The sequence below is a fragment of the Microvirga terrae genome (assembly GCF_013307435.2).
GTDB classification, from domain to species: Bacteria; Pseudomonadota; Alphaproteobacteria; order Rhizobiales; family Beijerinckiaceae; genus Microvirga; species Microvirga terrae.
The window spans coordinates 2164436-2277136 of the sequence record NZ_CP102845.1 but is presented as its reverse complement, the minus strand read 5'-3'; the positions used below and the strand labels follow the sequence as shown (position 1 = coordinate 2277136).

Sequence of the window (112701 nt, the reverse complement as noted above, 5' to 3'; positions counted from 1 at the left end):
CTCGCCCCCAACGGTCGCCAGGTTGCCGTCAAGGAGGTTGATCCTGGGATCGCCGATGAACTCGGCGACGAAGAGGTTGGCGGGGTTGTGGTAGATCTCGTAAGGCGAGCCCTGCTGCTGGATGACGCCGTCCTTCATCACGACAATGATATCGGACATGGTCAGCGCTTCGACCTGATCGTGCGTGACGTAGACCGTGGTCGCCTGCAGTTCACGGTGGAGGCGCTTCAGCTCCGTGCGCATCTCCGTCCGGAGTTTCGCGTCGAGGTTCGACAGCGGCTCGTCCATGAGCAAGACCGAGTTGCGGGCCGCAATCAGACGGGCCACGGCCACCCGCTGCTGCTGACCGCCCGACAGCTCGGACGGATAGCGGTCCGCAAGCCCGGTCAGCTGGACCTTCGCGAGCGCCTCTGCAAGGCGCTCCTTGATCACGTGCGCCGATTGCTTCGCCTCCGCGAGCGCGAGGGTGATGTTGCGGTCGACCTTCATGTTGGGCCACAGGGCGTAGCTCTGGAAGATGAAGCCGAGGCCGCGCCGCTCGGGCGGCACGAAGACGCCGGTCCGGCTGGAGTAGACCGTTTTCCCGCCGAGCACGACCTCGCCCGTGGTCGCCTGCTCCAGGCCGGCGATGACGCGCAGGGTCGTGGTCTTGCCGCAGCCCGACGGCCCGAGCAGGGTCACGAAGCTGCCCTTCGGGATGTCGAGGTCGAGGCTCGGAAGGGCCAGATGACTTCCGTACGACTTCGTGAGATTTCTGAGGGTGATTTCAGACATGGGCACTCTCTCGTGCGGAAGTCATTCAGGTCGGGTTACCGGCTCGTCTCGGCCATCCAGAAGTCGCTGATCTTCGCGATGTTGTCCTTCACGAATTCAGGCGACGCCGTGAGCTTACGCGCCTTGGGCCACATCTCGCTGTGGGGCGGCGGCGGAACGTCGGTACGCGGCGAGAAGGTGCCGACCTGGTAGAAGGCGGCCATGCCCTGCAGGAGCTCGAGCGACTTCCCGGACCGGTACGGCGCCTTCAGCTCCGAAGTCGCATTCAGATCCTTGCTGCCCATCAGGAACGCCACAAAGAGTTTTGCCGCGTTGGGATGGGGCGCCTGCCCAGCCACGGCCACATAGGTCGGATAGGAGAACAACGCCGCGGGCTGCAGGTCGTAGGGGATCGCGTTGGCGTAGTTATCGCTTTGGTTCTTGGTCAGGTAATGGATGACCGAGAACGCCATCGGCGGCTTGGCTTGGCCGCGCAGGCCGACGGCCGTGGCGATCTTCGAGCTGTTGTCGGAAATGACGATATCGTTGCCGATCAGCCGGTGCAGGAACTCGTAGCCCGCGTTCTCGACGCCGGGTGAGAGTTCAAGCTTCTTGCCGTAGTGCTGCTCGTAGGCCTTCTGCATCTCGTCGGAGTGCTCGACGATGGCGGCCAGCATCATCAGCGTGGTGAGCGAGCCGGCCGGCGACTTCATGGAGAAGCGGCCCTTCCATTGCGGCTCGGTCAGCTCCCAGATGGTCTTCATCGGCGGCTGCGGGTGGGCCTCCGAATTGTAGAAGACGCCGTAGGCCTCGATCACATGCGTCAGCAGCGGCTCGCGATGTTCGGCGGCGATCCTGTCGGTCAGATAGGACGGCACGTAGTTGACGATGCGGTGGTTGGGGAGCAGGTCGAACACCATCTGCTCGGTGCCGCCCGAGTAGACCACGTCTGCCGCGTAGACACCGGCCTGGTGCTCGCGCACGACCTTCTCGATGGTCTTTTCGGAGCCAAGATCATAGGCTTTGACCTTGATCTCGGGATAGAACTTCGCGAAGTCCTCGGCCACCTTCAGCATCGTGCCCGAGGAGGAATAGACGACGACCTCGCCCTCCTTCTTCGCGTTGGTGACGACCTCGTCCCAGTTCTCGTTCTTCTGGTACGGACCGAGCTGGCTTTTCTGCAGCCAAGCATCCCATTTGGGATCAGCCTGCTGCGCCAAGGCCGGCGCAGCGAGGGCAAGGGTCAGGGCTCCGGCTGCGAGCCAGGCTTTGGCGCTGCGGAAAGTCGGTGTCATGATGAGCTTCCTCCTTCGTTTCTCTTTGTGTCGACCTGGATGGAGCGGTCAGGCCGCTCCGATCCTCGCCTTCGTTGACAAGGCGCGGACGACCAGGTTGACCGCAATCACGATGGCGACGAGCAGCACGGTGGCGACGCCGACGAGTTGGGGCATGTCCTGGTTCTGGTAGTTGTAGATGACGCCGGCGAGCACGTTGGTTGACGGCGTGACGAGCAGGATGATCAGCGACAGCTCGCGCATGATGCTGATGAAGCTCAGCAGCATGCCGGAGAGAAGCCCGCCGGCGGCGATGGGCACGATGATCCGCACCATGCGGCGGAACCAGCCGATGCCCTGGACCCGGGCTGCTTCCTCTAGTGACTTGTCGATCTGCAACAGCGCCGCAATGCCCGTGCGGGACGTAAACGGCAGCGTCTTGACCGAGCAGATCAGGACGAGCAGCGCGAAGGTGCCGTAGAGCGCCGGGATCGGCCCGAACGGACGGGCGAACATGCCGATATAGATCGCACCAAAGGCCAAAGCCGGGAAGATGTATGGCAGAAAGGCCACCATCTCCAAGGCCCGCGAGGTCAGCGAGCCGCGGGTCCTCACCACCACATAGCCGATGAGGAAGCCGAAGATGCCGGTCGCCATGGCGGTGAGGAACGCCAGCTTGAGGCTGTTCCACGTGGCATCGATGATGTTGCCGTTGTCGACCAGGGCAGCCTGGAGCTGGTCGACGCCCTCGCCTCCCCCGCCGATCCAATAGTGCAGGGTGAGGTTGCTGAGGCTGTAATTGCCGGCCGTCTTGATCAGCGATTGAAGGACCAGCAGGACGAGCGGGAAGGCGACGGCCGCCGTCATGAGCAGCATGATAAGGATGAAGAGCGGCCAGCGCCAGCGCCCGAGATCGATCTCCTTGCTGCGGAAGCCTTTGCCGGAGAGGGTCACGAAGCTCTTGCGGACGCCGATGAGGCGCTGGTTGATGAAGATGAACAGGCAGGCGAGGACCACGAGCACGAGCGCAAGCAGGAAGCCGTCTCCCGCATTGCGTGTCCCCATGGCGGCATAGATCTGCGTCGGCAGCACGAAATAGCGCACCGGCATGCCGAGCACGGCGGGCGTGCCGAACGATCCGACCACGCGGATGAAGGTCATCACGACCGCGGAGCCAATGGCGGGCAGCAGGAGAGGCGCGGTGATCCAGAGAAACTGCTTGAGGCGCGAGAGGCCCGCCATAGCCCCTGCCTCCTCCAGCTGGCTGTCAACGCTCGTGATCGAGCTCGACACCGAGAGATAGGAGTAGACGTAGTAGTGCAGCGACAGGCAGATGACGATCGGGATCGGGCCATAGGCGATCCAGTCCGGCGGCTGCACGCCGAAGAAGTACGCAAAGGCGCCTGACGCTCCGCCGATGCGGTCGTTCTTGAAGAACGTGATCCAGGCCAGCGCCATCACCCACGACGGGAGCATGTACGGGATCATCACCAGCGTGTGCAGGAAGTTCCGGAACGGAATGTTCGTGCGCACGATCAGCCAGGCGAAGCCGGCACCGAGGGTCAGGCAGATGGCGGTCGCGGCAAAGGCCGTGACCAGCGAGTTGAAGAACGGCTTGTAGAAGATCGCCCAGGAGAGGCGGCCGGCGAAGACGCGCTCGTAGTGGAAGAGGGTGAACTCGCCCGGCTGTGCCTTGGGCAGATAGGCGCGGTCATAAGGCTGAACGGTGAGGGTCTCCCGGATCAGCTCGAACAGCGGCACGAGCACCAGCGCCCCCAGCACAACGGCGAGCAGGATGCCGAGGAGGCGTTCGGGCTGTGTGAAGAAGTGCCGCAGGTGGCCCAGAATGGCGCGTGCGGACGATAGGTTCGATGGGGTTTGTGCTGGCGCCGCCGAAGTCGTCATTCCGTCACGTCCTTCCCGGAGCCGGGACCGGCTCAAATGCGTTTCCCACTAGCGGCTGACTTCTGGTGCTCTCGTCCGGCTTTGCCGGCGGGCGGTCAACTCGCGCACTTCATCCAGGCACCGCCGCGGCACAGCTCGGCCGCGGGAGGATCACATTGGAGTAGTAAGAGGAGCTTTGCACACGTGTGCAAAGCTTGCAAGGGGCCTTCTGGATAAGGAATGGACCAAGATCAGATCGAAGGGCGCACAGTCGCTCGCTCGACGAGTTCGACCGGAAGGACTTCATGCACGAGCTCCATACCCTCTCCGTGCATCTCCCGTTCGATGGCCGCCAGCACGGACCCGGTGAGATCGCTCATCGACTGCCTGACAGTCGTCAGGCCGTAGGGAGCCCATGCCGATTGCGGGATGTCGTCGAAGCCGATGACCGAGAGATCCTCGGGTATGCGCCGTCCCATCCCGCGGGCCCCATCGAGAAAGCCGAGCGCCAGGAGATCGGTGACGCAGAAAACACCATCCAGGTCATGGGAGCCAAGCAGGCCTTTGGCGGCTTCCATGCCAGTTTCGTAAGTGGTCTCGCCCAAGGCCCAGACGATGGGCTTAAACCCGGCTTCCTCGACACAATCGGTAAAGGCGACGCGTCGGCGGATCTGGGTTGGCGTGCGCGCCCCGCTGCCGACGACGCCGATCCGTCGGCATCCGGCCCTGAGCAGCCGCTCGGCCGCGATGCGGGCACCGCCCAGATCGTCGCTGATGATTGTATCCGCTTCGGCGTCATCGGCCTGCCGGTTGACCAAGATCACCCGTACGCCGTTAGCCATGCACTCGTCGATGATGGATGTGGGCGGCGAACCGGACATCACCACGATGGCCCGCACGCGGAACTCGAGGATGAGCTCGAGCAGCGGCGTGATCCCCTGCTCCGCCTCGGCGGCGTTCAGGAGCAGGCACTGCATGCCGCGCCGGAGAAGCGCCCGGCTCAGTTCGTCAAGCTGGCGCGCCATGAAGGGCAAGGACAGGTTGGCGCCGACGACGCCGACGAGATTGGACTGGTCGCTGATCAGGCTTCGGGCTAGGCGATTGACCCGATATCCCAACGTTTTGGCCGCTTCCTGAACCCGTTGCTTTACATCGGCTGAGACGCTGGCTCCTGGCGTGAATGTGCGGGACACGGCTGAGCGGGACACTCCGGCGAGCCGGGCAACCTCTTCTGCCGTAACGAAGTTACGGGTTGCGCGATCGCGTTTCAGCTGTTCTTCGCGATCTGAAGACGCCTCCATAAGGACTTGCTCCGGTCGATTGATGCTCTGCGAGAGGTCAACAGGCATTATGCGATCGAGAGAGATTTGCCCTCAAGCTCACGCGAAAAGTCTATGCACACGTGTTCAACTAACGCAAGGTATGGCTGGCTCGGGATGTCGTCAGCTTCCGCCCTAATCAACGTTGCGGCTTACACCGCTCCACGCGCGTTTGTTCGAGGAAGTCATAGGAGTTCACCGGATTTGTACCCGCCGTCCGCCATTCAGTACGCCTGCCTGCCCTTTCGGGAACGGGCTGACGGCAGCATTGAGGTCATGCTTATCACCTCCCGCGGCACACGACGCTGGGTCATCCCACAGGGTTGGCCAATGAAAGGGCGAAAACCGCATGCCTCGGCCGCGCGCGAGGCTCTGGAAGAGGCTGGTTTGGTCGGCGAAGTCGGCAAGGTGCCGATTGGCTCGTATGGCTACGGTAAGCGTCTCAAGAGCAGAGAGGTAGTACCCTGTCAGGGAGAGGTCTTTCCGCTCAAGGTGAAAAGTCAGCGCAAGCGCTGGCCGGAGAAGGGGCAACGCAGCCTGCGATGGTTCGACCTAGCGGAAGCCGCTGAAGCAGTTCATGAACCGGAACTCAGGGACGCCATTCAAAGAGCAAAGTTGCTTCTCTCAAGTGTGGGTGCTGCACATGTCAGCGATGGAAGCAGGAACTGAACTTGCCTTGCCAACTCCAGTTCATCCAGCCGGTGCATGTTTCAGACATGACCCCGGGGAGAACTCTGACGAAGGGATCGAAGTGGTTCGAAGCATGGCGATATCCAGCTTGTCAGCTTGGAATGCCACCCTTGCGGCGCGAGGCAACGTCTGTGGTATGACTGCGGCAGCACGCCTATGAATGCCAAGCTTGATCGGATTAGAACTCAAATTTCTCATGCACAGGATCGCTCTCGCCGGTCTGATTATCGCGATGCTCATCGTCCCTGTGCTACGCCTTGTCACGACATTCCTCCGGGTGGCCCCTGCGAGATCGCTCATGACTGCTGAAGTGCGTGCCCTGCTCTTATAAGGAGATGACCCATGCTTCGATGGTTCCGCGCGCTGATGCCCAAGGAAGATCAGTTCTTCGATCTGTTTGAAGAGCATTCGAGGATAATTCTGGCCGGCGCAGAAGCCCTTCGGGCAACCTTGGCGGGTGGCCCCGATATCGAGCAGAACATCGCAACCGTGATGAACCGCGAGGATGACGCGGACAAGATCACGGGAGAAGTGCTCGCTGCCATCCGGCGATCCTTCATCACGCCGTTCGACCGAGGCGATATCAAGGATCTCATCACGTCGATGGATGATGCGATCGACCAGATGCGCAAGACCGTCAAATCGGTGGCCCTCTTCAAGGTCAGCCGGTTCGAACCTGAGATGGTCGAGATGGCGGATTGCATCGTCCAAGGCGCCCGGATCGTTCAGGAGGTCATTCCGATGCTGCGCTCCGTCGGCACGAATGCGGGGCGGATCAGCACCCTGTCGGAGCGCATCACGCAGATCGAAGGACAGACGGACGATCTTCACGATGCTGCCCGCAGCCGCATGTTCCAGGCGATGGGATCGGCTCACGCTCTCGACTTCTGGGTCGCGTCGGAGGTGCTTGACCATCTCGAACGGGTGATGGACCGTCTGGAGGATGTCGTCCACGAGGTCCACAGCATCGTGATCGAGCACGTCTGAGGAGCGCCGCAGAATGGATGCCGCCTCCATCTCGCTGCCACTGCTGGTAGGTCTCATCGTAGTGGCCTTGCTGTTCGACTTCATCAATGGCCTTCACGACGCCGCCAATTCCATCGCAACCATTGTCTCAACCCGGGTTCTGAGGCCGCAACTCGCGGTGATCTGGGCTGCGTTCTTCAACTTCATCGCCTTCCTGTTCTTCGGGCTCCATGTTGCGAATACCGTCGGCAGCGGCATTGTTTCGGCCTCCATCATCGATGCCGCCGTCATCTTCGGTGCCCTCATGGGAGCGATCATCTGGAACATCATAACCTGGGCGGGCGGCATTCCCTCCAGCAGCTCCCACGCACTGGTCGGCGGCCTCGTAGGTGCGGGCGTTGCCAAAGCAGGCCTGGGAGCCGTCGTGTGGGGCGGACTTGGGCCCACTCTTCTGGCCATCGTTCTGTCGCCTCTGATCGGGTTTGGGCTCGCACTTCTCCTGGTTCTCATAACCACTTGGTCGGCTTCCCGCTCGTCCCCCTTTGCTGCGGACCAGGCATTTCGCGGCCTACAGTTCCTTTCGGCAGCCCTCTATTCCCTCGGGCACGGCGGCAATGATGCCCAGAAGACCATGGGCATCATTGCTGTGCTGCTGTTCTCGCAGGGCCATCTCGGCAGCGAGTTCTACGTACCCTTCTGGGTTGTCATTTCCTGTCAGGCCGCCATGGGCCTGGGGACCCTGATGGGCGGCTGGCGGATCGTGCATACGATGGGATCGAAGATCACCCGCCTCACCCCCATGCAGGGCTTCTGCGCGGAGACGGGGGGAGCCATTACGCTCTTCATGGCCACCTGGCTCGGCATTCCGGTCTCGACGACCCACACGATCACAGGGGCGATCATCGGGGTCGGAGCCGCCCGCAGGGCCTCAGCCGTCAGGTGGGGCGTCGCCAAGGGCATCGTGATGGCCTGGATTGTGACGATCCCAGCCTCAGCGATCATCTCGGCGTTCTTCTACTGGGTCGCAGCCTCAGTCATGTTGTGAACTGGTCTAGAGGCGATAGAAGTCATGTTCCGGATGAACTTCCCGGAACGAGGACGCGTTTCGGGTAAGTCAGTTTATCGTGACGCCTTGGATCGGCTATTGAAGGGTATCAAGCAGGATCTCGTTGGCCATGCTTGGTGAACAGCCTCGACAGGAATTCTGATCGAACAGCCTTGAGCTGATCGTCGATCGCTTTCCTCGCATCACTGAGACGATCGTATTCAGCCTGCAACTCAGCCTCGGTCATTCCAGCCAGAGGAGCATTGCGCGCATTCCGTTGGACGTTCTGAGCGACAGACCAAAGCCGTCCAAGTGACTTTGCCCCCATGCCCCGCAACTTGAGCCAGTCGGCATCTGCGATGCTGACAACGTCCCGAACAGAGGGCATCGGCCTCCGAACTTCGCCAGGGTGACGCGTCGAACCCGCGGAGGAAGTTTCTCAAGTGGGAAGGGATCATACAACCGCATCGGTGCACAGGGTTCTGCAGGTTCGTGCCACCATGATGCTGCTAATTTCTGAGGTGGCTAAACGCAATTCCGGAGCATGATGGGCGAGCAGATCCCGGCTCTTACTTCCTATTGATGGCATCGAACCGAATAAGCGCCCCGGTGCCACGCGTTAGGGCATAGCTTCCGCTAGTCCCGGGTCCAGACCCTTCTCGCCTGTTGACAGGATCATGCCTGATGCCCACCGGGCTACCCACGGCATCTAGACTATCGCCTGCGGAAGACGCGAGTGAGGGAACGTCGGCTCGGGGTCACGCACTGACGAACCCCGCCCCCTGGGAAAGTACGCTGCTCCTCGCGAGAGCAGACCCTTGGTCTACTTCCGAGAAGTGCTAATAGGCGACCTTCCGAGTCTAAGGTGCACTTTCACGAATCCCTCACGGACGGAACTGATCCGGGTGCGCTCCAACGCGTCCATCGCTTCTGTCGAGCTTGCTGACCTGCGCGAGGTCATCTGGAGAGAGTGCGAAATCAAAGATATCGAAGTTTTCCCGAATTCGCTCGGATGTAACGGATTTCGGGATCACAGCCACGCCGCTGTCGATATGCCAGCGGATCACGATTTGTGCCCAGGTTTTGCCGTGCTTCGCCGCAAGAGCACTGATTGGCTCATTCTCAGCGAGCTGCCCCCGGCCGAGCGGGCTCCAGGACTGCGTAACAATTCCATGTTTCTGGTGGAATTCTCGCATGACCCGCTGCTGAAACCGCGGGTGCAGCTCTATCTGGTTCAGAACTGGGACAACACCCGTCTCGTTGATGAGGCGCTGGAGATGTTCGATCGTGAAATTGGAAACTCCGATTGACCGCGCACGCCCCTCCTCCTTGATCCGCTGGAAGGCGCGCCATGTCTGCACGTAGCGATCCTCCCAGGCACGGGGCCAGTGAATAAGATAGAGATCCACGTAGTCGGAACCCAGACGCTCCAAACTCTCGTCGAAGGCACGCAGGGCTTCATCATAGCCATGATTAGGATTGGCCAACTTCGTGGTCACGAAGATTTCCTCACGCGCCAATCCACTCGCCCTCAAGGCTTCCCCGACGCCCGCCTCGTTGCCGTAAGCCGCAGCTGAGTCGACCATCTGATATCCGGCTCGGAAAGCTTGGCCGACCACGTGAGCGGCTTCGGAATTGGGAACCTGCCATAGCCCAAAGCCGAGCTGGGGCATGGTGTGGCCGTCGTTGAACTCGAGTTCATGAGGGTTTGGCATTCTGTTGCCCCTTTGCGTGCTGATGCGTTGGTCGCGGGCCGGTTCCTACCCAACACGGCCATGTCGCTCTGCTGAGTGAAGCTTCATGTGGAGGCGTGAAGAGATCCGCCTTCGTACGCCGCCTCCAGGATCGCGAGATAGTCGCTGGCGCTTGCCGGTCGTGGGTTGGTGGCCGACGAATGATCCTTGGTCGCGCTTTCGGCAATGCTGGGGAGCGTGACGCGGGGAACACCCATCGCCGCAAGGCTCTCCGGCATGTCGAGGCGCGCGTTAAGATTACGGAAGAAATCAGCGAGATTCGCTCCAGGCCCGATCCCCACCCGCTGACGCAGAACGTCGTACTTGGGGCCGCAATTCTTCTCATTGAACTCGATCACATAGGGCAGCAGCACGGCGTTCAGTGTCCCATGATGCAGCGAGACCTGCTTCAGGCCTCCGAGAGGATGAGAGAGGGCGTGAACGGCACCAAGGCCCTTCTGGAAGGTCAATCCTCCCTCCAGCGCAGCCATCATCATCTCGTGCCTGGCCGCCGCATCGTCACCGTGGGTCACCGCACGCTCGATGTTCTTGACAGCCCGCTCCAGGCCATCCAGGGCGATGGCCTCCGCCGGAGGGTTGAAGCGCGGGCTCAGGAAGGTCTCGACGCAATGCGTGATTGCGTCCATACCGGTTGCCGCTGTGAGAGCTGGGGGAAGCCCCAATGTCAGCTCGGGATCGCAGATCGCCCGCTGAGGGATGAGATGGGGAGAGATGAACCCGAGCTTGCGCCCATCCTCCAGGGTAATCAGAGCCGCCCGTCCCACCTCACTTCCGGTGCCGGCCGTGGTCGGGAGGGCGATCAAAGGCGCAACCGCTGCGGTGATCTTCGGAATCCCACCCAGAATTGCGGCATAGCCCTCCAGAGGGCCGCTATGGGTGGAAAGCAGCGCAACCCCCTTTGCCAAATCGATCGGCGAGCCGCCGCCTATGGCAATCAATCCGTCGCACCCACGGGAGCGGTAGAGATCCAGCGCAGCGAGTACAGCGCCCTCGGTCGGATTTGTCGGTGTTCCCGTGAAGGTTGGCACGTCGGAGCCGTTCGGAAGCACATTCCTGAGGCGATCAATCAAGCCCGCGCGCTCAAGACCCACGTCGGCAATGATCAGCGGTTTTCTGATATTCAGTTCCTGCAGATCGTCACCGAGCTCGGCGAGGGCACCGGGCGCAAAGCGAATGGTTGTCAGATAAGTAATCAGTGACATTTCGTTTCTCCTGACCTGGCAATGCGGGATGCGCTTGGGCCGCCGATTGTCGTTCGGGCATGAGACCGAGCAATCATCGACGTGACTGCATGAGCCTCTGCGATCCTGCTATCTCAAGCAACTGTCAACGTGCGACTGGCTCCGAGAGACCCCTTCCACGGATCTCTTCGATCGCTGAAAAGCAATTGCGGTGGGAGAAGCCCGCTCCAATGGAGCTCGCGGTACCTCCCTTCTACGTTTGTACGATGCAATCTCACATTGACGACTCAGCGTTGACGAGAATTCAATGTCAAACATCCAAGCGGCAATCGCACCGCGATAGCCAAGCATTTAACCTCGACGGCGTGGGTACCATGCCAAAACGCTCGATGCCGCCCATTTATCGAATGAATTGGTCGATATATTCGGCTCCCAAGCCATTCTTCGCATAATGATTGCGGCATTTCTCGATCCGAGTGAACACATCGTCGAACCCGGTGGTTTGGCCGTCCGGATCGACATAGATCATTGCGCCGTTGACTTGGAAAAGAGTGATCATTTCATCCACATGGGGATCAACGACAAGCGTATGCGTCTCCCCTGGAGCCTCGTAGGCATAAGATCCCTCTTTGGCGATCCAATCATGCTCCAGGTAGCGCCACTCTCCCCTCAGCACGAAGGCATGAACTGGCTGAGGATGCCGATGGCGCGAAAGCACGCCAGACCTCCTCACGCGCAACAGGTTCATCCAATAGCCGCGTGATGCAGCAAGCAGGAGGGGTCGAAACCACACATTCTCCTCGACCGGGACCCATATCCGCTCGTCTGTCGGGATGACGTTCGGAACCACAAGTTCCGGTGGAGAATCCTTTGGCTGGGAATGCCGGTAGGGAATCCATTTGTCACTGCTTGGAGTGATTTCAGGCTCTGACATTCCATATACTCCTGTGAGATGCGATATCATCAAACGGTGAGGTAGCCGCCATCGACAGCCAGAATGGCCCCCGTCACAAAGCACGCGGCAGGCGAGCCGAGAAAGACCACGCAATTGGCGACCTCACTGGGAAATCCCCATCGGTTCATCGGCATACGGGCCAGGATGGCACGGTTGCGCTCCGGATCGGCCTGAAGATCCTTGGTCAGTGGTGTTGCAATCCAACCCGGCGCGACGGCATTCACACGTATCCCATCTGATGACCAGGCCGCAGCCAGGCTTTTCGTCAGTTGGCTGATTCCACCCTTCGAGGCACTGTAGGCGGGCACTCTCGCTCCCCCGAAGAAGCTGAGCATGGACGCAACATTGACGACCGCTCCCCTGCTGTCACGCAGCTTTTCTCTCGCGGCCGAACAGACACGCATCGCCCCATTCAAGTTGATATCGACAACATCGGCGAAAACATCCGGGTCGTGTTCGACGTCGCGGCGAATCACCCCCGCGGCATTCACCAGCACGTGCAGATGTTCCATCCGCTTGAGCAGGTCTACGATCGCGGGACCGTTCCGCACATCGAGAACCTCGAACACCAGACCGGTATTCTCCGCGTCATCCGAAGCCTGGTCGCGCTCAGATCGCGTCGCTCCGGTCGCGACAACCTCGGCCCCGAGGTCCCGGAAGGCCCTCGCACAAGCAAGCCCAATCCCACTCGTGCCTCCCGACACCAGGACGGTCCGGCGGTCATAGAGCCGAGGTGCGAACGTGTCCATCGTCATCACATCCCTCGCTTTAGAAAGAGAATTTGCCAGAAGAGGTCCCATCTGTCTTGACCAAGACTATCATGAAGCCGCGACCAAGAAGGCTCTCCTCCCGCGACAACGCCGTGTTCAGAAGGTCCTTGCGCTATTGATCGAAAGCATAACGGCGTACAGCGAAGTAGTAGCGCAGATGTAAAGCCGACTGCGCTTCACCCCGCCGAACATGTAGCCCCCCTCTTGCGAACGGCCCCTCGACGCGTCGTTGCGACTAGGACAGGAATCCGGCCGAGCATCGCGCTTCCCGGCGCAAAAGACCGGGGATGCTCATGCGTGGGAAGATCCATTCTGGGCGTTGCGCCACGCGATGTATTCCTCTTGCACCTCTTCCGTCAGCGGATAATATTTCCGCAAATCGCCACCCTGCGACAGGCGGTAGCGGGCGAATTCCTCCCACTCAGCATGTTCGCCCGCCACCTCGATGAGCTTCGGGGCGAGCGCGACCGGAACGACCACGACGCCGTCGTCATCCGCGACGACGATGTCTCCCGGAATGACCAGGACGTTACCGCAGGCAATGGGAACATTAACTGCGAATGGAATCAGGGCCGTTTGGGCATGGTAATTCGGCGTCACGCCTTTCACCCAGATTCCAAGATCCAATTCCTTGGCCTTGGCTGAGTCCCGGATGCAGCCGTCGACCACCACGCCGGCCCCGCCTCTGCCGGCGAAGAAGGTCAGCATCATCTCCCCGAAAATGCCGCTGGCCATATCCCCGCGCGCATCGACGATCACCATGTCACCCGCTTGGGCCGGATAGAGCACGTGCCTGTGCAGCTGCAGCTCGGGATTTTCGTATTCGTTGGTACCGTAAAGGTCCTCGCGCTTGGGCATACACTGCAAGGTCAGCGCAGGTCCGGCGACTGATTTCCCTTGCTTGAGCGGTAGCGGACCACGGATCTGCGGGTCGCGAATGCCCATGAGGCTGAGCTCGCTACTTGCAGTGGCCGTTCCGATTAGCGCCAGCGCGTCCGAGAGCTTGCGCGGAGGCCGCACAATGTCTTTGATCTGAGGGATGGGTTTCATTCTGAAATCCTCATGTTGGAAAGCGATTGGCAAAGAGCTGATGACGGATCACGAGGCCGGCCCGCTCGCAAAAGGCTCGATCCGCTGGCCGGTTTGGGTGTCAAAGATACGGATCCGTTCGAGACGAGGCGCGAAGGCGAGGCGCGCCCCGGCAGCAGCACGACGCGGTCGCGGAACAACACCACGACTTTCTGCACGCTGCTGACGGATACTCTCCGCATGATGTCCTCTCGCGCCCCGGCTCGAAACTAGTCGTCCCACCTTGGGGATTTTGTCGGGTTGATCCGCCGTTCGCTGCGGTTGAGAGCCCGGATCTGCCCCATCTCGTCGTCGGAAAGGCGCACTTCGAGGGACCGCATGTTCTCACGCAGGTTGACGGGATTGGACGAGGCCGGAATGACGGCATGGCCTTCCGCCATCAGGAAAGCGAGGGCGACTGCAGCCGGAGTGACCCCATGACGCTCTCCAAGGGCCACCAGCACAGGATCCGATCTTACATCCCCTTGTGCTAGAGGCTGGTATGCCGTGAGAGGAAGGCCGATCGAGCGCGCATAGTTTGATAGCCGCGGCGCCTGCAGATAGGGATGGATTTCCACCTGGTTGGTGACAACTGCCCCATCTCCGAGAAGTGCCCGTGTCTGCTCGAGCATCGCGATCGGAAAGTTCGAGACGCCGATGAAGCGGGAATGGCCGATGTCCTGTGCCCGCTTGAGCTCGGTCATGTAGTCTTCAAAGGGCACCGCATTGTTCTGGGATGGCCAGTGGATGAGAAGCAGATCGACATGGTCGAGACCGAGGGTCTCCAAGCTCTCTTCGACACTCGGCATGAAGCCCACCCTGTCGAGCTTTGTGTCGGCAACCTTCGTTGTGATAAAGACTTGTTCCCTGGGAATTCCGGACCGGCGAAAGGCTTCACCGACCGGTCGCTCGGTATCGTAGCTCTGGGCCGTGTCGATATGCCTGTAGCCGAGTTCGAGGGCTGCCAGGATGCTTGCCATCCCGGCATCTCCGGTTCTCCCGTACGTCCCGAGACCAATGGTCGGCATGGTGGCGGCGATGCATGTCATGGATTGCTCCTCAGCCTTTGGTGGCGCCGGCGGTCAGCCCCCCCACGAACAGGCGCTGCATCGACAGAAACAAAAGTGCGATTGGAAGCGTCATGATCACGGATGCCGCCATGACCGCGCCCCAGTCCGTATTGAACTCCGTCGAGAACTCCGCCAGCCCGATGGGAAGCGTCTTGACCGATGAATCACTGGCGAAGCACAGTGCGAAGATGAACTCGTTCCAAGTCGTCACGAAGGAGTACACCACCACTGCCACGATCCCGGGCGTCGAGAGGGGAAGCGTGATCCGGAACAGCACGCCCACGCGGGAGGCGCCGTCGATAATCGCCGCCTCGTCGAGCTCGACCGGGATCGCCTTGAAGTAGCTGGTCAGCATCCACACCGAGAGGGGCAGTGTGATGATCATGTAGACCAGGATCAGGCCCCAGTAAGTGTTCACCAGTCCCAGCACGCGCAGCGTCACAAACAGCGGCACGATAATAGCGGCCGTAGGCAGCAGCTGACCGACAAGCACGAAGGCCTGGAACAGCGGCTTGCCCTTGAAGTCGAACCGCGCGAAGCCGTAGGACGCAAACACAGCCAAGCACAGCGCCAGCCCGGTGGCTCCGACCGAGATGATCACGCTGTTGAGAAAGTAGCGGGGAATGTTCGATTCGAAGAGAACCTTGTGGTAGTTGCCCCAGGTGGGCGCCGCCGGCCACCAGATCGGCGGAATGGTATAAAGCTCGCGCAGGGTCTTTATCGACGAGAGGCTCATCCACCAGAAGGGAAAGAGGCATATCGCCACCAGCAGAATGCAGCCGATGACGATGAACGGGGTGCCAAGTCCGGTGCGATCCGAAGGGCTGGTCGGCTTGGCGGACGCCGACGTGTTTTCTGCTGCGGCAGCCTGCTTGGGCGGTAGCACGTGAGCATTTGTGGTCATCGCGCCTCTCCCGGAGCTGCGGCGAGTGCCTTGATGTAGAAGAACACGATCAGGATCGCGACCGCGAAGAACATCACGGACAACGCCGCGGCTTGGTTGAACTGCACGTTCTCGAAGGCGATGCGGAAGATCTGAATCGGCGTGATCAAGGTGCTGTTGGCCGGACCACCGCGAGTGATGGCATAGATAATGGTGATGGAGTTAAGACCCCAGATCACCAGAAGCAGAGTCACGGCGACCAGGACCGGCCGCACCTGCGGCAGCATGATGTGGCGCACCTCCTCCCAAAAGTTGGCCCCGTCGACCCGAGCGGCTTCATAGAGTTCCTTCGGGATTGACTGGAGGCCGGCCAGCACCATGACGGCGACGAAGGGAAAAAGCTTCCAGACATTGATGGCGATGAGCACCGGCATGACGGTGTCGCGGTTGGTGAGCCAGCCGATGGGCTGCTCAATCAGACCGGGCGCGGTCATCATGTAGTTGATGATGCCGAACTCGGTGTGGAACATCCACGCGAACGTGGTGGCCGCGACGATGCTGGGTATGACCCACGGAATGAGCGCAACGGAGCGCACGATGGAGCGGCCGGGAAAGCTCTGATTGAGCAGGATCGCGGTTGCGGTCCCGAGCAGGACTTGAAAGATGATGGAGCCGCCGACCCAATACAGAGTGTTCCAGAAGGCCTGGGGCGTAGCGCGGGAACGGAGCACGGTAGCGAAGTTCTTGACTCCGACGAAATTGGATTGGCTGTCAGTGACGCTGAGCAGACCCGTGTAGGCAACAGGATAAGCAATCAGCATAGCCAGGACGACCAACGCAGGCAAAATGAACCAGTAGCCTGTCGATTGACGAGACATGAGACCGTCCTCGAATAGAAGGGGGATTCAGCAGCACACGCCGCTGAATCCTGGAACTCGGGCTCGCGGGAACTACTCGTCGAGCAGGGACTGGATATCGTCAGCCGCGTTGTCCATGGCCTCCTGCGGCTCTTCCTTGCCGAGCATGATGCCCTGGACGTTGTTGAAGTAGGCCTGGGTGATCTGGACCCAATTCTTGTGGCTTGGAGCAGGCCGCCCATACGGCAGCATTGCCTTATAGCCTGCCAGGATCGGTTCATCGAAGCGAGGAAGTTTCATCGACGAAACGCGCGCTGGGAACGTATCGGTGAAGTAACCCTGGTTCTCCGGCGTGTTCAGGAACTGGATGAACTTCTTTGTTTCTGTCGGATTCTTCGCGCTCTTCGGGACGATGAAGCTCCAGCCGCCCAGAATGGCTGCGGTATTCTTACCCTGCGGATGGGGAATTTGCATCACGCCAATGTCGATCTTAGAATTTTCCTTCAGGATCGAAGCCAGGTCGAACTGCCCCGCCTGGTACATCGATACCTTTTCAGCGATGAAGAGACGCCGGTTGGCAATACCGTCGTTCTCCAGCGTCGATGTCGGAGATATCTTCTTCTTGTAGAAGTCCGTATAGAACTTCACCGCTTCCACGGCCTCGGGCTTGTTGATGAGAGCCGTCTTGGCATCCTTCGAGATGATGTCTCCGCCGTTCATCCAGATGAAGGGCAGCGACCGGAAGATCGTATTGCCGACCTCACCGCCACCCGTGACCGCAAAGCCGAACCGTCCTCCCCGTGTCAGAGCGGTTGCGGTTTTCACGAACTCGTCCCAGGTCTGCGGTGGCTTTTCAGGATCGAGCCCTGCCTCCTTGAAGTGACCTTTGTTGTAAATCACCGCAAGCGTTTCGATACGGTACGGGATCGCCCAGAGCTTTCCGTTCCAGGTTACGTAGTCCAGCGCCGCGGGAACATAGTCACCCCGGTCCTGCAGCGTGTCATCGAGGGGAATGACGAGGTTGTTCTGGGCATAGCCGTTCACCCATCCGTGTTGCACCTCAATGAGATCTGGCGCAGCACCGGATTGCAGCGTGGTCAGAACGCGCTGCGGCAAGCCATCGGACGTCGTCACCTCGATCTTGATCTTGGTGTCCGGGTTCGCCTTCATGAATTTGTCGGCCAAGTCTCGGGCCCGTGCCTCGCCCCAATTGGGCGTCCACCAAATCACGTCACCGGCAAGGCAGTTGCCGGCCGACAGCGCCAGCATAGATGCTGCCAGGAGAACACCGGACCGTTTTGATTTCTTCATCTTCTCTCCTCCCTGAAGGAAACAACCTTGCATCATTGTGCGGATGCGCACCGGGTGTCCCAGCTGATTGGCTTCTTTACTGGTTCATATTTGAACATGGCCAATTCAATCTAACTAAAGTTATGGTCCGAATGTGATGGATGTCAACCATTTATCTTGAGCTACTTCACCGCTGGAGAGTTCGAGTTGACGATTACTTCCGATCACCACGGTCTCGGCCTTTCCGGCTCTGATCTGATGAGTATGTTCGGCCCTCGGCCCGCCCGTCATCGAGCATATCGATGATCTGTCCTCGACACAGCGTCAGCGCGCATTCGAGTGTAGTTGGCGCTTCCCTACCAACGCCGAGAGAGTCATGGACCTGAACGGGATCGTGCCGGACGTGGAACACGGCCAGGTCCGCCTCCCCTCCAAGCTCGACCCTACCAAGATCCGGCCGACCCAGGATGTCGGCTGGAGAGCATGTCGTCAGCCTGATCACTTGCTCTAGGGAGAAGCCGAGCGACAGGAATTTGGCCATGATGTGCGGAAGGTCTTTGACGACGCCCTCGATATTGTGCGCGTAAATATCCGTGCTGATCGCGTCTGGAAGCAGGCCCTCCTCGATGGCGGCCTGCGCAACCTCGAATGAGAAGCTCGCTCCGCCGTGCCCCAGGTCCATCTTGACGCCACGGGCGAGCGCCTCGCGCACGGACGGCCGCAGGCGCATGCGCTGGTCGAGGACACATCCACCGACCGACGGATTGTAGATATGGGTCAGAATATCACCAGCCTTGAGATAAGGGAGAACTTCATCAATGATCGGCGGAGCGTTTCCGATATGGATCATAAGCGGCACCTCGAGGATGTTCGCAGCCTCCCGCGCGAGCGGCAGAACGACAGGGCCATTTGCGCCACAGGCGTTGTTGCTGGCTCGCAGTTTGACGCCCGCGATTACGGATCCATATTCCGCCCTGACGCGCCGTAGCTCGCGAAGGTCCGCGAAGCGCCAATCGAACAACTCGCCGACGTCGATGCTCAGGTTGCCGGCCTGAGTGAGGCCGATATAGGAGAGGTTGATAAAGGGAATGATCCGCAGCCGGCTCGGCTTGATCACATGGTGAAAGAACCCTTCGAAGGTTGCCGCTCCGCTGGAGCCACAATCGACCCACGTCGTCACGCCGCTCCGTGGGCCGACCTTGTCGGCGTTCACGCCGAGCAGAGTGCCGCCCCAATAGGCATGGGTATGTATATCGACCAGACCTGGCACGACGAGAGCACCGGTTGCATCAATAACGTGGTATCCGCTAGCGTCGATATGGGGAGCAAGGCCTACTATTTTGCCGTCTGCTATTGCGACGTCCAGGATCTCGTCGCGCCCGGAAGAGGGATCGAGAAGGCGTCCATTCCTAATCAGCAACCTCTCGCTCATCACGGCCCTCGGAGGCTTACCGTTCCATCAACAGCGTTGACCTCTTAGAAGCTCCCGACCTCAAAACGTCTTTTCGCCGGTGGCAATTCCGCGGGTGTTGATGGTTCCATCGAACAGCGGCACGTCGTGGTCGTCATAGGGAAACCGCGCGCACGCGTCCTCTATCAGCTCGACACCAAGGCCCGGAGCCGTGGGCGCGAGGATATGTCCGCACTCGAACTGTAAGGTCTCGCGCACCAACTCCTTACGCCATGGAACATCCACGGAAACCGTTTCGAAGACCGAAAAGTTCGGGACGGCGATAGACATGTGGAGCGTCATGGCATTCATCACGGGCCCAACTGGATTATGTGGCGCGACCGGGATCAGATGGCTATGCGCCAGATGCGCGATCCGTTTCGTCTCGCCGAGACCGCCCGCATGAGAGACATCAGGCTGAAGGATGTCGACGGCCTTCTTGTTCAGGGCTTCGATGAAGCGGGAGGGCTCGAACCAGCGCTCGCCGGCTGCGATCGCAACCGGACTGTTGGCTCGGACTTGCGCCAGCGCGTCGATGCTTTCAGGGGGTGTCGGCTCCTCAATCCAAGTCAGGTCGTAACGCTCGAGAGCCTTGCACATGGCGATGGCCGTGGGGACATTCAGCCGGCCATGAACGTCGAGCATGAGGTTGACATCAGGCCCAACGGCATCGCGCACGGCTTCCACGATCTCGATCGTTGTGCGGCGCTGCTGCCGATCCATCTCGAGGTCGGCAGCTCCAAAGGGGTCCCACTTGAGAGCCCGATATCCCATGGCAACGGCATTGCGGGCGTTGGCTGCATATTGCTCCGGCGTCTCGGAACCGAAGAACCAGTGGTTCGCATAGCAGGCCACCTGATCTCTGAACTTACCCCCAAGAAGCTCGAAGACTGGCACGCCAAGGGCTTTTCCCTTGATATCCAGTAGAGCCGCCTCGATCGCACCTAAAGCCGTGCGGAAGACCGCACCTGTGCGCCAGTAGCTGTCACGGTGGAGTTGCTCGACGATAGCATCTACCGCAAACGGATCGCGGCCCACGAGCACGCGTTCGAGCTCCTCCAGGGCAGCGACGACGGTCTTGGTCTTCCACTCTAATGTGGCCTCCCCGATCCCCTCGATTCCTTCATCGGTATAGAGCTTGACGAACACGAAGTTCGTGCGCGAGACATTGGCGACGAACACCTTCTGGGCCACGATTTTCATTCAGTTTCCTCCAGCTCGGCCTTCGGCGCGGCTCTTGAAGCAAGGCAGGCTTCATATGCTTTGACTTAGGTCGGCCGGAGGCCGATCGGTACTTCTTGTTCTCGACGCCTTACGCGCTCAGAGCGTGGAGCTTTTGAGCCTTTAGAAGCTCCACATCCGATGAACCGCAGACGATCATCTCGCGCCGGATCACTTGGAGAGCTCGCCAACGGATAATGCGGACTATGTCCGGTTCAAGCCCGCTTGAGCCGCGCGATGGCCGCCGCCTGCATGCTGTCAGGAGCCATCTGCATGAGCTCGATCCGATGGCCATCGGGATCCTCGATCCAAGCCTGCCAATTGCCGTCCGCTCCCAGCACCTTGGGACGGATCAGCGGAACCCCGCTGGCCTCCAGCTCGCGCAGAGTCTGATCGATATCGGGAACGGAAAGGCACATGTGGTTGTAACCGACAGCTTCCCGTTCCGCTGCCCGTTCTCCCTCCCCATCGGGAAAGACCTCGAGGAATTGATCATCCGTGATCCTGAGATAGACGAGCCAGAGCCGTCCATCCCGATCAAGCCGCATCATTTCCGAGAAGCCGAGCTTGTTTGTGTAAAAATCGAGGGTACGCGCGGCATCCTTCACCCGGATGGCAACATGAGCAATCGATGAAACTGTCAGCATGGCAGCGTCACCTCTGCTCGCGCGCCCCAAGCCCTGAATATAGAACGACTACTCTGCTCCATCTCCGTCTCCTTCCGCGGCCTGTTGACGGCATCGCCTTATTCAAATATGAATTTTATTAGTTCAAATATATGGTACTAGTCGACCAGAACTTGTCAATAGCGGACTTAACGATGATGGACGAGATTACGCAGGACGTAGAAAACAAACACACGATCCCTGCTATCGATCGGATGATGCAGGTTCTGGAAGCGCTTGAGCACAACAACAGTACCGGCCTGACCATCCGAGAACTGGCCGATGTCCTCGATCTGCCGCGGACTGCCGTCTATCGCATTCTCAATACGCTGCAGCGACACGATATGGTGTACCGCGACAAGGCGGGGGCCTACAGCCTCGGGCGCAGGCTTCTGGCTTTGGCCTCTCACGTCGCATCCCGCGCGAACGACTTCGACATCGCGGCGTTCAGCCAGCCCTTCCTGGAGAGGCTCTCATCCGACCTCGGTGAAGGCGTCAAGCTCAGCGTCATTGATGACGAGGGCATCATCGTCGTCGCCGCTGCGCAAGGGCGGCGGGAATATGCCCTGACGGTAAAGCCTGGCCAGCGCATGCCAATCCATGCGAGTGCCGCGAGCAAGCTGCTGCTGTCGTACATGGAGCCGGAGATGTTGAACCAATGGCTCGCGGAACCGCTCCCTGCTTACACCAGCAAGACGCTCACCGATCCTAAGCGCCTGCGGGCTGAGTTCACGCGGATCAGGAGGCTCGGCTGGGCCCAGGACAAGGGAGAAAGTGCCCCTAGCATCTGCGCCTTCGCTGCTCCCGTTTTTTTCAAGGAAGGCAAGCTTGCCGCGGCTGTGAGCGTGCCCTTTTTGGCTGGTGCCGAGCCAAGTCGGATGGAGGAAATCCGTATGGCTGCCATAGAGACCGCTCGTGCCATGACGAATGCGATGCCAGCATAGCTGCCGGGAGAAGTGGATGAAAATCGTCGATCTCAAATGCGCCATCATCGGCAAGAGCCCAGTCGTTCGGATCGTCACGGACGAGGGTATCTCGGGCTATGCCCAGGCCGAGACATGGAAGCATTATCTGAAGCCGCACATCCTCGCTCTGCGCGAGGCGCTGATCGGCGAAGACCCCACTCTCGTCGAGCGAGTCATGCTCAAGATCAGGCAGCGCGGAGGGTTCAAGCCATGGGGAGCGGCAGTCAGCGCCGTCGAGATAGCCCTATGGGACTTGGCAGGTAAAGCCGCAGGCGTGCCCGTTCACAGGCTGCTCGGCGGTAAGGTCCGCGACAAGGTGCGGGTCTACAATGGCTCCATCCGCTTCCCTCTCGCAGGCCATAGGCCGGAAGATTACGCCGACGACATGCGCAAGATGATGGCGCTTCCCGAAGGGTTCACCATCTTCAAGCAGCCGATCGGCTTTCACTCCCCCATGAAGAGGGAAGTGCCGAACTTCTATTACGGCGAACCGAACGCCAGCCCATTCCATGGCGCTCTCGACCGTGGCCCTGTGACGGAGAAGGGGCTTCGTCACCTCGTGGACTGCGTCGCCGCCATGAAGGAGGTGGCGGGAGGGAATGTGGGCCTGGCGCTTGATTGCGGCCCCGGCTGGATGCTTGGCGATGCCATTCGGCTTGCCAGCATGCTCGAGCCTTTCAACCTCCTGTGGATCGAAGACGTGCTGTCGGGCGATTATACGCCCTGGGTGAATGCGGGCACCTATCGTGAGCTAACCCGCACCTCCGTCACCCCGATTCACACGGGAGAGCAGATCTATCTGCGGCAGAACTTCAAGGAACTCATCGAAACCCATGCGGTGCATGTGATCGGTCCAGATCCCGCCGATGTCGGGGGCATTGCCGAGCTGAAATGGATTGCTGAATTCGCCGACCTGCATGGCATCACGATCGCCCCGCATGGCACCGCGAACGGCCTGCTGGGTCTCGCGGCCCTGATCCAAGTAAGCGCAACGCTTCCCGGCAACTTCATCGCCTTCGAGTACACAACCGCGGATCCGCCATGGTGGAGCGAAATCGTAGAAGGGCTCCCCAGCCCTATCGTCCAAAACGGCATGATCGACGTTCTCGACAGGCCGGGCATGGGAGTCGAGCTCATCCCCGAGCGGGCGAAGGAATACCTGACCGAAGACGACCAGGCCTTCTTCTCATGAGCTTCTCATCTGCCATGATTTCGTCACGGCGTTTGAAGCCGGACTGCCAGAAGGCTGGATATCCAATCCTGTCGTGGGTCTGTGGCCACAATCTGCCATTGGTCAGCCACCGTGGTCTTGGCCGGGGAATGCCGGACTGAGAAAGCCCTGCCCGTCCGAAAGGCTCGATGGTCGTGTGGCAAGCGCGATAGCCAACTGATTTCAGCCTCATGCCAGGAGAAGCCATTCTCGCGAAGTTGGGCGAAGACAGAAGGCGCCGCAGCCCGGCCGACGCCGCAATCGCATTGCACATGGAGGCGCAACTCCCTTCCGGCTCGGCACTCTGAATTACAGGCGCTTTCCGGTCTGCTCGTCGAAGAGGTGGACGAGCTTGGGATCGGGGGTGACGCGGATCTGCTGGCCGGGCTGCGCGTTGACGCGCTCGCGGAACACGCCCACCACGTCGGCCCCGCCGAACTTGGCGAAGACCTGCGTCTCCGAGCCGGTCGGCTCGACCACCGCCACCTCGGCCGGCACCCCGTTGGCATCGTCCAGCATGAAGTGCTCGGGCCGGATGCCGTAGATGATCGGCTGCCCGTCGGACGCCGCCGGCGCGTTGGCCACCGGCAGGGTGATGCCGGTGCCGGTCACGAAGCGCCCGCCCTGGAGATGGCCTTTGAGGAAGTTCATCGCCGGCGAGCCGATGAAGCCGGCCACGAACAGGTTGGCCGGGCGGTCATAGAGCTCGAGCGGGGCACCGACCTGCTCGACCACGCCGTCGTGCATCACGACGATCTTGTCGGCCATGGTCATGGCCTCGATCTGGTCGTGGGTGACGTAGATCGTGGTGGTCTTCAGGCGCTGGTGCAGGGCCTTGATCTCGGTGCGCATGGCCACCCGCAGCTTGGCGTCGAGGTTGGAGAGCGGCTCGTCGAAGAGGAATACCTGCGGGTCGCGCACGATGGCCCGGCCCATGGCGACGCGCTGGCGCTGGCCGCCGGAGAGCTGGCGCGGGTAGCGGTCGAGGAGCTTGCCGAGGCCGAGGATCTCGGCCGCGCGGTCGACCCGCGACTTGATCTCGCTCTTGGGGGCGCGCTTGAGCTTGAGCGAGAAGGCCATGTTGTCGGCCACCGTCATGTGCGGGTAGAGCGCGTAGTTCTGGAACACCATGGCGATGTCGCGCTCTTTGGGCGGCACGTCGTTGACCACCTTCGGGCCGATGCGCAGCTCGCCCCCGGAGATGTTCTCCAGCCCGGCGATCATGCGCAGCAGGGTCGACTTGCCGCAGCCGGACGGACCGACCAGGATCACGAACTCCCCGTCCTGGATGTCAATCGACACCCCGTGAATGACCTGAGCGGCCCCATAGGCTTTCTTCACGTTCCGGATTTCGACAGACGCCATGTCAATGTCTTCCCTGGTTATGTCCGCTGATGTGACGAGCCATTTCCTCACCCTTTGACCGAACCCGCCATCAGTCCCGCGACGATGTGCTTTTGTGCCGCGAAGAACATGATGATCGCCGGCAGGATCGTCAGCGTGATGAACGCCAGGATGAGGTTCCAGTCTGTGGAAAACTCGCCCTGATAGACCATGATCCCGAGGGGCCACGGATAGAGCGTATCGCGGTTCAGCACCACGAGAGGAAGAAGGTAGTTGTTCCAACTGTGCACGAAGACGATGACGGACACCGTTGCGAGGATCGGGCGCGACAACGGCAGGATCACATGCCAGAAGAATCGGAAGTAGCCGCAGCCGTCGATGACGGCCGCCTCGAAGAGGTCTTTCGGCATCTGCCGGAAGGAGTTGCGGAACAGGAGGATGCTCATCGCCAAGCCAAAGGCGACCTGGGGCAGCACCACCCCCCAGTAGGTGTCGAGAAGACCGAGATCACGGATCTTGATGAAGAGCGGCAGGATCGCGGTGGCGGCCGGAAACATCAACCCGAGAAGCAGATAGTTCAGGAGGAAAGTCGCGCCGAAGAAACGGACATGCACGAACACGAAGGCGGCCATCGCGGACGTGGCAACGGTCAGGATGACCGTCAGGATCGCGATGATCAGGGAGTTTGCCATCAGCTGCCAGTAGCGGCCGCTGGCAAGGATCTCCCAGTAGTTCATCCACTCCCATTGGCTCGGCAAGCCGAAAGGATTGACTCTCAGGTCGCCGAGCGACTTGAACCCACCCAGGGCCGTGGTCAGCAAGGGGATCAACACGCCTCCGGCAACGACGAAGAGAATGGCGTATCGTAGGACCGGGGCGATGGTGACTGGCGTATCGTAGCGGGCAGCGGTGCTAGTCATGGCGCATGAGGACCCGTTTGTAGCCGAAGGCGAACACGACGCAGATCAAGAACAGAACCACACCGACCGCACTGCCGAAGCCGATCCTCGTCCTGGTGACACCGTAGGTGTAGAGATAGGTCACCATGGTCTGAGTGCTGTCCGAGGGACCACCCTTGGTCAGAGGCATAATGAGGTCGAAGAGCTGGATTGATCCGAGGATGGCAAAGAAGACGGAGAGCCGGATCGTTGACCCGAGGAGCGGCACCGTGATCCGCCGGAAGATCTGCCAGCCCGTTGCGCCGTCGATATGCGCGGCCTCGTACAGGCTGCGGTCGATCTGTTGGAGGCCGGCGATGTACAGCATCATGTGGAAGCCGAAATACTTCCAGATCACGACCACCATGATGGCATAGATGGCGATATCCGGTTCGGCGAGAATGTGGATCGGATCAGCGCCGAACAGTCCCAGCAGCTTCGCGAAAAGGCCATACTCGCCGTCGTAGACGAAGCGCCAGATGAGACCTGCGGCGATTTCCGCAAGGATGTAGGGCAGGAAGAAGATGAGCCGGAAGGTTGCCGTCCCCCGCACGCGGTCGGCCAGGAGGATGGCCATTCCCAAGGCAAGCGGGAGCTGGATCGCCAGCGACACCACGATGATGAGCAGATTGTTCGTCAGCGCGATGCGAAACGCACGGTTCGCGAACAGGAGCTCGAAGTTCCGCCATCCGACGAAGTCGGTCGGCGCTCCATACCCGTTCCAGTTATAGAAACTATACCAGGCGGCTTCGCCCATTGGCAGCGCGACGAAGAGAGTGAAGAGAAACAGGGCCGGAGGCAGGAACAGCAGCACGATGGCCGTTGATCCTCCAATGCTTGTCGAGGATGCCCGCAACCATGAGGGTGCTTGGAAGACAGCCTTCGCCGTCCCACCCGTGACACTCGTCGCCATCATTCCCTCCCTGAACGTGCGGCAGGGAAGAGCGGCCGGGCCGCTCTTCCGGGATTTGGCTAATCTATTGGGCGAGTTCCCAGGCTTGTTGGACGGCCTCGGCCGCTTCCGTCGGTTTCATTCGTCCGGCGGCGAGATCGGCTGAGATGTCATTGACCACCGCACCGACCGATGGGCCGAGCATCTGATCATAATAGAGCTGGTGATACTTGGACTTGGAAACATTCTCCGCAATCTGGCGCAGGATCGGGTTCTTGATCGCATCCTGGGTGCCGATGACGACCGGGATGTAGAAACCGCGCTCGGCCGCTTGACGCTGGTTTTCCGCTTCCGAGAAGAACTTCAGAAAGTCTGCGGCTTCCTTCGGCGATCCTTTCGTCACCAGCCAACCGTTCAAACCGCCGAGGGTATCGCTCGGATCACCTTTGCCGCCTGCAACCGTCGGGAAAGGAAACCAGCCCAGCTTGTCATCGGGAATGCCAACCTTGTCGGCCGAGTTGGCTTTCATGGTATTGAGGAGCCCGTTCAGCATGAGCATCATCGCGCCCTTGCCGTCACCGAACTGTCCTGCCGATTGAGGATAGGTTGCTCCGAGGAAGCCGGCCTGGAAGGGCTTGAGGTCCACCAGTTGCTTGAATACTTCGCCGGCCTTGATGAAAGTCGTGTCGGCAAAGCCCTTGCCCTCGCCGCGCAGGGCAGCCTCGAAAGCGTCCTTGCCGCCGATCCTGATCGCCAGATGCGACCAATAGAAATGGACGGGCCATTTGTCGGCTCCGCCCGTAATGATCGGTGTGATCCCGGCAGCCTGCAGCTTCTTCACTGCACCGAGCAGGTCATCCCAAGTCTTGATCGAGGATGCATCGATGCCCGCCTTCGCGAAAAGATCCTTGTTGTAGAAGAAGCCCACCTGTGCCGTGTGCATCGGCACACCATAGATCTTGTCGTTGACGGTGTAGGCTTGCACCGCGGCCGGAACGAAGCGCGCCTTCCAGGGAGCATCCATGACAGGCGTCAGGTCCTCGATCACCCCCGCCTTGACCTGATCGCGCAGGACGCCTCCTGCCCAACTGTAGATGATGTTCGGCCGGTCTGACGATTGCAGGAGCGTGGTCAGCTTCTTCTTGTAGGCCTCGTTTTCCAGATATTGAACGTCCACCTTCACGCCCGGATGGGAGGCCTCGTACCGTCGGGCGATGTCGTTCCAGAATCCTGTAACCTGCGGGTTCTGCTCGACATGCATCATCCTGACGGTCACATCGGCGAGTGCCGCGGTCATTCCGCTGCATGAGGCGGTGATCGCGCAGGCAGCCGCAAGCATCAGCTTTTTGTAGCTCATTGCCGTTCTCCTCGGTGTTTCCTCTGCCAGGGCTTTTCGCCCTTTTATTTGGATAGCGAATTAAAACGTGGACGCCATCCGGGGGGCTGTCAAGCAGTTTATCCAGCCGTTCATGGACATTTGGCGCAGCGGCGATCATTGACAGGCCGTGACCCCTCAACAATAAATACGGCATCCGCATTAAAGGGGTTGGCCCATGCCGGCGGACGGTGCCGCAATGAAGACTGCCGATCCCGAGCTGATGCGGGCAATCAACCGTTTCCTCGTCATGGATGCCATCCGGCGTTCCGGCACGATCTCCCGCGTTGAGATCTCGGAGCGGACGGAACTGAGCCCCACCACCGTCTCGGCGATCACGGCGGCCCTCCTTGAGGATGGCCTGATCGTCCCGCGCCAGGTCGCCCCGACGCCCGATCAGGTCCGTGGACGACCGCGGATCATGCTCGAGCTCAACCCGGCTGCGGCTTCGGTCTGCGGTGCGAAGCTTGCTCCCAACAAGATCACCATCGCGGTCACCAACTTCCAGGCGGACGTCCTCGGCACGGTATCGATCCCGATCAGGGTCGACCGCCAACCCGCCTCGGTCATCCTCGACCTCGTGGAGGACGGCGTTCGATCCTGCATCGAGGCGACCGGGTTGCAGGTCGAGGACATCAACAGTCTCTGCCTTGGCGTGCCGGGAATCGTCGAGCGCGCCTCCGGCATCTGCCGTTACAGCCCGATCTTCTCAGAGCGCGATCTCAAGCTTGGCATCGATCTCCAGGAGCGCCTGAAGGTGCCGACGACGGTCGACAGCGACGTCAATCTGATCACCCTCGCCGAGCAATGGTTCGGGCATGGCCGGGACCTCCGCGACTTCCTGGTCGTTTCCATCGAGCACACGATCGGGCTCGGCATCATTCATGGCGGAGAGCTCTTCCGCGGGGCAAACGGACTCAGCCCGGATCTGGGCGACCTCATCGTGTCGCCCAACGGCAGCACCGGGAACGGGTCCCTCCCGGGGCGCCTCTCCGGGATCGCTTCAACCACCGCGATCCTATCCGCAGCGGCCGATCTTGCCCGTGGAACGCCGCAGGAGAAGCTCCTGCGTGGGACGCGCGGCATGGACCATGCCGTATCGCTCGCTCAGGGCGGCGACGGGCGGATTGCAGAGATTTTCGAAGAGGCCGGCCGGGCCCTGGGAATTGCCATCGCGAACCTGATCACCCTTTTCGCGCCGCCGAAGGTCATTCTCGCCGGATCGGCCCTCCAGGCGGGTGAACTGCTCCTCGCGCCTTTGCGTGATGCGGTACAGGCCGCAACGCCCGAAACCATCTCCGGAGTGACCGAGATCGTGGTCCATGAGTCCAGCGACGATACCTGGGCCCGTGGCGCCGCGGCCCTGACCCTGCGCGATCTCTATGGTGCTCCTTGGGGAACGACCGGACCAGCCAAGAAGCGCTAACGCTAATCTCAATCATACAAGGGAGTGAACATGGAACGCCTGGGTATCGGCATCATTGGATGCGGGAATATCAGCGAAGCTTATCTCAAGGCCGCGACAAACTTTCCGATCCTCGACATCAAAGGGATCGCCGACATCCGCCCGGAGGCGGCCGAGGCACGTGCATCCCAGTTCGGACTGCGGGCGATGTCTGTAGACGAGATGCTTGCAGATCCGTCGATTCAGATCGTGGTCAATCTCACGATTCCTGCCGCCCACGTGGAGGTGAGTTTAAGGGCCCTCGCCGCCGGCAAGCATGTTCACTCGGAGAAGCCACTTGGTCTCACGACCGCCGAGGCCCGCCCTCTCCTGCACATGGCCAAGGAGCGAGGGCTGCGCGTCGGCTGCGCGCCCGATACCTTCCTTGGCGGCTCGCACCAGACCTGCCGCAAGCTTATCGACGAGGGAGTGATCGGCCGTCCCCTGGCGGGCAGCGCCTACTTCATGTGCCCCGGCCATGAGCGCTGGCACCCCAATCCCGCCTTCTACTACGCCAAAGGCGGTGGGCCGATGCTGGACATGGGTCCCTACTACATCACGGCTCTCGTGAACCTCATCGGACCCGTTGCCAGGGTGGCGGGCATGACATCCCGTGCCAGGGCCGAACGCGAGATCACGAGCGAGCCGTTGAAGGGCACCATGATCCCCGTAGAGGTGGCAACGCACGTCGCGGGGACGCTCGAGTTCGTCTCCGGCGCGGTCGTCTCGATCGCCATGAGCTTCGATGTGCCCCGGCACCGCCACAGACCGATCGAGCTGTACGGCACCGCAGGCAGCCTGAGCGTTCCGGATCCCAACCGCTTCTTCGGCGCCATCGAGCTCGCCACGGCGGCAAAGGATTGGACGGAGCAGCCCACCGAACATCCTTATGCGAGCGGGAACTACCGGATTATCGGCGTCGCCGACTTAGCACACGCGATCCGATCCGGACGCCCTCACCGCGCATCGGGCGAGCTCGCCTTCCATGCGCTTGAGGTCATGGAAGCCTTCCAGCTGTCCTCGGAGCGAGGAACCCATGTCACCATCGAGTCGCGACCGGAGCGGCCGGCCATGCTGCCGACGACGCTTGAGTTCGGCTCGCTCGACTAGAAAATTTCGCTAGAACGGGAGGTAAGAGAATGCGCGAGGCACTGATTGTATGGGGCGGCTGGAGCGGGCATGAGCCGGAGCAATGCGCCTCCATCATCGCCGGCATGCTGGAGGAAGAAGGCTTCAAAGTCTACGTCGAGAATTCGACCGAGGCCTTCGCCGACCCCGGCCTGTCCGACATGAGTCTGGTGGTTCCTATCTACACCATGTCGAAGATAGAGAAGGAGGAGCTGAGCAATCTCACGGCGGCCGTCCGTGGCGGCGTCGGTCTTGCCGGCTATCACGGCGGCATGGGGGACGCCTTCCGCGAGGCGGTCGAGTACCAGTTCATGTGCGGCGGCCAATGGGTGGCCCATCCCGGCAACATCATCGACTACCGCGTGAACATCACCCGGCCGGATGATCCGGTCATGCAGGGCATCCAGGACTTCGACTACCACTCCGAGCAGTACTACATGCATGTGGACCCGTCGAACGAGGTTCTCGCCACGACCACCTTCTCGGGCGAGCACGCTCCCTGGATCGAAGGGGTCGTCATGCCGGTGGTCTGGAAGCGCCGTCATGGCCAGGGCCGGGTCTTCTACAGCTCCCTCGGACATGTGGCGAAGGAGTTCGACGTGCCCGAAATGCGCACCATCCTCAGACGCGGCATGCTCTGGGCGGCGCGTTGAATGCCGTGCTCACAGGAATCTGGATAGCGCTTAGAGCATCGGACGCGAAAAGTGGTCTCACACTGGAATGAGACGAAAGCGTCATGGACGGTCTCAACAGGTCAGCGGTTTCGGGAAAGTTCGAGACCCGGCCAGCCGACCTACGCTCTAGGCCGTTGGGCTCCAATGCAGCCTCATGCGTTGACGCTCCAGTGCCAATGCACCTCAGGAGCCGCCGTGCCGAACACCAGCCCCGCAGAAGCCATCGATCAGGTCCCTCTCACCTTCTCCGACTGGACGCCGCGGCGGACAGAGGACCCGCTCCACAAGGATCTCTCCGCCGTGGCGCGGGTCGGCGACTGCCTTCTCCTTGCCTGTGACGAGACCGCCAGTGTCGAACGCCTTCGCCGCCTGGACGACGGCAGCTTTGGGGACCATCAGCAATTCAGCTTGGACGCGCTGGTTCACCTGCCAGCCGGGGCCGAGGGCGAGATGGACATTGAGGGGCTGTGCGCCGCTGACGGCTTCCTCTGGCTTGTCGGGTCCCACTCCGGCAAGCGTTCCAAGCCCAAGCGCGATGAGAACGACCGAGCTCAGGCTCTCCAGACCATGGAAGAGATCGAACGCGAGCCCAACCGCTCCTTCCTGGGACGCATTCCTCTGATTGAGGAGGCGCCAGGGCTCTTCACCCCTGCCCGATCCGACGGCGAGCGACAGGCAGCCTGGCTTAAGCTGGGCAAGAAGCGGGGCGCCCTCGAGCGCTGGCTTGCAGAGGATCCGCACCTTGGGCCGTTCCTGAGTATTCCGTCAAAGGAGAACGGTCTCGACATCGAGGGCCTGGCGGTGCGCGGGAACCGGCTCTGGCTTGGCCTGCGTGGCCCTGTGCTGCGCGGCCATGCGGTGGTTCTGGATCTCGAGCTGAGGCAGAAAGCGCCGGATCGGCTGAAGGCGCGCCGGATCGATGGCCAGCGGCGCTATCGCAAGCACCTGCTCGACACCCGTGGTCTGGGCATCCGCGACATGCGGTTTTCAGGGGATGATCTTCTTCTGCTGGTCGGCCCGACCATGTCCCTGGAAGGACCAGCGTATGTGTTAAGGTGGCGGGATGCGGCGCACGACAAAGCCTCTGGGGTAATCGACCCTAAGCGGATCGAGACTGTCGCCGAACTGCCTTACCAACTGCATGTGGATCATCCGGAAGGGATTGAACTCTGGCCTGAGGCGGGGGAAGGAGCCCTGCTGATCATCTACGACGCGCCTGCCCCGGAGCGAACTGACACTGACACATCCACAGTGCGGGCAGACGTGATCTGCCCGAGTTGACCAGGAGCAAGCGCGAGCTGAAGGGAGCGTCTGGCTACCTATGGGCTACCTGGAGAAAAACAGCTCAAAGGGCAGATGCCGGTAACCCTTTGATGTTGTTGGTGAGCGCGCTGGGACTCGAACCCAGGACCCTCTGATTAAAAGTTTGCGGTCCGGACTACTACCTATCCGACACTAACCGCCGCATGCCCTACTCGTGAAGAGTTTCGGCGGACGCTAGCCGCCACAGCACCGCTGATTTACGCTTCAGCATGGTAGCTAATTCGCTGAGTAGCAACCACCATGCCTGAAGCAGCCATCAAGATCACCAAGGCCGCAGTCGACCGACTTGCGCCGGGAGAAATCATCTGGGATGTCGAAATCCGCGGCTTTGGCGTGCGCTGCCAACGGCGTGATCGAGTCTACTTGGTTAAGTACCGCTCGCAGGCTAGGCAGCGCTGGTACACAATCGGCAAACACGGCTCCCCCTGGACGCCAGAGCTGGCCCGGCGGGAGGCCAAGCGGATCCTTGGCTTGGTCGCCGAGGGCAAAGATCCAGCCGACAAGAAGCAGAAGGACCGTTCCGCCCCGACCCTCAGCGCCTTAGCTGATCGCTTTCTGGAGGAGCACGTCGAGGCCAAATCCAAGGATCGCACTTACACCGAATACAAGCGCCTGATTGAGCGGGTTGTGAAACCCGAGTTGGGCCGGCTGAAGATCGACGAGGTTCGGTCGTCGGACATTGAGAGGCTGCACCTGAAGTTCAGGGCTACACCCTACCAAGCCAACAGGCTGGTGGCGCTCCTGTCCAAGATGTTCAACTGGTCCGGCCGGCGTGGGGAGCGGAACCCGTGTGTGGGTATTGAGCACTTCACGGAACAAAAGCGCCGGCGCTATCTCTCATCGGCCGAGTTGGCTCGCTTGGGCGCAGCGCTTGCTCAAGCAGAGGAGCAAAAGCTAAGGTCACCCTATGTTGTGGCCGCCATCCGGCTGCTGGTGTTCACAGGCGCCCGGCTAACCGAGATCCTGACCCTGCGGTGGGATCATGTAGACTTGGAGCGGGGCGTCCTCAATCTCGCCGACAGCAAGACTGGGGCGAAAACGGTGTACCTCAATGCCGCCTCCCGCGAGCTCCTCACTGCCCTGCCTCATCTAGATGGCAACCCCTTTGTCATTCCAGGGGAGCGTCAGGGTAAGCACCTTGTGAACCTCGAAAAGCCCTGGCGCGCGATCCGACAGTTGGCACAGCTGCCGGATGTGCGCCTCCATGATCTACGGCACTCGTTCGCCTCGATAGGTGCGGGAGCAGGTCTCGGCCTGCCAGTCATCGGCGCATTGCTGGGGCATGCACAAGCCGCCACAACCGCGCGCTATGCTCATCTCGCATCCGATCCACTGAAGCAGGCTGCAGATTTGATCGGCGGACGGCTAGAAACAGCAATGCGTGCGGGTGAGCATCAGCCGGAGAAAGAACGCATCGAGTAGGTACCTATGCAAGAAATCAATATCTCTGAGGAATATGACAAGGTCTTCACTGTCGTAGAACGTCGCAAATTAGCCGACCTGCTGAAGGCGCCCATCAACAGGCTCAGTGACGACTTCAAGTATGATATTGTTCATTTTGCATGGTTGGCTGAAATGACATTCCGTTCGAAAGACAATGGGCCAACACGAAAGCAAACACGCGAGTCTCTCAAAGACATTGAAAAGCGAACACAGGCCTTATTAACAGCTTTGAGCGATCTCGATCTAACCAGTAGGAGGGCTCTTCAAGAGGAAGCAATTCGGCAGTTCGGGCCCTACATAATCGCCATTGAAGACTCAAATGCGCCGGAATTTTATTCCGACTATGGGAAGAGACGCTACTTCGCATGGATCGTCCACCTTAAGCAGATTCATTCGTCCGCAAATCGAACCTCAGAACGGTTCCGAAAAAGCGGCCCCTCTGCAAATGCAGACCGCCAATGGACAGTCAACGAACTGCTCAAGATCTGGAGGACCTATGCGAAGCAGGAGCCGAAACTCTCTTACAATAGGCGGACACGGAGAACCACGGGTCCTTTTCTTGAGTTTTGCGAGATCGCATTAGGCCCTGCTGTCAAGGCAGGCGGAAAAGCTATCAATCTCGAGCGCGCAATTCGTGATGAATTGTATGGACGGGTTCAGCGCTGAAAAGCACAAGGTTTGATCCATAGTTATTTCGATTACTTAGCGGGGAAACTACGATGGACCGATCATAAGCCGACATAAGGCATCAGATCGGAGTCATTCATGTCTGCCCTTGTGACCAATGCAGGATCCGAGCACCTACCACACCAAGTCGGATCCGGAAATTACCTCACTCAAAACGAGGTCGCTGCACTCCTCCGTCTCTCGCCCCGCACCCTCGAACGACATCGCCTTGCAGGAACTGGACCTGCTTATGTGAAACTCGGCCGGAGGGTTGTCTACACGCGCGAGGCTGTCGAAGCCTGGACCGCCGTAAACACCTTCAGCAGCACCTCCGAGGCAGGAGGTCATCATGGCTAAGGCGAGGGAATTCCAACGAGGCGTTTCCGGCTTGACGCCTTCAAGGATCGCACGTGCGCGTGGCCATGCCCTCCCGGACTGGACGTACTTCAGTGAGCGCGAACTCGAACACTGCTTCGGTGTGCCAGACCTCTATTTTCACCATCTTCGCGTGACTGGGACGGGGCCCAAGTACCTGACGTTCGGCCTGAGGGTCCTTTACCACCGCAGGGATGTTGTAGCCTGGATCAAGGCGAACCTAGGCAATGCCACCTCGAAGGCCGGAGGCGGCTATGGCAAAGCCTAACCAAGCACAGCAAGGATCAGGCACCGGCACATTCAGTCTGATCAATGCAAGTGCAAAGCCTCAGCTTCAAACGCTCCTTTCTCGCTGGCTCCCAGATGGTCACCTCGTGGGATCTGAGTGGGTGGCACGGAACCCACGTCGGAATGACCGCGGCCTTGGATCCTTCAAGGTCAACGTCAACACCGGCCAGTGGGCAGACTTCGCCACCGGGGATCGCGGGGGGGATTCGATCAGCCTTTACGCCTACTTACACGGTGTCTCTCAAGGAGAGGCCGCCGGTCTCCTGATGCGGGAACTGAAGATCTCTAACAGCCGTGAGCGACGACATTCGCCTCCATTAAGCTCACGGGGGGCGGGGGAGCCTATCCTGTCCAATCCGCCTGCAAACGTGCAAACGGTGGGCTGCACCTTGGAGAGCTATGCTCGAACGAAGCAACTTTCCCTGCCCTTTCTGCAGAGTGTTGGTCTGTCAGAAATCACCTACCAGAGTGCCCCGGCTGTCAGGATCCCGTATAAAGACCAACATGGGAACGAGTCCGCGATCCGCTTCAGGATCGCCCTTGATAAATGCGAGAGTGGGGATGACCGCTTCCGCTGGAAGAAGGGAGCCAAGCCCTGCTTGTACGGCCTCTGGCAGCTGCAGCACGACAAGCCTGTCGTCCTGGTTGAAGGCGAAAGCGATTGTCATACGCTTTGGCACCACGGCATCAATGCCTCTATTTAGCGGTCACGAGCCGGATCCTGGACCGCCCCATCTCCATTGCGGTGAAGGGGCCCTCGTCTGCAGGCAAGAGCTTCCTCGTCGAAACGGTGCTCTCGTTCTTCGGCCCAAGTACCTACTACGCTTTGACAGCCATGTCCGACAGCTCCCTGGCCTATAGCCAAGAGCCCCTGCAGCACCGGATGCTTGTGCTCTACGAGGCAGATGGCATGAACAGCGAAATGGCATCTTATCTGATCCGATCGCTTCTGAGCGAAGGATGTGTCCGTTATGAGACTGTCCAGAAAACATCTGACGGACTGACGGCGTGCCTGATTGAGCGGCCTGGTCCAACAGGCCTCATTGTTACAACAACCCGCGATGGCCTTCACCCTGAGAATGAAACGCGTCTGATCTCGCTCACATAAGTTGATACGCCAGTCCAAACGCGCGCGATCCTGCGGGCGATAGCCACAGACGGCCAGCGGAACGAAGTGGATCGCAGTCCCTGGATTGCCCTGCAGCAGTGGATTGCAGCATCTAATGCGCAGGTCTTCATTCCATTCGCACAGGATCTTGCGGCTTTAATCCCTCCCATTGCTGTTCGGCTGCGCCGGGACTTCAAGCTCCTCCTCAACCTGATCAAGGCTCACGCGCTTTTGCACCAGGCAAGTCGTCAGCGCGATGAGCAAGGCCGCGTGGTCGCCATTCTGGAGGACTACGCCACAATCTATGGCCTTGTGCTAGAGTCCATGGCTGAAGGCGTGCAGGCGACCATTTCCCCGTCGATCCGTGAGACGGTGGATGCCGTCCGTCAGATCGCAGGCCCAGAGGACACAGCAAGCGTCTCGGAGGTCGCTGCCTACCTCCAGCTCGATGTCTCATCAGCTTCACGTCGTTGTCAAACGGCTGCGCGGCGGGGATACCTGCGCAATGAAGCCCGCTCACTGGGCCAAACCGCCCGTTATGTCATCGGAGATGCTCTCCCACAGGAGCAGGCGATCCTGCCCACGGTGGAAACATTGTCGTCCCGCCGCGGCAGCGCCCATGAAGGCGATTGCACGATTGCAGACGAAACCGAAGGGCAGGATCCCCCTCCCCTCCTACAGCGGCGGCGGGTCGTTCTGTGAAGGCACGAGCGCTTCTCCGGGAACTTCGCCGGCGCGGCGTGATGGTCGAAGCCGAAGGTGAGCGATTAATCATCGACGGCCCGACACGAGCCCTCACGGATGAGATTGTGGCAGCGGTTCAGACCAAAAAGGCGGATCTTCTGCAACTGATCCGCCCGCTAGAGGACCGGCAATGCTGGCATGCCGAGGACTGGCAGGCGTACTTCGATGAGCGTGCTGCCATTCGTGAACATGATGGAGGGCTACCTCGTGTTGAAGCAGAGCACCTCGCATTTGAGGAAACGATCACGCAGTGGCTTCGGTTGAACCCGGATCCTGCCTCGGATCCGCGATGTGGCTGCGTCCATTGCGGCCTGCCCGAGCAGCCCGGCAATTCTCTCCTTCCTGTGCTCGCGCTTGGCGGTCAGGCTTGGGTGCATGACTGGTGCTGGGCGCCTTGGATGGCTGCCCTCCGGGATGAAGCGCGCGATGCTTTGCTGAGCGCGGGCATCCAGGTTGGGCACCCACGTGGTAGCTGTCGGAGGAGGAGTCGGTGACTGGGCGAAAACCCGCTTGCAGGCGAGGCTACACATGTCGATGTACAATCGCCACTACGCATAGTGGTAGAAGACGGCACCACGCTGGGATACGCGTGCGGCAGCCGCCGCCATTGGGCACCGGTACGCCGCCGGTAGAAGATCGCATCGACGATGCGCCGTAATGGATAGGTTTGCCGCCGTCCCGCTGGATGGCTGCGAGGGACAAGGGCCTCAAGCAGCGCCCATTCGGTATCAGTGAGGTTACAGGCATAGAGACAGGTTTCCGTAGCGGGGTTCCTCAACCGTCAAACCGCCTGCATTCGCCCCATGGTTCCTCGCGAAACCTATTCTGAATCAAGAACTTGATCGAGAAATAATATCGCTCACCAGCCTGTTATAGGTTGGTTACACCCCAGGCTACACCCCCGAGGTGTAACCACCCTGTAGGCTGCGCCGGTCGCATCAGTTTCAACTATCATTCCCAGCCTGAGGCCAAGGCTGAAAGCACTCATCATCCAGACCCATGTGGGCTGTCATCTGCCTTTGCAGATTCACGCAATGCAAAGCTTTTGATAAGCCAAAGCTGCTTCAGGGTATGCCTCCCTGCCAGAGCGGAAGATCGCCTTCGGGTCAGACACTCGCATTCCGACGGCTAAATAAACGTCAGAATAACCCTCGGCTCTCAAACGCCGAAGCGGACCAAGCTCGTACGTCTCAGGAGTGCCAATTCGCGACATTAGCTCGGTTCGCCTCTTGCCCGGGCTGCGGCAGAGCCTGGAAGCGCCTGCACGCCCTGATGCAGCCGTTTCCAAGGACCTATGCGTGCTCGGAAACGGCTTATCTCTTCGTTCAGTCCCGCTGACCACTCACTCCGGCTGAATGCCAGCAGCTTTGACGATCTCAGCCCGCTTCGTGATCTCAGTGCCGACAAACGCCTTCAGTTCCTCAGGCGTGCTGGACTGCGGCTCAATGCCGGCCGTGAGGAGCTTGTCCTGGGTGGCCTTGTCGTTGACCGCTGCCACCAGCGCCTCCCGCAGTTTGTCGACGACGGGCTTGGGTGTCTTGGCCGGCACGAAGGCGGCAAACCAAGCGGCGAGGTCATAGCCCTGCACGCCTGCCTCGGCCATGGTCGGCAACTCGGGAGCCAGCGGACTGCGCTTGGCCGTCGAGACCGCAAGACCATTTGCCTTGCCGCCCTTCACCTGCGGCAGTGTGGTCGAGATGTCGGCAAAGACGATACTGATCTGCCCACCGAGAAGGTCGGTGATGGCTTGAGGATTGCTCCGGTACGGCACGCCTCGGATATCGACACCGCCTAGGGACTTGAGCATCTCGCCAGCAATGCGGGATGAACTCGAACCAAACCCGAAGGTGAGCTCGCCGGGTTTTGCCTTGCCGTGGGCAATAAGTTCCTGAACGTTCTTAGCCGGCACGGATGGATTCGTGATCAGTGCAAGTGAGATGGTGCCAAGCTTAGTGACTGGCTCGAAGCTGTTGATAGCGTCGTACGGCACGTTCTTCATCAGGCTCTGGTTGGCCCCATGCGTCGTGTTCGTGGTGATCAGCACGGTGTGCCCGTCGGGCTCAGCCCGGGCTACGTTCTGGGCGGCCAGATTGCCATTCGCGCCGGCCATGTTCTCGATGATGATAGACTGGCCCAGTGTCTTGGAGGCATGCTCGCCCACGATGCGGGCAAGAGCGTCCGTGGCGCTGCCTGCGGCGAAGGGGACGATGAACTTGATGGTGCGTGCGGGATAGGTCTGCGCTGTGGCAGGCAGGGTGGCTAGCACGGTCCCAGCAAGCGCCAAAGCAGCGGTCCAGGTTTTCACTCTCATGGTCGTCTCCTCCAGGGGATGGTTGTCAGGCGGCGCCTTGGGCTGGCGCTTCGTGGGGGTGGGAATCATCGGGAAGCTCAAGATCGAGCAGAGCGGAGCTCAGGCTCTTGCCGTGGGTGTCGAGGGTCAGCGAGCGAGTCACGCCGCCGCCGAGTGCCTGGCGCAGGACGAAGTTCAGGGCGCCGAGGCTCGGGATCTCGTAGCGGGTGACCTCGCCGGCCACGAGGTCGCCGAAGTGAGCCTTCACGCGCTCGGGCGTGAGGTTCTGGAGCAGCAGCGGGTAATTTCGTTCGTCATAGGCGATGACCGAGATGCTGGACGTGTTGCCCTTATCGCCGGTGCGGGAGTGAGCAATCTGGCGGAGCTTCATCTCAAGCCTCCACGTAGTGAACAGTGGGATAGACGAGGTGGCGCGGGATATAGGTCGAGAGAATGCCGACCACTTCGCGGGCGGACTTCGTCACGCCTCCCCCGCCTGCTGGACCGTTGGTGTAGAGGGTCTCGACCTCGTTGCCGATCCGCACGGCCTCGTCGAGGCTGTCGGTGCGCCCGACGACGCGGACCCGGACCTCATAGGGCTCAGGGTGGCCGCCATTTCCAGAGAGCCTTTCTCCGTGGAGCGAGTTGACGCCGATGAGATCGAAGCGCAGCTCCGAGGCGTGAACGCCGGTGATCCTCAACCGCTCCCTGACGATGTCGAGCGCGAGTTCGCCTCGGGCGCGAGCGCCAGGTCCAGCATAGGAGATCTGCCCCTCGCCGACGAAGCCTTCAATCGTACCGATAGACACCTTCAGGGTATCGGGCCTCGAGCGGCCGGCGGCACCTTGAATGAGGACCTGGTCAGGCCCGATCTCCTCTACGGTGACGCGCGAGAAGTCGGCGATTACGTCGGGGGTGAAGTACCGGGCCGGGTCGTGGATCTCGTAAAGGATCTGCTCCTTGCAGGTGGCGGGTGTGACCTGCCCTCCTGAGCCCGCCACTTTCGTGATGACAACGGACCCGTCTTCGCTGGCCTCGCCGATGGGAAAGCCCAGACGCGCAAGGTCGGCAACATCCTTGTAGCTGGGATCGGCGAAGTACCCGCCTGTCACTTGGCCGGCACATTCGAGAAGATGTCCGATCAGCGTGGCTTGGCCGAGCCGATGCCAATCGTCCAAGGTCCAGCCGAACTCATGGATTAGGGGACCGACGAAGAGCGAAGGGTCGGCCGCCCGGCCGGTGATGACGATATCGGCACCGTTGGCGAGCGCCTCGGCAATAGGCTGCGCCCCGATGTAGGCGTTGGCTGACACGACGCGGCTGCCTGCATCGGCAACAGAAGCACCCGTTTCCTCGATGCGGTAATCACCTTTGGATAGATGGGCTAGGACGTCATCGCCGGTGACGGCCGCGACCTTGAGTCCAGCGAGGCCAAGCTCCTGAGCGACTGCCCGCGTGCGTTCAGCCGCGGCGATGGGGTTGGCCGCTCCCATGTTCGTGATGATCCGGATGCCCTTGGAATGGCAGAGAGGCAGAACGGCCCGAAGCCGTTCCGGCAGAAGCGGATCATAGCCGGCCGCAGGATTCTTGAGCTTGGCTTGCTGGGCCAGAGCGATGGTCCGCTCGGCGAGGCACTCGAACACCAGATACTGAAGGTCTCCCTTCTCCGCGAGCTCGATCGCCGGCTCGATCCGATCACCGGAATAGCCTGCACCTGCGCCGATCCTGATCTGTCTCATGCGTGCCTCCAGATCTGCCGCGCATTAGAGGTCGGATCCTTTCATCACACAATTGAAATGGTTGGATTACAGCAATAGACTGCATCTATGAATCCTGACCTCCGCCAGATCCGCGCTTTCGTCACCGTGGCTCAGCTTGGCAATTTCACTCGGGCCGCCAGCCTCCTGAACCTGTCGCAGCCGGCGCTCACAGTGCAGATTCGCAATCTGGAGGAATCCTTGGGTGTGCGCCTATTCGACCGCAACACCAGAACTGTCTCGCTGACCAGGATCGGTCGGGAACTCGTCCCGGCGTTGCAGCGCATCCTGCGGGACCTTGATGCCGTTGTCGCTGAAGCTCGGGATTTGGCCGCTCAGCGGCACGGCTTCGTGCGCCTTGCTGCCCTGCCCTCTTTTGCTGCGGGTGTCCTGCCGGAGATCATTGCCCAATTCCGGGAGGCAAACCCGAAGATCTCGTTCGTGATCCACGACGTGATCGCCAGCGGAGTTATTGCCCAGGTCCGTGAGGAGCAGGTCGACCTTGGACTGACAGGCGGCCGGATCGTCGATCCTGATTTCGAGGTGCTGCATACGACGCAGGATCACATGCACGTTGTCTACCCGGTCGGACATTCGTTTGGCGAGATGGAACAGGTTGATCTAGAGGCCTTGATCCGACATCCGCTTATTCTGATGCACCCGGCCACAAGCGTGCGTGCGGTGGTGGATGCCGCATTTTTTGCGGCCGGCCGCTTGCCTGTCATTGCGGCTGAAGCGACGTATATGTCGACGGCGGTGGGCATGGTGCGGGCGGGACTGGGGGCCGCCATCGTGCCCGGGTCTGCCATGGAAGTCCGAGCTGAGCAGACCTTGCGCTCGCGTCCTGTCGATGACCAACGATTTACCCGGGAGGTCTCGATCATCAAGAAGGCGGAGCGGACACTTCCGCCCGCCAGCGAGAGCTTTGCCCGCGATTTGATCCAGGCACTACAAACCGCCTGAGCAGAGCATCACAGCGTCAGCGGAAAGTCCGCAGCGGGCCAAATAAAGGTCCGCTCTCGCGCCTTTGCAGAATCTCGGCGTACTTCCGGAAGGTGCCAACTGCGGTCATTCAGCCCCTTGCTGGCAATGGCGAAGTCCCAGTCACATGGCTTTCTGGTTCGAAGTTCGGCGGATTTGACCTTCAGTACGCCTGCACCTCTTCCAATAGCCAATTCCGGAAAGCCTCCAGCCCCGGACGCATGGGGCGATCCTCCGGTGTCGTGAACCAATAGGCGTTGCGGCTTTTGAAGCCGAGACCTGCTGGATTGACCAATCGTCCTGCCTCGAGTTCCTCCTGCACGAGTCGGCGCGGAACAAGTGCGAGGCCCTGGCCGGCTATCGCCGCACGGATGACGAGAGAATAGAACCCGAACCGGGTCGTATGCACGGGCGTGAAGTCATCGAGCCCATGGGCCTCGGCAAACTCGCTCCAGCGCAGGGGCGTTTGGAAATGATCGAGTACGGTATAGCGGCGCACATCCTCCGCCGTTTCGATGCCACCCAGACGCGCAACGAAGGAGGCTGCGCCAACGAGGGCAACATCGCGGCCGAATAGGTAGCTGCTTCGATGCCCCGGCCACTCACCCTCCCCGAACCGGAAGACCCCATCGGCCGCTTCCTCCGTATCCGTCGTCACGAAAGTCGTGAACTGCACGTCGATCTCTGGATAGCGTTCCGCAAAGCGCGAGAAGCGCGGTACGAGCCACCGATCGCCAATGATCGGCAGCACATGGAGCCTGACGGACCAAGGCGAAGCCTTGAGGGCAGAGACCTGCGCGTTGCCCGCTTCGAGTTCCGCTAGGGCCCGGCGAACATACTTCACGTAGATCCGCCCGGCTTCCGTCGGCACGAGACCACGGTTGCCGCGAGCGAACAGGGAAACTCCCAATGTCTCCTCCAACCCGCGTAGATGTTTGCTCACCGCGCTCTGAGACAGGTTGACGGCCGCCGCAGCGGCGGAGGCCGTGCCGTGCTCGGCAACGGCGAGAAGGACGCGCAGGGCGGTCATGGAGCCCGGGAGGCGCTGGATCGACATGGAACAAAATAACCGAGGAGAGAAGAGGACCGAGGGCTCTTTCTATTCTAAAATAGAATATCAAGGCGACATAATTTCATTTGCCAGCCGAAGTTCCCCTTGGGAAACCAAAGGAAAGGAGATCGGCATGACATCGACAACTGTTCTGTGGGCCTCACGCTTCCGCTCGGGTCCTGCCCCAGAGCTCATGGACCTCTCGCGGTCCGATCCAAGCCATTTCCGCCTTGCGGCTTATGATCTCGCCGCCTCCTTCTCCCATGCGCGCGAGCTTGTGAGAGCCAAGCTCCTCACCCAGGAGGAGGGCGAGGCTATCCAGGCGGCTCTTGCCGACCTCAAGGCCGAAGTCGGCGCCAGATCCCTCCTTCCATCGGAACAGGACGAGGATGTGCACACTTTTCTGGAGCGTAAGCTCACGGAACGGCTCGGCCCCCTCGGCGGCAAGCTCCGGGCCGGACGCTCGCGCAACGACCAAGCGGCTAACGATCTCAAGCTCTATCTTCGCGATCAGGCTCGTCGCATCGTCATCGACCTGTTGGTCCTGCAAGATGCTCTTGCGCTCCAGGCGGAACAGCATCTCGAGACCGTAGCCTCTGGGTTCACCCATCTTCAGCCCGCGCAGCCGGTGAGCTTTGCGCACCAACTCCTGGCTCATGCTCAGGGCTTCGCCCGTGACATCGAGCGCATGCAGGATTGGGATCGGCGCGCGGCACGCTCTCCGCTGGGCGCTGCGGCGCTTGCCGGATCGGCCATCGCCAAATCGCCGGAATCCTCCGCCCGTGAGCTCGGTTACGACGCACCTTGCGAAAACTCCATCGATGCGGTTGGCAGCCGCGACCATGTCGCGGAGTTTCTCTTCGTAACCGCGATGACCGGCGTAAACCTGTCCCGTTTGGCCGAGGAGATCTTCCTCTGGTCCTCGCGCCAGTTTCGCTGGATCGCGCTCGACGATGCCTATGCCACCGGTTCATCCATCATGCCGCAGAAAAAGAATGCCGACATTGCGGAATTGACTCGCGGCCGGGCCGCGCGCCTCATCGGTGCACTCGGGACGATGCTGACCGCACTCAAGGGATTGCCCTTTGCTTACAATCGCGATCTCGTCGAGGACAAGCGGGCCGCATTCGAAGCCATCGATACCCTCGCCCTCGTACTTCCGGCCATGGCCGGAATGGTTCGGACGATGCGGGTCGATGTGGATGAAGTGCGCCGCCAAGCGACCGATGGATTCACGTTAGCCACCGAAGTGGCCGACTGGCTTGCGCGCCAGGGTGTCCCGTTCTCGGAGGCCCACGAGATCACCGGCCGCCTGGTGCGATATTGCGAGGACCGCAATATCGGCCTTGAGGATCTGAGCGCCAACGATCTATCGATCGTGGATTCGCGCTTGGACGCAGCCCTTATGACGAACCTAACGCCGGATGCCGCCATCAGGGCCCGAGACGGCTATGGCGGGACGGCGCCGCTTCGGGTCGCCGAACAGCTTGCCCGCCTGCGCATGGATTTTGTTAAACAGCGCGAATGGGCGATGCATTATGACGGCCCTCGGGTCTGAACAGGCATGAATGGAGAGAAACGGAATGAGTAGCACCACCGCACCCTCCTCGATCGGCACGGGGCAGACCGCGCGCTTCGATCCGTCGATCGCGCACCTGACTCATGTACCGCGCCGCCATTACGGACGCTGGATCGCCAGCGCCCTGATCCTCACGGCGTTCGCCCTTGTGGTGAAGGCATTCGCTGAAGGGCAGATCGACTGGGCCGTGGTCGGCCAGTTCTTCACGGCCCAATCCATCATTAGCGGCCTCGGCAACACGATCATCATGACGATCTGTGCCATGGCCTTGGGCATCACGCTCGGCGTTCTGTTCGCTATCTTGGTGATGTCGCCCAACCCGGTCCTGAAGGGAATCGCCGTCTTCTACATCTGGTTCTTTCGCGGAACACCCCTCCTCCTTCAGCTCCTGCTCTGGTTCAACCTTGCTCTCGTTTTTCCGCGCATCGGCATCCCTGGATTGTTCGAGGCGCGCATGGTCGATGTGATGACGCCTTTCGTGGCAACCCTGCTCGGCCTCGGCATCAATCAGGGTGCCTACACGGCCGAGGTCGTCCGGTCAGGCATACTGTCGGTGGATGCAGGCCAGACAGAGGCAGCCAAGGCCATCGGCATGACGCGCCTGACAACCCTGCGCCGCATAGTCCTTCCCCAGGCCATGCGGGTGATCATTCCGCCGGTGGGCAACGAAGTGATCAGCATGGTGAAGCTCACGTCTATCGCCAGCGTGATCGGCTTCGCCGAAGTTTTGCGCAACGCGCAAACGGTCTATTATGCCAATGCGCGGGTGATCGAGCTTCTGATCGTCTCCGCGGGCTGGTATCTGATCATCGTGACAGTCCTGAGCATCGGCCAGCATTTCCTTGAACGCTACTTCGCGAGGGGCTCAGGCCGGCGGTCTCGTCCTGCCGCGCCCTCGGCTGTGGAGAGCTGAGCCATGATGCCTGTCGTCGTCGCAGCCGATGTGCGCAAAACCTTTGGGTCCGTTCAGGCGCTCAATGGTGTGTCGATCGAAATCCCCGCCGGGCAGGTGCTCTGCATCGTCGGCCCCTCGGGGTCGGGAAAGAGCACGCTCCTTCGCTGCATCAACCAACTCGAGCGGATCGATTCCGGAGCCATCTGGGTCGATGGCGAACTCGTCGGCTATCGCCGTGTCGGGAACAAGCTCTATGAGTTGACAGATTCAGAGATTGCCCGCCAACGGCTGACGAGCGGCATGGTCTTCCAGCGGTTTAACCTGTTCCAGCACATGACGGCCCTTGAGAACATCATTGAAGGCCCGGTGACGGTGCAGAAGCGCCGCCGCAACGAAGTCACCGACGAGGCAATGGTGCTTCTGGAACGTGTGGGGCTTTCGGCAAAGCGCGATGCCTATCCATCGGAACTCTCCGGCGGGCAGCAGCAGCGCGTCGCGATTGCACGCGCCCTCGCCATGAAGCCCAAGCTGATGCTGTTCGACGAACCGACCTCGGCGCTCGACCCGGAGTTGGTCGGCGAGGTTCTCGCCGTCATGAAAGATCTGGCGCGTTCGGGCATGACGATGATCGTCGTGACGCACGAGCTTGGATTTGCACGCGAGGTCGCGAACGAAGTTGTCTTCATGGATCGGGGAGCCATTGTGGAACGGGGCTCACCGCAAGAGGTGCTGGTGCACCCGCAACAACAGAGAACCCGCGATTTCATCGCCGCGGTTCTCGCTTGACGAATGTTCCCCTCAGGAAAGGACAGACGACAATGAAACTGACAGCAGGTCTGCTCGCGAGCGTGATCGCTCTGGGCTTTACAGCCCCGTCCCACGCAGCGGAACTACCGGATCGCATCAAGAAGGCTGGCAAGATCGTCGTCGCGACGATGCCGAATTACGCGCCCATCACTTTCAAGGATCCGGCTACGAACAAGCTCACGGGCTTTGACATTGATCTGGGCGAGGCTCTCGCGAAGGAACTCGGCGTTGGAATCGAATGGCAGGAAATCGCCTTCGCTCAGATGATCCCGTCGCTTCAGACCGGACGTGTCGACATCGCACTCGCTGGCATGAGCGATCTCCCGGCCCGCCGCGAAATCGTCGATTTCGTCGACTACATGAAATCCGGCGCGCAGTTCTACACTTCACCCGCCATGGCGGCGACCATCAAGGCGCCTGAGGACCTGTGCGGCAAGAAAGTCGGCGCGAGCCGCTCCACCAACTGGCCCCGCCAGATCGGCGAATGGAGCCAGGCCAACTGCGTGGCGAAGGGAAAGTCGGCCATTGAGGCCATCGGCACCGAGGGATCGGCTGATGCCCGCACGCAGCTGAAGACGCAGCGCCTCGATGCTGCCGTCCAGGGCAACGAGACCCTGCCGTACTTCCAGTCGCAGGAACCAAACAGCTATGTTCTCATCGGCGAGGCCTTCACGGTTTCCCTTTCCGGCATTCCCGTTCTGAAGACCGAAACCCAACTGCGTGATGCGATCAAGGAAGGTCTTGAGCGCCTTCAGCAGAAAGGCGTCTATGATGAGATCGTCAAGAAATATGGTCTCCAGGCCAACAAGCTGACGCCCATCGGCATCAATCAAGGCACGGACTAAATCTGGACATGGGCTCACGCAGTGATGCGTGAGCCTTTTTCTCATGTTCGGTTCACGCCAGCGAACATCGCTGCGCATTCAATGATTGCTCTTCCGCTCCTGGGCCATGAGCGCCGGCAGATCATCCCAGACATAAAGATAGTTCTGGGAGCGCCATACAGGACCCGGATCGGTATAGCTCCCGGCCCTTTCTCCTCCCATTCGTTCGTAGAACGCGATGGCCGGATCGTTCCCGACAACCACACCAAGTCCGACGCCGTTGTAGCCGGCCTCCATCATGTGGCGCGCAAGGTGAAGCAGCAGATTACGGCCAACGCCTATGCGGTTGAAGGCGGCTGCCACATAGAGAAACTTGACCTCGGCTCGGCCCTGAAAGATGTCGTCGGAGGCTGGTCCGGCTGCACCGAATCCTGCCATTTGCCTCTCCGCTTCGGCAACCATAACGATCCGCTCGCTTTCGGCGTTTGAAAGCATACTCTGCCAACGGGCCAGCCTGACCTCCTCCGTCACCGCGTCGAATGCAGTTTGCGGAGCAAGACCGCGATAGGTCTCCCGCCACGTATGAAAATGCAGCCGCGCAATCGGCAGAACATCGGTCTTCTGTGCCAAACGGATCGTGATGGTCATTTTATACCTTGTTACTTCATGGCAGTTGTTCTGCTCCAACGTCTCCTATGGGTCATCCTGAATCCTTGGGCGAGGTTCTGCGAACGTCCCGATACCAATCCATTGTCGAAATACGGCCAAGTTCAGCCCAGTGCCAGGAGCGGTTGATTGCCTTAGCTCACCAGTGGAGCGTCGACTGAGCATACGACGCCTGTTTCAGAAAACTCGATCCGCACCTCGCCCGCGAGTTCGTGAGCCAGGCTGCGCTCGATGAGCCGCGTGCCGAAGCCCCGGCGAACGGGCCTCTGGACAGGCGGTCCTCCCGTCTCCTCCCACAGCAGATGCAGGCGCGGGGGAGTGCTCGTGCCATCCAGCGTCCAATGGACCCGGATCTGCCCCGCTCCGTTGGATAGGGCCCCGTATTTCACGGCATTCGTCACCAGTTCCTGAAGCGCCATCGCCAACGGCAGCGCCATGCGCGGTGGAACCTGGACGCTCGGGCCCTGCACATGGATGCGGTTCTCCTCCCGGCTGCGGTACGGCTCGACGGCTTGTGCAACGATGTCATGAAGAGCCACATGTGCCCAGCTCCGGTCGGTCAGCACGTTGTGAACCTGCGACAGCGCGATGAGACGGCTCTCGATGGCGTTCGATGCGTGGTCAAGCGAGGGTGCATTCCGCAAGGTCTGCGAAGCAATGGACTGCACCGTCGTCAGCGTGTTCTTCACCCGGTGATTGAGCTCGCCGATCAGAAGGTCCTTCTCCCGTACGGCCGCCCGCAGTTCGTCTACGACCCGCAGGCGCTCGATGGCGGCGCCAAGAAGATTGGCGTAGCTGCGAAGGAACTCGATGTCCGATTGCGTGAAGTCCCGGGGTTCGCGGCTGTCCACCTGAAGGACGCCAAAGGGTGGCCGCCCCTTGCTGCTCAGCACGAGCACGTTCACGAACGCCTTGACCCCATGCTCCTTCATGAAGTCGTGGTACTCGAAGCGATCCTCCTCATCGGAGTTCTTCGAGATGACCGCCCCCTTCTTGAGGGTCAGCCCCTCCGGTGAGTTCTCGGCCGCCGTGACAGTGACCCCTCCAACGATCCCTGGTCGCCACCCGACGCCCGCACGCACTACGAAGGTCCGACCGTCCGGCAGGAGTTCCATGAGCTTGGCCAGGTCGGTTTCAAGCGCCCGGCTGATGAGCTCGCAGGCCCTGTTCAGGATGTCATCTATGGTCTCGGACTTGAGCGCGAAGCCCCCGAACTCTGCCAAGGCCCGCTGCTGCTCCAGCAACTCCTCTTGGTCGGTATCGTTTTGGTTGGCCATCTAATCGAGCTTCACCGTGGTAAGAGGGTGTTCAATTCTCCAAAGGTTCCAGGGTTCCGGATGCCTGCTGTGTTCCACGGAAGCATTACATCGCCACCACCGACAGGAAGGCTCCCTGGGAGCGCAGACACTTTTCAGCAAATCGCCTTTATGGAGCCCAACACGCTTGATGAGGTGATTTGGGAGTCCATGGAGGCACACTATGCGGCGGGATGATCATGGAATTCCAGTCGTGGAAGATGATGTCGTCCTCCGCAAGGTAGCCGTGGCAGGGCTCGAAGAGGCCGGGTGTGAGGTCACAGAAGCGGCTAGCGGAGGGCAGGTCCTCAGGTTCCCGCAAGCCCGGATTGCTGTCGATGCCCTATGGACCGACGTTCGCATGTCGGAGGCTCAGAGCAAGGGGGTGGCGAGGGCTTATCGCGAGCGTTGGCCTGCCTATCGTTATGTGACAGGCCCTGCGGAGTTCATGCAGCCTGCCCCTCAAGGTGCATTCTCTCGAAACCCTCCAACCTCATTCAGATGATCGGCCTCTTGAACGCATTATCGGCCAAAGGTGGGTGCCAGCTGAATGCAGTGTAACGATACTCAGTAATAAATTCATTCAGTCGTCTTCAGCGAAGCAGCAAGGGCACAGTTCCTGCTACGGGCAAGTCTGTGGCGCTGGCTTGCCTGTTGAAACCTCTCAGCGGCTCGGGTCGGCCCTGCCGATCTCGCTCCTCAGCCACCATAGCCAAATGAGAAGCTATCTGCTTCCCGGTCCAGAATGGCCTCTACCTGCCTGACCAAGCCCATGTGCGGTGTTTGCTAGCGTGTTCGTCCTTGGGCTACCCTCCAGCATGCTACAAAAAGGAAGACGCCTTTGCGACGGCTCGTTGTCATCTCCAATCGCGTGGCTATTCCGGACGCCACCGGAAAGGCCGCTGCAGGAGGCTTAGCCGTGGCCCTGCACGAGGCCTTGCAAGCTTATCAGGGGCTGTGGTTCGGCTGGAGCGGTAAGGTTTCAGCCCATCCGGCGGCCCAGCCCAAGATCATCGACAAGGGGCAGGTGCGGTACGCCGTTATGGACCTGACTTCGCTCGACCGGCAGGAATACTATAACGGTTTCGCCAACCGGGCGCTCTGGCCCATCATGCACTATCGGATCGGCCTGTCAGAGTTCTCACGGGCTGATTACGCAGGCTACTTGCGGGTCAATCGGAGTTTCGCCAGTGCACTGGCTCATCTGATCCAGCCTGACGATCTCATCTGGGTTCATGACTATCACCTCATCCCTCTTGCGAGCGAACTGCGGGCGGTCGGGATCACCAACTCGATCGGATACTTCCATCACATTCCCTGGCCCGCTCCTGAAGTGTTTGGAGCTCTTCCAGGCAGCACAGAGCTCCTGCGCGTCATCCCGGACTATGATCTTGTGGGTGTGCAGACAGAGCGGGATGCCGATAACCTCAGGCGCAGCCTCGTCCAGGAGCTTGGTGCCATCCACCGCAGGGCCGATCTTCTCGACCTCGGAAGCCGCCGTGTTCGCATTAAGAGCGCTCCAATTGGCATTGACGTCCATGGGTTCCAGCAAGCCGCCCAACGCTCTGGCTCGAGCCGGCTTCTGAATCAGACGATTGCTGGACTGGGAACCCGCAAGCTGATCATCGGGGTTGATCGGCTGGATTACTCAAAGGGCATTCCGGAGCGCATGGAGGCGTTCGAACGCTTCCTCGTCAGCCATCCGGATCAGCGGGGACGGGTGACCTATCTGCAGATCGCCCCAACCAGCCGAAGCGAAGTGCCCGAGTACGCGACCCTCAGCCGAGTTGTGAATGAGACGCTGGGGCGGATCAACGGCTCCTTGGGTGAGCCAGGCTGGGTGCCGATCCACTATGTAACCAGCACCTATTCTCGTGCAATCCTTGCACGCCTCTATCGGCTGTCTCGGGTCGGCCTCGTGACCCCTATTCGGGACGGGATGAACCTGGTGGCTAAAGAATACGTGGCCGCGCAGGACCCGGAGGATCCTGGTGTGCTCATCCTGTCGAAATTTGCCGGAGCGGCTGAGGAGCTCACCGATGCCCTCATTGTCAACCCGAACGACAAGGTCGAAGTAGCCGAAGCGATTCAGCAAGCGCTGCACATGAGCCGTGAGGAGCGGGTCGCACGCTGGCAGGCGATGTTGAGCGTTCTGTGGGTCTCCGATGTCTCGCAGTGGGCAGCGTCATTTATCAAGGATCTGGCCGGCCACAAGGCAAGCAGAGCCCGCAGCAAGATTGCGCTAGCCAAGAAAGAGAATGAACATCGCTAGGAGCCGGATATGGAGGACCGCGGGATTTGTTGCGACTCTGTGTTTCCCACCCCAGGACTACGGCCTGTCCATGCGGATCCATCGTTGAACGGGTTGTGATGGCGGACGTCCACGACAGCCTTGCATGAGAGTTTTTGGGTCAATAGTTAATGTCTAGTCCTTTGCGGCGAACTCTTTCGCGGTTTCGGTAGAAACCTGATTGTGTCCTTGGATCCGCGGCTCAAGCCCATTTACATCACGTGGCCCCATTGCTTCACCGCTCGATACGGCTGCACCACAATTCCTCCTGCACGAGGGTACGGGGCTTCGGAAGAGAGGAACCATTCTTGGAATGGCGACATGTTTCAGCTTTGGCCATCGGCGGTCCGCTCGCCCCGGAACCCACGAGGCTGATTGGTCAAAGGGAAGTGATGGCACAACAGTCACTAAGACGGGATCAGGACAACCAGCTTTGCGACAGGTGCCGTGAGCACGTCGTTCTAAATTGGACCTGATCTGCGAACTCCCATCTGGTCCCGTCAAACTGGTCAATGGGAAGCGCGACAATATGAAGATTTCGAACCTCCCTGGGGAGGATCACTGCAACGGAGATCACCTTTGCGCAGCGTCGCTCGGATTGGCTTTACCGTCGATCCCGTCCGCCGAAGAACAGACGTTCAAGCTCGGCTTGCCCTTTCTCGCGGGCTTTAGACTCGGATGGGTGCGGCCGGTCCGATCGTTGGATCAGCCTGCCACGCTCTCGAATACTCCACTGAAAGTGTCCTGCCGGCTTCTCGCAGGGCATGACCTCTAGTGAATAAGGGTACATGGGTTCGGTGTTCATGGAGAGCTTATGACACGCGCGGGCTTCTCTGGCCAGTGCAGTGATGGCTCGATGATCAGCTGACGATAAAGGACGTGTCGTACGCTGAGACCTTGAGCGGATTGGGTACGTTGTTTTGCCTGCCATCTGAACGTCGATTGTTTGCCTCGCGAGTTTGGCATGCCGGCGAATATGCCGGAGACTCAGCGATGCGTGGCATTTTCCCAACGAGTGGAACCTTTAGTTGGGTTTAGGGAGCGCATCGTGCGGAAAACTGGGTCTAATTTGTCCGCACGATGCGCTAGATCTCTCCTCGAATTGCATCGGCTGCTAACGGGACCCGCCCAAATTCAAAGTAAAAGCAGTCAACACTTGCAATTCGCGTAGAAAAGACTCATATAACAATTATCGGATTTTGGCCGGACAATCGGGTCGTTTCGCTTTTGGTTTTTCCAGGCGCACGTTCGGACTTTCTTACCATTACATCGATGAACCGGGTTGCGGCCGCGCTTTGGCGTGCCTTCGCTCACGTGCATCTGCGACAATCCCGAATGGCTACCCCTATGATTACGGGCACTGAGCAATTCTACAACGAGATGAAGGGCTTCGGCTTTATCCACCGGAACGATGGCAGCAAGGACGTGTTCGTCCATGCATCCACTCTTGAGCGCGCCGGCATGCGCAACCTCATCGAAGGCCGAAGGTGGCCTTCGACACAGCGAAAGACCGCCGCTCTGGCAAGATCCCCGTCAATAACATCGAGAACGCGTGATCCACGATGACAGGCTCAGTACATTATCTGTGCCGCCAAGCCTTGAAGCCGCTCCCGCGTGTGGGGCGGCTTTTTCGTTTGTGCCACCCAAACCCCGCAGCGCTCGCCCACGCGTCAAGGCCCAGCTTCAGGAGAAAACAGAATGTCTCACAAGTATAAACTTCATCAGTTGGTTCGCATCACCCATCCGAACTTCTCGGACAAGCGTGCCATTTCAAGCGGCATCTACGAGGTAACGCGTCTAATGCCGGCCGATCAGACCGGCGAAGTCTGGTACCGCATCAAATCGTCCGGCTTCGGTGAGCGCGCCGTGCGCGAGGGCGAAATCACAGCCCGGGTGTCCGAGATTTGACCAATGGCGAAGCCTTCTTCCACGGATCGCAGATCTACGAACCGCTCGTGCTGCTTCGACGGGGCGATGAGATCCTGTACGTCGCCCGCGTTGGCATGAAGGCCTCCCGGCAGTTTATGATCCTGACGCCCACGGGCGAGCCTGCTTGGCCGCATGAGCCTCTCGGCAGCCTCTCGGATATCGCATGGGCGCTTCGAGCACATCAATGGCACGATGTGACGCCTGAGCCCGTTGGCCAAAACGAGCGCTTGGCCAAGACCCTGGCTCGCCTGCTGATCGAACGCACTTATGTGATCGACTCTCCAGTGGATGCGCCGGGAACGGATACGGAGGAACCAGATGACGACTGATCAACCGACCAATCTCGATGCTCATCGCGGCATGGCAGCCCAGAAGGCTACTGATCTTCGACGTCTCCGGTCGGAAGTCGAAGCCGACCAGAAAGCACTGCGTATGAGACAGGCGGAACTCGAGGATCTGCTCGCAGCCGCACCTGCCACTGATTGGCACGAAGCGGCTGAGAAGGCACGCTATCTGCTTGGCCTCCTCGCCCAGAGTTTGGATGCAAGCGATCTACGCCGTCGCAAGCTGATCGACCATGTTCTGGCTGACTTCGACCATTTGCTCGGCCAGTAAAATCAGTAACGCTTTCTGACGAGCTATTCATGATCCCCTGGGCCCTCCTGGACACGGCAAAGATCCCTGGTGACGAAGGAGAGTTGCGCCTCAAGAAACGCGGGGCCGAGTTCTCCATCATGCTGGGCAGCAACGAGTTGATGAACAGCCGCCTCAGTGGCTCCGAGGAGGCGCTTGCTCAACTGGCGTGTTCGATCAAATATGGGAACGGCACCCGAAGGTGCCGTTTCTGTTGCTAGGCTATCCCGAGCCCCGGATAGTTACGCCGCGAGGCGCACTTCACCCATGTCAACGTTGTCGTTGGCATTTATGAATTTGCACTGTTGAGGCCGTAGCTCAGCCTAATCGCAAACTAGCCTCTATTGCGCCCAGTCGAACCCATGTCGCCCCCCTCACAAACACACCGGGACAGCGGCCCAACCTCAACGAAAGGCCAGTCCGCCTAAAATCCGTCTTGCGGTACCTGGACGGCCGGTGTGCTTGTGGTGGAGGCGGCGGGAATCGAACCCGCGTCCTAAACGCCTATTCCACTCTGCCTCTACGATCATAGTCAGGCGAACCTGACCTGCCTGATATAGGGCCTCGGCAACCTGATTACTAGGCACAAGATTTACAATCGCGTCTGTCGAAGAAGGAATCCGTTCACTGTGCGTAGGAAGCCTCGCGCCAGCAGGCAATTCGCCCTTGGTTCATCGCAAACGAAACCGTTGTCCAGCATGAACGTCTCATGCGGGAACGGGTCCTATGCAACCCGATCGGCAGCGCCTAAGCTCCAGTTCAATATGTCATGACACTGGAGCAGCAGAGATGATGAAAAAGCAGGTCGTTGCAATCCAGGATGTCTATATCCCAGTCCAACGGCGTCAGACCCTTGATCGGCAGAAGGTTGAGGCCCTTGCCGAGAGCATGCTGGCAAAAGGACAAGAGGCGCCTATTCTCGTGCGGCCTGATGGCAAGCGGTTTGTCTTGGTTGAGGGTTTGCATCGCTTGGAAGCCTGCAAGGCTCTCGGAGAGACAACGGTACCCGTTTACTTGGTACAAGCTCGCAAGCATTGAGCGGCGCTCGCCGACGAGCTCGTGCGCGGAGCCCGAGGCGCGGCGAGGCTTGCGGCGTCCGGAGCGAAGGTGGTGGCGCACCTGTGTCGTACGCTACAGCACCAAGGAAGCATCTTCAACGGAATAGGTCTCGTGCAACTGCTCGAAGCCGGCCGCCCCTCCCCCGCGGATACGTGGTTAGGGTTGCAACCTGTCCAAAAGAGTTCCGGCTTCGGGAGCAAGTCGCGGCAAATGGCTGCTGAAGCGGAAAGGCGAGCTGGATCGGCTTCAGCGAGGGCTACTTCTTGGATCCGGCGCTTGAGCCCACGGTTCCTTTTGTCGAAGGTGCAGCGGCAATCGTCTTCGCCTTTTCCTTCTTTGGCTTCTTCGCTTCCCGGTTAACGCGCTGTTCACCGTTGGCCATAGCTGCTTCTCCTAAACGTTGGGCTCGGAGCGTAATACCTACAGAGGCATAGTGGAACATTGAAGTGTCATAGAAATTGCGATCGCTCTGTGTGAGTCTGAGAGTGACCACCTTCTCGCGTCGGACCTGTACGGCGGGTTCACGTACACTTAATCGGCCTCACCCGTTTGTATAGGCTCGGCTCTCCGCGAGCCGATAATCATTCGGGTTTGATATCAAGTCGGAGTTGCATGCGGTGTCGGCCCCAGAGCCGTCGGATTAGGATACTTGGCGTCTGTTCTCGCTTAGCTGGACTGCTTAGCGACGTTGTGGTTCTCTGCTCTTCACCCGAAACTCACGCCAAGCAATGATGCTAGCCTGGACTGCCTCTCCGGTCGTCCCATTCCGCCACTCCCCGTTCATGCGCTCACACGGGAATGGAAGGATGTATGTCCCGACGTGATCCTCTGCCAAAACCTGCACCGGCAGCCCACAGCCCGGATACCCGTCGGTTGTGAAATCCTTCAAACGGGCAGTTCGCGTTACCATGCACCCGCTCCGAGTTATTCTGATGTACCAATAGGTTGACGGGACAAAGCTACCGCAGAAGCGCGACAATACCAATAATGACCTGAGCTAAGATGGAGCAGCACTCAACGTTAACCGGCCTCTCGTTCAACGGAAGGGTCGTTCCCTATGCAGCCGCTTCGTCATCGGGCCCCTCCGGTTCTTCGGCCAGGGTCTCAGCCTTGTTGAGGTGAGGAGCTTTGGCCAGGCTCTGTTCGATCAACTTGCGAGCTTCGGTCTGGGTCAGCCGGCTGGATGCTGCTACCTCCCTGATCATGAAGTCCAGAGCGCCTTCGAAGATCTGCTGCTCGCTGTAGGAAGCCTCCTGCTGCTCTGAGCCACGGTTGAGATCCCGCAGAACTTCAGCAATGGCTGTCAGTTGCCCGGTCCCGATGCGCTCCTGAAGGTCGTTCGAGCGCCGGTTCCACATGCCGCGCTTGGCCATTGCCTTCCCGCTCAGGAGGTCGAGCGCCTGCTTCACCACAGCAGGTTCCGACAGCTTTCTCATGCCGCTGCTCTTGGCTTTGGTCAGGGGAATGCGAAGGGTAAGGCGGTCCTTGTCGAAGGTAATCACAAAAAGCTCAAGCTTGAACCCGGCGACCTCTTGCTCTTCGACCGCCGTGATCACACCCACACCATGGGCCGGGTACACGACCGTTTCACCAATCTCAAAGGAAAGAGCATTGTTCTTCGTGGTCATTCAGGCATGGACTCCTTGGGACACGGCTTATGCTCTCGAAGAGAGAGCCTGTGTCTTAGACGCCAGAGTTGTGATGGTCGCGTCAGCGCACCGTAAGTTTATTGAACTCGGAGTATTTTATGAGGTTCCCACGTAACGACTGGCCCATCTGATCGATACAGCTGTGTCTGGCAGAAGTACACGCCACGGCTCGGCATCGGGCGGATAATCGGTTTTGGGTTGGACATGGTCTTTAAGCACCGGCGTGTAGAGGTCCCCCTTACGCCGCCAATGCGGAACTCAGGTTAAGGTCTGCCTCGTGCGATCCGCCAGCTTTCCGGCATTCTACAGCTTGGCGGTAGATGTAGGGACATCGGATCACCGCCTTGTAACGCCTACGAAGCCATTCTATTGTCCCGAGATCGAGACTGGCCGACGACTGAGCTGCTGTGCCTTACCGTGCATCTGCACGGGCGATCTCCCCAAGTATCGATACTCATCCAGCCAAGATGCGTCAGCGCCTTGGCTTAGGTTGCTCATCAATCGGGAAAAGGAGCTCCCATGGCGACAGGTACGGTGAAGTGGTACAACGAAACAAAAGGCTATGGCTTCATTCAGCCTGACAGCGGCGGCAAGGACGTCTTCGTCCACGCATCCGCGCTGGAACGCGCCGGTCTGCGTGGTCTGGCTGAAGGTCAGAAGGTCTCCTACGAGATCGAGTCCGACCGCCGCACCGGCAAGGAGTCAGCCTCGAACCTGAAGACAGCTTGATCAAACCCTCTCGTCATTCATTGCGCAAGAGAGGCCGCTCCGACTTGGAGCGGCCTCTGCGTTTTAGCCTATGGGCATCTCGTGCCTCCAGTTATGCAAAGGAACGCGAACATTGGCCCGCAAGAAGTCAAAGCCCCAAGAGACTGGCTATGCTCTCTTCGACGTTCTCTACGAGGATGGCTCCCGTAGCTCGAACCGGCGTGTCCCGCGCTCCCTCCTTGGCGGGCTCGACGGCGATGAGCCGGCCCGGAAAGCCATTGAGGAGCAGGACAACGCCATCGCAGAGAAGGCCGGCCGGCCCCGCATTCTGATCAAGAAGATCACGCGATCCCCCGTCTAGCCTGAACCGCCCTCCACCGCTTGGGGAGCTGAGCTAGCCCTGGCTGGTCCCTAGCGCAGAGCAATCCCTGCCCGCGATCGTCGTCATTCGCGGTGAGACCGGACGATCCTAGGCTCCGCGTCGGATAGTTTATTCGCGTTATGGGAACGCAAGATAGGGAAGCAAATTCTTCTGCCCCTGTTCTGCGGGCAATACCGTCCCGTCCTCTTGTAATAATTTGATTACGCCTTATATCCTCATTATCGACTTTGGCCGGACAATCGGGCCGTTTCGCTGTTGGCATTGCCAGGCGCACGTTCAGACGCTCTCTCCAGACCATCGACGAACCGAGTTGTGGTCACGCTTCGCGTGCCTTCACTCACGTGCATCCGCATCAACCGCGAAAGGTTATTCCCATGATCATGGGCACTGTGAAATTCTACAACGACATGAAGGGCTTCGGCTTCATCCAGCCGGATGATGGCAGCAAGGACGTGTTCGTCCACGCCACCGCTCTCGAGCGCGCCGGCATGCGCAATCTTGTCGAAGGTCAGAAGGTCTCCTTTGATATGGCTGAGGACCGCCGCTCCGGCAAGATCGCCGTCAACAATATCCAGAATGCCTAAGGATGATCGGGCGCACATCCTAAGCGCCTCTTCGAAGCCGCTCCCGGGTGGAGCGGCTTTTTCTTTGCAAAGCTCCCTCGGCCGATGGTCGAGCTGACGAGGACGTAATGTACACGTTTCGAAAAGCCCCTCCTGCGAAGTCCGTCATGTTCATGGTGAACTATGACGATGGTCGCACAGCCTATCTGTGGATCGACGATCCAGCAAAGGCGAACGATACTTGGGCCATCGGAGTGATTGCCCAAGCCCAGCAAGAGCAAGGCTCCCTGCCAGAGGGCACCATCACCAGCATCAGACGTGTCCGATAGCCGGCACGGATCAGACAAAGCACCCGTATTGAGATCCATGAACGAAATGAAGCAGAAAAATTTTAGCGAACGGCTGAGTGCCGCCAGAGACGCAAAGCAGGCCATGGCCGCCAAATTCCGTCAACGGCCCGGTCCAGATGATCCTGGTGTTGCGGAGCAGCGGGCTGCCCGGGCAGCGGTGAGTGCCGCGCGGGATGTTCGCCACGCCGAGCGGGAAGCTCAGCGCCGTACCGAGAACGTTCAGCGCGCAGCCGACGAGGCCCGCCTTACTGTGGAGCGGGAGGCTCTTGCTGCCGAGCAAGCCGCGCAGGAGAACCGCGCAGCCGCCGAAAAGGCAGTGAACGAGGCCCGGCTGGAGGCCGAACGCAAGGCTGCCCGTGATGCTCGCTACGCAGCCCGCAAAGCACGGAAGTAGCACTTACATCTAGAGACGTCGCATGAACGATATCTATTTGGAGACCATCATGAGCAAGAGAATGTGACGCGCGGACCAAGGGCTTGGACGAGCGTGCAGTCATTGATCGGCGTTCTCGACTAAATGCATTCTGTTGTGCATGGTCCCTTGAAAAGGGGAATGCTGTTCGAAGAGCTTTTTATGATTCCTTGGGTCTTACTCGACACGGCAAAAGTCCCGAGCGACGGAGGCGAATTGCGCCTCAAGAAGCGTGGGGCGGAGTTCTCCATCATGTTGGGCAGCAACGAGTTGATGAACAGCCGCCTTAGTGGTTCCGAAGAGGCGCTCGCTAGACTGTCTTGCCTGAGACTTCGGGGCCGCGACCGACCACAGATCCTGATCGGTGGGTTGGGGATGGGCTTCACGCTCCGCGCTGCGCTTGCCGAATTGGGACCCGATGCTCAGGTCACTGTGGCTGAACTGGTACCCGCCGTCGTGGCATGGGCCCGCGGTCCCATGGCCGAGGTGTTCGGCGACAGCCTTACCGATCCCCGCGTCAGCATCCACGAAGGGGATGTTGGCGGTCTGATCAGATCGAGCCGGTCGGCTTACGATGGGATCCTGTTGGATGTCGACAACGGACCCGAGGGACTGACACGCAAGGCCAATGACAGCCTCTACGACTTGTCGGGGCTTAGCTCCGCACGGACAGCACTGACTCCTGGTGGGGTCCTTGCCGTTTGGTCATCGGCCCCGAATAGCGCATTCACCCAGCGTCTGCGTAAGGCGGGATTTGGTGTGGATGAGGTCAGCGCTCGCGCAAACGGAACACGCGGGGGCGCAAGACACACCATCTGGATCGCGGCCAAACAAAGTGACTAACCTGCGTCGCAGGTGCAAAGCTGGAGAGACAGTGCCACGTGTAACTCGCTATTCGGCCTGTGTCCGCTTATGCACCTTGTGGGACGCCTTGCGAAGCACGCGGGATAGGGCCTCAACGGAATAGGGCTTCTGCAGCAGCTCGAACCCGTGCCCTCCCTCAGCAAGCACGTGGCTGTACCCGCTCGTCAGCACCAGCGGCAGGTCGGGATAGAGCCGTTGCACGTGGCGCGCCAACTCCACACCGTTCATGCCCGGCATCACCACGTCCGAGAACACGATGTCATGGGCGCCGGGAGATGTCGCCAACTCATCGAGCGCCGCCTGTGCACTCTCGACCCACTTGGTGCGATAGCCCAACTCTGCCAGCGTCTGCGTCACGAAGGTGCCAACGTCGCGGTTGTCCTCGACCACCAGCACGCAGGTACCGTACCCGTCTTCGGTGGTCTCCTCCTCTGGAGGGGCCACTCCGAGAGGGGCTATGACCCGGGGCAGGTACAGTGTGAATGTAGTGCCCTGGCCAACCTCGCTCTCGACAATGACCTGCCCACCTGACTGCTTAACGAACCCGAACACCTGGGACAATCCGAGGCCAGTGCCGTGGCCGACGCCCTTCGTGGTGAAAAACGGCTCGAAGATCTGATCAATCTGATCCGCCGGGATGCCTGAACCCGTGTCGGAGACCGAAATGGCCACATAAGGCGCCTTGACCGCCGCGTGTCGGCGGACGGCAGGCATTGTCTCGGCCGGCCACACGGTGATCGTGATCTGGCCCTCACTGTCCATTGCGTCACGCGCGTTGACCACGATGTTGATCAGCGCTGTGTCGAACTGACTCGGATCGGCGCTGATGAAACACGGCTTGTCGGGAAGGTAGGTGATGCTCTGGATCCGTGTCCCGGTCAGCGTACGGACCATATCGCTGAGCATCCGAACGGACTGCCCCGCATCGAAGGTCTCAGGCTTGAGCGCTTGGCGCCGGGCAAAGGCGAGAAGCTGGCTCGTGAGCTTGGCGGCCCGATCCACGGTATCAGAGATCGCGGCGACATAGCGGGCCCGCCGCTCCTCTGACAAATTCGGACGCTTGAGGAGATCGGTCGACGATTTGATGACCGTGAGCAGGTTGTTGAAGTCGTGCGCCACGCCCCCGGTGAGTTGGCCTACCGCCTCCATCTTCTGGGATTGGCGCATCGCCGCCTCGGCTTTCAGGCGCTCAGCGACCTCTTGGGCCACCCTCTCCTCCAAGGTCTCGTTCAGGCGCTTGAGGTCCTCGGCGGTCTGCTCGGCCTTTTGGCGCGCGAGAAGCAGCTCTCGCTCGTATTGTCGCCGGTCAGTGGCATTGAAGAGGGTGATGCGGTTGACGACAGGCTTCCCAGCTGCGTCCCGCTTCTGGACAGCATTGGCAAGAACCGGCAAGGCACGTCCGTCGGCGCCGATCAGATCGAAGGCAATCTCGTTCACAAATCCCTGCATCCGCAGGAGCGGCGCGAAATGGGTGTCGTAGAAGATCCTGTCGCCGATGCTCAGAAGTTCCTGGAAGCACTTGTTGCCGACCAGGTCCTGCCGCTCCATACCAATCCAGGTGAGGCAAGTTTGGTTGGCTCTGATGATGGTGCCATCCGGCAGGGTCGAGAGGTAGCCGCAGGGGGCGCTCTCGTAGAGCTCCTCCGGAGTTTCGATGATCGCCTTAGGGTCGATGCTCACTCTGCCGCCGTCTTGTTGGAAGCTGAACCGTGCAGAAAGGCTTCCATGGCGGCAATCGTCTCCTCAGGTGCACTCAGGTTCGGGCAGTGGCCCGTCGCCTGCATCAGGACGAACTCACTGTCCGGCAGGTTCTGATGCACGTAGTGCCCAACCGCCTCGGGTGCAATCACGTCCTGCGAGCACTGGAGGATGAGCGCCTTGGTCGTCACCTTGGGCAGGTCAGCGCGGTTGTCCGAGAGAAATGTCACACGGGCGAAGTGCTTGGCGATGTCCGGATTGGTGCGGCAGAAGCTGTTGGTAAGTTCCTCGCCGAGTTCCGGCCGCTCCGGGTTGCCCATGATCACCGGAGCCATGGCGCTCGACCAGCCGAGGTGATTGCTGTCGAGGGAATCCAGCAGACCCTCGATATCCTCCTGCGTGAACCCACCCACAAAATCGGCATCATCGATGTAGCGTGGTGAGGGGCCAATGAGCACAAGACGATCGAACCGCTCCGGCTCCCGGATGGCAGCGAGAACCCCGATCATGGCACTGACCGAGTGTCCGACGAAAATGACATCCTTGAGGTTCAACGCGCGGCAGATCGCCAGGACGTCATCAGCATAGCCTTGGAGGGAATCGTATCGTGCTTGATCGAAAGCGGCAGCATCGGACTGCCCGTGCCCAACATAGTCGAAGAGGATGATCTTGTAGCGGTCCTGGAAAGCAGGGGTAATGAACCGCCACATGTTCTGATCGCAGCCATAACCGTGGGCAAAGATCATGGGCTGCTCGCCCTGGCCCAGAATCTTAACATTGTGTCGGACCAGAATGGAAGGCATGGGCACTCGATGGAATTCCACAGACTGGTTGGGAGGGTTGGCTCGTCAGGTTACCGGTCTCTCGAGCTGTGTCTACTCCCATATCGACATTCGGGATCGTACGTCAGCCCCTCGGCATTGCGTAATAAACTTACGAGTCCTGGATCCTGTGTTCAAGGTTTGAGTCAAATCACGAAGGTCCCGATCGGGTCAACTTCCGCAAGGTGCTGGAATCGGTGGTACAGGGTAGACTCCCTCATCGAAAGCTGCCGGGGGCGACATTCGAAACTTGCACCGCCGCTCCTTGCAAGTTCTTTAGATCGATCTTCGTTGATCATTGTCGAATGGAACAGGATCATTGCACATGTTCCAGATCGTCGCCCGAGATCTACGCCACAGGGGCTTCGACAATGCACACGACGCCGGTGGGAGGAAAGGCAATCGTCACCTGTCCATCCAGATCCTGCGCCAAGGTGCGCTCGATGAGACGCGACCCAAAGCCCCACCGACTCGGGGCGACCACGGGCGGCCCCCCGGCCTCCGTCCAGCGCAGAGTCAGCCGCGGTGGCGCGGTTCCATTTTGCAACTCCCATGACACCTCGATAGTGCCGGTCTTGTTGGACAGTGCCCCGTACTTCACTGCATTGGTCGCCAGCTCATGCAGCGCCATCGCCAGCGCGAGCGACATGCGCGGCGTGACCCGCACATGCGGCCCCTTGATGTGGAAGCGGCTCTCCTCCGAGATCTCGTAAGGCTTGAGAGCGTTGGCGACCACTTCAACCAGATCGGCGCCCTCCCAACTTTCGCGGGTGAGCACGTCGTGGGCTCGGGACAGAGCCAGCAGCCGCATCTCCAAAGCCTCGCGCGCGTCCGTTTTCGTCTCTGCGGTGCGCAAGGTCTGCGCCGAGATCGACTGCACGGTCGCGAGCGTGTTCTTGACCCGATGGTTCAACTCGTTGATGAGCACCCTCTGATGCTCGGCTGCGCGCCTTTCCTTCTCGAGCGCCGCCCTCAGCCGCTCCTCACCTTCGTGCAGATCCTCCAGGCGGGATCGCGCCTCATATTGCCGAAGCCGTCCCCGCAAGGCGGAACGGGCGACGCTCACCAGCGTGCCGGCATGAAAGGGGCGTTCCAGAAACACCACGTTGCCGAGGATCTCGGACAGACGCGCCAGGGCCGGATTTCGCTCAACCCCACCGCCACGACGGGTGAGAAGCACGAAGGCGAAGTCGGACCACGGCGGTTGATCCGACAGCCATTGGGAAAGCTCCTTCAGATTAGTGGTGCGGAACGCCTCATCCGTGACCAGAGCAAAACCCGCACCTTGCGCGATCTCGCGCAACAGTGTCGGAAGGTCGGGGCAGATCTCGGCCGCAATTCCCGCAGCTTGCAGGATGTCCGCCGCAACAGCCGCATCCCGTCCGTGCGGAGCCAGGATGAGCGCCCGCCCCGAACGGGACTGGGGTGTGTCGCTCATGCTCAGCGGTCTTCGAGCAGCCGGGACCGGTTGCCCTCGGCCAGGACCGGAGTGCCGCGTAGAACCCCCTGGAAGCCCGTTAAGGGCTCTCCGACGGCAATGCCTTTGGTGTCGATCCGGATCTCGCGGATGGTGTTCTCGTGCGTGCCAAACCGTTTCTTGATGACGGAGATCGCCCGCCGAACCTGGCCGAACGCCTCGAAGTAGCGCAGCAGGATGACTGTGTCGGCGAGATAAGTGACATCGACGGGCGACTTCATGTCGCCGACGAGTCCGTGCTGGGCCACGGTCAGGAAGGTCGAGGCCCCCTGCCGGTTCAGGTACTGCAACAGCTCATGGATATGCAGAGTCAGGAATTGCTCATCCGGCATGGCGGCTTGATAGCCGTTGAGGCCATCGATCACGACCGTCTTGACGCTGTCGCGATCAATCCTGGCCCGGACCCTGTGGGCGAACTCTCCTGGTGAGAGCTCGGCGGCGTCGACCTGCTCGATAAACAGGTGACCGCTGGCGCACAGCGCGTCCAGATCGATGCCCATCAGCCTGGTGCGGTCCTTGAGCAATCCAAGCTCTTCGTCGAAGATGAACAAGGCCGCCTTCTCGCCCCGTGCGGCGGCAGCGACGGCGAACTGGACAGCCAGCAGGGACTTGCCTGCCCCCGCAGGTCCCATGATCAAGGTACTGGAGCCCTGCTCGATGCCGCCGCCCAGGAGTGTATCGAGCTCACCAATGCCGCTGGTGAGCACATGGCGGTCAAAGCCTGTCTTGTGCTCGCTGGAGATAAGACGCGGAAAGACCTGCACACCCCCTTCGGCAATGATGAAGTCGTGGAAGCCGCCCCGGAACGACTGGCCACGATACTTGATCACTCGCAGGCGGCGGCGCTCGGCGCCGTAGTTGGGCGTCAGCCCCTCCAGGCGGATGACGCCGTGGGCGAGGCTGTGAACGGTTTTGTCATTCGTGTCGGTGGTCAGGTCGTCCAGCATCAGCACCGTCGCGCCCTGCCGGGCAAAGTAGTGCTTCATCGCCAGGATCTGACGACGATAGCGCAGGGAGCTTTGCGCCAGGAGGCGGATCTCGGACAGGCTGTCGATCACGATGCGGACCGGCTGGGCTCGGTCGATGGCCTCGAACACGGCCTTGGTGGTCTCACCCAGCTCCAGATCCGACGAGTAGAGCAGGCTTTGCTGGTGCTCGTCGTCAAGGAGGTTCTCCGGCGGCACGAGTTCGAACACCTCAACATCGCCGCCGATGGTCCAGCCATGTGACGCGGCTCCTTCGCGCAGCTCCTGCTCGGTCTCCGACATGGTGATGTAGAGCCCGGTTTCTCCGATCTTGGCTCCTTCGAGCAAGAACTGGAGCGCGATGGTGGTCTTGCCGGTGCCGGGGCTGCCCTCCAGGAGATAGACGTGCCCGGGGGACAAGCCGCCGACGAGAATATCGTCCAGCCCCGCAACCCCGGTCCGCGCTCTCGGGGAGGGTTGAGGCTTATCGGTCATGATGAAGTCCAATCTCTTGCTGAAGAGCGGCCGGAAGGGTGTGTGTCGGGATCAGCCCGAGCACGTCGGCGAGCGCCTGTTCGGCGTGCCAGAGGTCGTACTGTTGCTGGCGGTCAAGCCAGAAGTGCGGTGTCGTGCCCGAGAGACGCGCCAGACGCGTGGCCATCTCGGGACTGAAGGCGGCCGTGCCGGCGAGAACCTTATGAAGCGTCTGGCGTGCGATGCGAAGCTCGCGGGCGGCTTGGCTGACGGAGAGATCAAGGCCAGGCAGGATCCGGTCACGCAGGATCAAGCCTGGATGAGCCGGAACTGCCGGAGGGGTGCCTCGGGAGGCTTTCATGATCGATCCTTGATGCTACACCTGTAGCGTTATGGGCGACAGGCCACCGAAAACAAGGGCTGCCGCTGATCTAAATATGATTGCTCCATCAAATCCTTCAGGAATGTCCGCTCGTCCCTCGTCACGCGCGGCCCAAAGGTCGGCTTGGGGTCAGGCAACGAAGTTCGCGGACCGTGAGGAAGGTCTGGTTACGCCAGGATTGGTGCCTTCAAGCGTAGGCCTCAGGAGTGCCAAAGGCGGACCTCGGACGAAGCAGCATAGGATACTGAGGTTTGAACCCTAATGGCCCTACCATCAATCCATCCTTCGCCGTGCCTATAGCGTCAGCCGGCTCAGGCTCGTTACAGGGCGGATACAACCTGAACCTCTACAATTTATCCAAAGTAGTGCTACCGATCGCTGTGACCGCGAGCGATGCAGGATCGTTCAATCGAGGGACGACAGCTCCGAATACCGTGGCATCAGGCTGGTAGAGCAACCCGAACTGCGTGGCTGCTTGCTTCCAGCCCACAAGTGCTTTGGAAAGGGAGAAAGAACATGTCCAGCACCATTACTCTTCTTGCTTCTGCCGCAGCCCTGGCTCTCGGCATCGGCGCCGTCTCAGCCAAGGCGGCTGGCGAAGAACCCGTCAAGTCCGTCATCCTCGTCCATGGCGGCTTTGTGGACGGCTCCGGCTGGCAGAGCGTCTATAGTATCCTGAAGAAGGACGGCTTCGATGTTACTGTCGTGCAGAACTCTACGACCTCGCTCGCCGACGATGTAGCTGTAACGAAGCGCGCAATTGCGGCCGCCTCGGGCCAAGTGATCCTGGTCGGGCACTCCTACGGTGGTGTTGTGGTGTCCGAGGCAGGGACCGACCCAAAGGTTGCTGGCCTTGTTTACATCGCGGCCTTCGCACCTGATGCCGGAGAGTCGGTCTCAAGCTTGATTGCGAACCCGCCGCCTGGTTCTCCCGTGCCCCCAATCCTGGCCCCCATGGACGGGTTTCTCTTCCTCGATCGGGCCAAGTTTTTTGACTCGTTCGCCGCGGACGTTGACGTGGAACTCGCATCCTTCATGGCGGCTTCCCAGGTCCCCTGGGGCGTCGCCGCGCTGGAAGGAAAGGTGAGCGCGCCAGCGTGGAAGGGGAAGCCCACCTGGTATCTGGTGGCGACTGACGACAAAATGATGCCGCCCGCTGCCCAACGTCAGATGGCTGAGCGAGCGGGAGCCATCACCGTGGAAACGCCAGGCAGCCATGCGGTCTATGTCTCAACCCCCCAGGTTGTGGCCGACCTGATTGCCCGTGCTGCCGTCAACGCCGGGCTCCAATAGCCTCCCGTCTGGGCACTGGCTTATCCGGCGCCCAGATCCATTTTCCAACCGAATTGCAGGATCGTTCAATGCAGACCTAACTCTCTCGTCCAATCCTTCTCTGTGAGGCGCAGATCGAAGCAATAGGGACGAGGTACCCTGCATTGCGCTGCCATGTTAGGAATGGGGTGTCACGAGACGGAGGAGGTCGCCATGAGCCTCAACCTGCGATTGGTTGAAGTCGCCACGGTTCCAATTGGGCTGCCTCGCAAGACGGACAGAAAGCTTGCCGTCCGGGGGCTCTCAAGCTCTCGGCTGATCTCGGCTGATGTCTGCTACGGCTTCAAGTCTGTCGAGAGCAATGCAGAGTTTCCGAAGTGGGAAGACGCCTACAGCATTGGCGTGCGCTTCAACGATGAGAAGAGCGACGTCGTCATGGACGGCCGCACCATTTCGCGTCCGCACCGCAGGGGCGAGACGCATTTCCTATACGTGTCGGGCTTGGAGCACATCGACTTCACCACACCTCGCCATACGGTCGAAACCATCCTACAGCGGAGTTTCATGCGCGAGATCGCGGATGATCTCGAAGTGCCGCACGTGACGCACCTGGGCAAGAGCCTCTATCATGTGACGGACGATCCGGTCCTTCGCCGTCTCGCCCTGCGGATCCATCCCTACTTCGACGCACCAGAGACCATTGACCCGCTATTTGCGGATCACTTTATGTGGAGCCTCGGGATCTATGTATGCGCTACCTATGGAGATCTGGCCATGCGTCGTCCGGTCAGAGGCGGCTTGAGCACATGGCAAGAGCGGCTGGCGAAAGAGGTTATGGAGACCAGCGTGGTAGGTGGCATCGGACTGGCCGAACTCGCGAGCCTATGTGGACTGCGGACGAGCCAGTTCGCTCATGCTTTTAAGCGATCGACGGGCATGGCGCCCTATCAATGGCTTCAACGACGCCGCGTGGAGCGGGCGAAAGATCTCCTCACTTTCCGCGACACCTCCCTCGCGGACATCGCGTTGACGTGTGGCTTTTCCGACCAAAGCCATCTCACCCGCACGTTCGCACGCCTCGTCGGCACTACGCCGGGAGCGTGGAGAGCAACGATCCATTAAGAGCTCCGGCGCGAATAATTCGTAATGAAGGTACCGATAGAGCACGCTAGGTTTAGGACATCCCCGACGCCGACGATGACTGCTTTGGGTCAGGTAGTGAAATTCGTTCACTGACAGGAACATCGGATGTTCCTGTCCAAAGCGGAAATTCGCCCACCGTCCGGAACGTGCCAGGAACCGACCTTCCTTCCAGGCAGAACGTACGTCAAATCCGGAGTCACCGTCTCTTCGGGCAATGCCTCCTAGGAGCCGGGAAAGCACCGATCCGTATCCACGACAGGGTGGAAGTGTGCGACCAGCTCCGTCTTCAATCCTTGGCGAGTCAGTCGCCTCGCCAGGCCCTACTCGGAAATGCTTGATGCAATGGACGAGATCACATCGGATGCTTTGTCGAAAGCCGTGTCCCGATCCGTTATGCGATGGCGACGGGCGATATGATGGAAGTCGTTGTAAACGGTCCACACGGCACCGGTCTCACCCTCCGAAACCAGCAGCCGGACCGGCCAGTCGATCCCTGCATCCGGGTTGGACGTAATGAACTGCGAGCCGAGTGCCGGATTGCCGAACACCAGGAGCGTCGACGGCCTCAGCTTGATCCCGGCCTCGGAGGCGAGCTTCGATTGGTCGACCGCGAGGAAGAACATGATGCCTTTCGCCGCAATGTCCTGCTTGATCCGGTCGATGGTCTCGTTGAACGGGTAAGCGCTCTTGACGCGGACGAGCCCGTTCTCGAGCACCTGGTGGGTCGAGTCCTCCGCCCTTGCACCGACGGGCACGAGGGCGAGGGTGAACGGGATGAGGGTCGCTGCGGCGAGAGCTGCGATGCGGGCTGTCATGGATCGGTCCTCCTGGTTGCCGCTCACGCGCTGTTCGTGAGCCATGCCGCAAGCATGAGGCCATGCGTTCTCCGCCTGAAATTCCGAATGGCTTTCAAGTCCATATCCTCAGGCTATCGTCAGCCGAAGGGCAGACCGTGCGGACGTCAGCCCCGCTCGATCCAGCCGGCCACCCCATGATAGACGGCAGCTATCGGCTCCATCGCAAGCCGGTATTTCACCTGTCCTTCCGTTGCCATGACCATGGCTCGTGCGGACGCCGTCGTGGCGCCGCTCCACGAATGGAGGAAACAACCGATGACCACCCGAACCACGATCAGCGTTGCCGCGGCCATGGCGGCGTCCCTCGCCTATGCCGCGGCGACTGCCGCCCATGCGCAGCCCAAGCCCCCACCGACGGCCGACCAGGAAAAGTGCTTCGGAGTTGCCCTCAAGGGACAGAACGACTGTGCGGCCGGCCCCGGCACCACCTGTGCCGGCACCTCCAAGATCGACTATCAGGGCAACGCCTGGAAGATCGTGCCCAAGGGTACCTGCACGACCGTGATGGCCCCCGGCAACCGCATGGGCAGCCTGCAAGCGGTCAACCGCGACCTTCCACCGTCCTGATCGACCTGCCGGGACACAGTTCCGGGCCCAACGATGGACGTACCAAGCGCCCGGGATCCGCTTTGTTTGGGCCCGGGCCGTCATTGAGCACAGGACAGGAGGATGCCATGACTGCACCAGCCTCTCGCACACCTTCCAGCCTCGGGGTGCTTCCCGCACGGGCCGGACTGGGGTTGAAGCCCCGGCATTACGGGGAGATCCTCCAGGCATTACCCCCAGTCGGGTTCTTCGAGGTGCATGCGGAGAACTACATGGGCGACGGCGGACCGCCGCACCGGTACCTGGAGCGGATTCGAGCCCATTATCCGTTGTCGGTGCACGGCGTGGGTTTGTCCATCGGCGGCGACCAGCCGCTCGACAAGACGCATCTCGCCCGCCTGCGTCGCCTGATCGAGCGCTACGAGCCCGAGTCGTTTTCCGAGCACCTCGCCTGGTCCACGCACGACACCGTGTTCCTCAACGATCTGCTGCCGGTGCCGTACGATGGCCCGACCCTGAGGCGGGTCTGCGAGCACGTCGACGAGGTCCAGGAGACCTTGGGGCGGCGCATGCTGCTGGAGAATCCTTCCACCTACATCGCCTTCGAGCAAAGCGACATGTCGGAGATCGATTTCCTGCGCGAGATCGCGTGCCGGGCCGGCTGTGGGCTTCTTCTCGACGTCAACAACGTGTTCGTCTCGGCCACCAACCATGCTTACGATGCAACAGCCTATCTCGACGCCTTTCCTGTCGAATACGTCGGCGAGATCCATCTTGCCGGGTTTGTCGAGGACCAGGGCGATACCGGGGACCGGCTCCTGATCGATGCCCACGGCACTCCGGTGGCGGACATCGTTTGGAGGCTGTTCGAGCTGACTCTCCGGCGGACCGGACCGGTCGCGACGCTGATCGAATGGGACAATGACGTTCCCGCATTTCCTACTCTGATGACCGAGGCCAGGAAGGCGGATCGCGCCCTGGTAACGGAGAGATACCGCCGCAGGGCCGTGCTCGAGTTCACGTGAGGTCCGTCATGCTGTCGCTGCGTGCGCTTCGGAAGCACTTTTCCCTAGCCTTGCTCGACCGCACGCGTGAGGCCCCGCCGGGGATCCATGCGGCAGGGAGGAACCGGGCCGGGCACCGCTTCAATGTCTACCGCAACAATGTTTTCGTCAGCCTGACCGAGGCTCTCGTGGCCCGGTTTCCTGTCTGCCACGCTCTTGTCGGAGACGAATTCTTCCGCGCCACGGCCCGGGTGTTCATCGAGCTGTCGCCACCCCGCTCGCCTGTTCTCATGACCTATGGCGACGACTTCGCGAACTTCATCGAGACCTTCCCACCCGCAGGCCCAGTCCCATACCTGGGCGATGTGGCCCGCCTTGAGGCAGCGCTGACGCGCGCCTATCACGCGGCGGATGCTTCTCCGCTCACCTTCGATGAACTTGCCGCTCTTGCGCCAAACCGGTGGGACGACACCCATCTCAAGCTACATCCCTCCGTGCAGATCGTGACGTCGCAGTACCCGGTCGTGTCGATTTGGGAAGCCCATACCCACTCGGGTGAATCACCCATGATCGACGGCTCGAACGGAGAGGACGCCCTCGTGGCCCGCCCGGATCTCGACGTGGAGGTCCACCGCCTCCCCCCTGGCGCAGCCACCTTCCTGATGGCGCTCCTGAAGGGTGCAAGTTTGAGGGCTGCCGCCGATGGGGCAGCGGCTGATCCGGATTTTGATCTGATCACCACGTTGTCGGGAATTCTCGCCGTCAGGATCATCGTAGGCATCCACAGCCCGGGACATCAGGGGTTATAGAGCCCAAGCGGGAGGCAGAATCCATCGGCGGCGGCAATCGGAACCTTCGTTGCCGTAACGGGAGCAGTCCAAAGTCTAGCCTTCCGAGGTTTCCACTCTGGAACGACACTCCGGAAAACTCCAATCTTCATGCCTTGGCCGTCAGGCCGCACGCCGTCGGTAGCCCGTTTCGGCAGGTGCCGCAGCCGTATTCGCTCGCGCGGCCCCGATCATGTGCCGGAGCATGTCCAGAACGGTCGTGACTGACGGGTGATCCAGGACGATATCCCCCTGTTGCGACTCGCGCGCCTCCGACGCAGCAATGATGACCGCGCGCTTCCTCTGGTGGTCGTGGTATTCGTCGGCGAGGATCCAGCCATCGATGAGACCTGGCAGGCAGGCACGCGTGTAAAGCCAACCAACCGGCCTGCTCCAGTCGCGCAATGCGAAAAAGGCTTTCTCTGCGGTCTCTGCCGCGGTGACCCGGTGTCCTGCATCCCGCAACCTCTGTGCGAGGGTCTCGCGGAAGATGTGATTGTCGTCCACGACGAGGACATGTTCGGCTTCGCTCGTGCTCATCATAACCTCCTTGCGCCAAGCCTGACCCAAGGGGCTTCGGCTATTTGGTGCAGAGAGGATGGCAGTTGGCGAGCACGAGCGGAAATATCGGTCGGCTTCCGCGATCATAGAAAGGCTCTATGGACCGCGGCATTGATGGCGCTCTCAATCGTGCTGATCCACGCCTCAAGCCGCATGAAGTAGGTTCGGGAGTGGTACCCGACGCGAGCTGTCATTCTGGTTAGCGATGAGTGGAGGTGCTTGGCATCCATCAGGTGAGATCTCCCCTGCTTCACGAGACACCCATGGTCGCAGAATGTCCCATAGCAGGAGGCTATGGGTTCGATGGCTTTCGGGCATTTCAGATCCAGAGCGCCTGGTGGCTTGATGGAGGGGCGTTAGGGCGGATCCATGCACTGCGCCCGAACATCAACAGACAGGAGGACGAGATGCCGCTCCTTACGCCAGTCATCCTGGGCTCGGTCCGCTCCGACAGGCAGGGGCTGCGGGCCGCCCGCTTCATCATCCGTCACCTCGAGGAGCGCGGGTATGAAGCGCCCCTTGTCGATCCCCTTGAGCTGAGCCTCCCCCTGCTCGACCGCATGTACAAAGAACATCCCAAGGGGCAGGCGCCCGAGGTCCTCGAGCGTCTCGCCGAACTCCTCCGAAAATCCGATGCGTTCGTGGTGGTGTCGGGCGAGTACAACCACAGCATCCCGCCGGCCCTGTCGAACACGCTGGATCACTTCCTGGAGGAGTATTTCTGGCGCCCGTCAGCGATCGTCTGCTACTCGGGCGGGCGCTTCGGCGGCGTTCGGGCCGCCATGCAGCTTCGCACCATGCTGGGCGAGATCGGGACCCCGAGCATTCCATCCCTGCTACCCATTCCCGAGATCGGCACGGCCCTCACCCCCGACGGACATGCGCAAGTGCCCTGGCTCGACAAGGCGGCCGGCCGCTTCGTGAGTGAACTCGCCTGGTATGCCGAGGCCCTGCACCGCCAGCGCGCGGAGGGAACGCCTTACTGACCAGTCGGCACTTGGGAACCGGCGGCGCTGGCTGTGTCACCAGTCCATCCAGACAGGATAGCAACCGGCTATGGGATCGATGGCTCCTCGGTATTTCCGGCGCGGACCGGCGGGTGGTGTGATATCGGGACAGGATCGGCATCCTCCGGTCCTGAACCAAAGGAGGCTCCACGATGTCCATCAAAGCTTTGGTCGATCGGGGCATTGCTCTCGCTGACGCCGTTCCCGACAGTCTCGTCTCGCTGATCGCCCGCCTTGCCGCCGGCGGGGTCTTCTGGCGCTCGGGCCAGACGAAGATCGAGGGATTCCACATCAAGGACTCCACGCTCTTTCTGTTCCACGAGGAGTACATGGTTCCGCTGCTCCCGCCCGATTTCGCCGCGTACCTGACGACCTTCTCCGAGAATGTCTTCTCGGTCCTGCTGATCGTCGGTCTCGCGTCGCGCCTGTCGGCGGCCTGGCTGCTCGCCATGACGGCCGTGATCCAGGCCTTCGTCTATCCAGGCGGCTGGCCGGACCACATCCTCTGGGCCACGGCCCTCCTGGTGGTCATCAGCCGAGGGCCCGGCACCCTCTCCCTCGACCACCTCCTGTTCCGCAGGCCGCAGGTCGCCGCTTTCACCCGATGAACCCTTCACGAGAATGCGTCGGAACCCGACGAAAGGAGCCTGACATGAACGAGGTATCTCACACCGGGCGGCCCCGGGTCGTGATCGTTGGCGCCGGCTTTGGGGGGCTGACGGTCGCGAAGGCCCTCGCCGACACACCGGTCGACGTTACGGTCATAGACCAGCGGAACCACCATGTGTTCCAGCCGCTGCTGTACCAAGTGGCGACGGCGGCGCTATCGCCGGCCGATATCGCCTCGCCCATCCGCACGATCCTCAAGGGCCAGCGGAACACGTCGGTGATGCTGGCGAAAGCCACCGGCATCGACACGGACTCCGGCGAGGTTGTGGCGGGAGATCGCCGCATTCCGTTCGACTATCTCGTGCTCGCGACCGGAGCCCGGCATGCCTATTTCGGTCACGACGACTGGGAGGCGTTCGCGAAAGGGATCAAGACGATCGACGATGCCACTGGCCTGCGCCGCAGGATCCTGCTGGCCTTCGAGAAGGCCGAGTTCGAGACGGACCCGGAGGAGCGCAGCCGATTGCTCACCTTCGTGGTGGTCGGGGGTGGCGCGACAGGCGTCGAAATGGCGGGAGCCATCGCCGAGCTGGCCCGTGAGGCCCTAGCGGCCGACTTTCGCTCGATCGACCCGACCCATGCTCGCATCGTCCTGGTCGAGGCGGGCCCGCGCCTTCTGCCGGTGTTCGAGGAGCATCTCTCGGAGGCGGCACGGTGCTCGCTCGAGGAACTCGGGGTCGAGGTTCGGGTCTCGACGGCCGTCACGGGCTGCGATGACGCCGGCGTCTTGCTCGGGGACCAGCGCATCGGGACGCGCGCCATCCTCTGGGCCGCGGGCGTGCAGGCCTCGCTCGCCGGTCGATGGCTGGGGGCCGAAACCGATCGGGCGGGGCGCGTCAGGGTCGCACCCGATCTCAGCGTGCCGGGGCACCCGCAGATCTTCGTCATCGGTGACACGGCCCATGTGCTCGATATGGACGGGAAGCCTCTCCCGGGGGTCGCCCCCGTGGCGAAGCAGGAAGGAAAATACCTTGCCAAGCTGATCCGGACACGGGTTGCCGGGGGCGATCTTCCGCCCTTCCGCTACCGCGACCCAGGGGCGCTGGCCACCATCGGCCGCAAGAGGGCCGTGGTGCAGTTTCGCCGGCTCCGCCTCAGCGGCTACCTGGCGTGGTGGCTCTGGAGCTTGGCGCACATCTACTTCCTGATCGGCTTCCGCAACCGATTGGTCGTGGCGATGAACTGGGCCTGGACCTATGTCAGCCTCCAGCGCGGCACACGCCTCATCACAGGATCCGATCCTGGCCTCGACCAGGTCGCTTCGGAAACAGCGATCACGAAGCCTCACCTGAAGGGAGTGGCGTAGCTCTCATTGGGCTAGCTCAAGGGGTGGGTGCTCGAGAGCCACTCGCTCCTTCTCGGCCTTTGCGGCGATCGCGGGCTGGCCCAGCCAGCGGGCCCGCATCGCCTCCTTGACCAGAGCGCCGACCGCGGGCGAGTGCGGCCGCCCGCGGACAGTCACCAAGTTCACCTCGCGCCAGAACTCGGGATCGACCATGGGGCGGCAGACCACCATGGGATGCTTGGCGCAGCTCTGCGTCATGAAGCCGAAGCCGAGCCCGGCGGCGATCATGGCGAGGATCCAGTCATCGCGTTCGCTCCGGTAGACGGTCGCGCATCCCTCGAAGCCATGCTCGCGCCAGAGCGCTCCGGCATAGCAGAAGAACTCGCAATTGACCCGGTTGAGATAGCGGTCGCCCGTGAGGTCGCTCGGGCGGATCGTGTTGCGCTGCGCCAAGGGATGGTTGGGCGACACCACGATCATGAACTGCTCCCGGAACAGGGGCATGTAATGCAGGCGCTCATCCGGCTCCTGGCCCGGGATGCAGTAGATGGCCACCTCGAGATCCCCACTGAGGAGGCGGTCCTCCAACTGGGCCGCGCTGGCATCCACCACTTCGAGCTCGATTCCGGGGTGCCTGGATTGAAGTCCGCTCACCAGGTCGATGAGTTCGTCCGGCTGGATCGTGCACATCACCCCGAGCCTCAAACTGGTCTTCTTGAGCTTGGTGAAGTCGAGGGCCTGCCTCTTGGCCTCAAGCGAGTGCGTATAGACCTCCTCCAGATGCGGCTTCACCATCCGGCCGAGCTCCGACAGGTGGGTGTTGGCGCGCTCCCGATGAAAGAGCTGGCCGCCCAGTTCCTCCTCGAGGAGCTTAATCGCCCGCGTCAGGGAGGGTTGGGCCACGTTGCAGCGGTCCGCCGCCCGCGTGAAGTTGAGTTCCTCGCACACGGCCAGGAAGTACCGGATCTGGTGCATTTCCATGGGATCCTCCTTCGAGAGCATTCTCCAGGGATCAGTGTCCGCGCTGACAAGCTCGCACCCTTAAAATACCACCTGCGGCTCTGGAGCCGCGATAGCTTTTGGCTATCGAGTCGAGGTCGGCTCGGCATTTCACTTCCGTCTCCGCCTGCCTGACCATCCGATCACCGCATCGCGCTGGCTCCCGAAGGTGCCTCCATCCGGGCGCGGCGGAACAGAGGAGACATCGACATGCTGAACCGAATTCAAGGCGCTCATATGATCCGGACCGGGCTTTGCGCGGCTACCCTTGCGGCAGGTGCCTTCCTTTCCCTCTCTGCCCAGGCCGGGGAGTGCCCGGCGGACAAGGTCAGCCCCGGCGTCCGCACGCAGGGCGAGATGCAGCCCAAGGGCGTCACGGACACGGTTCTCGCCTCGATCGACCTGTCCAAGGAGAAGGTTAACCTCGCTGATCGCCAACTGCGGACGCGGAAACTGGTCGTCCAGCCCGGCGGGATCGTGCCCTGGCACAGCCACGAGGACCGTCCTGCCCTGATCTACGTCGTTTCTGGCACGATCGAGGAATATGCCAGCAACTGCTCGGTGCCGATCGTCCATAAGGCCGGCGAGGTCTCGGTCGAGAAGAGCGGGGTTCAGCACTGGTGGAAGAACACCGGCAAGACCCCGGTGGTGCTGCTGTCGTCCGATGTATTCCACGACATGCCCAAGGCAGACCCTCACATGATGTGATGCGTTCGGCTGCCCCGGCTGGTGCCCGGTCCGTCAGGCCCGGCACCAGTCCACCCTCCTGCGACAGGAGATGACGATGACCACATCCAGCCAACACGAAGCGAGGTCGATGCATGGCCATCATGCCGGCACGATCGAACGGACTCTTCTTATTGGCCTGATTGCCTTCCTGACGGTAGTCGATCTCTTTGGGACACAGGCCATCCTGCCGGCCTTGGCCCGGAGCTACGGCGTGAAACCCGCCGCCATAGGCTTTGCCGTCAATGCCACCACGATGGGCATGGCGGCCGCCTGCTTAGGCGTCGCCTACTTCAGCCATCGCATCGATCGCCGGCGCGGCATCCTGATCAGCCTCACGGTACTGGCGATCCCGACGGCACTGCTGGCCATCGCGCCTGACCTCGCGACCTTCACGGTGTTGCGGATCGCCCAGGGGCTGTGCATGGCCTCCGCATTCACATTGACCCTGGCCTATCTCGGCGAGCATTGCAGCGCCACGGATGCGGGCGGGGCCTTCGCGGCCTACATCACCGGCAACGTCGCCAGCAACCTCTTCGGCCGGCTTCTGGCGGCGGGACTTGCCGATCATCTCGGCCTGCCGGCGACCTTCCTGTCCCTGGCGGGCCTGAACCTCCTCGGTGCCGTGATCGTCTATGTTTGGCTCACGCAGGCCGCGATGATGACGGATCAGGGCGGATCCGGCCCGTCACCGTTCTCCGTCTGGGCGGAGCACCTGCGCAACCCGCTCCTGCGCCCCAGCTTCGCCATCGGCTTCTGCATCCTGTTTGCCTTCATCGGCACCTTCACCTTCGTGAACTTCGTGCTGGTGCGTGAGCCGATCGCACTCAGCCAGATGAGCCTCGGGCTCGTGTACCTCGTCTTCGCCCCATCCATCGTCACCACCCTGTTGGCCGGCCGTGCGGTGCAGCGGTTCGGGACCCGGCCGACCTTCTGGGGCTCGCTGGCCATCGCAGGCTTCGGCCTGCCCCTCCTGGTCGTGCCGAACCTCCCGGCAGTTCTGATCGGCCTGATGCTCATCGGTGGCGGCACGTTCTTCGCCCAGGCGACCGCCACAGGCTTTGTCAGCTATGCGGCCACGATGGACCGGGGCTCGGCAAGTGGGCTCTATCTCGCCTCCTACTTCTCGGGCGGGCTGGTGGGCAGCGCAGTCCTGGGGCAGGTCTTCGATCGCTTCGGCTGGGGAGCGTGCGTCACGGGTGTCGGGATCTCGCTCCTGGTCGCCTCGCTTCTGGCCGTACGGTTGCGGCCCATGGCCGAGAGCCCGTTGCCTGAAACCGGGCGCGATGTCCCGACGCCAGCCCCGGCCGCGGTCCACTAGGCGTAGCCGGGCGGCTCGATAGCGGGCCTCTATCAATACGGGAGCGAGGCGGCATTTCAGGTCCGATCCTCCCCCTGCCATCGTCGAACGGGTCGGATGACGCTCCGCCCCAACAGCGCACCACCATCAGGAGGATTACCATGAACGTCGCCTTCACCCAGCCCGCGACCGGTTCCGCAAAATCTCTGGACGGCAAGGTCGCCCTCGTCACCGGTTCCACCAGCGGCATCGGACTCGGGATCGCCCGCGCCTTCGCCTCGGCCGGAGCCTCTGTTGTGATCAACGGCTTCGGCAAGCCGGAGGAGGTCAACGACACCCTCGAGTTCCTCCAGCGCGAGACGGGCGGCAAGGCGATCTATTCGGCAGCCGACATGACCAAGCCGGACGAGATCGCCGGCATGGTGAGCCTTGCCCTGGAGGCCTTCGGCCGCCTCGATATCCTGGTCAACAATGCCGGCATCCAGCACGTCAGTCCGATCGACCAGTTCCCGGTCGAGAAATGGGACGCGGTCCTGGCGATCAACCTGTCCTCCGCCTTTCACACCATCCGCCTCGCCGTTCCGGCCATGCGGCGCCAGGGCCGGGGACGCATCATCAACATAGCCTCGGCGCATGCACTCGTCGCCTCCCCGTTCAAGGCCGCCTACGTGGCGGCGAAGCACGGGATCGTGGGCCTAACCAAGGTGGTCGCTCTCGAGACGGCTGAGGAAAACATCACCTGCAACGCCATCTGCCCGGGTTATGTCTTCACCCCGCTGGTCGAGGCCCAGATCGAAGGACAGGCCAAGTCCCACGGCATCCCGCGCGAGCAGGTGATCCGGGACGTGCTGCTGGCACAGCAGCCGAACAAGCGCTTCGCCACCGTGGAGGAGATCGGGGCTTTCGCAGCGTTCCTGGCCAGCGATGCCGCGGCCTCGATTACGGGCTCCGCCCTGCCGGTCGACGGCGGCTGGACGGCTCACTGAGGAGGACGCCATGCTCAAACAGGTCACACCCGACACCCAGAGGAACAACAAGGGCTCCGACGCAGCGGTGATCGGCGAACTCGAGCGGACTGGAACCCCGCCTGAAACGATCACCGAACAACGGCTCCCGGACGTCATACCGGCCCGCCTCCGCCGCATCCCGAAGGAGCTCGGACAGATCGTTCTCGTTCTCCAGGGTGGCGGCGCGCTCGGCGCCTATCAGGTTGGCGCCTATCAGGCCCTGCATGAGGCCGGGGTTGAGCCCGACTGGGTGATCGGCACTTCGATCGGCGCGATCAACGCCAGCCTGATCGCCGGCAACGCGCCGGAGGATCGCATGGAGCGGCTTCAGGAGTTCTGGAGCCGCATGCAGCACAGCCCTTGGATGGAGCTCCTGGGCGCGTGGCCTCTCGTGGGACCGTTGGCCACGAACCTGACGACCATCGCTCAGGGCATTCCGGCCTTCTTCCGGCCGAACCTGCCGGCTTTCCTTGGCCTCCAGATACCCTTGGGATCGGACTCTGCCGGCTACTACGATACCTCGCCTCTGGCCCGCACCCTGTCCGATCTCGTCGACTTCGACCGGATCAACGGCAGGCAGACGCGTCTCACGGTGGGAGCCGCCAACGTGCGCACCAGCGAGATGCGCTACTTCGATAGTCGCGACATGGATCTCGATGTCCGGCACGTCATGGCCTCCGGCGCTCTGCCGCCTGCCTTCCCGGCCGTGAGGATCGACGGCGATCTCTACTGGGACGGCGGCATCCTGTCGAACACGCCGGTCGAGGCCGTGTTCGACGACAATCCACGGAAAAACTCGGTCATCTTCGCGGTCCACATCTGGAATCCGCAGGGATCCGAACCGGATACCATCTGGCAGGTGATGAGCCGGCAGAAGGACATCCAGTATTCCAGCCGCGCGGTCAGCCACATCACACGGCAGAAGCAGATCCATCGGTTGCGCCACGTGATCGCTGAGCTCGTGCGGCGGCTGCCGGAGAAGGAGCGGAAGACCGAGGCGGTGCGGGAGCTGGCGGCTTACGGCTGCCTGACCCGCATGCATGTGGTCCGGTTGCTGGCGCCGCCTTTCGAGGGGGATGACCACACTAAGGACATCGACTTCAGCCCGCGGGGCATCCGCCGCCGCTGGGAGGCGGGCTACGCCGACACGAGCCGGGTTCTGGAACTGGCACCGTGGTCGGGTGACTTCGATCCAGTCGAGGGCTTCATCCTGCACGAGGCCCGGCCCGGGATAATGATGACGGCGGGCTGAGCGCGGTCTGGGATCATAGGATTTGTTGCGGAACCATCCCGATAAGGTATGCGCCGATGGGAGCTGGCGCCCTTGTTGTAGCCCGATACGCAGCAATTTCCGCAATGGGTCAAACTGAGCCATTGAGTTCTTGCCTGTGAAGGTCAGCTCACGCCTCCAATGCGGAATTATGGCTAAGGTCAGCCCGGTGCCAACAAGCGACATTTCGGTGTGTTGCCACACTTCGAGCAGGAGAGAACTCGGCGATAGTACTGCCCGATTGCTAGCGATGCTGTCTGCCAGCGGTTCAGAGCTGATGATGATCACGGCCATTGTGCGCTTTCCCCTGCCCGAAGGTCTCTCATCCGACGAGGTGAAGGCCGCCTATGAGCACTTCGCACCCCAGTTCCGGGGAGCGGCAGGGCTGATCCGGAAATACTACTTGCTCGGCGCGGAGCGGACGGGAGGCGGCGTGTACCTGTGGGAGAGCCTCGAGGCCGTAGAAAGGATGTATTCCGACGCCTGGCGGCAGCGGATTGCCGAGCGTTTCGGTGCGTCTCCGCAGATCGAGTACTTCGACACGCCTCTCGTGATCGACAATGCGGCCGCATCAGCCTGAGCACGAAGTGGAAGATCGGAAGGGCTCGCCACGTGGTGGTGCTGCCCTCGAGATCCGCCTTGATCTGGATCAATGCCGCGGCCGGAGAAGGCGCCATGCTTTGCCCAGGTTCGATGGGAAAGATCCCTTGGTCCACCACCAGGCTGCCGGATGATTCCTGCGGCAACCTGCTTGATCTTCGGGTATGATCAGGGACGAGCGAGCTTTTCACGAGCCGTACCAACGGCGGAGGGCTCCATGACCATCAATGATGAGCGTTTGCAGGCCGGGAATGGGTCGAAGGCTGACCGGGTCTATGCACCGGACATCCTCCCGAGGCTTCAGTCGCTGCTCGCGATCCTGGCTGATTTGGACGTCGCCCACGGAAGCAACCTGCTGGTGATCGAGAGCAGGCCGATGGCCGAGGCCCGCAAGGAGCAACTGATCGCTAATCTCTGGCAGTCCCATTGCAGGCTGCGCGCCCCTTACCTTCGCGAAATCGAGGCCCTCAGGGCGCGGATGGAAGCCGCATTCCATTGAGGCGATGCCATGAGGGCCATGGTTCTCCGCAAGGTGCGCACAGATCTCGTGATGGAGGAGCGCCCGGTTCCGCCCCCCGGACCAGGCGAGATCCGTGTCATTGTGGAAGCCTGCGCAGTGTGCCGGACCGATCTCCATGTGGTCGACGGCGACCTGCCGCACCCCAGGCTACCCGTCATTCCCGGCCACGAGATCGTGGGACGGGTGGAGGCACTCGGATCCGGGGTCCGGAGTCATAAGCCGGGGGACCGTGTGGGCATTCCGTGGCTCGGCCATACCTGCGGTCACTGTCCCTACTGCGCCTCAGGCCATGAGAACCTGTGCGACGAGCCGCTGTTCACGGGCTACACCCGCGACGGCGGCTTCGCCTCCCACGTCATCGCTGACGCAGAGTATGCCTTCGGACTGCCGGAGGACGGCGATCCCATTGCACTGTCTCCGCTCCTCTGTGCCGGCCTGATCGGCTGGCGCTCGCTGGTGGCTGCCGGTCCCGGCGAGCGGATCGGCATCTACGGCTTCGGTGCGGCGGCTCACATCATCACGCAGGTCTGCACCTGGCAGGAACGGCACGTCTTTGCGTTCACGCGTTCGGGCGATCTCGCCGCCCAGGAGTTCGCGCGCTCGCTCGGAGCGGTCTGGGCCGATGGCTCCAACGAGGCGCCGCCCGAAAGTCTCGATGCAGCGATCATCTTCGCGCCCGTGGGCGATCTCGTACCCCTAGCGCTCAAGGCCGTGCGCAAGGGCGGCCGCGTGGTCTGCGGCGGCATCCACATGAGCGACATCCCGAGCTTCCCTTATCGGCTTCTCTGGGAGGAGCGGCAGGTTGTCTCCGTCGCCAACCTGACCCGACGGGACGCCGCGGATTTTCTGGCGATCGTTCCCAGGGCCCGGATCAGGACCCAGACGGTGCGCTACCCACTGGAGGCCGCCAACGAGGCCTTGGATGACCTCCGGTCGGGACGGCTCCAAGGGGCCGCGGTCCTGGTCCCCTGATGAAGGAAGCAGATGTCATTGCGTCCGGAAATCGAATCACAGGTTCAGAGGGAGAAAATCATGATCGAGAACATTCGCAGCGTCCTGATCGGGATCACGGAAGAAGGCGAAGCCGAGGAACGGTCGTCCGCGTTGCCCTACGGGCTTTCGCTCGCCCGGCGGGCGGACGCCCATGTCACTGTCGAGGCTGCCTCCCTGAAGCTCACCCTGACCCATGCCTTCATCAGCTCCTTCGCTGAAGGACTGGTGGCCGCCGAGAACCGTCGGCTGGATGCGCTTGCGCGCGCGGTCGCCGACTCGTCCCAACGGGCCGCGGCCGCATCGGGCGTTGCCTGCACCACACAGGCGCCGCAGCTCTCCTATCCGGCCCTCATCAAGAGCTTTACCTCCCTTGCCCGCGCTCATGATCTGTCGATCCTTGACGCAGAACCGATTGCCCTGGCCGTTGATCGTGGGCTGATCGAGGCCGTACTGATGGACAGCGGCCGACCTCTCATCGTCGTGCCACAGGGTCGCGAGGCCTTCACGGGAGGCAGGATCGTCGTGGCATGGGATGGCAGTGCCAAGGCGGCACGTGCCCTGAACGATGCATTGCCGTTCCTGCGGGCTGCCACTCAGGTCGAACTGGTCAGCGTCACGGGCGAGAAGGACCTGGAGCACACGGTGCCTGGTGCTGAGATTGCACCCCACCTCACTCGTCATGGCGTCACGGTGAACGTCCTCGCGCTGCCTGCGATGAAGGCAGACGTGGCCGAAACCCTAAGCAACCATGCCCACCTGAGGCGTGCCGACATGATCGTGATGGGTGCCTATGTCCATTCACGCCTGCGCGAGATGGTGCTCGGCGGTACGACACAATCGCTGCTCAAAAACGCGCCTGTGCCCCTGTTCCTCTCCTACTGAATGCAAGCGCACGCAACTCGAAGATTATGACCTGCCGATGGGCTCTAGCCCTGAATGGATTGCAGGTAGGCGAGCAGATCGTTGATCTGAGCCGGGTCGAGCTGGAACTGGGGCATGGACGGGTGGCCCGTCGTGATGCCTTCCGCAAAGGCCTCAGCGAGGTCCTCAACGGGATAGCGCGTGTGCAGGGTCCGGAAGGGTGGCGCCTCCGGAATGGGGCTTTCGCCGAAACGCCCGATGGCATGGCATTGAGAGCAGTTCGTCTGTGCGAACGTGAACCCACGCTGCACCCGTCCGGACTGGGCCATGGCAGCCGACGAGGCGCTAGCGAGAACAAGGGAGAGGACAGCCAGCCGCCGCATCATCGATGCCCCCCTGCCATGCCGGGTTGCGCTGGCGTCACCGAGACGACCTGGAACGTGTAAGGCTTGTCGTCATCGTCCTCGATGGTGACGTATTCGCCCTCAATGAAACGATGCTGATGCAGGTGATAGCCCGCTTCTTCGTCGCCAAGCTGACCCTGGTTGTAGTCGATCATCCAGGTCGCTCCGCCGGCTCCGCCTGGTCGATGGACCAGAACACCCTGGCGGTCACCCTCGTCGGCCCAGAAGCGCCTGACCCGGCAGTGATTCCGTCTCGCTCCCCATTCTTTCTGATCGAGGCGCCCCTCTGCATCGAGCGGCGCGGTGATCTCATAGCCGTGACGGGAACTTCCTTCGGGGAACTGCTTGCTGCGGGCGAGGTGCAGCGTGATGTGATGGAGCATCAGTCCCTCCCGGGCATGGCCACGGCTCAAGCAGGCCATACCATTGTGGCAAAGCGTAGGATCCAACTCGCCTCGCCGCCTTGATCCTGATCAACACGGAACCAAACGTGGATCGGAAAGCCGATGCGAGGCTATCCGCGCGCTCCATCCTTCAGGGCATCCCTGATGCGCCGGATGATGACCCCTTTCGCGTTTCTGCCAGCCGCCGCCTCCACGGCATCGTTGATCTCGAGAAGCAGTTCCGCGTAGTCGTTGTGCCAGTCGCGGTGCCCGGCGCTCGCACTCGGCAGACGCTCCTCACGGCGCTCGATCCGGACTGCTTGGTCGCCTGCCAGATCATAGACGTCGTCGATCTCCGGAATGATCGCGCCGGGCGCGTGATCAAGATCGGCTAGGGACGCTTGCAGCGCCTTGAGGGGCGGGTCTTCTCCATGCACGAGGAAAACCCCGCGCCGGACTGGAAGACGCTCGGCGAGCCAGGCCTTCAGCTCCGGCCCGTCCGCATGGCCCGAGTAGAGATCGAGTGTCCGCATGCGGGCCCGGACCTTCACCTCCTCACCGTGGATCCGGACCTTCAAGGCACCATCCTGAAGGATCCGGCCGAGCGTGCCCTGCGCCTGAAACCCGACGAAGAGAACGGTGGCCTCGTCCCGCCAGAGCCAAGCCTTCAGGTGATGCCGGATGCGGCCTGCCTCGCACATCCCGCTGGCGGCGATGATGATGTGGAAGCTGTGGATGCGGTCGATGGCCTTGCTCTGCTCGACAGTCTCCGTGAAGCGGACCCATCGGGACTCGAGCGCCTGGACTAGATCGGTGCCGTTCCTGAGTTCCCCGGCATGCCGCTTGAAGATGGCGCTGGCCTTCGAGGCCAGGGGCGAGTCGATGAAGATCGGAATGTCCGGCAGTTCACCCGCTTCCATCAGCTCCAAAAGGTCTACGAGGAGTTCCTGCGTTCGTTCAACCGCGAACGATGGAATGAGCAACGCGCCGCTCGGATGCATCGCGGCCCGGACCTCGTCACGCAGCATCCGGCGGCGACGCTCGATGGTGGTGCCCGCACGATCGGTATCGCCATAGGTGGATTCGAGGATCACGTAATCGAGGTCGCGGGGACCGGCGGGATCGGGTTGAAGGAGCTTGTGATCGGGGCCGATATCGCCGGAGAACAGAAGGCGGGTCGGCTTCCCGTCCCCACCATGCATCACCTCCATCTCGATGGAGGCCGAGCCCAGCAGATGGCCTGCATTCCAGTAGCGGGCGCGGAAGCCGGGAGCGACCTCCTGCCATTGCCCGTAAGCCACGGGCCGAAACCGTGTGAGGCACGCGACGGCGTCCTCCTCCGTGTAGATCGGCGACACGGTCTGCCGACCTCGGCGGCGGTTGCGGCGGTTGAGCTGATTGACCTCCATCTCCTGGATGTAGCCGGAGTCCGGCAGCATGATGGACGCGAGATCCGCCGTTCCGGCAGTCGCGTAGATCGGACCATCGAAGCCGGCCTTCACGAGCTTCGGCACGAGGCCGCTGTGGTCGATGTGCGCGTGAGTGAGGCAGAGTGCGTCGATCCCTGCGGCGCGGAACGGGAAGTGCTGGTAGTTGAGCTCCCTTTCCTCCTTCGACCCTTGGAACATGCCGCAATCTATCAGGATGCGGGCTGTTTCCGTCTCGAGCAGGAAGCAGGAACCCGTCACGGTTCGGGCGGCGCCGTGGAAGTGGAGACGAAGCGACAAGGTTCTCTCCCGGGCTTTGACCGTCGGGCGGAAGGATCGCACCTTCGTACACCGCGGTCGAGCCGCCGCGTTTGATCCCGGTCAAGCCCTCGGGACAAGTTGAGACCGTTCCCGCGCCCTACCTAGTCGGCAAGGCGTTATCGAGCCCTCTTGGCGAGGCGGCGCATGGCCTCGAGCCATGCCGCCCGTTTGGCGTCGCCCATGCCCCCGATCAGGCCGATCAGCGTCTGCCGGTTCGGGCCGATGCCGACCAGGGACAGGACGCTGCGCTTGAGGCTCTTGAGGCTGTGCGCTCCGAAGTACCAGCGATACGCGAAGCTGGCATGCTCATGGTGATCACGATCCGCGAGGACCTGCCCTTGAGCACACTCTTCCAGCTCGCCCCTTCCCGACCGCCCGTCAGGAATGTGGGGCGCAGAGCCTGCTCCAGGAATCCCTTCAGGAGGGCCGGCATCCCTCCCAGCCAGAGAGGATAGATGATGACGAGGTGCTCGGCCCATGCCAGCGTCCGCTGGGCCTCCACGATGACGGCTGGCGGCGGGTCCTTGTCCCAGTCCGCTTTCGAGCGCAGCAGGGGGAAGTCGAGGTCGGCAACGGTAATGAAACGAACGTGGTGGCTGCCTGCAAAAGCTCCCTCGGCGTAGGCGTCCGCCAGCGCATGACAGAAATGCTCGCCGCCAGATGTGGGGTGGCCCTGGATGATGACGATGCGCGTCATGCCGGTGTCCGCTGCTCGTTTCGTGGCGCCCACTCCGCCCGGAGCCGCTTGGCCAGCCCGAACCAGCCGCCCGCCAGGACCGCGATCGTCAGGGCTGCTGCCAACCACCACGGGCTCGGCGGCGACAGGCGAAGAATGGCGGCAAGGGGTGGCACGTAAAGGACCACGGCGATGATGGCGGCAGCCACGGCCCCGATCACCCAGAAGGCGAGCCTGCTACGATCGAAGAACGAGGTGCCCGGCTCCGCCGCGTCGGCGAAGGCGAGGACCAGATTGCCGACCACCAGGGCCACGAACGCCGATGTGCGCGCCTGCGTCTCGGGGATATCCACGTTCAGTGCCCAAACATAGAGGCCGAGGACGGCGCCGAGAACGACGGCTCCCTGGATGAACCCGAGCACGATCTGGGAAGTGCCGAAGAGCGGCTCGCTCGCGGGACGCGGCGGCCTCTCCATTGCTTGCCGCTCGCTCGGCTCCCCCTCGAAGGCGAGCGAGCAGACCGGGTCGATCACGAGTTCCAGCAGGATCACGTGCATCGGGTACAGGATTGGCGGCAGCCCCATGACGAGGGGCAGCAGGGCCAGCCCGGCGATGGGCACGTGGACCGCCGTCACGTAGATCAGCGCCTTGCGCAGGTTCGTGAAGATGCGCCGCCCGAGCCGCACGCCGCCGATGATCGAGACGAACCGGTCATCGAGGAGGACGAGGTCCGCCGCCTCGCGCGCCACATCCGTGCCGCGCCGCCCCATGGCGATGCCGATGTGGCCGGCCTCGAGCGCCGGCGCGTCGTTGACGCCGTCGCCGGTCATGGCAACGACCTCGCCGTTGGCCTTGAGCGCCTCGACGAGGGCAAGCTTCTGCTCCGGCATGATGCGGGCGAAGACACGGATGCGCCGCACCCGCTCGCGCAGGCCTTCTGGGTCGAGTTCGGCGACGTCCTTGCCGATGAGCACACCGCCACTCGTGTCAATTCCGGACCGGCGGGCGATCTCCAGGGCCGTGGCCGGATAGTCGCCCGTGATCATCGCCACCGTGATCCCGGCGCGCTTCGCCTCGGCGACGGCCTGGGGAACATCAGACCGGACTGGATCCTCAAACCCGATCAGGCCCTCGAACCGGAACGCCAGATCCTCGGGAGCCGCAGCATGGTCCCTGTCATCGCGGGCGGATGCCACCCCCAATATCCGGAGACCGCGGCCCGCCAGTCCCGCAACCATGGCGTCCATCGCCGCTCGCTCGTCATCGCTCATGCGGCAGAGGCGAGTAATCGCCTCGGGTGCCCCTTTCGCGGCATAGAGAACGCCGCCCGTCGAAACGGGCCAGACCTGGATGAAGGCCAGCAGCTCGGGACGGAGCGGATAGGTGCGCAGTGGGGCTCCGGCCCAATCCGCTTCCGGGAGAACCCGCATCCCCGCTATGCGGACAGCCTTGTCCATGGGATCGACCGGGCGGACGGCGGACGCGAGCAGCGCCGTCCGCAGCGGTTCGACGGCAGCATCGGCAAGCCTGCCATGGCCCCGCAGGTCCTGTGCCTCGCCGCCCCGCCACGCCGTGGTGAGAGCCATCCGGTTCTCGGTCAGCGTCCCGGTCTTGTCGACGCACAGGAACGTGGCTGCGCCGAGGGTCTCGATCACCGCGGCGCGGCGCACCAGCACCTTGTCGCGGGCGAGGCGAAAAGCCCCGAGCGCCATGAAGATCGCCAGCACCATCGGGAACTCTTCCGGCAGGAGCGCGATGGCCAGCGTGATGCCGGACAACGCGCCGCCGATCCAGTCGTCCCGCAGCACGCCGTACGCCACGGCGACGATGGCGCAGAACGCGAGCGCGAGGATGCCGAGTCTGACGATGAGGGCGCCGGTCGTCTTCTGGAGCAGCGTCGGCTCGTCCTCGATAGCAGCCAGCGAGGCGCCGATGCGTCCCAGCCGCGTCGACGCACCGGTGCGCACGACGTGGATCATGCCTTGCCCGCGCACGTTCAGGGTCCCGGCAAACAGGTACGGGGTGTCGTCTCCCCCAGGCTCCGGGTCTTCGGCTCTGTCCATTCCGATTGGCGCAGGACGTTTGGACACCGGCACGGACTCGCCCGTGAGGGCGGACTCGTCGACCGTCAGCGCGTCGCCCGCGATCAGGAGGCCGTCGGCCGGCAGGCGCTCCCCCTCTCCGACGAGGACGAGATCGCCCGGCACGACCTCACGCGCCGGGACGCGCCGCTCGGTCCCGCCGCGGATCACCCGGGCGAACGGCTCGGCCAGCTCACGCAGGGCTGCCAAGGCCCGCTCGCTCCTCGCCTCTTGAAGCACCACCAGGCCGATGGTCACGACGGCGCCAGCCGTCATGAACAGGCCTTCCCCGATATCGCCGAGCACCAGGTAGAGCCCTGCGGCGGCCAGCAGAAGCAGGAACATCGGCTCGCGCAGGATGCCGCGGACAATGTCGATTAGGCCGCGGGAGCGCGTCCCCACGACGGCATTGGGCCCATGTCGCGCGAGGCGGTGCTGCGCCTCGGCCTCGTCGAGACCCGTCAAACCCGCAGGTGCGACCATCGCGGCGTCGGCGGTATGGCCACTCCGTACCGTTCGCGCATGCACGGTCATGTCCGCTCCCGGTTGGAAGGGTCCGCTTCAATGAGCCACCAGGATTGGGCTTTCCGATGCGGTCAACATGTCCCGCGTCGCGCCGCCGAACACCTGCTCCCTCAGGCGGGTGTGGCCATAGGCTCCCATGATGACGAGATCCGCGGAAATGCGGCGCGCCTCCTCGAGGATGACGTCGGCGACATCCCGGTCCTGGCTGTCGGCGGTGACGACCTCCGCGACGACATTGTGGTGGGCGAGGTGGGCCTTCAGCTCCGCCACCGGCTCGGCATCCGCCGGGGGATCCACGACGAGGACGACGGTACGCGCCGCCTGCTCGATGAAGTCCAGCCCTTCGCGCAAGGCACGGGCCGCCTCGCGGCTGCCGTTCCAGGCGACCAGCACGGAGTGGATCGGCCCTTGTCGGTGGCGCCCGGGTGGCACGAGCAGGAGCGCGCGTCCGCTGCCGAAGAGCACCGCCTCCACCAGGTCCGGCCAGGCCGCCGTCTCGGCCCCGCCATAGGGACGTGTGGCGATGAAGAGATCGGCACAACGGGCCTCGGCCACGACCTTCCCGGACAACGCACCGAACGTCTCGTCGAACCGGCGGAGCTCGCTCGGCACTTGAAGGCCGGCCAGTCGCTCCGTCAGCCGCTTGGCCGTGGCATCGCCGTCCTTCAGGGCCTGGTCCTGGAGCTCGGTCAGAACCTGGATCCCGGCTGCTCCGCCATCCATGGGCATGGCGATCGTGAGGTCGGGAAGCTGGTTGGTGAAGAGCCCGATCAGATGGGCCCGTCCGGATGACGCGAGGGCCTGCCCATGCTCCAGCCGGATCTCGTCCTCGGAACTTCCATCGAGATGCACCATGATGTCCTTGATCATCGCTCTCTCCCTCTGCTTGCCATGTCACGGCCTCGTACAAGGCCATGATCATGTGGCCGCGGGCGGGTCAGCGCCTTGATCTGACGCAACCCGCCCGAGACAATCGGCGTATCGGTCTTCGGCCGGGTTCCTCGGCGGACCTCTCGGTGGGCTTACGGCGTGATCGCGACCTTCAGCACGCCGTCACGCTGGTGGGCGAACAGGTCGTAAGCCTCCTCGATCCGGTCGAGCTTGAATCGGTGCGTCACCAACGGCCGTGTGTCGACACGGCCCGACGCGATCGCACCCATGAGCCGACGCATGCGCTCCTTGCCGCCCGGGCAGAGCGTCGTCCGGATGGTATGGTCCCCCAATCCCGCTAGGAAGCCGTCGAGCGGGATCCTCAGATCGCCCGAATAGACCCCGAGCGAGGACAGCGTGCCGCCAGGACGCAGCACCCGCAGCGACGCCTCGAAGGTCTCCTGCCGCCCGAGCGCCTCGATGGACACGTCGACGCCCCGTCCGTCGGTGAAACGCATGATCTCCTCGACGGGGTCGGCCTTCGTGAAGTCGACCACGTGATCCGCGCCCATGCGGCGTGCCATCTCCATGCGCGCGGGCACGCTCTCGACAGCGATGATGGATGTGGCGCCCATCAGGCGGGCGCCGGCCGTAGCGCACAGGCCGATGGGGCCTTGTGCGAAAACCGCCACCGTGTCGCCGATGCGGATGCGCCCGCTTTCCGCGCCGGAGAAGCCCGTCGACATGATGTCCGGACACATCAGCACCTGCTCGTCCGTGAGCCCCTCGGGTACGGGGGCAAGGTTTGCCATGGCATCGGGAACGCGCACGTATTCGGCCTGGCAGCCGTCGATGGTGTTGCCGAAGCGCCAGCCGCCCAGCGGCTTCCATCCGTGTTTCGTGCCGGCCCCGTCCTGCGAATGGCAGCCGCACAGGCAGGCCGCGCTGTGCCCGCTCGGCGTGATAGCGCCGGCGATGACCCGCTGGCCTTCCCGGTAGCCCTGCACGGCCGAGCCGAGCTTCTCGATCACGCCGACAGGCTCATGGCCGATGGTCAGCCCTCGCGCCACCGGGTACTCACCCTTCCGGATATGGATGTCGGTGCCGCAGATCGTCGTCGTGGTGATGCGCACGAGCGCGTCGAGGGGACCGATGTCCGGGATCGGCTTCTCGTCCAGGATGATGCGGCCCGGCTCCACGAAGATGGCGGCTTTCATCCTTGGCATGACAGTCCTCCGGCTGGTTCATGCGGGGCGTCGTGGCCCCGAGGGTGCACGATGTGGATCATGGCGCGGCTCCCGACGACCGACATTGACGCGGATCAACTCAGATCCGGGAGCCTCGCCTTTGCGTGGCGTAGGACTCCCCTCGCGGTGACAGGCACGTGCCGACGGGTTGCGCGGGCCGGCTTCAGCCGGATTTCGTGTCGTCGGATCGGCCCGACCTGTCGGTGGCCTGCTGTCCGGGTCCATTCGTGCCGCCTTGGCCGGACGTGCCCCGTCCCTGGACCTGGATGCGCCGGGAGCGCTCCTGCCGTCCGGCCTTCGGCACGGTCACGCTCAGGACGCCGTTCTCGAAGCTGGCTCGGATCTGCTCGGGGTCCACGGCGTAGGGCAGCCGCAACGAACGCTGGAAGGTGCCGTAGGAGCGCTCGACGAAGTGGAAGTTCTCCTTCTCGTTCGTGCGCTCGAACTTCTTCTCACCCCGGACGGTAAGCACGTCATCATCGAGGCTCACATCGATGTCCTGCTCGGTGACGCCAGGCAGCTCCGCCGTGATCCGGATTTCCGTGTCCGTCTCGGACACGTTCATGCTGGCATGGACGAAGTTGCCGACATCGCCCTGCCCCTGACTGCCAGTCGCAGCGGGCAAGCCGATGCCGCGGAAGGCATCATCGAAGAGGCGGTTCATCTCACGATGAAGCGACAGGAAGGGATCTCCTGGAAACATCCCGCCACCGGGACGGAAGGGGGTCATGGGATTGCGGGCCATTGTGCGTTCCTCCTCATCAACCTGATGTCACGGGCGGGTGGTGTCCCGCGCCGGAAGGGCAACACAACTCGGATTGAGTGATCGAATTCGGCTCTCCGCCATGGGAATGCCACAGCGAAAGCGCTCAATCCGCGGGACCAATGATAGTCCACCATCGACCGCCTTGGAATGGATATTGACTCAACATGCCGAGCGCCTACAGCCAGGCTCGACACGCAGAACTCTAGCATTCCCGGAAGTGGTGCCGGCCTGCCAAAGGTCTGAAATGGGTCACGCATTGACGATCCCCTTCCGGTCAGGAACGCCCGGTACCTCCGCCAGAGCGGACGTTCGGAGCACCCGATCGCACGGCGCGACGGGTCCAAAGCCATCGTTCACATGTGAGACCTGCGCCTGTGGCGGCCACGATTCTTGATGGATCCCACAACTTATATTTGATCGACATGCCGAGCGGGTCGCTTATCCTGACTTGCAGGAACTCCCCGCAGGTCCGAGGGTGCCATGCCTCGCTACCACTTGAACGTGCATGATGAGCTGAACCCCGCTCCCGCTTGGACTAGCGCTGGGCTCGAAACTCTCGCCGCAGCCGAACGCGAGGCGGCGCGCACCGCGGCCGCCATCGGACTGCACAAGCTGCCGAACGACGGCGTCTGCCAGGCAGTGGTCGAGGTGAGCGACGAGCATCATCAGCGGGTTGCCGTCATGACGGTCTCGATGAGGATCGATCGACCGATCTCCCCGCCTCGGACGTTCAGTCCTTGGGCTGCCTGACCCAAGGGCGGCTTGCTGCTGACGCCGTTTATGGAACAGTCCCGATGTGACCCTCACGAAGGGCAAACGTCGCCCCAGGGATCGCGGTCGGGATTGGCAAGATCGCACGCTGGGTATCTTTCCGACAGAGGGCTATCACCATTCCTGCCTGCAAGCCCGCTCCAAGCCCGGTAGACCCGGACCCGAGATCGGCGCAAACTGCCCCTGCACGAAAACGCGGACACGTCCATGCCTGATCTGCGTCCAAAATCCCAGCGCAGGCTCGCCGCCATCCTGGCTACCGACGTGGTGGGATCTTCCCGGCTTATGGAGGAGGACGAGGAGGGCGCGGCCGCAGCCATCGGGACGATCCTGTCCGACATCATCGGGGCGGCCGCCGCGCGGCATCACGGACGGATCGTCAAGACCATGGGCGACGGAGCCCTCCTGGAGTTCGCCAGCCCGGTCGAGGCGGTGCTGTGTGCGATCGAGGTTCAGACGGTGGTCAATGATCGCGCCGCCAACCAGCCGGGGAATAGGACAATCCGGCTGCGCATGGGCATCAACCTGGGCGATATCCTCGTCAGCGAGGACGCGGATATCCTTGGCGACGGCGTGAACGTCGCGGTGCGCCTGGAGGGCGTGGCCGATCCCGGCGGCATCTGCATCTCCGGCAAGGTGTTCGACGAGCTTGAGGGCAAGCTGTCCCTGCCGTTCGAGGACCGGGGCGAACAGCGCCTCAAGAACATCGCACGGCCTATCCACGTCTATGCCTTGCAAGCCGGGGATATCTCGCCCCAAGAGCCGAAGGCTGCCCGGCCGTCCCCAAACCAGACCGATAAACCCTCTATCGCCGTCGTGCCGTTCGCCAACCTGAGCGGTGGCCCTGAGCAGGAGTATTTCGCCGACGGGATCACGGACGACATCATCATGGCCCTGACGAAAGCCCGCTGGCTGTTCGTCGCATCCCGCAGTTCCTCCTTCGCCTTCAAGGGCAAGGCCATCGAGACCGAGCAGGTGGCCCTTCGCTTGGGCGTTCGCTACATCCTCAGCGGCAGCGTGCGCCGGAGCGGGTCCCGCGTCCGCGTCTCGGCCCAACTCACCGAGGCCGAGACCGGCGGCTCCATCTGGGCAGAGCGATTTGACCGCGATATCGACGATGTCCTGATGCTTCAAGATCAGATCACGGAGGCGGTTGCGGGGGCCATCGAACCCGAACTCCTCAGGAAGGAGGGTCAGCGCGGGGCCGAGCGCTCCCGGAGCCTGACGGCCTGGGATCTCGTCCGACGAGGCATGTGGGAGTTCCACAAGATAAGGCCCGACTCGCACCAGCGCGCCCGCGAGCTGTTCCTGAGGGCCATCGAGGCCGAACCCACCTCCGCCGACGGATACATCTGGCTGGCGCGGGTTGAGGCCGGTCTTGCCGCTTATGGCTGGGGGAGCGATGCTGAAGCCGGCCTGCGGAGCGGGATGGAAGCTGGCCTGAAGGCTGTCGAGCTCGATGGGAAGAACCCCTACTCGCATTATGCCGTGGCCGTAACCCATGTCTTCGGCGGCGAGTACGAAACCGCCATTCGAGCCGCTCAGCGCGCCATCGGCCTCAGTCCCAGCTTCGCCCTGGGGCACCTGGTGCTTGGGCCTGCCTATCTGAGCACCGGTCGCCTGCCGGAGGCGATCGCGTCGCTGGAGCATGGACTGCGCCTGTCCCCCTTCGATCCGCAGAACTTCACGTGGCTGTTCCTGTTGTCCGTAGCCTATACCTTCTCGGGGAATGCCGAGGCTGGGCTGGACGCGGCACGCCGGGCCCTGTCGGTGCGTCCGCACTGGATTCCTGCCCTCAAGATGATTGCCCTGTGCTGTACGCGGCTCGGCGACCTGGAACAGGCTCGTTCCGCGGCCTCTCAGGTCCGATCCGCCACTGTCGCGGAAGGCGATCTTGCCCGGTTGATCCCGTCCCCCAATCCAGGCTGGATCGAAGAAATCGAGCAAGCGATCGGGGATGCGTTGAGGAACGGACGAGTTCGCTGAGCCCAGTACCCAATCGCCGAGACCGCGACGGCTGCGGCCGCTGCCAGCATGCGGAGTGCCCGCCGTCCTCGACAGGATCGCTCCGCGCACTCTCCTCGCCTGCCATGTGAGACTCGCATGGCTGAGCGGCTTGAACCCGGGCGCTCGCCGCAGCGGGGGAGCGCTGCCTGCTGCGGGTGCCCTTGGCCCACGAGGGGGAACTTGCCGCGTCGGGACCGATCCCGCACCGGTGCCTGCACTGAGCCTGTCCGTGCGGCCGTCACATGAAGGTCGCCTTGCAGCCCCATTGCGAAAATACGGCCAAGGTCAGCCTCGTGCCAGGAACGGACCTTTCGAAGGATCTGCTACAAGGCCGTTCCTAGCGAAGGCATGAGCGAGTTAGCCTCGTTCCGCAGGCTACGTAACTTCGCTACGTCGGAACCAGCCTTGCACATCGCCGCGAATTTCGGGAGAAAAACCCAGGCCTGAACATCCATCAGGTCAGGAGGCAATCGCATGGAACTCATCAGGCATGGCAAGATATTGGTGACGGGTAGTGCCGAGGGCGAATTGCTCAGCGCCGAAATGGGTCTCAGCTTCTGGGGCGGCGTAGATCCTCAAACGGGCGTTGTCATCGATCAGCATCACCCCTTGCGCGACCAAAGCCTTGCCGGGCGGGTGCTTGCGATCCCGAGCGGACGTGGCTCATGCTCCGGAAGCGGCGTACTGCTCGAACTGATCCTCAACGGCCATGCGCCGGCAGCCATCATCATCTGTGAGCGCGAAGAGATCCTCACCCTTGGCGCTTTGGTTGCAGAGGTGATGTTTGCGCAATCCATTCCAGTGCTGCGAGTAGAGCGGGAGGTGTTCGCCCGTATCGGTGAGTACCGATACGCCAGAGTGGTAGGATCCAGCCTTCAACTCCTCCACGAGCCCCTTGATGAGGATTGGCAGCCCGGGCCAGCTCACCAAGGGAGCTATGAAGACACAACAATCTCGCTGGACGCGGTCGATGAGGCCTTCCTTTCGGGTCGGCACGGCAAAGCGGCGCAGGTCGCCATGCGCTTGCTGCTCCGGATGGCAGCAGTTCAGGGGGCCGAGGCCTTCATGGATGTATCGCAGGTCCACATCGATGGCTGCATCTACACGGGGCCAGCAAGCCTGCGCTTCGCACAGATGCTGCTCGAGTGGGGAGCGCGCGTGCGCGTCCCGACGACGCTCAATTCTATCTCTGTCGATAAACGCCGCTGGCGGGCGCAGGGCGTGGCGCAAGACTTAGGCGCCCCTGCGAGCGCCCTTGCGGACGCCTACCTTGCCATGGGCGCTCAGCCCAGCTTCACGTGTGCGCCATACCTGCTTGAGAGCGCCCCCCGGTTTGGAGAGCAGGTCGGCTGGGCGGAGTCAAATGCGGTAATCTATGCCAACAGCGTGATCGGCGCGCGGACGATGAAGTACCCGGATTACTTGGACGTCTGCATCGCCCTGACCGGGCGGGCGCCGCTAGCCGGCTGCCATCTTGATGCCGGTCGGCGGGCGACACTCGCGCTGGAGGTTGAACTGCCAGAGAGAGCAGACGATGCTTTTTGGCCGCTGCTCGGGTATTGCTGCGGCTCCGTCTGCGGCACGGAGATCCCGCTGATCTGCGGACTAGAGACGAGCGCTGCCGGACTGGACGAGCTGAAGGCCTTTGGTGCGGCCTTCGCCACGGTCGCCGCCGCACCGATGTTCCACATTGCCGGGATCACGCCGGAGGCAGATGACCAAAGGCCGGAGCGACAGGTTCGCATCGGATTGGGCGAATTGCGACAGGCCTTGGGGGCACTGAACACGGCTGCGTCGCCGGAGATCGGGCTTGTCAGTCTCGGCAACCCGCACTTCTCTCTGAGTGAGTGCGCTCGACTGGCAGCACTGGTGCGGGGGCGAACAAGGTCAGCAGACGTTGTGGTGATCGTGACCTGTGGCAGGGCAGTGCATGAAGCGGCGCGCCAAGCCGGTCATGTCGCCGAGGCCGAAGCCTTTGGCATCCAGTTTATCACCGATACATGCTGGTGCATGCTCAGCGAACCTGTAATCCCTCCGGCGGTGCAGACGCTAATGACCAACTCCGGCAAGTACGCGCATTATGCGCCAGGCCTCGTCGGGCGTGGTGTTCGGTTCGGCAGCATGGCCGAGTGCGTAGAGGCTGCCTGTAGCGGCAAGGCTCAAGAGGACCTGCCCTCATGGCTGTTATAGGTCCGCACTGGGTCAGGAACCGCGTTTCCTTACGCGTTCGGAGCGTCCGGTTGCGTGAGAATTGCTGCTCTTAAGACGATGTCTCAGGAGTGCCAGGAAGAGACATTCCCTGTTTCCAGGTAGGTGGCTTTCGCGGAACGCCGTTGATGGAACCTGGGTTGGCGGCGGCCAGAGTAACTCCGGCGTTTCGACCTGAGGCGATTTGAGCAGGCTGCCAAACGAGGCTGCCTCCGCAGCGTCGGCTGGCCCCTATTTCAAGTGAAGGATGACTGGACCATCCGTCACTTTCGGGGCACTCGCGCCAATGTCCGACGCATTCTGCCCAACCCACTCCCTGGCCTTTTGGACGCTCTCATCGGTGCCCGCCTTGTCCTGACAGACCGTGATGGGAATGCCGCCATCGCCGGTGCGGATCAGGGCGTAGCTGACAAATCCCGTTACCGTCCGCATCAGGCCTTCGACATCCGACGTACGCTTTTCGAGCAGATCAAAGAGCTCCTTGGCTCCTTGACCTGAGTAGGTTCTGATCACAGCGTGCATGGATCTTTCCTCTCCCAGGCATAAGGGTGGGCGGCACTCGCCCTAGCCGCGCCTTCTGTCATCTCTTGCCTGTCGGGAAATTCTACCTGCTCCAGAGCCCTGTGCTTGATCAATCAGGACAGGTGCAGGGCATTTTGGGCCATCGTTCTGGTTTCCAATGAGGCCGCGTAACTCCGACAAGCCCGTGTGGAACAGCGGCGAAATCACTGAGGTGGCGCGGGCCGATGATGTCTTCGTTACAAAGTTCTTCCGCTCAAGCCGATCACCTGTCCAAAGGAGCACATGCGGCCGAGGCGCCGGTGACGAGATCCCTGTGGCCGAAACCCTTCCGGTAATCGAGAACGGAGATCACGGTCGGAACGACCTTGAAGAACGCGACGCCGACGTGTGGCCCCGAGGCGTACTCCGCGATCCCTTGCGGGAATTTCCCAAGCAGGAGCTGTCCCGCACGCTCGATCTCCTGCGGATCCGTGACGCAGGTAGCACGGCCCCCGGCCGAGATGCCACGGATCTCGCCCCAGTCCGCATAGGGCAGGTTGACTGTCACGGACACCTTGCCGTTGCGGCGGATGTTTCGGGCCTTCTGGGAATCCTCCGAACATCCGAAGTAGATGTCGAGCCCGTCGTTGGCGAAGCTTACCGTCGTGGCCTGCGGGTAGCCGTCCTGGCGGACCGTTGCGAGCGTCATGTCGCTCGCGCGGTCGAGAATGGACAGGATCTCGTCGCGAAGTCTTGCGTCCATGGCCATGTCCTCACAGTGGACGGACCGTGCTGGCCCATGATGGTTTCGGTCCCGCCCGACCGCCTTGATCTGGATCAATGCCGAGGCCGGAGAAGCCCCGCATCCTTGGCCCAGGTTCGTTCTGAATGCTTCCCCGATCCGACCGCAGGCTTCCGCACAATTCCGACCGCAACCTGCCCGGTTTTCGCGTATGATCGGACACGGGCGAGCCTTTCACGAACCCGACCGACGGCGGAGGGCTCCATGGGTGATGAGCGTTCGCATGTTCAAGGTGAGCGGAAGGAGCATCGGGCCTTTGATCCCGACATCCTCCCGCGTCTTCGGTCGCTGCTCGCAACCCTGGCCGACCTCGATGTCGCCCACGCGAGCAATCTGATCGTGATCGAGAGCAGGCCGATGGACGAAGCCCGCAAGGACCGGCTGACGACCGGCCTCTGGCTGAGCCATTGCAGGCGGCGCGCGCCGTATGTCCGCGAGATCGAGGCGCTGAGGGAGCGGATGGACGCCACGTTCCGCTGAGGGGCTGCCATGAAGGCCATGGTTCTCCACGAGATAGGAACGCCTCTGGTCTTGGAGCAACGGCCGCCGCCCGCAGCCGGTCCAGGTGAGATCCGCGTGGCGGTCGAAGCCTGCGCGGTGTGCCGGACCGATCTCCATGTGGTCGACGGGGACCTGCCGCATCCCAGGCTACCCCTGATCCCCAGCCATGAGATCGTCGGACGGATCGAGGCGCTCGGTTTCGGGGTCTCGTCTCTCGAGCCGGGGCAGCGCGTGGGCATTCCCTGGCTCGGGCACACCTGCGGACATTGCTCCTATTGCCTTGCGGGCCAAGAGAACCTCTGCGACGAGCCGCTGTTCACAGGCTACACCCGCGACGGCGGTTTCGCCTCCCTGGCGGTCGCCGATGCGGCTTACGCGTTCAGCCTGCCCGAGGACGGCGACCCCGTCGCCCAGGCTCCGCTCCTCTGCGCCGGACTGATCGGCTGGCGTTCGCTGGTGGCCGCCGGTCCCGGCGAGAGGATCGGCATCTACGGCTTCGGGGCGGCGGCTCACATCATCACCCAGGTCTGCGCCTGGGAGGGACGGCGCGTCCATGCCTTCACGCGCCCGGGCGACGTCGCCGCCCAGGAGTTCGCCCGCTCGCTCGGCGCCGTCTGGGCGGGCGGTTCGGACGAGATGCCCCCGGAGAGCCTCGACGCCGCGATCATCTTCGCGCCCGCAGGCGAACTCGTGCCTCTGGCCCTGCGGGCCGTGCGGAAGGGCGGCCGCGTCGTCTGCGGCGGCATCCACATGAGCGATATCCCGCAGTTCCCCTACAGGTTGCTCTGGGAGGAGCGGCGGATCGTGTCCGTCGCCAACCTGACCCGTCAGGATGCCGTCGACTTCCTGGCGATCGCTCCAGAGGCCGGGGTCATGACGCGGACGGTCGGGTGCGCAATTCAGAGATGGGCCGCGTTCATCCTCTGGCACTGGGGTTCAGGCGAGGCGCTGGGATACCGGCATGCCAAGGTGGGTCATGACGTTGATAACCTTGCAAGCGGCCGCGGCCTCAGTCTTTTGCGTTGGCAGAGTCTGGGCGTGGAGGCGGCGACCGATCAGGGTCTCGTAGCGCATCATCGCCACCTCGCTCAACGACCGCCGGCCGTAGTTCACCGCTTTCTGCCAGCCGCGCCGACCCCGCTCCTGGATCATCTGGAGATGCTGGTCCCGCTGGGTGGGCGCCGTCTCGGCCGTGTCGCTCGGCACTGCAGTTGATCGCGGTGGGATGATAACGGCGGCGGCAGGATCGCGCTGCGCAATGACGCGGTAAACGGGATCGCCATCGTACGCGTTATCAGCCGCGACCGAAGCAATCGGGTCCGAGATCTGATCCAGCAAAGGCCCAACCAGCGAGGCGTCGCCGTGTGCAGTTGTGGTCAGTTCCGACGCGAGGATCTCACCGGAATCGGGATCAACGGCGAGGTGGAGCTTGCGCCAGGTCCGGCGCCCTTGGCCACCACGCTTCTCACGCTGCCATTCGCCGGCACCAGATCGGGAACCGTAAGCTCCAAGCCGAGCAGGCGCATGATCGAGGCCAGCATGCCTTCGGTCTGGTGCCACGGCCGGCCAAACGCCAGCCGCAGCGTCAAGCTGGTCTCAATCGCAATCGCTGAATATTGCTGTGGTCGGCGGCGCCTGCCATTGCGAGGCGGCGGGTGTGACCAACACCTTCAGATCGCCCCGCCGGCGTAGCGCCGCATCGTAGGAATACCAATTCTTCACGCGGTAGCAGGCCTTTGGGATCCTGTGGCGGCACTTTTCATTGACCTTGTAAGGCATACAGCTCTCAGCTTCGGCGGATCGCTCCTATACCTCACTGTCGGCCCGGCGCGTCACTCCGGACGGACTTATGCACCAACATCCTTCTGTCACCCTCTCTCGAACACCAAGCGCGTCTACGGCATGTACTGGCCTCCATTCACCTCCATCACCTGCCCCGTGACGTAGCCGCTGAGCTTGTCGGAAGCGAGATAGAGAAAGGCGCCGACGCAATCGTCCGGCGTGCCGAGGCGATCCATGGGAATGGTGGCCTGCATGGCGGTAAGCTGCTCCGGGGTCGAATAGCGTTCGTGGAACGGAGTCATGATGACGCCGGGCGAAACCGCGTTGACCCGGATGCCGTCCTTGACCAGTTCCTTGGCCCAGCCCCGCGTGGCCACCGAGATGAAGCCCTTGGCTGCGGCATAGATGACCGATCCCGGCCCGCCGCCGTGGCGCGCGGCGATCGACGACACATTGATGATGGAACCGCCGCCCTGCGCCCGCATATGCGAAATGCCCTCACGGACGAAGCGCACGACCTGATCCACATTCAGGGCAAGCACGGCATCGACATACTCGTCCGTGTAATCCTTGATTGGCGTCCGCTTGACGAGGCCGCCGGCGTTGTTGACGAGTACATCAAGGCGATCGAAATGCTCAACAGCCCCGGCCACGACCCGCGCCGCCGCCTCAGGCTCGGTCACGTCCGCTTGGATCAGGAACGCCTCCCCGCCGGCCGCTCTTACTTCCTCGGCTACTTGCCGCGCCGGGTTCTTGCTGGTGTTGTAATGGATTGCCACACGCGCCTTGTTGTGCCCGAATGCGACTGCGGCCGCGGCTCCGATCCCGGTGCTGGCGCCGGTGATGAGGATGACCTTGCCGGCAAGATCGGGAATGGTGGGGTAGGCCTCGGGAGAGGTCATGGCTGGAACTCCAGAATGAGTTTGGAAGGAAGGCAGTAGACAGCGCTGTTCATCACTCCTCAGGAAAGGGCTTGGAGATCGGCGTCGACGGCAATCGCCTGCCCCGAGATTGTGCGTCCGAGCGGCGAGCATAGGAAGACGATCTGATCGGCAAGCTGCTGCGCCGTCACGTATTCCTTCAGAGACGTGCTCGCGAGCGCCCGGCGCTCAATCTCATCGAACGATACGCCAAGTTGCTGGGCTTTGGCTTCGAGCACACGGCGCTGGCGGTCGCCGGCGACGACGCCGGGCAGGATCGCGTTCACGCGGATGCCATCCTCACCGAGTTCCCGTGACAGCGATTTCGTAAACCCGATCACGGCCCATTTGGCAGCAGCGTACGGGGAGCGCAGGGGAAAGCCGAAACGGCCTGCGGCGGAGGACAAGTTCACGATCGAGGCGTTCTGGCTTTGCCTCAGGTAGGGCACGGCAAGACGCGTGCAGTTGAACTGCCCGGTAATGCAGACCTCAAGACAGCGATCCCAATCCTCCGGGTTGATCTCCTCAACCCGCGCGGTCGGCCCCGCGATACCAGCATTGTTGACGAGGACATCCAGTCCCCCGAGAACTCCCAGCGTCTCCTCGAAAACCCGGGCGACATCAGCACGATCAGCCACATCGCCATAGGAGGATGTCAGGTCAGGATCACTCGCGGTCGCCTCCCGGAGAGCGGCGCGGTCCACGTCGCAGATATGCACGCGCGCACCCTCGCGGTGGAAGGCACGGGCAATCTCAAGGCCGATGCCAGCAGCGCCAGCCGTCACCAGCACACGAAATCCGGCGATGTTGAGGTCCATCTTCGTCGTCTCCATCCCTGAAGCGGGCCCCCAGCACTCGGCGCCCGATCGTCCTGTGATGTTCGAGGGCTGGGGCGCCGGCCTACTCCAGCAGACGTCCAGTGCTCTCGATGAAACAGGCCGCGCCTTCGATGTCGTCGACGAGCGCCTGGCGTGCGGCGGCTCCGTCACCAGCCTTCACCGCAGCGACGAGACGACGGTGATGTCCGGTTGCGCCGCCCGTTCGCAACCGTTCGGGCGAGGCCTTGAGGTCGAAATTCAGAATTGGCCCGATTTTTAGCCAGAGCCCCTCGATGATCCCCACCAGGGTCGGCAGACGGGTCGCCTCGTAGACGGCGAAGTGGAGCTCCTTATTGGCCCGGACGGCCCGATCTGCATGAGGTTCGGAGCTTCGGGCCTCAGCGAGGAACGCCTCTTCGAACTGCCGCATGGCGGCGAGGTCGGATTCCGCACGGCTTCTGGCTGCCTGCTCCGCCGCGAAGCCCTCGACCGCGAGTCTCACGATCGTCAGTTCCCGGAAACGTGCAAGGTTCATCAGCGGCACGCGCACCGCACGGTTCGGCAGCACCTCCAGGGATTGGTCGGCGACAAGCCGCGAGACTGCCTCCCGCACCGGCATCATCGAGACGCCGAGAGTCTCGGCGACGCTACGCAGGGACATCTTCTGCCCGGGGGCGAGCTCACCGCTCATCAGCAGCTCACGTAGCTCGGTATGGACGCGTTCGCCGAGGGTAACACGTTCCAGCCGGCCGATCTGGGCGATGGCCGATGGCGTCTTGGTGGGGCGGGGGCTCGACAAGTTGCTCATTTTCCGACAGTCTAACTGTGATCACGGATCACGGCAAGTGACGCGACAGCATCATGGGAGGAAGGAAACGGCCATGGCACATTCTGATGACTTGACCCGTCGTATGCTCCTGAAGGGAGCGGCCGGCGCGACTGCGCTTGCAGGCCTCGGGATGCCTGCAATCGTAAAGGCGCAATCTGACGTGATCAGGATCGGGCACCTCACGCCTGTAACCGGTTTCCTGGGACCGCTCGGCGAGTTCGCCCAGATGGGCGTCAAGCTCGCCGCAGAGGAAATCAACGCCGCCGGTGGCGTCCTCGGCCGCAAGGTCGAGCTCGTGATCGAGGATTCGGTGAACCCGCAGACGGCCTCTGCCAAAGCCGAGCGCCTGATCGAGCGCGACAAGGTCGCGATGATCATCGGAGAAATCTCTTCCGCCTCGGCTCTGGCCATTGGTCAGGTGGCCAACAGGACCAAGACGGTGTTCATCAACACCGGCGCCAATTCCGACGCCCTGCGCGGAGCGAGCTGCAATCCTTTCATGTTCCACATCGAGGCTGCCAACTCGATGATGGTCACGGCAGTCGGCACGTACCTGAAGACCGAGAACATGATCAAGGGCAAGAAGTGGTACTCCCTCACGGCGGATTATGCCTTCGGCCACGATCTCTTCCGGGTCGCCAAGAAATTCGTGACGGAGAACGGCGGCGAATTCATCGGCGAGGAACTCGTCCCCACCGACGCGACCGACTTCAGCCCCTACCTCCTCAAGATCCGGCAGGCCCAGCCGGATATCGTCGCCTCGAATCTTGCCGGCAATCAGATCACAAACTTCATCAAGCAGTATGCCGAGTACGGTCTCCAGTTCCCGATCACCGGCTTCGGCTTCGACACGGCCGTGGCCTGGGGCGCCGGCAAGGGGAATTTCTCTGGCATCTGGCCGCTGATTTGGCACCACATGGTCGATACGCAATCGTCGAAGAAGTTCGTTGAGGCCTTCACCAAGAAATACGGCAAACTGCCTGAGAACCAGTGCTGGGGCGACTACAACTCCCTCAAGATCGTCGCGCAGTCCTTTACCGAGATGAAAACGGCCGACCCGCAAAAGCTCGCCGAGCACCTGCGAAAAGGCGCGAAGTTTGACATTCTGAAGGGCCGCGAAGGCTATTTCCGGGCCTACGACAACCAGATGGTCCAGGAGATGTATGCCGTTCGTGCGAAGGATTCGGACAAGATGAAGGACCAGTGGGATATCTATGACCCGCTGGGCTCCGTCCCTGGTCCCAACCAGGATCTTGAGGTTCTGGCACCCCCGAAGGACGGAACCTGCAAGATGCAGGCGTGACGCCTCAATCATTGGTCAGGCCGGATGGTTGACCGCCGATCCGGCCGCCAGAAAGCACGACATTCTGTTTCCCCTCAGTTCCGGCTCCTCGCGGGAGGACGCCTCCAATGATTGGAAAGGGAGTCTCGCGTGGCGTTCGTCTTTCTTCTTGAGCAGGTGCTGAATGGCCTTTTGGTGGGTGCTTACTATCTGCTGATCGCCCTCGGCCTGTCGCTGATCTTCTCGCTGGGCGGAATCGTGAATCTTTCCCACGGCGCGTTCTATGCGGTCGGTGCCTATCTTGCCGTCACGCTGACATCCTGGATTGGCTTTGCCGGCGCATTCGTTGCATCTCCCTTGCTCGTCGCGCTCTTGGGCGTCGTCATCGAGCGCCTGCTCTTTCGAAGGTTCTACCGCGCGGATCCCATTCTCAGCCTGCTTTTGACTTTTGGGCTTGCCATGATCATCGAGCAGAGCCTGCGGATCATTTTCGGGGCGGCTCCCCTGCCCTTTTCCATCCCGACGGCTCTCCGGGGACAGGTCTTCCTCGGCAGCTTCATCTATCCGCGCTACCGCCTGATCATCTTCGGGGTAGCCCTCGCCGCTGTCATCGCGACCTGGTTCCTGGTTTATCGCACTGCCTTTGGCCGTGTGGTTCGGGCCGGAGTGCAAAACCCGGATATGGTGGGCGCGCTCGGCATCTCACTTCAGCCGTACATGACAGCCGTCGCCGCGCTCGGCATCGGACTCGCAGGTCTCGCCGGGGTCCTGCTGGCACCAATATCGGGAGTGCACCCCGCTATGGGAGCGGAGATTCTAACAGCCGCCTTCGTGGTGGTGGTCATCGGTGGGCTAGGGTCATTTTGGGGCGTGATCGCCGCCGCTGCACTCGTAGGCGTAGTGCGCGGCCTCACGATCTACTTTTTCCCACCCGCCGGTGAAGCCTCGATGTACCTACTGATGGCTCTCGTGCTGCTTTTGCGGCCGCGGGGGCTGCTCGGCGAACGCATCCAGAAATTCGAGTAGATCGATGCGTACGAATTACTGGCCCCTCCTCATCGCAGCGGCAGCGCTCATTCTGCTGCCTTTCATCCTCGACCCCATCGGCCTGCCGCTTCGCTCGTCGATCGACGTGGTCGTATTCGCCATCGCCTGCCTCGGCCTGAACGTTCTGGTCGGCTACACCGGTCTCGTCTCCTTCGGACACGGCGTCTGGTTCGGGCTTGGGGCTTACGCGGCGGCCTTGAGCCAGCTCCACTGGTTTCCGGAGGGCATCGTTCTTCCGGCTCTCTTCGCCATCGTCTTCATCGCTGGAGCGTCGTCTCTCCTTGGTGCGCTCATCCTGCGGCGCCGGGGCGTCTACTTCTCCCTGCTCACGCTGGCATTGGCGGCAATGCTCTTTGCAGTCGCTTACCGCTGGACCGCGTTGACAGGTGGAGAAAGCGGGCTCGGCGGTGTCGTCCGCACCCGCGCGATTGGCCTCGATCTGAGTTCGGACTGGACCTACTACTGGTTCGTGGCGGCTGTGGCATTTGCCGTCTGCTTTGCCCTGCTGCGCTTCCACAGCTCGCCCGCAGGAAGCGTGCTGGTGGCGATCCGGGAGAATGAGCAACGCGCCCGCTTTCTCGGCTATCCGACCAATCGCTACAAACTTCTCGGATTCGTTTTGTCCGCCACGGTAGTGGGGATTGCAGGTATCCTTTCGGTCTTCAACCATCGCTTCGCCTCGGCCGAGCCCCTCTCGGTTGCATTCTCAGGTGAGTTGATCGCGATGGTGGTGATCGGAGGAATGCGCAGTTTTCTCGGGCCAGCCCTGGGAGCGCTCTTCTACATTCTGTTCCGCGAGTTCCTGTCGATCTGGACCCCGCACTGGCTGCTCTATTTTGGTATCCTCTTCGTCGGGTTCATCGTTCTCTCGCCGACGGGGCTGGTGGGAGTCACACAACGGATAAAAGCTCCGTTCCGGGCCAAGGTTAGGGAAGAAGCCGCTATGGCAGGCCGCACCCTGACCGACGAGCCGCTGCCCCCGTTTCTCAGGCCGGCCAGTCATGTGGAGGGCGTCATTCTCGAAGCTCGCGGCATTACAAAGAGCTTTGGTGCGCTCAAGGCCGTCCAGTCGGTCAACATCGCCGTGCGCAACCGCAGCCTCCATGCCCTGATCGGGCCCAATGGCGCCGGAAAGACAACAGCCTTCAATCTGATTTCCGGGTACTACACGCCTGACGAAGGCGACGTCCTCCTCCAAGGCCGGTCCATCGCCGGACTTTCCCCTGAAGCGATCACGCACGATGGCCTCGGACGCTCGTTCCAGATCACGAGCCTCTTCCCGGCCCTGACCGTCGAAGAGAATGTCCGCCTAGCCGTACAGGCCCGCCACCCGCAGCGTTTCAATCCGTGGGTGGCCGCGCGATCAATCAAGCAGATCGAAGCCGAGACCTCAGCGGTCATCCGCTATCTCGGAGTTGCCGGCATCGAGAAGGCCGAGGCGGGCGCCCTCTCTTATGGCGGGCAGCGCCTCCTAGACATGGGCCTGGCGCTTGCCACGAAACCGAGGGTGCTGCTGCTTGACGAGCCGCTCGCCGGTCTAGCCGCCGCTGAGCGCCAGCGCATAGGCGACATCATCAAGCGGATTTCCACGGACATTCCGATGCTGCTCGTCGAGCACGACATCGATCGCGTGTTCCAGATCGCCGATGCCGTTACGGTGATGAATGCGGGTCAGGTGCTGGTTGACGGGACGGTGGAGGATGCCCGCTCCAGCCCGAAAGTCCAAGAAATCTACATAGGCTCCGGCGCGGCGACCATCGCGGCGAAGCCTCGGCAGAGCGCCGTCGAAGAGGCGACCCTGCTCGCCGTAGAGAAGGTCAACACGTTCTACGGCAAGAGCCATGTCCTGACGGACGTGTCCCTCGACGTGCACCAACATGAGATCTTGGCTCTGTTGGGCCGCAACGGCGCCGGCAAGTCGACCCTGCTCAAAACGCTCATCGGCATTGCACCGCCCGGTTCAGGCTCGATCAGGCTTGATGGCCAAGAGATCGCCGGCCGTCCGTCTTCTGAGATCGCGCGTCTGGGAATTGGCTATGTGCCGCAGGGGCGCGGCCTCTTTGCCGGAATGACTGTGGCTCAGAATCTTGAGCTCGGGCGGCTCAAGCGCGAGACAGGCCATGGCGTCCGGTGGGATCTGGACAGGATCTTCGAGTACTTCCCGCGCATCCGTGAGAGGCTCGAAACCCCGGCGGATTTTCTCTCCGGCGGCGAGCAGCAGATGGTGGCGGTCGCACGCGCCCTCTCGGGGAACGTGAAGGTGCTGCTCCTGGACGAGCCCTTCGAAGGGCTTGCTCCGACCATCATCGAGCAACTTTTCGAGAGTTTCGACAAGCTCCGCCATGAAGTTTCGATCATCATTGTCGACCATCACCTGGACCTCGCACTCGCCCTGTCCGACCGGACGGTCGCCCTTGAGCGTGGGCGGGTGATCCATACAGGTCCATCGAAGGATTTGCGAGACGATCTTGCGCTCCGCCGCAAGGTCCTATGGCTGTAAGCCATGAGGGAGATCAAAGAATGCCGAGTGCTGCAATCATTGGCGCCGGGCTGATCGGCCGGTCTTGGGCAATCGTCTTTGCGCGGGCCGGCTGGGAGGTGCGCATCACCGACCCGGACCCCGAGACGCTTGAGAAGGCCCCTGGCCTCGTCCGCGAGGGATTAGAGGAGCTCGCAAGGCATGGCCTCGTTGCCAATCCTGAAAATGCGTCAGCTCACGTTGTCGCCGTATCCTCGCTCGCGGAGGCTGTGACCGGAGCCGACCTCGTTCAGGAGAATGGCCCCGAGATCGCCGAGACCAAACGGCTCATCTTCACGGAGCTGGACCGGCTCGCGCCACCAGACTGCATTCTTGCCTCTTCGACCTCCGCGATTGTTGCGTCCCACTTCACCGAAGGACTGTCGGGCCGCGCCCGCTGCCTCGTAGCCCATCCCGTCAACCCACCCCATCTCGTGCCAGTCGTCGAGCTGTGTGGAGCTCCCTGGACTGCGCCCGAGACTGTCTCTCGGGCGCGAACAATCTATGAGAGTGTCGAGCAGGTGCCCATTGTCGTAAACCACGAGGTCGAGGGGTTCGTCCTGAACCGGCTCCAGGGTGCGCTATTGGCAGAGGCATTCCGGCTCGTCGGAGAAGGCGTAGTGAGCCCGCAGGATCTTGATAAGACGGTCAAGGACGGTCTCGGTTTGCGCTGGTCCTTCCTTGGCCCCTTTGGAACCATCGAGCTCAACGCACCCGGTGGCATCGCTGATTACTGCGACCGCTATACAGGCTTCTACCGGCGTCTCTCGGAAGATGCCGCAAGGCCTCATGTCTGGGAGAAGGAGAATGTGAGCCGCATACTGGAGACCTGGGGCGAAGCGCCTGGACCCGATGAGCTCGCACGGCGCTCTGCTTGGCGGGACAAACGCTTGGCTGCGTTGAAGGCCCACAAGAAATCGCAACCAGATCAGTGATCTCCCGAGAGGAACCAAGCCCATGGCCCGCAAAGTCATCATAACATGCGCCGTGACCGGCGCGATCCATACGCCCTCCATGTCTCCTCATCTGCCGATTACGCCTGAGGAGATCGCCGAGGCCGCGATCAGCGCCGCGGAAGCTGGGGCCGCGATCGTGCATCTTCACGCGCGTGACCCAAAGAACGGCAAGCCTGATCAGTCGCCGGAAGCATTCGCCCCCTTCCTGCAGGCTGTGAAGCAACGTAGCAACTGCGTCATCAACGTCACGACAGGTGGCGCACCGACAATGCTGGTGGAGGAGCGGGTTCGCCCTGCGGCTTATTACAAACCCGAAGTTGCATCCCTCAATATGGGCTCAATGAATTTCGGGCTCTACCCGATGCTCAACCGGTTCAAGGATTTCAAGTACGATTGGGAGGAGCAATATCTCGAAGGATCGCGTGACCGCATTTTCCGCAATACCTTCGCTGATATCGAATACATCCTGACGACCTGCGCCGAGAACGGCACCCGTTTCGAGATCGAGTGCTACGATATCGGCCACCTCTACACTCTCGCCCACTTCGTGGACCGAGGTCTCATCAAACCGCCTCTCTTCGTCCAAAGCGTCTTCGGTCTTCTGGGTGGCATTGGTCCGCACCCGGAGGACGTAGGCCACATGAAGCGCACGGCCGATCGGTTGTTTGGGAACAATTACCAATGGTCGGTCCTTGGGGCGGGTAAGAACCAGCTTCCCATTGCAGCCCAAGCGGCTGCCATGGGAGGCAATGTCCGCGTCGGTTTGGAAGACTCCCTCTGGATTGGTCCTGGCAAGCTTGCGGAATCGAATGCGCAGCAGGTAAACATGGCGCGCCAGATTATCGAGGGACTTGGACTGGAAATCGCCACTCCTGACGATGCGCGCAACATGCTGTCGCTCAAAGGAGGTGACCGCGTCAATTTCTAGCGCATCAGGCCTGCTTGGATAATCGATGTGATATGGCTTGTCATCGAACTGAATCTGCCTTGAGACATTGCAACAACCTTGCAACTCGTCGGTTGCGAGTCTCAGAACGATGTCTGGGAGTGCATCGCCTGAAGCTTCTGAGTCCTTTGATTGCCAACTCAATTGAAGCGGGAAAGCTTGAAAAATGGAGCAAGTGCTGTCTCCTGAAGTGTTCACTGCCTTGGCGGCTGTTGATACACCGACGGTGTGCAACGCAATCGAACTCGTCCTGGGCCATCGGACGGCGGAGGGCTTCACGACAGAGCCAGTGCTTGCCGCCCATCCGAGCCTCCCCGCCATTGTCGGCTACGCCCGCACAGGGCTGATCCGAAGCTCGCAACCGGCCGAGGAATCGTCCGAGACAGTAAGGGCACGCCGGATCGCCTATTACAGATATGTCGCGGCTCACGCCGGTCCCGTCGTGGTGGTTCTGCAGGATATCGACTCCCGGCCCGGGCTTGGAGCATTCTGGGGTGAGATCAACGTGGCGATCCATAAGGGTTTAGGGGCCCGAGGCGTCCTCACCAATGGTTCGATGCGTGATCTCGGCGCTGTTGACCCCGGATTTCAGATCCTGGCTGGCTCTCTCAGCCCGAGCCATGCCTTCGTCCGCGTCGAGGCGTTCGATTGTCCAGTGGAGATCTTCGGATTGAAAGTCAGGCCCGATGATCTGCTCCATGCGGACCGCCATGGCGCAGTCATGATCGATCCCTACGTCGCCCTGGAGCTTCCCCGCGCTATTGACCTTGTGACGAGAAAGGAAGCTCCTGTCCTGAAGGCTGCCCGTAGCCCAGGTTTCACTGTGGAGAAGCTTATAGAGGCTTGGGGTGCGGCGGAGGACGTCCACTAGAACCTCTGATCAAGAGCGACTTCCACCTTCGATACGATCGCAATAATTGTAGGGCCAACTTAGAGCAAATGAGTTGCCCCGCCGGGAAGGTCACGTAAGATACCTTTAGGTCAAGCGCCGGGAACAGGCGAGGCCATGGCTGGGGACTAGCCGGGAGGAAATGCATGACTTCATTTACGAGACGCGGTTTCGTCGCGTCAGCGTCCACTGTCCTTGCTAGTTCAGTGGTAGGACTCAAACCAAGCTTCTCACAATCCAATTATCCCAATCGGCCGATCACGCTGATCTGTCCATGGGGCGCAGGCGGCGGCACCGATGCGACCGCACGCATCATCGGGCAAGTGATGGAGCAGAAGCTCGGCCAGCCCGTGAACGTGGTGAACCGGACAGGTGGAAACGGTGTGGTCGGACATGCGGCGATCTCCAGCGCGACACCGGATGGCTACACGATCGGCCTGCTCACGGTCGAAATTGCGATGATGCATTGGCAGGGGATGACGGAGCTGACGCCGAAAAGCTACACGCCTCTGGCACTCATGAACGTCGACGCTCCTGCCATCCAGGTGAAGGCTGACAGTCCTTACAAGAACATCAAGGAATTGGCCGACGCCATCAAGGCGGCACCTCCCGGAAAGCTGAAAGCCTCGGGAACCGGCCAAGGCGGCATCTGGCACCTAGCCCTCGTGGGTTGGCTGCAGTCGCTGGGTCTTCAGCCAAACCACGTGGCCTGGGTGCCGTCGAACGGCGCCGCGCCGGGGATGCAGGATCTGGCCGCGGGCGGTATCGACATCGTGCCTTGCTCGCTTCCTGAGGCCCGGCCCATGATCGATGCAGGTCGCGCCAAGAGCCTTGCCATCCTCGCGCCGGAACGGAACCCGCAATTCCCGAACGTGCCTACGCTCGACGAACAGATGGGCCCCCACAAGTCTGTCGGGGTGTGGCGTGGCATTGCCGGCCCCAAGGGCCTCCCGGCGGACGTCCAGGACAAACTGGTTGCTGTTCTCAGGGACGTTTACGACTCCAAGGAATACAAGGAGTTCATGAGCGGTCGGGGCTTTGGGATCCAATGGGCCGAGAAAGCCGCATTCGGCCAGTTCATGGATGAGTCGGATCGGCAGATGGGCGAGGCCATGAAAGCCGCAGGCTTGGCCAAGGCATAGACGGAATGAGGCCGAAGCGGTCTCTGTCCTCGCATGCCCAACGGGGACGGCAGGTATGCGCTCCGTCCGGATGCCTTCGCTTAGGCAAAGGCGTCCGGGTCCTTTCTGCTCATCCGTATGAAGAGAAATCCGTCGATGCAGTTGTCTGACCGTATCACCGGTTCGTTTGTCGCCACGTTAGGAGTGCTGTCCGCCTATGGCGGCTCAAGGCTTCCTCCCGTGCCAGGTCAGGATATCGGACCCAGCGCGTTTCCGATTGTCATCGGCATCGGTCTCATCCTGTGCGGTGTCCTCATTGCCCTTGGAATCGGGCACAGCTTCGAAGAGGAAGCCGAGGCTGATCTTGCGGCTGTCGAAGGTCCTTCGCAACACGCGCAAACGACGAAGCCTCTGATCTATAGGCTTCGTGCATTGCTGCCGCCGGGTCTGCTTCTGTTTTACGTGGTTGCCGTCGATCGCCTCGGGTTCGTCCCGACGGCGGCTGTCATGATCTTTGTAGGTGCCCTCGCCTTCGGCGCCAAGCTGCGAGTGGCATTGCCGCTGGCGGCGATCGCTCCGATCGCAATTCACCTGATCTTCTACAAGCTCCTGCGTGTCCCGCTGCCTGCCGGTCTGCTCCCGATGCCGTGGTGATCATGAACGAACTCATTGAAGCCTTCCGTCTCGTCCTCGCGCCAGATGTGCTGATCGCGATCCTGCTGTCGTCGATCTATGGCCTCGTGATCGGATCGTTGCCCGGGCTTTCGGCTACAATGGCGACCGCACTGCTCGTGCCCGTGACCTTCTATCTCTCTCCGATCGCGGCGGTCGCCACGATCATCG

The 112701-nt window shown here is 61.7% G+C and carries 108 protein-coding genes, 1 other RNA gene and 5 pseudogenes (2 of these 114 only partly in view); 61 read left to right on the top strand and 53 right to left on the bottom strand.

Going from position 1 to position 112701, the window contains the following annotated elements:
- The 4 genes from HPT29_RS10895 to HPT29_RS10880 all read right to left on the bottom strand — a co-directional run.
- On the bottom strand, positions 1-774 hold the 5' portion of the coding sequence (locus tag HPT29_RS10895) for an ABC transporter ATP-binding protein (RefSeq protein WP_173946297.1). It extends 354 nt beyond the left edge of the window; only the first 774 of its 1128 coding nucleotides appear in the window; its start codon is at positions 772-774; the stop codon falls past the left edge of the window.
- A gap of 35 nt (positions 775-809) precedes the next feature.
- A complete protein-coding gene (locus HPT29_RS10890) occupies positions 810-2048 on the bottom strand; it encodes an ABC transporter substrate-binding protein (RefSeq protein WP_173946298.1) in 1239 nt (412 codons plus the stop codon).
- 48 nt (positions 2049-2096) lie between these two features.
- A complete protein-coding gene (locus HPT29_RS10885; protein WP_173946299.1) occupies positions 2097-3932 on the bottom strand; it encodes an ABC transporter permease in 1836 nt (611 codons plus the stop codon).
- A gap of 230 nt (positions 3933-4162) precedes the next feature.
- The gene (locus HPT29_RS10880; RefSeq protein ID WP_173946300.1) at positions 4163-5212 is read right to left on the bottom strand and encodes a LacI family DNA-binding transcriptional regulator; all 1050 of its coding nucleotides are present in this window, start codon (positions 5210-5212) and stop codon (positions 4163-4165) included.
- 294 nt (positions 5213-5506) lie between these two features.
- On the opposite strand from HPT29_RS10880, the gene HPT29_RS10875 reads away from it, so the two are divergent.
- The 3 genes from HPT29_RS10875 (at position 5507) to HPT29_RS10865 (ending at position 7931) form a co-directional block, all read left to right on the top strand.
- Positions 5507-5899: an NUDIX hydrolase gene (locus tag HPT29_RS10875; protein WP_259060546.1), complete on the top strand. Its 393-nt coding sequence runs from the start codon at positions 5507-5509 to the stop codon at positions 5897-5899.
- Positions 5900-6262: 363 nt separating this feature from the next.
- The gene (locus tag HPT29_RS10870; protein WP_173946302.1) at positions 6263-6907 is read left to right on the top strand and encodes a DUF47 domain-containing protein; all 645 of its coding nucleotides are present in this window, start codon (positions 6263-6265) and stop codon (positions 6905-6907) included.
- Positions 6908-6920: 13 nt separating this feature from the next.
- Complete coding sequence (locus HPT29_RS10865; protein WP_173946303.1) at positions 6921-7931, top strand: inorganic phosphate transporter; 1011 nt, start codon at positions 6921-6923, stop codon at positions 7929-7931.
- Positions 7932-8040: 109 nt separating this feature from the next.
- Here the strand turns inward: HPT29_RS10865 and HPT29_RS10860 are convergent, their stop codons facing one another.
- The 13 genes from HPT29_RS10860 to HPT29_RS10800 all read right to left on the bottom strand — a co-directional run bounded on the left by HPT29_RS10860 (position 8041) and on the right by HPT29_RS10800 (position 21077).
- Positions 8041-8319 carry a hypothetical protein gene (locus HPT29_RS10860; protein ID WP_173946304.1) on the bottom strand — a complete coding sequence of 93 codons (279 nt, stop codon included), beginning with the start codon at positions 8317-8319 and terminating at the stop codon, positions 8041-8043.
- 496 nt (positions 8320-8815) lie between these two features.
- Positions 8816-9646: an aldo/keto reductase gene (locus tag HPT29_RS10855; protein ID WP_173946305.1), complete on the bottom strand. Its 831-nt coding sequence runs from the start codon at positions 9644-9646 to the stop codon at positions 8816-8818.
- A gap of 83 nt (positions 9647-9729) precedes the next feature.
- On the bottom strand, positions 9730-10887 hold the full coding sequence (locus HPT29_RS10850; protein ID WP_173946306.1) for an iron-containing alcohol dehydrogenase: 1158 nt from the start codon (positions 10885-10887) through the stop codon (positions 9730-9732).
- Between the two features lie 379 nt (positions 10888-11266).
- Complete coding sequence (locus tag HPT29_RS10845) at positions 11267-11800, bottom strand: 2,4'-dihydroxyacetophenone dioxygenase family protein (RefSeq protein ID WP_173946307.1); 534 nt, start codon at positions 11798-11800, stop codon at positions 11267-11269.
- 29 nt (positions 11801-11829) lie between these two features.
- The gene (locus HPT29_RS10840) at positions 11830-12570 is read right to left on the bottom strand and encodes an SDR family NAD(P)-dependent oxidoreductase (protein ID WP_173946308.1); all 741 of its coding nucleotides are present in this window, start codon (positions 12568-12570) and stop codon (positions 11830-11832) included.
- A 312-nt stretch (positions 12571-12882) separates the two neighbouring features.
- The gene (locus HPT29_RS10835) at positions 12883-13641 is read right to left on the bottom strand and encodes an RraA family protein (RefSeq protein WP_173946309.1); all 759 of its coding nucleotides are present in this window, start codon (positions 13639-13641) and stop codon (positions 12883-12885) included.
- Positions 13642-13889: 248 nt separating this feature from the next.
- Positions 13890-14708, bottom strand: a complete 819-nt coding sequence (locus tag HPT29_RS10830) for an aldo/keto reductase (protein ID WP_173946310.1) — start codon at positions 14706-14708, stop codon at positions 13890-13892.
- Positions 14709-14718: 10 nt separating this feature from the next.
- A complete protein-coding gene (locus HPT29_RS10825) occupies positions 14719-15633 on the bottom strand; it encodes a carbohydrate ABC transporter permease (protein WP_173946311.1) in 915 nt (304 codons plus the stop codon).
- Entirely contained in the window at positions 15630-16490 is an 861-nt protein-coding gene (locus HPT29_RS10820; RefSeq protein WP_173946312.1) for a carbohydrate ABC transporter permease, read from the bottom strand. Before HPT29_RS10820 ends, HPT29_RS10825 begins: the two co-directional genes overlap by 4 nt.
- A gap of 72 nt (positions 16491-16562) precedes the next feature.
- Entirely contained in the window at positions 16563-17831 is a 1269-nt protein-coding gene (locus HPT29_RS10815) for an ABC transporter substrate-binding protein (protein ID WP_259060545.1), read from the bottom strand.
- A 142-nt stretch (positions 17832-17973) separates the two neighbouring features.
- The gene (locus HPT29_RS10810) at positions 17974-19191 is read right to left on the bottom strand and encodes an amidohydrolase/deacetylase family metallohydrolase (RefSeq protein ID WP_173946314.1); all 1218 of its coding nucleotides are present in this window, start codon (positions 19189-19191) and stop codon (positions 17974-17976) included.
- Between the two features lie 60 nt (positions 19192-19251).
- Positions 19252-20412 carry a mandelate racemase/muconate lactonizing enzyme family protein gene (locus HPT29_RS10805; protein WP_173946315.1) on the bottom strand — a complete coding sequence of 387 codons (1161 nt, stop codon included), beginning with the start codon at positions 20410-20412 and terminating at the stop codon, positions 19252-19254.
- 233 nt (positions 20413-20645) lie between these two features.
- Positions 20646-21077, bottom strand: a complete 432-nt coding sequence (locus HPT29_RS10800) for a VOC family protein (RefSeq protein ID WP_173946316.1) — start codon at positions 21075-21077, stop codon at positions 20646-20648.
- Positions 21078-21250: 173 nt separating this feature from the next.
- On the opposite strand from HPT29_RS10800, the gene HPT29_RS10795 reads away from it, so the two are divergent.
- Together HPT29_RS10795 and HPT29_RS10790 are read left to right on the top strand one after the other, a co-directional pair.
- Complete coding sequence (locus tag HPT29_RS10795) at positions 21251-22039, top strand: IclR family transcriptional regulator (protein WP_247654359.1); 789 nt, start codon at positions 21251-21253, stop codon at positions 22037-22039.
- A gap of 16 nt (positions 22040-22055) precedes the next feature.
- Complete coding sequence (locus tag HPT29_RS10790) at positions 22056-23252, top strand: mandelate racemase/muconate lactonizing enzyme family protein (protein WP_173946317.1); 1197 nt, start codon at positions 22056-22058, stop codon at positions 23250-23252.
- Positions 23253-23579: 327 nt separating this feature from the next.
- Here the strand turns inward: HPT29_RS10790 and HPT29_RS10785 are convergent, their stop codons facing one another.
- The 4 genes and pseudogenes from HPT29_RS10785 to HPT29_RS10770 all read right to left on the bottom strand — a co-directional run bounded on the left by HPT29_RS10785 (position 23580) and on the right by HPT29_RS10770 (position 27801).
- Positions 23580-24635 carry an ABC transporter ATP-binding protein gene (locus tag HPT29_RS10785; protein WP_259060544.1) on the bottom strand — a complete coding sequence of 352 codons (1056 nt, stop codon included), beginning with the start codon at positions 24633-24635 and terminating at the stop codon, positions 23580-23582.
- 47 nt (positions 24636-24682) lie between these two features.
- Positions 24683-25509 (bottom strand): annotated as a pseudogene (locus HPT29_RS10780) (carbohydrate ABC transporter permease).
- Positions 25510-25526: 17 nt separating this feature from the next.
- Positions 25527-26465 carry a carbohydrate ABC transporter permease gene (locus HPT29_RS10775; RefSeq protein ID WP_173948581.1) on the bottom strand — a complete coding sequence of 313 codons (939 nt, stop codon included), beginning with the start codon at positions 26463-26465 and terminating at the stop codon, positions 25527-25529.
- A 64-nt stretch (positions 26466-26529) separates the two neighbouring features.
- The gene (locus HPT29_RS10770) at positions 26530-27801 is read right to left on the bottom strand and encodes an ABC transporter substrate-binding protein (protein WP_259060543.1); all 1272 of its coding nucleotides are present in this window, start codon (positions 27799-27801) and stop codon (positions 26530-26532) included.
- A gap of 217 nt (positions 27802-28018) precedes the next feature.
- On the opposite strand from HPT29_RS10770, the gene HPT29_RS10765 reads away from it, so the two are divergent.
- The 10 genes from HPT29_RS10765 to HPT29_RS10720 all read left to right on the top strand — a co-directional run bounded on the left by HPT29_RS10765 (position 28019) and on the right by HPT29_RS10720 (position 37506).
- The gene (locus HPT29_RS10765; protein ID WP_173948582.1) at positions 28019-29245 is read left to right on the top strand and encodes an ROK family transcriptional regulator; all 1227 of its coding nucleotides are present in this window, start codon (positions 28019-28021) and stop codon (positions 29243-29245) included.
- A gap of 30 nt (positions 29246-29275) precedes the next feature.
- The gene (locus HPT29_RS10760) at positions 29276-30373 is read left to right on the top strand and encodes a Gfo/Idh/MocA family protein (protein ID WP_173948583.1); all 1098 of its coding nucleotides are present in this window, start codon (positions 29276-29278) and stop codon (positions 30371-30373) included.
- A gap of 29 nt (positions 30374-30402) precedes the next feature.
- Positions 30403-31044 (top strand): ThuA domain-containing protein, encoded by a 642-nt coding sequence (locus HPT29_RS10755; protein ID WP_173948584.1) that lies wholly within the window; start codon positions 30403-30405, stop codon positions 31042-31044.
- A 216-nt stretch (positions 31045-31260) separates the two neighbouring features.
- The gene (locus tag HPT29_RS10750) at positions 31261-32346 is read left to right on the top strand and encodes a DUF3616 domain-containing protein (RefSeq protein ID WP_259060542.1); all 1086 of its coding nucleotides are present in this window, start codon (positions 31261-31263) and stop codon (positions 32344-32346) included.
- A 282-nt stretch (positions 32347-32628) separates the two neighbouring features.
- Entirely contained in the window at positions 32629-33810 is a 1182-nt protein-coding gene (locus HPT29_RS10745) for a site-specific integrase (RefSeq protein WP_173948586.1), read from the top strand.
- Positions 33811-33816: 6 nt separating this feature from the next.
- Positions 33817-34497 carry a hypothetical protein gene (locus HPT29_RS10740; protein ID WP_173948587.1) on the top strand — a complete coding sequence of 227 codons (681 nt, stop codon included), beginning with the start codon at positions 33817-33819 and terminating at the stop codon, positions 34495-34497.
- 99 nt (positions 34498-34596) lie between these two features.
- Complete coding sequence (locus HPT29_RS10735) at positions 34597-34854, top strand: helix-turn-helix transcriptional regulator (protein ID WP_173948588.1); 258 nt, start codon at positions 34597-34599, stop codon at positions 34852-34854.
- A gap of 272 nt (positions 34855-35126) precedes the next feature.
- Positions 35127-35864: a hypothetical protein gene (locus HPT29_RS28715; RefSeq protein ID WP_349774720.1), complete on the top strand. Its 738-nt coding sequence runs from the start codon at positions 35127-35129 to the stop codon at positions 35862-35864.
- A gap of 470 nt (positions 35865-36334) precedes the next feature.
- Complete coding sequence (locus HPT29_RS10725; RefSeq protein WP_173948589.1) at positions 36335-36970, top strand: helix-turn-helix domain-containing protein; 636 nt, start codon at positions 36335-36337, stop codon at positions 36968-36970.
- Between the two features lie 41 nt (positions 36971-37011).
- Positions 37012-37506, top strand: coding sequence for a hypothetical protein (locus HPT29_RS10720; RefSeq protein ID WP_173948590.1), 495 nt, complete (start codon positions 37012-37014; stop codon positions 37504-37506).
- A 143-nt stretch (positions 37507-37649) separates the two neighbouring features.
- Here HPT29_RS10720 and HPT29_RS10715 read toward each other — a convergent pair.
- From HPT29_RS10715 to HPT29_RS10700, 4 genes and pseudogenes are all read right to left on the bottom strand, one after another.
- A pseudogene (locus tag HPT29_RS10715) lies at positions 37650-37790 on the bottom strand (hypothetical protein); the annotation flags it as partial.
- Between the two features lie 564 nt (positions 37791-38354).
- Complete coding sequence (locus HPT29_RS10710) at positions 38355-39323, bottom strand: Bug family tripartite tricarboxylate transporter substrate binding protein (protein ID WP_173948591.1); 969 nt, start codon at positions 39321-39323, stop codon at positions 38355-38357.
- A 25-nt stretch (positions 39324-39348) separates the two neighbouring features.
- Positions 39349-39693, bottom strand: a complete 345-nt coding sequence (locus HPT29_RS10705; protein WP_173948592.1) for an AtuA-related protein — start codon at positions 39691-39693, stop codon at positions 39349-39351.
- A gap of 1 nt (position 39694) precedes the next feature.
- Positions 39695-41041: an acyclic terpene utilization AtuA family protein gene (locus HPT29_RS10700; protein ID WP_173948594.1), complete on the bottom strand. Its 1347-nt coding sequence runs from the start codon at positions 41039-41041 to the stop codon at positions 39695-39697.
- 87 nt (positions 41042-41128) lie between these two features.
- On the opposite strand from HPT29_RS10700, the gene HPT29_RS10695 reads away from it, so the two are divergent.
- Positions 41129-42022, top strand: a complete 894-nt coding sequence (locus HPT29_RS10695) for a LysR family transcriptional regulator (protein WP_173948596.1) — start codon at positions 41129-41131, stop codon at positions 42020-42022.
- A gap of 181 nt (positions 42023-42203) precedes the next feature.
- On the opposite strand, the gene HPT29_RS10690 is transcribed toward HPT29_RS10695, so the two are convergent.
- A complete protein-coding gene (locus HPT29_RS10690) occupies positions 42204-43097 on the bottom strand; it encodes a LysR substrate-binding domain-containing protein (RefSeq protein WP_173948598.1) in 894 nt (297 codons plus the stop codon).
- 127 nt (positions 43098-43224) lie between these two features.
- Here HPT29_RS10690 and argH point away from each other — a divergent pair, with 127 nt between their 5' ends.
- The 4 genes from argH to HPT29_RS10670 are packed head-to-tail and all read left to right on the top strand — an operon-like array spanning position 43225 to position 47217.
- The gene (gene argH, locus HPT29_RS10685) at positions 43225-44649 is read left to right on the top strand and encodes an argininosuccinate lyase (protein ID WP_173948600.1); all 1425 of its coding nucleotides are present in this window, start codon (positions 43225-43227) and stop codon (positions 44647-44649) included.
- Between the two features lie 25 nt (positions 44650-44674).
- Entirely contained in the window at positions 44675-45583 is a 909-nt protein-coding gene (locus HPT29_RS10680; RefSeq protein ID WP_173948602.1) for an amino acid ABC transporter permease, read from the top strand.
- A 3-nt stretch (positions 45584-45586) separates the two neighbouring features.
- Positions 45587-46351, top strand: coding sequence for an amino acid ABC transporter ATP-binding protein (locus tag HPT29_RS10675; RefSeq protein ID WP_173948603.1), 765 nt, complete (start codon positions 45587-45589; stop codon positions 46349-46351).
- A gap of 32 nt (positions 46352-46383) precedes the next feature.
- Complete coding sequence (locus HPT29_RS10670; RefSeq protein WP_173948604.1) at positions 46384-47217, top strand: ABC transporter substrate-binding protein; 834 nt, start codon at positions 46384-46386, stop codon at positions 47215-47217.
- 78 nt (positions 47218-47295) lie between these two features.
- Here the strand turns inward: HPT29_RS10670 and HPT29_RS10665 are convergent, their stop codons facing one another.
- Together HPT29_RS10665 and HPT29_RS10660 are read right to left on the bottom strand one after the other, a co-directional pair.
- Complete coding sequence (locus tag HPT29_RS10665; protein WP_173948605.1) at positions 47296-47844, bottom strand: GNAT family N-acetyltransferase; 549 nt, start codon at positions 47842-47844, stop codon at positions 47296-47298.
- A gap of 152 nt (positions 47845-47996) precedes the next feature.
- The gene (locus HPT29_RS10660; RefSeq protein WP_210272217.1) at positions 47997-49139 is read right to left on the bottom strand and encodes a sensor histidine kinase; all 1143 of its coding nucleotides are present in this window, start codon (positions 49137-49139) and stop codon (positions 47997-47999) included.
- Between the two features lie 859 nt (positions 49140-49998).
- On the opposite strand from HPT29_RS10660, the gene HPT29_RS10655 reads away from it, so the two are divergent.
- From HPT29_RS10655 to HPT29_RS10630, 5 genes and pseudogenes are all read left to right on the top strand, one after another.
- Positions 49999-51429, top strand: coding sequence for an alpha,alpha-trehalose-phosphate synthase (UDP-forming) (locus tag HPT29_RS10655; protein ID WP_259060541.1), 1431 nt, complete (start codon positions 49999-50001; stop codon positions 51427-51429).
- 1365 nt (positions 51430-52794) lie between these two features.
- Positions 52795-53003 (top strand): annotated as a pseudogene (locus HPT29_RS10645) (cold-shock protein).
- A 142-nt stretch (positions 53004-53145) separates the two neighbouring features.
- Positions 53146-53355 carry a hypothetical protein gene (locus HPT29_RS10640; protein WP_173948606.1) on the top strand — a complete coding sequence of 70 codons (210 nt, stop codon included), beginning with the start codon at positions 53146-53148 and terminating at the stop codon, positions 53353-53355.
- On the top strand, positions 53352-53705 hold the full coding sequence (locus tag HPT29_RS10635) for a hypothetical protein (RefSeq protein ID WP_173948607.1): 354 nt from the start codon (positions 53352-53354) through the stop codon (positions 53703-53705). Before HPT29_RS10640 ends, HPT29_RS10635 begins: the two co-directional genes overlap by 4 nt.
- Positions 53695-53991 carry a hypothetical protein gene (locus HPT29_RS10630; RefSeq protein ID WP_173948608.1) on the top strand — a complete coding sequence of 99 codons (297 nt, stop codon included), beginning with the start codon at positions 53695-53697 and terminating at the stop codon, positions 53989-53991. Before HPT29_RS10635 ends, HPT29_RS10630 begins: the two co-directional genes overlap by 11 nt.
- 218 nt (positions 53992-54209) lie before the next feature.
- On the opposite strand, the gene ssrA is transcribed toward HPT29_RS10630, so the two are convergent.
- Positions 54210-54595: a transfer-messenger RNA gene (ssrA, locus tag HPT29_RS10625) on the bottom strand.
- A 203-nt stretch (positions 54596-54798) separates the two neighbouring features.
- Here ssrA and HPT29_RS10620 point away from each other — a divergent pair.
- A complete protein-coding gene (locus HPT29_RS10620; RefSeq protein ID WP_173948609.1) occupies positions 54799-55047 on the top strand; it encodes a ParB N-terminal domain-containing protein in 249 nt (82 codons plus the stop codon).
- Between the two features lie 277 nt (positions 55048-55324).
- Here HPT29_RS10620 and HPT29_RS10615 read toward each other — a convergent pair whose 3' ends face one another.
- Positions 55325-55450 (bottom strand): hypothetical protein, encoded by a 126-nt coding sequence (locus HPT29_RS10615; protein ID WP_259060540.1) that lies wholly within the window; start codon positions 55448-55450, stop codon positions 55325-55327.
- Between the two features lie 673 nt (positions 55451-56123).
- A complete protein-coding gene (locus HPT29_RS10605; RefSeq protein ID WP_173948610.1) occupies positions 56124-56696 on the bottom strand; it encodes a CarD family transcriptional regulator in 573 nt (190 codons plus the stop codon).
- A 540-nt stretch (positions 56697-57236) separates the two neighbouring features.
- Here HPT29_RS10605 and HPT29_RS10600 point away from each other — a divergent pair.
- The 5 genes from HPT29_RS10600 to HPT29_RS10580 all read left to right on the top strand — a co-directional run bounded on the left by HPT29_RS10600 (position 57237) and on the right by HPT29_RS10580 (position 59975).
- A complete protein-coding gene (locus tag HPT29_RS10600) occupies positions 57237-57446 on the top strand; it encodes a cold-shock protein (RefSeq protein ID WP_173948611.1) in 210 nt (69 codons plus the stop codon).
- A 70-nt stretch (positions 57447-57516) separates the two neighbouring features.
- Positions 57517-57786, top strand: a complete 270-nt coding sequence (locus HPT29_RS10595; protein WP_173948612.1) for a hypothetical protein — start codon at positions 57517-57519, stop codon at positions 57784-57786.
- A 395-nt stretch (positions 57787-58181) separates the two neighbouring features.
- The gene (locus HPT29_RS10590) at positions 58182-58391 is read left to right on the top strand and encodes a cold-shock protein (RefSeq protein WP_173948614.1); all 210 of its coding nucleotides are present in this window, start codon (positions 58182-58184) and stop codon (positions 58389-58391) included.
- Between the two features lie 345 nt (positions 58392-58736).
- Positions 58737-59114, top strand: a complete 378-nt coding sequence (locus HPT29_RS10585) for a DUF6481 family protein (RefSeq protein WP_173948616.1) — start codon at positions 58737-58739, stop codon at positions 59112-59114.
- A 180-nt stretch (positions 59115-59294) separates the two neighbouring features.
- On the top strand, positions 59295-59975 hold the full coding sequence (locus HPT29_RS10580; RefSeq protein ID WP_173948697.1) for a spermidine synthase family protein: 681 nt from the start codon (positions 59295-59297) through the stop codon (positions 59973-59975).
- A gap of 48 nt (positions 59976-60023) precedes the next feature.
- On the opposite strand, the gene HPT29_RS10575 is transcribed toward HPT29_RS10580, so the two are convergent.
- From HPT29_RS10575 to HPT29_RS10555, 5 genes are all read right to left on the bottom strand, one after another.
- Entirely contained in the window at positions 60024-61676 is a 1653-nt protein-coding gene (locus HPT29_RS10575) for a PAS domain-containing hybrid sensor histidine kinase/response regulator (protein WP_259060537.1), read from the bottom strand.
- Complete coding sequence (locus HPT29_RS10570; protein ID WP_285892605.1) at positions 61673-62440, bottom strand: alpha/beta fold hydrolase; 768 nt, start codon at positions 62438-62440, stop codon at positions 61673-61675. The genes HPT29_RS10575 and HPT29_RS10570 overlap by 4 nt, the downstream gene beginning before the upstream one ends.
- Positions 62441-62864: 424 nt before the next feature.
- Complete coding sequence (locus tag HPT29_RS10565; protein WP_173948619.1) at positions 62865-63953, bottom strand: sensor histidine kinase; 1089 nt, start codon at positions 63951-63953, stop codon at positions 62865-62867.
- 2 nt (positions 63954-63955) lie between these two features.
- On the bottom strand, positions 63956-65452 hold the full coding sequence (locus HPT29_RS10560; protein WP_173948621.1) for an ATPase domain-containing protein: 1497 nt from the start codon (positions 65450-65452) through the stop codon (positions 63956-63958).
- Complete coding sequence (locus HPT29_RS10555; RefSeq protein ID WP_173948623.1) at positions 65442-65792, bottom strand: HigA family addiction module antitoxin; 351 nt, start codon at positions 65790-65792, stop codon at positions 65442-65444. The genes HPT29_RS10560 and HPT29_RS10555 overlap by 11 nt, the downstream gene beginning before the upstream one ends.
- Before the next feature lie 537 nt (positions 65793-66329).
- On the opposite strand from HPT29_RS10555, the gene HPT29_RS10550 reads away from it, so the two are divergent.
- On the top strand, positions 66330-67106 hold the full coding sequence (locus HPT29_RS10550; RefSeq protein WP_173948625.1) for an alpha/beta hydrolase: 777 nt from the start codon (positions 66330-66332) through the stop codon (positions 67104-67106).
- Positions 67107-67298: 192 nt separating this feature from the next.
- Positions 67299-68207 (top strand): helix-turn-helix domain-containing protein, encoded by a 909-nt coding sequence (locus tag HPT29_RS10545; protein WP_173948627.1) that lies wholly within the window; start codon positions 67299-67301, stop codon positions 68205-68207.
- Between the two features lie 341 nt (positions 68208-68548).
- Here the strand turns inward: HPT29_RS10545 and HPT29_RS10540 are convergent, their stop codons facing one another.
- A complete protein-coding gene (locus tag HPT29_RS10540; protein WP_173948629.1) occupies positions 68549-69043 on the bottom strand; it encodes a DUF302 domain-containing protein in 495 nt (164 codons plus the stop codon).
- A 297-nt stretch (positions 69044-69340) separates the two neighbouring features.
- On the opposite strand from HPT29_RS10540, the gene HPT29_RS10535 reads away from it, so the two are divergent.
- The 3 genes from HPT29_RS10535 to HPT29_RS10525 all read left to right on the top strand — a co-directional run bounded on the left by HPT29_RS10535 (position 69341) and on the right by HPT29_RS10525 (position 71444).
- Positions 69341-69652: a BufA1 family periplasmic bufferin-type metallophore gene (locus HPT29_RS10535; protein WP_173948631.1), complete on the top strand. Its 312-nt coding sequence runs from the start codon at positions 69341-69343 to the stop codon at positions 69650-69652.
- Between the two features lie 107 nt (positions 69653-69759).
- Positions 69760-70656 (top strand): MNIO family bufferin maturase, encoded by an 897-nt coding sequence (gene bufB / locus HPT29_RS10530; protein WP_173948632.1) that lies wholly within the window; start codon positions 69760-69762, stop codon positions 70654-70656.
- An 8-nt stretch (positions 70657-70664) separates the two neighbouring features.
- The gene (locus HPT29_RS10525) at positions 70665-71444 is read left to right on the top strand and encodes an HvfC/BufC N-terminal domain-containing protein (RefSeq protein ID WP_173948642.1); all 780 of its coding nucleotides are present in this window, start codon (positions 70665-70667) and stop codon (positions 71442-71444) included.
- 141 nt (positions 71445-71585) lie between these two features.
- Here the strand turns inward: HPT29_RS10525 and HPT29_RS10520 are convergent, their stop codons facing one another.
- The gene (locus tag HPT29_RS10520; RefSeq protein WP_173948644.1) at positions 71586-72002 is read right to left on the bottom strand and encodes a hypothetical protein; all 417 of its coding nucleotides are present in this window, start codon (positions 72000-72002) and stop codon (positions 71586-71588) included.
- Between the two features lie 428 nt (positions 72003-72430).
- Here HPT29_RS10520 and HPT29_RS10515 point away from each other — a divergent pair, with 428 nt between their 5' ends.
- From HPT29_RS10515 to HPT29_RS10505, 3 genes are all read left to right on the top strand, one after another.
- On the top strand, positions 72431-73009 hold the full coding sequence (locus HPT29_RS10515; RefSeq protein ID WP_173948646.1) for an NADPH-dependent FMN reductase: 579 nt from the start codon (positions 72431-72433) through the stop codon (positions 73007-73009).
- Positions 73010-73182: 173 nt separating this feature from the next.
- Positions 73183-73638 (top strand): DoxX family protein, encoded by a 456-nt coding sequence (locus HPT29_RS10510; RefSeq protein ID WP_173948648.1) that lies wholly within the window; start codon positions 73183-73185, stop codon positions 73636-73638.
- A 44-nt stretch (positions 73639-73682) separates the two neighbouring features.
- A complete protein-coding gene (locus tag HPT29_RS10505) occupies positions 73683-75005 on the top strand; it encodes an NAD(P)/FAD-dependent oxidoreductase (protein WP_173948650.1) in 1323 nt (440 codons plus the stop codon).
- A 3-nt stretch (positions 75006-75008) separates the two neighbouring features.
- Here the strand turns inward: HPT29_RS10505 and HPT29_RS10500 are convergent, their stop codons facing one another.
- Positions 75009-75965: a LysR family transcriptional regulator gene (locus HPT29_RS10500; protein ID WP_173948652.1), complete on the bottom strand. Its 957-nt coding sequence runs from the start codon at positions 75963-75965 to the stop codon at positions 75009-75011.
- Between the two features lie 228 nt (positions 75966-76193).
- On the opposite strand from HPT29_RS10500, the gene HPT29_RS10495 reads away from it, so the two are divergent.
- The 8 genes from HPT29_RS10495 to HPT29_RS10460 all read left to right on the top strand — a co-directional run bounded on the left by HPT29_RS10495 (position 76194) and on the right by HPT29_RS10460 (position 83281).
- Positions 76194-76691 (top strand): cupin domain-containing protein, encoded by a 498-nt coding sequence (locus HPT29_RS10495; protein WP_173948653.1) that lies wholly within the window; start codon positions 76194-76196, stop codon positions 76689-76691.
- Positions 76692-76767: 76 nt separating this feature from the next.
- Entirely contained in the window at positions 76768-78030 is a 1263-nt protein-coding gene (locus HPT29_RS10490) for an MFS transporter (protein ID WP_173948654.1), read from the top strand.
- Between the two features lie 140 nt (positions 78031-78170).
- Positions 78171-78995 (top strand): 3-hydroxybutyrate dehydrogenase, encoded by an 825-nt coding sequence (locus HPT29_RS10485; RefSeq protein WP_173948655.1) that lies wholly within the window; start codon positions 78171-78173, stop codon positions 78993-78995.
- 10 nt (positions 78996-79005) lie between these two features.
- On the top strand, positions 79006-80268 hold the full coding sequence (locus HPT29_RS10480; protein WP_210272218.1) for a patatin-like phospholipase family protein: 1263 nt from the start codon (positions 79006-79008) through the stop codon (positions 80266-80268).
- A gap of 298 nt (positions 80269-80566) precedes the next feature.
- Complete coding sequence (locus tag HPT29_RS10475) at positions 80567-80866, top strand: monooxygenase (protein ID WP_173948656.1); 300 nt, start codon at positions 80567-80569, stop codon at positions 80864-80866.
- A 237-nt stretch (positions 80867-81103) separates the two neighbouring features.
- Positions 81104-81385, top strand: a complete 282-nt coding sequence (locus HPT29_RS10470; protein ID WP_173948657.1) for a hypothetical protein — start codon at positions 81104-81106, stop codon at positions 81383-81385.
- A 9-nt stretch (positions 81386-81394) separates the two neighbouring features.
- Positions 81395-82378 (top strand): zinc-dependent alcohol dehydrogenase family protein, encoded by a 984-nt coding sequence (locus HPT29_RS10465; RefSeq protein ID WP_173948658.1) that lies wholly within the window; start codon positions 81395-81397, stop codon positions 82376-82378.
- Positions 82379-82438: 60 nt separating this feature from the next.
- Complete coding sequence (locus tag HPT29_RS10460; RefSeq protein WP_173948659.1) at positions 82439-83281, top strand: universal stress protein; 843 nt, start codon at positions 82439-82441, stop codon at positions 83279-83281.
- A 44-nt stretch (positions 83282-83325) separates the two neighbouring features.
- Here the strand turns inward: HPT29_RS10460 and HPT29_RS10455 are convergent, their stop codons facing one another.
- From HPT29_RS10455 to HPT29_RS10420, 8 genes are all read right to left on the bottom strand, one after another.
- Complete coding sequence (locus HPT29_RS10455) at positions 83326-83643, bottom strand: c-type cytochrome (protein ID WP_173948700.1); 318 nt, start codon at positions 83641-83643, stop codon at positions 83326-83328.
- The gene (locus tag HPT29_RS10450) at positions 83643-84047 is read right to left on the bottom strand and encodes a hypothetical protein (protein WP_173948660.1); all 405 of its coding nucleotides are present in this window, start codon (positions 84045-84047) and stop codon (positions 83643-83645) included. The genes HPT29_RS10455 and HPT29_RS10450 overlap by 1 nt, the downstream gene beginning before the upstream one ends.
- 131 nt (positions 84048-84178) lie before the next feature.
- Positions 84179-85774, bottom strand: a complete 1596-nt coding sequence (locus tag HPT29_RS10445; protein ID WP_173948661.1) for an MBL fold metallo-hydrolase — start codon at positions 85772-85774, stop codon at positions 84179-84181.
- A gap of 220 nt (positions 85775-85994) precedes the next feature.
- Positions 85995-86492, bottom strand: coding sequence for an NAD(P)H-dependent oxidoreductase (locus HPT29_RS10440; RefSeq protein ID WP_259060536.1), 498 nt, complete (start codon positions 86490-86492; stop codon positions 85995-85997).
- Positions 86489-89086: a cation-translocating P-type ATPase gene (locus HPT29_RS10435; RefSeq protein ID WP_173948662.1), complete on the bottom strand. Its 2598-nt coding sequence runs from the start codon at positions 89084-89086 to the stop codon at positions 86489-86491. Before HPT29_RS10435 ends, HPT29_RS10440 begins: the two co-directional genes overlap by 4 nt.
- A 27-nt stretch (positions 89087-89113) precedes the next feature.
- The gene (locus HPT29_RS10430) at positions 89114-89947 is read right to left on the bottom strand and encodes a universal stress protein (protein ID WP_173948663.1); all 834 of its coding nucleotides are present in this window, start codon (positions 89945-89947) and stop codon (positions 89114-89116) included.
- Positions 89948-90099: 152 nt separating this feature from the next.
- A complete protein-coding gene (locus HPT29_RS10425; RefSeq protein ID WP_173948664.1) occupies positions 90100-91173 on the bottom strand; it encodes an NAD(P)-dependent alcohol dehydrogenase in 1074 nt (357 codons plus the stop codon).
- Between the two features lie 184 nt (positions 91174-91357).
- Entirely contained in the window at positions 91358-91939 is a 582-nt protein-coding gene (locus HPT29_RS10420) for an Hsp20/alpha crystallin family protein (protein WP_173948665.1), read from the bottom strand.
- Between the two features lie 501 nt (positions 91940-92440).
- Between HPT29_RS10420 and HPT29_RS10415 the strand changes: the two genes are divergently transcribed.
- The 3 genes from HPT29_RS10415 (at position 92441) to lhpI (ending at position 96928) form a co-directional block, all read left to right on the top strand.
- Complete coding sequence (locus HPT29_RS10415) at positions 92441-92710, top strand: DUF6894 family protein (RefSeq protein ID WP_173948666.1); 270 nt, start codon at positions 92441-92443, stop codon at positions 92708-92710.
- Between the two features lie 228 nt (positions 92711-92938).
- The gene (locus HPT29_RS10410) at positions 92939-94717 is read left to right on the top strand and encodes an adenylate/guanylate cyclase domain-containing protein (RefSeq protein WP_173948667.1); all 1779 of its coding nucleotides are present in this window, start codon (positions 92939-92941) and stop codon (positions 94715-94717) included.
- A gap of 495 nt (positions 94718-95212) precedes the next feature.
- Positions 95213-96928, top strand: coding sequence for a cis-3-hydroxy-L-proline dehydratase (gene lhpI / locus HPT29_RS10405; RefSeq protein WP_173948668.1), 1716 nt, complete (start codon positions 95213-95215; stop codon positions 96926-96928).
- Between the two features lie 249 nt (positions 96929-97177).
- On the opposite strand, the gene HPT29_RS10400 is transcribed toward lhpI, so the two are convergent.
- Together HPT29_RS10400 and HPT29_RS10395 are read right to left on the bottom strand one after the other, a co-directional pair.
- Entirely contained in the window at positions 97178-97468 is a 291-nt protein-coding gene (locus tag HPT29_RS10400; protein WP_173948669.1) for a hypothetical protein, read from the bottom strand.
- Positions 97469-97730: 262 nt separating this feature from the next.
- Complete coding sequence (locus HPT29_RS10395; RefSeq protein WP_173948670.1) at positions 97731-98210, bottom strand: pyridoxamine 5'-phosphate oxidase family protein; 480 nt, start codon at positions 98208-98210, stop codon at positions 97731-97733.
- Positions 98211-98453: 243 nt separating this feature from the next.
- Here HPT29_RS10395 and HPT29_RS10390 point away from each other — a divergent pair, with 243 nt between their 5' ends.
- Positions 98454-98729 (top strand): hypothetical protein, encoded by a 276-nt coding sequence (locus tag HPT29_RS10390; RefSeq protein ID WP_173948671.1) that lies wholly within the window; start codon positions 98454-98456, stop codon positions 98727-98729.
- Positions 98730-98738: 9 nt separating this feature from the next.
- Positions 98739-99635: pseudogene (locus tag HPT29_RS10385) on the top strand (zinc-dependent alcohol dehydrogenase family protein); the annotation flags it as partial.
- A gap of 51 nt (positions 99636-99686) precedes the next feature.
- Here the strand turns inward: HPT29_RS10385 and HPT29_RS10380 are convergent.
- From HPT29_RS10380 to HPT29_RS10365, 4 genes and pseudogenes are all read right to left on the bottom strand, one after another.
- Positions 99687-100529: pseudogene (locus tag HPT29_RS10380) on the bottom strand (IS5 family transposase).
- 116 nt (positions 100530-100645) lie between these two features.
- Positions 100646-101434, bottom strand: coding sequence for an SDR family NAD(P)-dependent oxidoreductase (locus HPT29_RS10375; protein WP_210272219.1), 789 nt, complete (start codon positions 101432-101434; stop codon positions 100646-100648).
- A 59-nt stretch (positions 101435-101493) separates the two neighbouring features.
- Complete coding sequence (locus tag HPT29_RS10370) at positions 101494-102270, bottom strand: SDR family oxidoreductase (protein ID WP_173948672.1); 777 nt, start codon at positions 102268-102270, stop codon at positions 101494-101496.
- A gap of 82 nt (positions 102271-102352) precedes the next feature.
- Entirely contained in the window at positions 102353-103078 is a 726-nt protein-coding gene (locus HPT29_RS10365) for a GntR family transcriptional regulator (protein WP_173948673.1), read from the bottom strand.
- Positions 103079-103151: 73 nt separating this feature from the next.
- Between HPT29_RS10365 and HPT29_RS10360 the strand changes: the two genes are divergently transcribed.
- From HPT29_RS10360 to HPT29_RS10320, 9 genes are all read left to right on the top strand, one after another.
- Complete coding sequence (locus HPT29_RS10360; protein WP_173948674.1) at positions 103152-104402, top strand: ABC transporter substrate-binding protein; 1251 nt, start codon at positions 103152-103154, stop codon at positions 104400-104402.
- A gap of 129 nt (positions 104403-104531) precedes the next feature.
- Positions 104532-105407: a branched-chain amino acid ABC transporter permease gene (locus tag HPT29_RS10355; protein WP_173948675.1), complete on the top strand. Its 876-nt coding sequence runs from the start codon at positions 104532-104534 to the stop codon at positions 105405-105407.
- Positions 105408-105411: 4 nt separating this feature from the next.
- Positions 105412-107928 carry a branched-chain amino acid ABC transporter ATP-binding protein/permease gene (locus HPT29_RS10350; protein ID WP_173948676.1) on the top strand — a complete coding sequence of 839 codons (2517 nt, stop codon included), beginning with the start codon at positions 105412-105414 and terminating at the stop codon, positions 107926-107928.
- 20 nt (positions 107929-107948) lie between these two features.
- Entirely contained in the window at positions 107949-108881 is a 933-nt protein-coding gene (locus tag HPT29_RS10345) for a 3-hydroxyacyl-CoA dehydrogenase (protein WP_173948677.1), read from the top strand.
- Between the two features lie 22 nt (positions 108882-108903).
- Entirely contained in the window at positions 108904-109830 is a 927-nt protein-coding gene (kce, locus tag HPT29_RS10340) for a 3,5-dioxohexanoate:acetyl-CoA acetone transferase (protein ID WP_173948678.1), read from the top strand.
- A gap of 244 nt (positions 109831-110074) precedes the next feature.
- Entirely contained in the window at positions 110075-110719 is a 645-nt protein-coding gene (locus HPT29_RS10335; protein WP_259060535.1) for an RraA family protein, read from the top strand.
- A gap of 164 nt (positions 110720-110883) precedes the next feature.
- Positions 110884-111879 carry a tripartite tricarboxylate transporter substrate binding protein gene (locus tag HPT29_RS10330; protein WP_173948680.1) on the top strand — a complete coding sequence of 332 codons (996 nt, stop codon included), beginning with the start codon at positions 110884-110886 and terminating at the stop codon, positions 111877-111879.
- Positions 111880-112014: 135 nt separating this feature from the next.
- Complete coding sequence (locus HPT29_RS10325; protein ID WP_173948681.1) at positions 112015-112512, top strand: tripartite tricarboxylate transporter TctB family protein; 498 nt, start codon at positions 112015-112017, stop codon at positions 112510-112512.
- Positions 112512-112701: the 5' end (the start) of a tripartite tricarboxylate transporter permease gene (locus tag HPT29_RS10320; protein WP_173948702.1), read on the top strand. The gene runs 1316 nt beyond the window's last position; the window shows 190 of its 1506 coding nt (coding positions 1-190); it begins with the start codon at positions 112512-112514; its stop codon lies off the right edge, out of view. The genes HPT29_RS10325 and HPT29_RS10320 overlap by 1 nt, the downstream gene beginning before the upstream one ends.

Bases quoted from the DNA above. Each gene is read 5' to 3' on its own strand.
- HPT29_RS10840 (WP_173946308.1), bottom strand. From the start codon at position 12,570: ATGGACACGTTCGCACCTCGGCTCTATGACCGCCGGACCGTCCTGGTG.
- HPT29_RS10800 (WP_173946316.1), bottom strand. From the start codon at position 21,077: ATGCTGACAGTTTCATCGATTGCTCATGTTGCCATCCGGGTGAAGGAT.
- HPT29_RS10365 (WP_173948673.1), bottom strand. From the start codon at position 103,078: ATGAGCAACTTGTCGAGCCCCCGCCCCACCAAGACGCCATCGGCCATC.
- lhpI (WP_173948668.1), top strand. From the start codon at position 95,213: ATGGAACTCATCAGGCATGGCAAGATATTGGTGACGGGTAGTGCCGAG.
- HPT29_RS10470 (WP_173948657.1), top strand. From the start codon at position 81,104: ATGACCATCAATGATGAGCGTTTGCAGGCCGGGAATGGGTCGAAGGCT.
- HPT29_RS10835 (WP_173946309.1), bottom strand. From the start codon at position 13,641: ATGAAACCCATCCCTCAGATCAAAGACATTGTGCGGCCTCCGCGCAAG.
- HPT29_RS10375 (WP_210272219.1), bottom strand. From the start codon at position 101,434: ATGACCTCTCCCGAGGCCTACCCCACCATTCCCGATCTTGCCGGCAAG.
- HPT29_RS10550 (WP_173948625.1), top strand. From the start codon at position 66,330: ATGTCCAGCACCATTACTCTTCTTGCTTCTGCCGCAGCCCTGGCTCTC.
- HPT29_RS10460 (WP_173948659.1), top strand. From the start codon at position 82,439: ATGATCGAGAACATTCGCAGCGTCCTGATCGGGATCACGGAAGAAGGC.
- HPT29_RS10830 (WP_173946310.1), bottom strand. From the start codon at position 14,708: ATGACATGCATCGCCGCCACCATGCCGACCATTGGTCTCGGGACGTAC.
- HPT29_RS10605 (WP_173948610.1), bottom strand. From the start codon at position 56,696: ATGACCACGAAGAACAATGCTCTTTCCTTTGAGATTGGTGAAACGGTC.
- HPT29_RS10515 (WP_173948646.1), top strand. From the start codon at position 72,431: ATGCCGCTCCTTACGCCAGTCATCCTGGGCTCGGTCCGCTCCGACAGG.
- argH (WP_173948600.1), top strand. From the start codon at position 43,225: ATGACATCGACAACTGTTCTGTGGGCCTCACGCTTCCGCTCGGGTCCT.
- HPT29_RS10845 (WP_173946307.1), bottom strand. From the start codon at position 11,800: ATGTCAGAGCCTGAAATCACTCCAAGCAGTGACAAATGGATTCCCTAC.
- HPT29_RS10735 (WP_173948588.1), top strand. From the start codon at position 34,597: ATGTCTGCCCTTGTGACCAATGCAGGATCCGAGCACCTACCACACCAA.
- HPT29_RS10570 (WP_285892605.1), bottom strand. From the start codon at position 62,440: ATGATCTTTGCCCACGGTTATGGCTGCGATCAGAACATGTGGCGGTTC.
- HPT29_RS10370 (WP_173948672.1), bottom strand. From the start codon at position 102,270: ATGGACCTCAACATCGCCGGATTTCGTGTGCTGGTGACGGCTGGCGCT.
- HPT29_RS10875 (WP_259060546.1), top strand. From the start codon at position 5,507: ATGCTTATCACCTCCCGCGGCACACGACGCTGGGTCATCCCACAGGGT.
- HPT29_RS10805 (WP_173946315.1), bottom strand. From the start codon at position 20,412: ATGAAAATCGTGGCCCAGAAGGTGTTCGTCGCCAATGTCTCGCGCACG.
- HPT29_RS10495 (WP_173948653.1), top strand. From the start codon at position 76,194: ATGCTGAACCGAATTCAAGGCGCTCATATGATCCGGACCGGGCTTTGC.
- HPT29_RS10865 (WP_173946303.1), top strand. From the start codon at position 6,921: ATGGATGCCGCCTCCATCTCGCTGCCACTGCTGGTAGGTCTCATCGTA.
- HPT29_RS10785 (WP_259060544.1), bottom strand. From the start codon at position 24,635: ATGGCGTCTGTCGAAATCCGGAACGTGAAGAAAGCCTATGGGGCCGCT.
- HPT29_RS10600 (WP_173948611.1), top strand. From the start codon at position 57,237: ATGGCGACAGGTACGGTGAAGTGGTACAACGAAACAAAAGGCTATGGC.
- HPT29_RS10630 (WP_173948608.1), top strand. From the start codon at position 53,695: ATGACGACTGATCAACCGACCAATCTCGATGCTCATCGCGGCATGGCA.
- HPT29_RS10500 (WP_173948652.1), bottom strand. From the start codon at position 75,965: ATGGAAATGCACCAGATCCGGTACTTCCTGGCCGTGTGCGAGGAACTC.
- HPT29_RS10430 (WP_173948663.1), bottom strand. From the start codon at position 89,947: ATGATCAAGGACATCATGGTGCATCTCGATGGAAGTTCCGAGGACGAG.
- bufB (WP_173948632.1), top strand. From the start codon at position 69,760: ATGACTGCACCAGCCTCTCGCACACCTTCCAGCCTCGGGGTGCTTCCC.
- HPT29_RS10535 (WP_173948631.1), top strand. From the start codon at position 69,341: ATGACCACCCGAACCACGATCAGCGTTGCCGCGGCCATGGCGGCGTCC.
- HPT29_RS10350 (WP_173948676.1), top strand. From the start codon at position 105,412: ATGCGTACGAATTACTGGCCCCTCCTCATCGCAGCGGCAGCGCTCATT.
- HPT29_RS10590 (WP_173948614.1), top strand. From the start codon at position 58,182: ATGATCATGGGCACTGTGAAATTCTACAACGACATGAAGGGCTTCGGC.
- HPT29_RS10525 (WP_173948642.1), top strand. From the start codon at position 70,665: ATGCTGTCGCTGCGTGCGCTTCGGAAGCACTTTTCCCTAGCCTTGCTC.
- HPT29_RS10620 (WP_173948609.1), top strand. From the start codon at position 54,799: ATGATGAAAAAGCAGGTCGTTGCAATCCAGGATGTCTATATCCCAGTC.
- HPT29_RS10330 (WP_173948680.1), top strand. From the start codon at position 110,884: ATGACTTCATTTACGAGACGCGGTTTCGTCGCGTCAGCGTCCACTGTC.
- HPT29_RS10705 (WP_173948592.1), bottom strand. From the start codon at position 39,693: ATGAAGCTCCGCCAGATTGCTCACTCCCGCACCGGCGATAAGGGCAAC.
- HPT29_RS10640 (WP_173948606.1), top strand. From the start codon at position 53,146: ATGTCTCACAAGTATAAACTTCATCAGTTGGTTCGCATCACCCATCCG.
- HPT29_RS10595 (WP_173948612.1), top strand. From the start codon at position 57,517: ATGGGCATCTCGTGCCTCCAGTTATGCAAAGGAACGCGAACATTGGCC.
- HPT29_RS10820 (WP_173946312.1), bottom strand. From the start codon at position 16,490: ATGTCTCGTCAATCGACAGGCTACTGGTTCATTTTGCCTGCGTTGGTC.
- HPT29_RS10580 (WP_173948697.1), top strand. From the start codon at position 59,295: ATGATTCCTTGGGTCTTACTCGACACGGCAAAAGTCCCGAGCGACGGA.
- HPT29_RS10695 (WP_173948596.1), top strand. From the start codon at position 41,129: ATGAATCCTGACCTCCGCCAGATCCGCGCTTTCGTCACCGTGGCTCAG.
- HPT29_RS10520 (WP_173948644.1), bottom strand. From the start codon at position 72,002: ATGAGCACGAGCGAAGCCGAACATGTCCTCGTCGTGGACGACAATCAC.
- HPT29_RS10420 (WP_173948665.1), bottom strand. From the start codon at position 91,939: ATGGCCCGCAATCCCATGACCCCCTTCCGTCCCGGTGGCGGGATGTTT.
- HPT29_RS10455 (WP_173948700.1), bottom strand. From the start codon at position 83,643: ATGCGGCGGCTGGCTGTCCTCTCCCTTGTTCTCGCTAGCGCCTCGTCG.
- HPT29_RS10795 (WP_247654359.1), top strand. From the start codon at position 21,251: ATGATGGACGAGATTACGCAGGACGTAGAAAACAAACACACGATCCCT.
- HPT29_RS10480 (WP_210272218.1), top strand. From the start codon at position 79,006: ATGCTCAAACAGGTCACACCCGACACCCAGAGGAACAACAAGGGCTCC.
- HPT29_RS10545 (WP_173948627.1), top strand. From the start codon at position 67,299: ATGAGCCTCAACCTGCGATTGGTTGAAGTCGCCACGGTTCCAATTGGG.
- HPT29_RS10615 (WP_259060540.1), bottom strand. From the start codon at position 55,450: ATGGCCAACGGTGAACAGCGCGTTAACCGGGAAGCGAAGAAGCCAAAG.
- HPT29_RS10440 (WP_259060536.1), bottom strand. From the start codon at position 86,492: ATGACGCGCATCGTCATCATCCAGGGCCACCCCACATCTGGCGGCGAG.
- HPT29_RS10790 (WP_173946317.1), top strand. From the start codon at position 22,056: ATGAAAATCGTCGATCTCAAATGCGCCATCATCGGCAAGAGCCCAGTC.
- HPT29_RS10770 (WP_259060543.1), bottom strand. From the start codon at position 27,801: ATGAGCTACAAAAAGCTGATGCTTGCGGCTGCCTGCGCGATCACCGCC.
- HPT29_RS10675 (WP_173948603.1), top strand. From the start codon at position 45,587: ATGATGCCTGTCGTCGTCGCAGCCGATGTGCGCAAAACCTTTGGGTCC.
- kce (WP_173948678.1), top strand. From the start codon at position 108,904: ATGGCCCGCAAAGTCATCATAACATGCGCCGTGACCGGCGCGATCCAT.
- HPT29_RS10400 (WP_173948669.1), bottom strand. From the start codon at position 97,468: ATGCACGCTGTGATCAGAACCTACTCAGGTCAAGGAGCCAAGGAGCTC.
- HPT29_RS10850 (WP_173946306.1), bottom strand. From the start codon at position 10,887: ATGTCACTGATTACTTATCTGACAACCATTCGCTTTGCGCCCGGTGCC.
- HPT29_RS10505 (WP_173948650.1), top strand. From the start codon at position 73,683: ATGAACGAGGTATCTCACACCGGGCGGCCCCGGGTCGTGATCGTTGGC.
- HPT29_RS10555 (WP_173948623.1), bottom strand. From the start codon at position 65,792: ATGAAAGCCTCCCGAGGCACCCCTCCGGCAGTTCCGGCTCATCCAGGC.
- HPT29_RS10510 (WP_173948648.1), top strand. From the start codon at position 73,183: ATGTCCATCAAAGCTTTGGTCGATCGGGGCATTGCTCTCGCTGACGCC.
- HPT29_RS10855 (WP_173946305.1), bottom strand. From the start codon at position 9,646: ATGCCAAACCCTCATGAACTCGAGTTCAACGACGGCCACACCATGCCC.
- HPT29_RS10720 (WP_173948590.1), top strand. From the start codon at position 37,012: ATGGTCGAAGCCGAAGGTGAGCGATTAATCATCGACGGCCCGACACGA.
- HPT29_RS10825 (WP_173946311.1), bottom strand. From the start codon at position 15,633: ATGACCACAAATGCTCACGTGCTACCGCCCAAGCAGGCTGCCGCAGCA.
- HPT29_RS10680 (WP_173948602.1), top strand. From the start codon at position 44,675: ATGAGTAGCACCACCGCACCCTCCTCGATCGGCACGGGGCAGACCGCG.
- HPT29_RS10880 (WP_173946300.1), bottom strand. From the start codon at position 5,212: ATGGAGGCGTCTTCAGATCGCGAAGAACAGCTGAAACGCGATCGCGCA.
- HPT29_RS10710 (WP_173948591.1), bottom strand. From the start codon at position 39,323: ATGAGAGTGAAAACCTGGACCGCTGCTTTGGCGCTTGCTGGGACCGTG.
- HPT29_RS10585 (WP_173948616.1), top strand. From the start codon at position 58,737: ATGAACGAAATGAAGCAGAAAAATTTTAGCGAACGGCTGAGTGCCGCC.
- HPT29_RS28715 (WP_349774720.1), top strand. From the start codon at position 35,127: ATGGCAAAGCCTAACCAAGCACAGCAAGGATCAGGCACCGGCACATTC.
- HPT29_RS10410 (WP_173948667.1), top strand. From the start codon at position 92,939: ATGCCTGATCTGCGTCCAAAATCCCAGCGCAGGCTCGCCGCCATCCTG.
- HPT29_RS10755 (WP_173948584.1), top strand. From the start codon at position 30,403: ATGCGCGAGGCACTGATTGTATGGGGCGGCTGGAGCGGGCATGAGCCG.
- HPT29_RS10740 (WP_173948587.1), top strand. From the start codon at position 33,817: ATGCAAGAAATCAATATCTCTGAGGAATATGACAAGGTCTTCACTGTC.
- HPT29_RS10390 (WP_173948671.1), top strand. From the start codon at position 98,454: ATGGGTGATGAGCGTTCGCATGTTCAAGGTGAGCGGAAGGAGCATCGG.
- HPT29_RS10565 (WP_173948619.1), bottom strand. From the start codon at position 63,953: ATGAGCGACACACCCCAGTCCCGTTCGGGGCGGGCGCTCATCCTGGCT.
- HPT29_RS10395 (WP_173948670.1), bottom strand. From the start codon at position 98,210: ATGGACGCAAGACTTCGCGACGAGATCCTGTCCATTCTCGACCGCGCG.
- HPT29_RS10540 (WP_173948629.1), bottom strand. From the start codon at position 69,043: ATGACAGCCCGCATCGCAGCTCTCGCCGCAGCGACCCTCATCCCGTTC.
- HPT29_RS10890 (WP_173946298.1), bottom strand. From the start codon at position 2,048: ATGACACCGACTTTCCGCAGCGCCAAAGCCTGGCTCGCAGCCGGAGCC.
- HPT29_RS10690 (WP_173948598.1), bottom strand. From the start codon at position 43,097: ATGTCGATCCAGCGCCTCCCGGGCTCCATGACCGCCCTGCGCGTCCTT.
- HPT29_RS10860 (WP_173946304.1), bottom strand. From the start codon at position 8,319: ATGCCCTCTGTTCGGGACGTTGTCAGCATCGCAGATGCCGACTGGCTC.
- HPT29_RS10485 (WP_173948655.1), top strand. From the start codon at position 78,171: ATGAACGTCGCCTTCACCCAGCCCGCGACCGGTTCCGCAAAATCTCTG.
- HPT29_RS10660 (WP_210272217.1), bottom strand. From the start codon at position 49,139: ATGGCCAACCAAAACGATACCGACCAAGAGGAGTTGCTGGAGCAGCAG.
- HPT29_RS10665 (WP_173948605.1), bottom strand. From the start codon at position 47,844: ATGACCATCACGATCCGTTTGGCACAGAAGACCGATGTTCTGCCGATT.
- HPT29_RS10465 (WP_173948658.1), top strand. From the start codon at position 81,395: ATGAGGGCCATGGTTCTCCGCAAGGTGCGCACAGATCTCGTGATGGAG.
- HPT29_RS10700 (WP_173948594.1), bottom strand. From the start codon at position 41,041: ATGAGACAGATCAGGATCGGCGCAGGTGCAGGCTATTCCGGTGATCGG.
- HPT29_RS10775 (WP_173948581.1), bottom strand. From the start codon at position 26,465: ATGGCGACGAGTGTCACGGGTGGGACGGCGAAGGCTGTCTTCCAAGCA.
- HPT29_RS10425 (WP_173948664.1), bottom strand. From the start codon at position 91,173: ATGCCAAGGATGAAAGCCGCCATCTTCGTGGAGCCGGGCCGCATCATC.
- HPT29_RS10670 (WP_173948604.1), top strand. From the start codon at position 46,384: ATGAAACTGACAGCAGGTCTGCTCGCGAGCGTGATCGCTCTGGGCTTT.
- HPT29_RS10360 (WP_173948674.1), top strand. From the start codon at position 103,152: ATGGCACATTCTGATGACTTGACCCGTCGTATGCTCCTGAAGGGAGCG.
- HPT29_RS10415 (WP_173948666.1), top strand. From the start codon at position 92,441: ATGCCTCGCTACCACTTGAACGTGCATGATGAGCTGAACCCCGCTCCC.
- HPT29_RS10490 (WP_173948654.1), top strand. From the start codon at position 76,768: ATGACCACATCCAGCCAACACGAAGCGAGGTCGATGCATGGCCATCAT.
- HPT29_RS10810 (WP_173946314.1), bottom strand. From the start codon at position 19,191: ATGAGCGAGAGGTTGCTGATTAGGAATGGACGCCTTCTCGATCCCTCT.
- HPT29_RS10745 (WP_173948586.1), top strand. From the start codon at position 32,629: ATGCCTGAAGCAGCCATCAAGATCACCAAGGCCGCAGTCGACCGACTT.
- HPT29_RS10870 (WP_173946302.1), top strand. From the start codon at position 6,263: ATGCTTCGATGGTTCCGCGCGCTGATGCCCAAGGAAGATCAGTTCTTC.
- HPT29_RS10325 (WP_173948681.1), top strand. From the start codon at position 112,015: ATGCAGTTGTCTGACCGTATCACCGGTTCGTTTGTCGCCACGTTAGGA.
- HPT29_RS10475 (WP_173948656.1), top strand. From the start codon at position 80,567: ATGATCACGGCCATTGTGCGCTTTCCCCTGCCCGAAGGTCTCTCATCC.
- HPT29_RS10885 (WP_173946299.1), bottom strand. From the start codon at position 3,932: ATGACGACTTCGGCGGCGCCAGCACAAACCCCATCGAACCTATCGTCC.
- HPT29_RS10560 (WP_173948621.1), bottom strand. From the start codon at position 65,452: ATGACCGATAAGCCTCAACCCTCCCCGAGAGCGCGGACCGGGGTTGCG.
- HPT29_RS10450 (WP_173948660.1), bottom strand. From the start codon at position 84,047: ATGCTCCATCACATCACGCTGCACCTCGCCCGCAGCAAGCAGTTCCCC.
- HPT29_RS10765 (WP_173948582.1), top strand. From the start codon at position 28,019: ATGAAGACTGCCGATCCCGAGCTGATGCGGGCAATCAACCGTTTCCTC.
- HPT29_RS10435 (WP_173948662.1), bottom strand. From the start codon at position 89,086: ATGACCGTGCATGCGCGAACGGTACGGAGTGGCCATACCGCCGACGCC.
- HPT29_RS10760 (WP_173948583.1), top strand. From the start codon at position 29,276: ATGGAACGCCTGGGTATCGGCATCATTGGATGCGGGAATATCAGCGAA.
- HPT29_RS10345 (WP_173948677.1), top strand. From the start codon at position 107,949: ATGCCGAGTGCTGCAATCATTGGCGCCGGGCTGATCGGCCGGTCTTGG.